Below are 113,782 nucleotides of genomic sequence, written 5' to 3' on the forward strand. Positions count from 1 at the left end.
CGGATTTTTTCGGCAAAAGAGCGAAAAAGCGGCGAATTTATGTCACTTTTTCAGGCAAACAGCCATAAAAGCTGGCGATCACTGGAGTAAAATAGAAATAACGATGTCAGTAAGGATCCGCAGCCATGCCATTAAATGCACAACAACAGGCCGCCCAACGCAATCTTTCTTATCTGCTTGCAGAGAAACTCGGCCAACAAATTCTGGCAGGCGATTATCAGGCCGGCAGCATCCTGCCCGGTGAAATGGAACTGGGCGAGCAATTCGGCGTCAGCCGCACCGCGGTGCGCGAAGCGGTAAAGATGTTAGCCGCCAAAGGCATGTTGTTGCCGCGCCCGCGCATTGGCACCCGCGTGATGCCGCAAAGCCAATGGAATTTCCTCGATCAGGATTTACTGACCTGGTGGATGACGCGGGAAAACTTCGATCAGGTGATGCAACACTTCCTTATATTGCGCACTTCGTTGGAACCGCAGGCCTGCGCGTTGGCGGCAGACCACGCCAGCCCGCAGCAAACCAAACTGCTGGCGGAACTGATGGCGGAGATGCGCGCGCTGCATACCCAGTTTGATCGCGAGCGCTGGATCCAGGTCGATACTCAATTCCACCAGCTCATCTACGAGGCCAGCGGCAATCCGTTCCTGACCTCGTTCGCTAACCTGTTCAGTTCGGTTTATCAGAGTTACTTCCGCGCCATCACCGGCAATGAAGTGATCAAGCTGCGCCACCATCAGGCTATCGTCGATGCGATACTCGCCGGAGACAGCGCAGGCGCCCTCGTCGCCTGCCAAGTTTTGCTGAAAGAGAAAGACTAGACACGCTCCCCGCTTATAGATAGAAGAAAGAGATGAGGGAGAGACGACCATTTAACCAGGACCGACCATGACCCAATCCGCGCGCAGTATGGCAGGACTCCCGTGGATCGCCGCAATGGCGTTCTTTATGCAGGCGCTGGACGCCACCATCCTCAACACGGCGCTGCCGGCGATCGCCCACAGCCTCGGGCACTCGCCGCTGGCGATGCAATCTGCCGTCATCAGCTATACGCTGACGGTGGCGATGCTGATCCCAGTCAGCGGTTGGCTGGCGGACCGCTTCGGCACCCGCCGCGTGTTCATCTTCGCCGTCACGTTATTCACCCTCGGTTCGCTGTTGTGCGCCCTATCCCCCACGTTGAGCGTACTGGTTGCCTCTCGCGTGCTGCAGGGCATCGGCGGCGCGATGATGATGCCGGTCGCGCGACTGGCGCTGCTGCGCGCCTACCCGCGCAGCGAACTGTTGCCGGTGCTGAACTTCGTCACCATGCCCGGCCTGGTCGGGCCGATTCTGGGGCCGCTGCTGGGCGGCTGGCTGGTGACCTACGCCACCTGGCATTGGATTTTCCTGATCAATATCCCTATCGGCCTGCTCGGTATCTTCTATGCGCGCAAATACATGCCGGACTTCACCACGCCCAAGCGCCGCTTCGATTTTCTTGGCTTCATGCTGTTCGGCCTGAGCCTGGTGCTGATCTCCACCGGGCTGGAGCTGTTTGGCGAGCGGGTACTGGCAAGCTACGTTTCGCTGGGTATTCTGCTCAGCGGCTTTGTGATGCTGTTCGGCTACATCGCGCACGCCCGCCGTCACCCTCAGCCGCTGATCGGTCTCGACCTGTTCAAAACCCGCACCTTCTCGGTCGGCATCGCCGGCAACGTCGCCTCCAGGCTGGGCACCGGCTGCGTGCCATTTTTAATGCCGCTCATGCTGCAGGTAGGATTCGGCTATACGGCGATCGTCGCCGGTTGCATGATGGCGCCAACCGCCATCGGCTCGCTGATGGCGAAATCCACCGTCACTCAGGTGCTGCGCTGGTTCGGCTACCGTAAAACGCTGGTCGGCATCACCGTTATCATCGGAGCGCTGATCGCGCAGTTCGCCCTGCAGAGCCCAGGCATGCCGCTGTGGCTGATGATCCTGCCGCTGTTCGTACTGGGCATGGCGATGTCCACCCAGTTTACCGCCATGAATACCATCAGCCTGGCGGATTTGAACGACGCCAACGCCAGCGCGGGCAACAGCGTCCTGGCGGTCACTCAGCAGCTGTCCATCAGCTTCGGCGTGGCGATCAGCGCGGCGGTGCTGCGTTTTTACGAATCCCTGTCGTTAGGCACCATGATCGACCACTTCCATTACACCTTTATCACCATGGGGATCGTCACCGTGGCGTCGGCGCTGGTATTTATGTTGCTGAGAAGGAAAGATGGCCGCAACTTGATCAGCGGCCAGGAAAGCAAGAAAGAAGCGAAGGCGGCCAGTTAACGGCGGCCCACCGAGGCGCGTTCCACCAGCTCGGGCGTCAGCACCAGCACCTGGGGCGCGCGCTCCGGGTTTTGCAGGCGGTTGATCAGCGCATCGATCGCCAGCTCGCCCAGCGAATCCTTCGGTTGATGAATGGTGCTCAGCGGCGGCGCCAGATAACGCGCCAGTTCAATGTCATCGTACCCCATCACCGCCATATCCTGCGGCACGGAAAGCCCGGCCTGATACAGCGCCTGATAAACGCCTACCGCCACCGCGTCGTTGCCGGCGAACACCGCATGCGGCGGCTCTTCCAGCGCCAGCAGTTGGCGCATGGCGGTCACGCCGCCTTCAAACTCAAAGTCGCAATGCACTTCATACCCTGGCGGGATCGGTAATCCGGCGCGCCGCATCGCATTGCGATAGCCTTCCAGCCGGTGACGAGCGGTGGTTTTATCCTGCGGGCCGGCGATGCAGGCGATCTTGCGGTAGCCGCGGGCGATCAGATGATCGGTCGCCATCTCGCCGCCCAGCAGCGAGTTATCCTGAATAATGTCGTTCGCGCCCTCGAACGGCGCCCAGTCCATCATCACGATCGGCAGTGACGGGTAACGGCTCAGAGCATCTTGCGATGGTCGGTGGTTTTCGGTGCACATCAACAGCAAACCGTCGACGCGCTTTTGCAGCAGCGTCTCCATACTGCGGTTCATGCGCGCGGCGTCTTCTTCGGTATTGCACAGGATCAGACTGTAGCCGCGTTCATAGCAGCTGCGCTCCACGCCGCGCACCACTTCGGCATAAAACGGGTTGTTGCTGGCGGTCACCAGCATGCCGATGGTGCGCGTCTGATTGAGCTTCAGGCTGCGCGCCAGCGCGGAAGGCGCATAGTTCAGCTGTTCCACGGCCGCCATGACCTTGTCGCGCACGCTGTCGCTGACAAAGCGATTGTTGTTGACCACATGCGACACGGTAGAGGTTGAAACGCCCGCCAGGCGGGCGACATCTTTCATGGTGGCCAAAGGATCACCCCTGCTGCTGCAAGAAGGCGTCGATCTCTTCACGCCACGGCACCGAAGGCTGCGCGCCGGGGCGGGTCACGGCGATCGCCGCCGCCGCATGGGCGAAACGCACCGCGTCGGCCATGACTTTGCCTTCCAACAGGGCAGTCACCAGCGCACCGTTAAAGGTATCGCCGGCGGCGATGGTATCCACCGCTTGCACCTTGAAGCCGGGCACCAGTTTGCCGTTGCCGTTTTCGCTCAGCCACACGCCGCGGCTACCGAGGGTGATGATCACCGTCGCGATGCCCTTGTCGTGCAGCGCCTGCGCCGCACGCGCCGCATCCGCGTCGTTGTCCACGGCGATGCCGGTCAGGCGCTGGGCTTCGGTTTCATTCGGGGTGATCATATCGATCATGCCCAGCAGCTCGTCAGGTAGCTCACGCGCCGGGGCCGGGTTGAGGATCACCTGCGTATGATGTTGCTTCGCCAGGCGGGCGGCGGCAATCACCGTCTCCAGCGGCGACTCCAGCTGCATCAGCAGGGCATCGGCGTCGATCACTTTTTGTTGGTAGCGCGCCAGGTAATTCGGCGTCACCGCGGCGTTGGCGCCGGCATCGATGCCGATCACGTTCTCGCCTTCGGCGTTGACGAAGATTAGCGCCACGCCGGTGGTGCTGTCGGCGATGGCTTCAATCGGCTGGGTATCAATGCGATCGCTCGCCAGCTGCCGGCGGACACGTTCGCCGATATCGTCGGCACCCACGCAGGCGATAAAGGCGATCTTCGCCCCGCTGCGCCCGGCCGCCACCGCCTGATTCGCGCCCTTGCCGCCAAACGCCACCTTATACTGTTTCCCGATCACCGTTTCGCCCGGGTGGGGGAACTGTTCAATATTGAGGATATGGTCGGCATTGATGCTGCCAAGAACCACCAGCTTACCTGTTTCCATCGCATTGATTCCTGAATTGCGCGCCATCGTAAACGCCCCGTTCCGATGGCGCTGGTATGACTTACTGAGTGACCAGTTTCAAATCGACCGGGATGGTCGCCGGCACTTTTTCGCCTTTCAGCACTTTATCGGCGGTTTCCACGCCGATCACGCCGATCTGATCGGGACGCTGCGCCACGGTCGCCGCCAGCTTGCCGCCTTCGACCGCTTTCACGCCGTCGGCGGTGCCGTCGAAGCCTACCACGATCACGTCGGTTTTACCGGCGGTTTGCAGCGCGCGCAGCGCACCCAGCGCCATTTCATCGTTCTGGGCGAACACCGCCTGCACATCCGGGTGCGCGGTCAGCAGGTTCTGCATTACGTTCAGGCCCTTGGTGCGATCGAAATCGGCCGGCTGGCTGGCCAACAGTTTGAATTTATTCTGATCCAGCGACTGCTTGAAGCCTTCACCGCGTTCACGCGCGGCAGAGGTGCCGGCGATGCCTTCCAGCTGAATCACCTTGGCATCGGCGCCCACTTTCTTGGCGATGAAATCACCGGCCATTTTGCCGCCCACGCGGTTGTCCGAAGCGATGTGGCTCACCACGTCACCCTTGCTCGCCACGCGGTCCAGCGTGATGACCGGGATCTTAGCCTGGTTGGCCATCTTGATGGCGTTACCCACCGCGTCGGAGTCGGTCGGGTTGATCAGCAGCAGCTTGGGCACGCGCACCATCAGATCCTGCACGTTGGCCAGCTCTTTCGCCGGGTTATTCTGGGAATCCAGCACCACCAGGTTGTAGCCCAGCTTGTTGGCCTCTTGCTGCGCGCCGTCCTTCATCGAGACGAAGAACGGGTTGTTGAGGGTGGACACTACCAGCGCGATGGTGTCTTTAGCCATGGCATTGGCGCTCAGGGTGGCGCTCAGCGCGATGGCGGAGGCTAAGGTTGCCAGTTTTTTCATTTTCATCATCGTGATTCCTGTAGGGGGAGGTTACTTGTTGCTTTTGTTATCTACCAGAACCGCCAGCAGTATCACCACTGCCTTCACGATCATTTGGTAGTAGGAAGAAACACCCAGTAAATTCAGGCCGTTGTTCAGGAAGCCGAGGATCAGCGCCCCGATCAGCGTGCCGACGATGCGGCCCTTGCCGCCGGCCAGGCTGGTGCCGCCCAGCACCACGGCGGCGATGGCGTCCAGCTCATAGCCGGTGCCGGCGGTCGGCTGCGCCGACGACAGGCGCGCCACTTCGATCACCCCGGCCAGCGCCGCCAGCAGGCCGCACAGCGAGTAGACGATAATCTTCACTTTATCGACGCTGATGCCGGACAGGCGGGTCGCCGCTTCGTTGCCGCCCAGGGCATAAATATAGCGGCCCAGGCGCGTATGGTGCAGCATATACCAGGCGGCGATGAACACGATCGCCATGATCCAGATCGGCGTAGGCACGCCCAGCGGGCGGCCGATACCGAACCAGCCGAAGGTATCGGCCACGTCGGTGAAACCGGTGTTGACCGGGCTGCCGTTGGTGTACACCATGGTGACGCCGCGCAGCAGCAGCATCATCACCAGCGTGGCGATAAAGGCCTGCACTTTGCCTTTGGCGACGATCACCCCAGTGCAGGCGCCAATCGCGGCGCCCAGCGCCAAGGCCGCCGCCACCGCCACCAGCGCGTTGACCTCAAAGCCGACGATCGACGCCGCCACCGCGCCGGTCAGCGCCAACAGCGATCCCACCGACAGATCGATGCCGGACGTGAGGATCACCAGCGTCATCCCCACCGCCATGATGGCGTTCACCGAGGTCTGCTGCAGAATATTGAACAGGTTGTTCAGGGTGAAGAAGTTCGGGCTCATGGAAGAGACCACGGCGATCAGCACCAGCAGCGCAATCAACGACTTCTGCTCTAACAGCCATTCTTTACTGAACCAGCGCTTAGCTGCGATAGTCTGGGAACTCATATCTGATTACTCCTGCTTTACGCCGTATTGCTTGCCGACGGCTGCCGCCATCAACGCTTCCTGGGTGGCCTGTTCAATCGGGAACTCGCCGCTGAGATGCCCTTCGTGCATCACCAGAATGCGATCGCTCATGCCCATCACCTCCGGCATTTCCGAAGACACCAGAATGATGCTCAGCCCTTCCTGCTTGAACTGGTTGATTAACTGATAGATCTCTTTTTTCGCCCCGACATCGACGCCGCGCGTCGGCTCATCGAGGATCAGCACCTTCGGCCGGGTCATCAGGCCGCGGGCGATCGCCACTTTCTGTTGATTGCCGCCGGAAAGCAGACCTATCGGCTGCTCCATCGACGGCGTTTTGATATTGAACAGGCGGATGAAGTCCCCCACCGCCTGCCGCTCGTCGGCCTGTTTCAGGCTGCCGTCGGCGCGGCTGAAGTAGCGCAGCGCGGTCAGAGACATGTTTTCCTTTACCGACATGCCCAGCACCAGGCCGTCGCGCTTACGGTCTTCCGAGATATAGACGATGCCGTTCGCCAATCCATCCTGCGGCGAATGGGTGACTACCTCGCGGCCGTCGAGGTTGACGGTGCCGGCCTTGCGCGGCGCGGCGCCGTACAGAATCTTCATCAATTCGGTGCGCCCGGCGCCCATCAAGCCGGCCACGCCGAGGATCTCACCGCGATACAGCGTAAAGCTGACGTCTTCAACGCCGGGGCCGGAAAGGTGGCTGACTTCCAGCCGCTTTTCCCCGCGCGGTAAATCAAGGCGCGGGTATTGTTCTTCCAGCTTGCGACCGACCATCATTTCAATCAGCGAATCTTCCTGCAGCTCGCTCACCGGCCGCTCGGCGATGAACTGCCCGTCGCGAAATACCGTCACGTCGTCGCAGATTTCAAAGATCTCTTTCAGACGGTGCGAGATATAGACGATGCCGCGCCCTTCGGCCTTCAGCTCGTTGATCACCTTGAACAGCGAGGCGGTTTCGGTGTCGGTCAGCGCATCGGTCGGTTCGTCCATGATGATCACTTTCGATTCGAAGCTCAGCACCTTGGCAATTTCCACCATCTGCTGATCGCCAATCGACAGCTCACCCACCAGCCGGTGGCTGCTGTAGCGCAGGTTGAGGCGCGCCAGCAAGCGATCGGCCTCGGCGTACATGCGCTTCCAGTCAATGCGGCCGAAACGGTTGACGAACTCGCGGCCGAGGAAGATGTTTTCCGCAATCGTCAGCTGCGGGATCAGGTTCAGCTCCTGATGAATAATGCCGATGCCCGCTTCCTGCGAATCTTTAGGCCCGTTGAACGCCACCTCTTTACCGAGAAAATACTGACTGCCGGCGTCTTTCTGATAGATGCCGGTCAGCACTTTCATCATGGTGGACTTCCCGGCGCCGTTTTCCCCCACCAGCGCCATCACCTTGCCGGGATAAACGCTGAGAGCGGCGCCGGAAAGCGCCTTCACGCCGGGAAAGGCTTTATCAATCCCTTTCAGTTGCAGTAAAGGTTGCATAAACGCCTCAGAAAGTTACGCCGGCGCACAGGATCACGTTCGCGTAAGGCGAACACTCCCCACTGCGGATCACCGCCCGGCTGTGCTCGGTTTGCGCTTTAAACGCCTGATGGCTGATATAACGCACGCCGATGGTATTGCCCTGGCGTTGGCCCAGTGCGGTCAGTTCAGCCAACAATGCCTCGTGGAGCGACGGATTTTGTTTCACGATTTCTTCCGCCAGGATGGCGCTTTCTACCTGCATCTCTTGCGTGACCGCCGCGAACACCTGCATGAAGGTCGGCACGCCCTGCGTCAGCGCCAGATCGATGCGCTGCGTCGCCGCCGGTATCGGCAAACCCGCATCGCACAAGGTGAGCTGATCGGTATGCCCCAGCCGGGCAATCACGGCAGACACGTCGGAATTCAGTAATACGCCTTTTTTCATCTTCTCACTCCGCTAGCGAAACGTTTCGCTCTCTGGAGGAGTGTAAAAAAACGGCAGGGGAAGGCAACCCGGACAATGCAGAAGTGTGATCGTCATCGAAACGTTTCGTTCGCGCACGGAGAAAGCGCAAACAAAAGGGGCTCAGCCTAGCTGAGCCCCTGTCAGGCGGGTTAGATCTCGACCTGCGTGCCGAGCTCGATGACCCGGTTCGGCGGGATTTCGAACTGATCCGGCGCGCGCAGCGCATTGCGGCTCAGAGCAACGAACAGTTTGCCGCGCAGGTAGAGGTACCATGGCCGCTTGGTGAGGATCAGCGATTCATGGGACATGAAGAACGACGTCTCCGACATGCGGCACGGCAACCCTTCCAGCCCGCAGCGGTGGAACACTTCCTCCACGTTCGGCGTTTCGCGCCAGCCGTAGCTGGCCACCACCCGCCAGAAGGTCGGCGACAGCTGCTCGATGGTCACCCGGCGCACGTTGTGCACGTAAGGCGCATCCTCGGTGCGCAGCGTCAGCAGCACCACGCGCTCGTGCAGCACCTTGTTGTGCTTCAGGTTATGCAACAGCGCAAAAGGAATGACGTTGGTGGCGCGCGACAAGAAGACCGCGGTGCCCGGCACCCGTACCGGCGGCGATTTCTCCAGCGAGGCAATCATCGCCTCCAGCGAGTTGCCGTGCTCATGCAGACGACGCAACAGGCGGAAACGCTCGCTCTTCCAGGTAGTCATAATGATGAACATCACCAGCGCCAGGGTCAGCGGCAGCCAGCCGCCGGAGAACAGCTTCAGGGCGTTGGCGGAGAACATCGGCACGTCGATGATCAGTAAGATGGTTACGATGCCGATCGCCAGGAGGCGGTTCCAGTGCCAGTTATTAATCGCCACCGAAGTGACCAGTATGCTGGTCAGCACCATGGTGCCGGTGACGGCGATGCCGTACGCCGCCGCCAGGTTGCTGGAGTGTTCGAAGCCGATGATCACCAGCACCACCGAGATATACAGCGTCCAGTTGATCACCGGAATGTAGATCTGGCCGGATTCCATTTCCGAGGTGTGAATGATGCGCATCGGCGACAAATACCCCAGGCGCACCGCCTGGCGAGTTAGCGAGAAGACGCCGGAAATCACCGCCTGCGAGGCGATGACAGTTGCCAGGGTTGCCAGAATCAGCAGCGGGATCAGCGCCCAGTCGGGCGCCAGCAGGAAGAATGGGTTTTTGATCGCTTCAGGGTTTTTCAGCAGCAACGCCCCCTGGCCGAAGTAGTTGAGCACCAGCGAAGGCAGCACCACGGTGAACCAGGCCAGGCGGATCGGGAACTTGCCGAAGTGCCCCATGTCGGCATACAGCGCCTCAACGCCGGTGATCGACAGCACCACCGCCCCCAGCGCGAAGAACGACACCTTCTTATATTCCATAAAGAAGTTGAGCGCCCATTTGGGATTCAGCGCCTGCAGCACTTCCGGGTTCGAAATGATGCTGCGCGCGCCCAGCACCGCCAACACGATGAACCACAACAGCATTACCGGGGCGAACAACTTGCCGACGCTGCCGGTGCCGTGTTTTTGGATAACGAACAGCAGGGTCAGCACCAGAATCGAGAGCGGCACGATATAGGCGTCGAGCGCAGGCGCGGCGATTTCCAACCCCTCTATCGCCGACATCACCGAGATCGCCGGGGTGATCACCACCTCGCCATAGAAGAAGCTGCCGCCGATCAGGCCCAGTATCACCAGCACTGCGGTGGTGCGCGCCGAGGTATTGCGCCCGGCCAGCGACATCAGCGTCAAAATGCCGCCTTCGCCGGCGTTGTCCGCCCGCATCACGTAGGTGAGATATTTGAGGGAAACTATCACGATCAGCATCCAGAAAATCAGCGACAGGAAGCCGAAAACCACGTCTGGACGAACATCGAAGCCGTAATGGCCGGAGAAACACTCTCTCAACGTATAGAGAGGACTGGTGCCGATATCACCGTAGACCACGCCGATGGCAGCCAGGGTTACCGCCGATAGGGACTGCTTATGCTCTGCGCTCATAATTCGTTTCTTTATCAGAACATCCGTTAGCGATGCATCCGCATCAGGCAAAATACGGGCTCAAAGATCCGTCACGCCCACCAGAAAGCCGCACAGTATGCACCATTTATACGGCTTGCCTACCCTTATATCAGAGCCGAAAAATAAACAAAATGTGAACCGGATATCCGACTCAACTGAGAAAATTTTTACTAATCAATAAGCTATACCATTAAAAATAATGGTGGTTTATCATCGAATTATCGACCAAGATTGGCTAACTCTCGGACAATACGACGATTATATGACGCCATCATCCCTTCTGGCAGAACGAATTTCCCGCCTCAGCAGCGCGCTGGAGAGCGGCCTTTATGAGCGGCAAGAGGCGATCCGCCTGTGCCTGCTGGCGGCGCTGAGCGGCGAAAGCGTATTCTTGCTCGGCCCGCCCGGCATCGCCAAGAGCCTGATCGCGCGCCGGCTGAAGTTTGCCTTCCGCAACGCTCGCTCTTTTGAATACCTGATGACGCGCTTTTCCACGCCGGAAGAGGTCTTCGGCCCGCTCTCGATTCAGGCGCTGAAAGATGAAGGGCGCTATCAACGCCTGACCGCCGGCTATCTGCCGGAAGCGGAGATCGTGTTTCTGGACGAGATCTGGAAGGCCGGCCCGGCGATCCTCAACACCCTGCTGACGGCGATCAATGAACGGCGTTTTCGCAACGGCAACAGCGAAGAACCGATCCCGCTGCGCCTGCTGGTCACCGCTTCCAACGAACTGCCCGAAGCGGACAACAGCCTCGAAGCCCTGTATGACCGCATGCTGATTCGCCTGTGGCTGGACAAGGTGCAGGATAAACAGAATTTCCGCTCGCTGCTGGTCAACCGCCAGAGCGAAAGCCAAAACCCGGTGCCGGCGGCGCTGAGCGTCAGCGACGAAGAGTTTCTGCAGTGGCAGCCGCAGATCGATAAGGTGGCGCTGCCGGAAGCCTGCTTTGAGCTGATTTTCCAACTGCGCCAGCGGCTGGACGCGCTGGAACAGGCGCCGTACGTCTCCGATCGGCGCTGGAAGAAAGCCCTGCGCCTGCTGCAGGCCTGCGCCTTCTTCAGCGGGCGCGACGCCATCGCCCCGCTCGATCTGATGCTGTTGAAAGACTGCCTGTGGCACGATCTCACCTCGCTGAAGCTGCTGCAACAGCAGATCGATCAACTGCTGACCGAATCGGCCTATCAGCAGCAGTCGATGTTGATCCAACTGCAACAGATCCATACCCGCTGGATGCAGGACCAGCAGCAACAAAGCGACCGACAGGCCATCAGCCTGGTGAAAAAAGGCGGGATGTTCAGCCGCAAACCGCAATACGCGCCGGCCACGCCGTTCGCCGGCGGCACCCTCACCCTGCTGCTGCAAAAACCGCTGCAGCTGCATGACATTCAGGTCAATCATCTGAGCATCGAAAGCAGCGCGCTGGACAACTGGCTGCAAAAAGGCGGCGACGTGCGCGCCAAGCTGAACGGCATCGGCTTTGCGCAGCCGATCGACCTGGAAGTGGACGATCAACTGCACCTCACGGTGTTGGACGTCAGCCGCCAGCCGTCGCTGCTGGCGCTGCCGGGCAAACAGGCTACCGCTACGCCGCAGGCGCTGCTGGATGAAATGGACGCATTGGCCCAGCACCTGGCGGAACAGCGCCGCGCCTTCAGCCAACATCAGCCCTGCCTGTTCACGTCCGCCGCCGGTCTGGCCAAGATCGAAGCCAGTTTGCTGCAGGTCGCGGAACAGGTTAAACAGCAACAGCAGCAAATGCGCGGCCAGTAACCATGCTCAGTCTGGAGACGCTCGATCTGCTGCTGGCGATCACCGAAGGCGAGATGATCGAGGAGATGATCGTCGGCATGCTGGCCGCGCCGCAGCTGTCGGTATTCTTTAAAAAGTTTCCGGCCCTACGGCGGGCGCTGGATCGCGATCTGCCGCGCTGGAAGCTGCAGCTAAAGGAGCGTTTGCAGGAGGCCATGGTGCCGCCGGCGTTGGCGCAGGAATTTTACCGCTACCAACAGTGCCAGCTGGAGAACAATACCCAGTTCTATCACAACCTCAACGACACGATGGAGCTGCTGCGCCAGCTGGTTTCCCCGTTTTATGAACAGGCGCGCGCGCTGGTGGACGCCGCCGATCTGCCCAATCATCCGTTGGACGACAGTTTTCAAACGCTGTTTCTGCAGCGCTGGCGCATCAGCCTGACGCTGCAGGCCACCATGCTGCACCACCAGTTGCTGGAACAAGAGCGTGAGCAGCTGATGGCGGAACTGCAGGAACGCCTGGCGCTGAGCGGCGCGCTGGAACCGCTGCTGTCGGAAAACGACACCGCCGCCGGCAGGCTGTGGGACATGAGCAAAGGCCAGCTGCAGCGCGGCGATTACCAGCGGCTGGTGGAGTACGGCAACTTTTTGCAGCAGCAGCCGGAGCTGAAAAAGCTGGCGCAACAGCTGGGCCGCAGCTATCAGGCCAAAGCGGTGCAGCAACAGGACGCGCAGCCGGAGCCGTTCAGGGTTATGGTGCAGGTGCCGGCCACGCTGCCGGAAGAAGTGAGCGGCATTCATCAAAGCGACGACATTCTGCGCCTGCTGCCGCCGGAGCTGGCGACGCTGGGGATTGAAGAGCTGGAATTCGAGTTTTATCGCCGCCTGCTGGAAAAGCGACTGCTGAGCTACCGCCTGCAGGGCGACGTCTGGCAGGAACAGATCCTGATCCGTCAGGTCACCCACCAGCAGCAGGATCAGCAGCCGCGCGGGCCGTTTATCGTCTGCGTGGACACCTCAGGATCGATGGGCGGCTTCAACGAACAGTGCGCCAAGGCGTTCTGTCTGGCGCTGCTGCGCATTGCGCTGGCGGATAACCGCCGCTGCTACATCATGCTGTTCGCCAACCAGATCGTACATTACGAACTCACCGCCGCCAGCGGCATTGAGCAGGCGGTGCGTTTTCTCGGCCAGCAGTTTCGCGGCGGCACCGATCTGGCGGCCTGCCTGAACGCCACCGTCACCAAAATGGCGGAGAGCGGCTGGTTCGATGCCGATGCGGTGATCATTTCTGATTTTATCGCCCAGCGGTTGCCGGAGGAGGTAATAAAGAAGGTGAAACAGCAGCAGCAAAGCCACCAGCAGCGTTTCCACGCGGTGGCGATGTCCGCCTACGGCAAACCCGGCATCATGCGCATCTTCGATCACATCTGGCGCTTCGATACCGGGTTGAAAAGCCGGTTGATGCGCCGCTGGCGGCGCTAGGCAGAATCAGAGCAGGCCTTCAACCGCGCCGCGCACTTCCGGTGACCACACGCCGCACTGCACCTGGCCGATATGCGACAGCTGCAACAGCAACATCACCAAACGCGACTGACCGATGCCGCCGCCGATGGTCTGCGGCATATCGCCGCGCAGCAACGACTGATGCCATTCCAGCTTCATGCGATCTTCATCGCCAGTCAGCGCCAGCTGATGTTTCAGCGCCGCGGCGTCGACGCGGATGCCCATGGAAGAAAGCTCGAAAGCGTCCTGCAGCACCGGGTTCCACACCACGATATCGCCATTCAGGCCCGCCAGGCCATCCGCCGTCGGCGTGGTCCAGTCATCATAATCCGGCGCACGCACATCGTGCGATTTGCCGTGCGACAGCTTGCCGCCGATGCCGATCAGGAACACCGCGCCAAATTCTTTGGCGATCGCCCGCTCACGCCCTTTGGCGTCCAGATCCGGATAGCGCTGCAGCAGGGTTTCGCTGTGCACGAAGTGGATCTGTTCCGGCAGGAACGGGGTCAGGCCATGCTCACGGCTGACTTCCGCTTCCGTCGCCTTGATCGCGGCGTAAATGCTGCGCACGGTACTTTTCAGATAGTCCAGACCGCGCTCACCGTCGCCCATCACCCGCTCCCAGTCCCACTGATCGACGTACACCGAGTGGATTGGCGTCAGGCGGTCTTCATCCGGGCGCAGCGCCTTCATATGGGTATACAGGCCTTCGCCGGCACCGAAATCGTAGCTGCCCAGGGTTTTGCGTTTCCATTTCGCCAGTGAGTGCACCACTTCGAAGGTGGCGTCCGGCAAAGTTTTGACTTTGACCTGCACCGCTTTCTCGCTGCCGGAGAGGTTATCCTGCGTGCCGTCGCCCAGGCGGCTAAGGATCGGGGCCTGCACTTCGATCAGACCGAGCTGCTGTTCCAGCTGGCGGGAGAAGAAGGATTTGACCTGGCTGATTTGTTGTTGTTTTTGGATAAACTGTTTTTTCATTGCCGTATCTCTTGTAAACCTGTCTCTGTTGCCATCGATTAAGCAACAAAACGATACGCCAATTCAATATCCGTTAATCAATATTGCCTTTTCACTTTTAATCGTTCATTTTTACCCGGACTGAATTCAACAATCGTTAATTAATGGGGGATTAAATGGCGGAAATTTATCAGATCGATAATCTCGATCGCGGCATCCTCAACGCCCTGATGGACAATGCGCGCACACCGTACGCCGAACTGGCGAAAAACTTCGCCGTCAGCCCCGGCACCATTCACGTGCGGGTGGAGAAGATGAAACAGGCCGGGATCATCACCGGCGCGCGTATCGACGTCAGTCCCAAACAGCTGGGCTACGACGTGTGCTGCTTTATCGGCATCATATTAAAGAGCGCCAAGGACTACCCTTCGGCACTGAAGAAGCTGGAAAGCCTGGAGGAAGTGGTGGAAGCCTATTACACCACCGGCCATTACAGCGTCTTTATTAAAGTGATGTGCCGCTCGATCGACGCGTTGCAACAGGTACTTATCAACAAGATCCAGACCATCGACGAGATCCAGTCCACCGAAACGCTGATCTCGCTGCAGAACCCCATTATGCGCACCATCGTGCCGTAACCCGCCAAATTGCATACCCACATTATCCACAGGTAGATCCCAGCCGATTCACAGCGTACAATGCAGCCACTTTGAGTGAGAAGGTTGGGATCGTTGGTTCATGGCAGACATTACTCTGATCAGTGGCAGTACGCTTGGCAGCGCCGAATACGTGGCTGAACATTTGGCTGAAAAGCTGGAAGACGCGGGTTTCTCTACCGAGATGCTGCACGGCCCTGAACTGGATGAGCTGCCGTTGACCGGTCGCTGGCTGGTGGTCTCTTCCACGCACGGCGCCGGCGAACTGCCGGATAACCTTCAGCCGCTGTTGGAACAGATCGCAGAGCAGCAGCCGGATCTTTCCGAGGTGCAGTTCGGCGCCGTCGGTTTAGGCAGTTCGGAATACGACACCTTCTGCGGTGCGATCAAACAGATCGACGATCTATTGATCGCCAGAGGCGCTAAAAGGATCGGCGATCGTCTCGAGATCGACGTGACCGAGCATGAAATTCCCGAGGATCCGGCCGAGGAATGGGTAAAAAACTGGATTAATTTACTCTAATTCGTCTAAAGATCGTGCGAACGATTGTGGATAACTAAGCTTAAAAGCAGGGTAAAAGCCGTAGTTATCCCAATAACAACCGTAGTGCGCTTTTTGTCCTGTGTATAACAAGCCTTTTAGATCCCAGCTTATCTGCGTCGGGATCACCGATCATTCACAGCAAACGATCCTCCTTAATCTGCTGATCTTCATCGTGAATAGTCACTTATCCACAGAGGATCGCGATCCTAATAAGAGATCTAATAAAGAGATCTTTAAATAAAAAAGATCTTCTTTTAATTACCGACGATCCTGACCACTTGGTCGATCGTCTAAACTTGAGTAGAATCCCCGACCCCAGGGCAAATACGATCGTTCGCAATACGGCGAGGTGCAGTTCCATGTTTTATCCAGATCAATTTGACGTCATCATCATCGGTGGTGGCCATGCAGGTACCGAGGCCGCCATGGCCGCGGCGCGCATGGGACGTCAGACTTTATTATTGACACACAATATCGACACGCTGGGACAGATGTCCTGTAACCCGGCGATTGGCGGTATTGGTAAAGGGCATCTGGTTAAGGAAATTGATGCGCTCGGCGGCCTGATGGCGACAGCGATCGACCACGCCGGCATACAGTTTAGGATACTAAACGCCAGCAAAGGCCCAGCCGTTCGCGCCACACGCGCTCAGGCGGATCGCGTGTTGTATCGCCAGGCTATCCGTACCGCGTTGGAAAACCAGCCCAATCTGATGATCTTCCAACAGCCGGTTGAGGATCTGATCGTCGAAAACGATCGCGTCGTGGGCGCCGTCACCCAAATGGGCCTGAAATTCCGCGCCAAAGCGGTGGTATTGACCGTAGGCACCTTCCTGGACGGCAAGATCCATATCGGCCTGGAAAATTACAGCGGCGGCCGCGCCGGGGATCCGCCTTCGATCTCGCTGTCTCAGCGTTTGCGTGAACTGCCGCTGCGCGTCAACCGCTTGAAAACCGGGACACCGCCGCGCATCGACGCCCGCACTATCGATTTCAGCGTACTGGCGCCGCAACACGGCGATACGCCGGTGCCGGTATTCTCGTTCCTGGGCGATGCCAGCCAGCATCCGGAACAAATGGCGTGCTATATCACCCATACCAATGAAAAAACCCATGACGTGATCCGCAATAACCTCGATCGCAGCCCGATGTATGCCGGGATCATCGAAGGGATCGGCCCACGTTACTGCCCGTCGATCGAAGACAAGGTCATGCGCTTTGCCGATCGCAACGCGCACCAGATCTTCCTCGAGCCGGAAGGCCTGACCAGCAATGAGATTTACCCTAACGGGATCTCCACCAGCCTGCCGTTCGATGTGCAGATGCAGATCGTCCGTTCGATGGAAGGAATGCAAAACGCGCGTATTATTCGCCCTGGTTATGCTATCGAGTACGATTTCTTCGATCCGCGCGACCTGAAACCGACGCTGGAAAGCAAATTCATTCAGGGGCTGTTCTTTGCCGGTCAAATCAACGGCACCACCGGGTATGAAGAAGCCGCCGCACAGGGGCTGCTGGCCGGTCTGAACGCCGGTCGCTTCGCCGCCGAGCAAGAAGGCTGGGCGCCACGTCGCGATCAGGCTTATCTCGGCGTGCTGGTGGACGACCTCAGCACCCTCGGCACCAAAGAACCGTACCGCATGTTTACTTCACGCGCCGAGTATCGTCTGATGCTGCGCGAAGACAACGCCGATCTCCGCCTGACAGAAAAAGGCCGTGAACTCGGCCTGGTGGACGACGTGCGTTGGGCGCGCTACAGCGAGAAGCTGGAGCGGATCGAACGTGAACGTCAGCGCCTGCGCGACATCTGGATGCACCCGCACGCCGAGAACGTCGAACAGGTCAATGCGTTGCTGAAAGCGCCGCTGTCACGCGAAGCAAACGGCGAAGAGCTGCTGCGCCGTCCGGAAATGGACTACGCGCAATTGACCGCCACCGAGGCCTTCGCGCCGCCGTTGGACGATGTACAAGCCGCCGAGCAGGTTGAGATCCAGGTCAAATACGAAGGCTACATCGCTCGCCAGCAGGAAGAGATCGAAAAACAGCAGCGCAACGAGAACACCGTGTTGCCGTTGGATCTCGACTACCGTCAGGTTTCGGGGTTGTCGAACGAAGTGATCGCCAAACTGAACGATCACAAACCGAACTCCATCGGCCAGGCTTCACGCATCTCCGGCATTACGCCGGCGGCGATCTCGATTTTGCTGATTTGGCTGAAAAAGCAGGGGCTGCTGCGCCGCAGCGCATAAATCCCGCATCCAGGCGGCCGTTTGCTCAACCCGTAGCCAAACGGCCGCTGACATCACCTGCGCGCTGAATTATCATAGGCGCCTCATTGCGCCAGCTAACCATCCGCTGGTCGTTCAGCGCCTGCCAGAGGATCCGTTGTGCAAAAAAAATTAGACTCGCTGCTCGCGGCAGCAGGCATTGAGCTGCCCGATCAGCAGAAACAGCAGCTGCTGGGCTATGTCGGCATGCTGGATAAGTGGAACAAGGCTTATAACCTCACGTCGGTGCGCGATCCGCAGCAAATGCTGGTGCGCCACATCCTCGACAGCATCGTGGTCAACCCGCATCTGCAGGGATCGCGTTTTATCGATGTCGGCACCGGCCCCGGTTTACCGGGCATTCCGCTGGCGATCGTGCGTCCGGATGCGCATTTCACGCTGCTCGACAGCCTGGGCAAGCGCGTGCGTTTCCTGCGCCAGGTGCAGCATGAACTGGGCCTGAACAATATCGAGCCGGTTCAGAGCCGCGTTGAAGCGTTTCCGGCCGAGCCGCCGTTCGACGGCGTGATCAGCCGGGCGTTCGCTTCGCTGCAGGATATGCTGTCCTGGTGCCATCACCTGCCGGCGAAAGGGCAGGGGCGTTTTTACGCATTGAAAGGCGTGCGCCCGGATGAAGAATTGGCGCACCTGCCGGAGGGCGTTAGCCTGGAGTCTATCGTGCGGTTGCAGGTGCCTGAACTGGAAGGCGAACGCCATCTGGTGGTGCTTAAGGCAAACTGAGTTTGTTTTTGATCAAACAAGCGTGAATTAACGGTAGTACGGCGTGTAAAGGTAAGCAGGCTAATTAGTTGGTCGCTTTTTTTAGTTAATTTACTTTCTATTAACACAAAAAACGCGGCTAATTAGCGACAATAGAGTAATTGCAATTAGAAATAGTCACGTTAGCAATCATGTGCGAAAGATTGGCCTTTGCTGCTAATGTTAATTGGCTGTTGGAATATTGCCCCGTTGCTTGTCAATAAAAGGTTTTCATCGGGTATACGGATTGTTTTTGAACAGTTAACTGATAATGTTTTGATTTATATAATCTTTTGATCGCTCAAATTGCTAAAGACGGTTTGATTGTCCATCGGCTATAAATCAGTGAAGGGCATTATTGTGATCGGCTTCGCGTTTCTAAACGCAACGCTGGAATAATCAGACAATTAAATGCGCCCTATTATTCCGACCGTTTTCTTGTGAAAATAGGCTGGAATAGGGAAATTTAAATAATTGTTCACCTTTTCGCTACTTATCGATTGAATTCGTTGGTATGCCCCGTATAATTTGCTCGTTTTTTGCTGCTTGACTCAGGACAGCAAAAACAGTTGTATACGTCACTCAGCATACCCCCTCTGGGGTACGGAGAGAACAAACGTCATGTCTGTGTCCCTATACAGCGGGAAAGTCGCACGCAAACTGCTGTTTTTGCAGTTAATGACTTTTGTTCTGATCAGCGTTGCTTTCTGGCTGAAAAGCCCGGAATGGAGCGCTTCGGCGTTGGCAGGCGGTCTCGCCGCCTGGTTGCCGAGTGCAATGTTTATGCTGTTTGCCTTGCGCCATCAGGCGCAAACGCCGGCGCCCGGTAGGGTTGCCTGGTCGTTCGCCATTGGCGAGGGGCTAAAGGTCGTGATCACCATCGTTTTGCTGATCGTGGCGCTGGGGGTGTTCAAGGCGGAGTTTATACCGCTTGGCCTGACCTATTTAGCGGTGTTAGTGGTGCAGATAGTGGCACCGGCCGTGATTAACAGTTACCGAACTTAACTAAATAAGGGTAAGAGGCATCATGTCTGCAGGAGAAGTCTTGACTCCACAGGAGTATATCGGTCACCACCTGACGCAGCTTCAGGTCGGGACTGGGTTCTGGTCGATCAACATCGACTCGATGTTTTTCTCCGTCGTCCTCGGGGCGCTTTTCCTGGTGATCTTCCGCAAAGTGGCCAAAAACGCCACCAGCGGCGTGCCGGGTAAACTGCAAACCGCCGTGGAGCTGGTAGTCGGTTTCGTCGACAGCAGCGTGCGCGACATGTACCACGGCAAGAGCAAGGTGATTGCGCCGCTGGCGCTGACCGTGTTCGTCTGGGTGTTCCTGATGAACCTGATGGACTTGCTGCCCATCGACTTCCTGCCTTACGTTGGCGAACACATCCTCGGCCTGCCTGCGCTGCGCGTAGTGCCTACCGCCGATGTGAACGTCACGCTGTCGATGGCGCTGGGCGTGTTTATCCTGATTCTGTTCTATAGCATCAAAATGAAAGGCGTTGGCGGGTTCGTTAAAGAGTTGACCATGCAGCCGTTCAACCACCCTGTATTCATTCCTATCAACCTGATTCTTGAAGGTGTCAGCCTGCTGTCCAAACCTGTTTCACTGGGTCTGCGACTGTTCGGCAACATGTATGCGGGTGAGTTGATCTTCATCCTGATTGCCGGCCTGTTGCCGTGGTGGTCACAGTGGGTCCTGAGCTTGCCTTGGGCTATCTTCCACATCCTGATCATTACGCTTCAAGCCTTTATTTTCATGGTTCTGACGATCGTCTATCTGTCGATGGCATCTGAAGAGCACTGATTTTCTTAAAACACTTGCACTTTTAAACTGAAACAAACTGGAGACTGTCATGGAAAACCTGAGTATGGATCTGCTGTACATGGCTGCCGCTGTGATGATGGGTTTAGCGGCAATCGGTGCTGCGATCGGTATCGGCATCCTGGGTGGTAAATTCTTGGAAGGCGCTGCTCGTCAGCCTGACCTGATTCCTCTGCTGCGTACACAGTTCTTTATCGTTATGGGTCTGGTCGACGCCATCCCGATGATCGCTGTAGGTCTGGGTCTGTACGTGATGTTCGCCGTCGCGTAAGTAGAGCAACCCTCTACGACGTAACCAAACTATTAACTTTTAAAGAGGCATTGTGCTGTGAATCTTAACGCAACAATCCTCGGCCAGGCCATCGCGTTCGTTCTGTTTGTCTGGTTCTGCATGAAGTACGTATGGCCGCCGATCATGGCTGCCATCGAGAAACGTCAGAAAGAAATCGCTGACGGCCTCGCTTCTGCAGAGCGTGCCAAAAAAGATCTGGACTTAGCGCAAGCCAATGCGACCGACCAGCTGAAAACTGCCAAAGCAGAAGCTCAGGTGATCATCGAGCAAGCGAACAAACGCAAAGCTCAGATCATGGATGAAGCGAAAGCCGAAGCCGAGCAGGAACGTAACAAAATCGTGGCGCAGGCTCAGGCTGAGATCGAAGCCGAACGTAAGCGCGCTCGTGAAGAGTTGCGTAAGCAAGTCGCGATGCTGGCAATTGCCGGCGCCGAGAAGATCATCGAACGTTCCGTGGATGAAGCTGCTAACAGCGACATCGTTGATAAACTGGTCGCTGAACTGTAAGGAGGGAGGGGCTGATGTCTGAATTTGTAACTGTAGCTCGCCCCTACGCCAAAGCAGCTTTTGACTTTGCCGTTGAGCACCAAAGCGTAGAGCGCTGGCAGGACATGCTGGCGTTTGCGGCTGAAGTCACTCGCAATGAACAGATTTCTGAACTGCTGTCTGGCGCGGTTGCGCCAGAAACGCTGTCCAAGACGTTCATCGCGGTTTGTGGCGATCGGCTCGACGAACATGGCCAGAACTTTATCCGTGTAATGGCCGAAAATGGACGTTTACTGGTTCTTCCTGCCGTGCTGCAGCAGTTCATCGAACTGCGCGCCTCGCTGGAATCCACCGTCGAAGTCGAAGTGCTCTCTGCGAGCGCGCTGAGCGACGAACAGCAGGCGAAAATCGCCGCTGCGATGGAAAAACGTCTGTCACGCAAAGTTAAGCTGAATTGCAAAATTGACAAGTCTGTACTGGCCGGCATCGTTGTTCGCGCCGGCGATATGGTGATTGATGGCAGCGTTCGCGGTCGTCTTGAACGCCTGACAGACGTCTTGCAGTCTTAAGGGGACTGGAGCATGCAACTGAATTCCACCGAAATCAGCGAACTGATCAAGCAGCGCATTGCTCAGTTCAATGTAGTGAGCGAAGCTCACAATGAAGGTACTATCGTTTCCGTCAGCGACGGGATCATCCGCGTACACGGCCTGGCCGAAGTTATGCAGGGCGAAATGATCGCGCTGCCTGGCAACCGTTACGCAATCGCATTGAACCTGGAGCGCGACTCCGTTGGTGCCGTGGTCATGGGTCCGTACGCGGATCTGGCCGAAGGCATGAAGGTTAAATGCACCGGCCGTATCCTGGAAGTTCCAGTCGGTCGTGGTCTGCTGGGCCGCGTCGTTAACACCCTGGGCGCGCCAATCGACGGCAAAGGCCCGATTGAAAACGACGGTTTCTCTCCGGTAGAAGCTATCGCCCCAGGCGTTATCGAGCGTCAGTCCGTTGATCAGCCGGTTCAGACTGGCTACAAATCCGTTGACGCCATGATTCCAATCGGCCGCGGCCAGCGTGAGCTGGTGATCGGTGACCGTCAGACCGGTAAAACCGCGCTGGCGATCGATGCGATCATCAACCAACGCGACTCCGGCATCAAATGTGTTTACGTGGCTATCGGCCAGAAAGCGTCCACCATCGCTAACGTGGTGCGCAAACTGGAAGAGCACGGCGCACTGGCCAACACCATCGTGGTGGTGGCGACCGCTTCCGAATCCGCTGCACTGCAATACCTGGCGCCATACGCCGGTTGCGCAATGGGCGAATACTTCCGTGACCGCGGTGAAGATGCGCTGATCGTGTACGATGACCTGTCCAAGCAGGCCGTTGCTTACCGCCAGATTTCCCTGCTGCTTCGTCGTCCGCCAGGTCGTGAAGCTTACCCAGGCGACGTATTCTACCTGCACTCCCGCTTGCTGGAGCGTGCAGCGCGCGTTAACGCCGAGTACGTTGAAGCCTTCACCAAAGGTGAAGTTAAAGGTAAAACCGGTTCACTGACCGCTCTGCCGATCATTGAAACCCAGGCGGGTGACGTTTCCGCGTTCGTTCCGACCAACGTAATCTCGATTACCGATGGTCAGATCTTCCTGGAATCCAACCTGTTCAACTCCGGTATTCGTCCGGCAGTTAACCCGGGTATCTCCGTATCCCGTGTTGGTGGCGCCGCGCAGACCAAGATCATGAAGAAACTGTCCGGTGGTATCCGTACCGCGCTGGCGCAGTATCGTGAACTGGCTGCGTTCTCCCAGTTCGCCTCCGATCTGGACGACGCGACCCGCAAACAGCTGAGCCACGGTCAGAAAGTGACCGAGCTGCTGAAACAGAAACAGTATGCGCCGATGTCGGTTGCACAACAGTCTCTGGTGCTGTTTGCCGCAGAACGCGGTTACCTGAACGACGTCGAAGTCGCCAAAGTGGTGAGCTTCGAAGCCGCGCTGGTGGCCTATGCGGACCGCGAGCACGCCGAACTGCTGAACCACATCAACCAAACTGGCAACTTCAATGATGAGATCGAGGGCAAGTTGAAAAACGTCCTCGAGACCTTCAAGAAAACCCAGTCCTGGTAACGCCGAGCGGTCCTGCTGTTGAAAGACAGCAGGCCGTCTGGCACTGAGGAGAAGCAGAGATGGCCGGCGCAAAAGAGATACGTAGTAAGATCGCTAGCGTGCAAAACACGCAAAAGATCACTAAAGCGATGGAAATGGTCGCCGCCTCCAAAATGCGTAAATCGCAGGATCGCATGGCGGCCAGCCGTCCTTATGCAGAGACCATGCGCAAAGTGATTGGTCACCTTGCGTTAGGGAATCTGGAGTACAAGCACCCGTACCTGGATGAGCGTGACGTTAAGCGCGTTGGGTATCTGGTGGTGTCTACTGACCGTGGTCTCTGCGGCGGCTTGAACATCAACCTGTTCAAAAAGCTGCTGGCGGAGATGAAAGCCTGGTCCGAAAAAGGCGTCGAAACCGATTTGGCGCTGATTGGCTCTAAAGCGGCCTCTTTCTTTGGTTCCGTGGGCGGCAACGTGGTTGCCCAGGTGACCGGCATGGGGGATAAACCTTCCCTGTCGGATCTGATCGGGCCGGTGAAAGTGATGCTGCAGGCCTACGACGAAGGTCGTTTGGACAAGCTGTACATTGTCAGCAACAAATTTGTTAATACGATGTCCCAAGAGCCGCAGGTGCTTCAGCTGCTGCCGTTACCGCCAGCCGATGACGAAGAGCTGAAGAAAACGCCTTGGGATTACCTGTATGAACCGGATCCAAAAGTGCTGCTTGATACCTTGCTGCGCCGCTATGTGGAGTCGCAGGTTTATCAGGGCGTCGTGGAAAACCTGGCCAGCGAGCAGGCCGCACGAATGGTCGCGATGAAAGCCGCAACCGATAACGGCGGTAGCCTGATCAAAGAGCTGCAGTTGGTATACAACAAGGCGCGTCAGGCCAGCATCACTCAGGAACTCACCGAGATCGTTTCGGGAGCCTCCGCGGTTTAAGCTAGGTTTACGAATTACGTAGAGGATTCAAGATGGCTACTGGAAAGATTATCCAGGTAATCGGCGCCGTGGTGGACGTCGAGTTCCCTCAGGATGCCGTACCAAAAGTGTACGACGCCCTTGAGGTAGAAAACGGCACCGAAAAACTGGTGTTGGAAGTTCAGCAACAGCTGGGCGGTGGCGTGGTTCGCTGTATCGCAATGGGGACCTCCGACGGTCTGCGTCGCGGTCTGAAAGTGAACAACCTGGACCACCCGATTGAAGTGCCGGTGGGTAAAGCTACCCTGGGCCGTATCATGAACGTATTGGGTCAACCCATCGACATGAAAGGCGACATCGGCGAAGAAGAGCGTTGGGCGATTCACCGCGCGGCGCCAAGCTACGAAGAGCTGTCCAGCTCCCAGGAACTGCTGGAAACCGGTATCAAGGTAATGGACCTGATTTGTCCATTCGCCAAGGGCGGTAAAGTCGGTCTGTTCGGCGGTGCGGGCGTAGGTAAAACCGTAAACATGATGGAGCTGATCCGTAACATCGCGATCGAGCACTCCGGTTATTCCGTGTTTGCGGGCGTGGGCGAGCGTACTCGTGAGGGTAACGACTTCTACCACGAAATGACCGACTCCAACGTTCTGGACAAAGTATCCCTGGTTTACGGCCAGATGAACGAGCCACCAGGTAACCGTCTGCGCGTTGCGCTGACCGGTCTGACCATGGCGGAGAAATTCCGTGACGAAGGCCGTGACGTTCTGCTGTTCGTTGACAACATCTACCGTTATACCCTGGCCGGTACCGAAGTGTCCGCACTTCTGGGCCGTATGCCATCCGCGGTAGGTTATCAGCCGACGCTGGCGGAAGAGATGGGCGTTCTGCAAGAACGTATCACCTCGACTAAGACCGGTTCCATCACTTCCGTACAGGCCGTTTACGTTCCTGCGGATGACTTGACTGACCCGTCTCCAGCCACCACCTTTGCGCACTTGGACGCAACCGTGGTACTGAGCCGTAACATCGCTTCTCTGGGTATCTACCCGGCCGTTGACCCGCTGGATTCCACCAGCCGTCAGCTGGATCCGCTGGTTGTTGGCCAGGAGCACTACGACGTAGCGCGTGGCGTGCAGTCCATTCTGCAACGCTACCAGGAACTGAAAGATATCATCGCGATCCTGGGTATGGACGAGCTGTCTGAAGAAGACAAACTGGTCGTATCCCGTGCGCGTAAGATCCAACGCTTCCTGTCTCAGCCGTTCTTCGTGGCAGAAGTCTTCACCGGTTCTCCGGGCAAGTTCGTATCGCTGAAAGACACCATCCGTGGTTTCAAAGGCATTATGGACGGCGACTATGACCACCTGCCGGAGCAGGCGTTCTACATGGTTGGCACCATTGAAGAAGCAGTGGAAAAAGCCAAGAAACTGTAACGCCTTGAGAGGAGGGTGATATGGCTATGACTTACCATCTGGATGTAGTCAGCGCGGAAAAACAGATGTTTTCCGGCCTGGTGCAGAAGATCCAGGTGACAGGCAGCGAAGGTGAACTGGGGATCTTCCCTGGCCATGCGCCGCTGCTGACTGCCATCAAGCCTGGCATGGTGCGTATTGTTAAGCAGCACGGTGAAGAAGAGTTCATCTACCTGTCCGGCGGCATCCTCGAGGTGCAGCCGAGCGTGGTTACCGTGCTGGCGGACACTGCTATCCGTGGTACTGACCTCGACGAAGCGAGAGCGTTGGAAGCTAAGCGTAAAGCTGAAGAACACATTCGCAGCTCTCATGGCGATGTCGACTATGCTCAGGCATCCGCTGAACTGGCGAAAGCGATCGCAAAACTGCGCGTTATCGAGCTCACCAGAAAAGCGATGTAATGTTTGGGTGCAGAGCACCCAACTTTAAGAAAGCGGCCTATAGGGTCGCTTTTTTTTTACTTTAAAATAAGTATTTCAGCCCGGCGTAGAAAGTGGTATGTAACCCTGATATCCAGGGTGGAGCCGTCGCCAATCACCGACAGTTTTTTCGTCCTGAAGCCTAATTGGACATGATGGTGGCAGGCCAAGCGCTGCGCGGCCTGCGACGGTTTCGTGATGAGAAATATGTAGTAATATCGTCGCTAAACGGTTTTACTTTCGTCTATCAAAATGGAGTTATCAGGTTGCTTATGTCGAACAGCGCAATGAGCGTGGTTATCCTCGCCGCAGGCAAGGGTACGCGCATGTATTCCGATCTTCCCAAAGTGTTGCATCCGTTGGCCGGCAAGCCGATGGTGCAACACGTCATTGATGCCGCGATGAAACTGGGCGCGCAACATGTACACCTGGTATACGGCCATGGCGGCGATCTGCTGAAAAGCACGTTGACCGAAGGCGCGCTGAACTGGGTGCTGCAGGCCGAGCAACTGGGCACTGGCCATGCGATGCAGCAGGCGGCGCCGCATTTTGCCGACGATGAAGACGTGTTGATGCTGTATGGCGACGTGCCGTTGATCTCCGTCGATACGCTCACGCGCCTGTTGGCGGCCAAGCCGCAGGGCGGCATCGGCCTGCTGACGGTCAAGCTGGACGATCCGAGTGGCTATGGCCGCATCGTGCGCGAGCAGGGTGACGTGGTGGGCATCGTCGAACACAAGGACGCCAGCGAAGCGCAGCGTCAGATCAATGAGATCAATACCGGCATCCTGGTGGCGAATGGGCGCGATCTGAAGCGCTGGCTGGGGATGTTGAACAACGACAACGCTCAGGGCGAGTTTTACATCACCGATATCATTGCGTTGGCGCATGCCGACGGCAAGAAAATCGAAGCCGTGCACCCATCGCGTTTGAGCGAAGTGGAAGGCGTGAACAACCGACAGCAGCTGGCGACCCTGGAGCGCGTGTTCCAGTCGGAACAGTCTGAAAAACTGCTGCTGGCCGGCGTAATGTTGTTGGATCCGGCGCGTTTCGACCTGCGCGGTGAACTTGTTCACGGCCGCGACATCACTATTGATGCGAATGTGATTATCGAAGGTCACGTCAAGCTGGGCGACCGGGTGAAAATCGGCGCCGGCTGCGTGCTGAAAAACTGCGTGATCGGTGATGACTGCGAGATCAGCCCTTACAGCGTCCTGGAAGACAGCGTGCTGGAAGCCGCCTGCTCCGTTGGGCCGTTCGCCCGCCTGCGCCCTGGCGCGGAGCTGGCAACAGGGGCCCACGTCGGCAACTTCGTGGAAATGAAAAAGGCGCGATTGGGCAAAGGCTCCAAGGCCGGTCACCTCAGCTACCTGGGCGATGCCGACATTGGCGATGACGTGAATATCGGCGCCGGCACCATCACCTGCAATTACGATGGCGCCAATAAGCACAAGACGCTGATCGGCGATGGCGTGTTCGTCGGTTCCGATACTCAGCTGGTGGCGCCGGTGTCGGTCGGCAAAGGGGCCACCATTGCCGCCGGCACCACGGTGACGCGAGATATCGCCGAAAACGAACTGGTGCTGAGCCGCGTCAAGCAGGTGCACATTCAGGGCTGGCAGCGCCCGGTGAAGAAGAAGTCATAGTGTGTTTTGCGTTGGGCTCCATTCACGAGCCCAATACAAAACATAATAACCCCCACCATCTACAGGCTCGGGGGACGCACGGTAAAACCGGCAAAAATCAGGTCAAGGCATCGAAAACGCCCATAAAAGGCGTTCATTAGGAATATAACCGAATGTGTGGAATTGTAGGCGCAGTAGCGCAACGTGATATCGCAGAAATTCTGCTGGAAGGTTTACGTCGTCTTGAGTACCGCGGTTACGACTCCGCCGGTCTGGCGGTGGTCGACGATCAAGGCAACGTCAGTCGCCTGCGTCGCGTAGGCAAGGTGCAAAAACTGGCCGAAGCGGCGGAGCAGACCGATCTGCACGGCGGCACCGGCATCGCTCACACCCGTTGGGCAACGCACGGTGAACCGACCGAAGCGAACGCGCACCCGCATGTTTCCGACTACATTACCGTGGTGCATAACGGCATCATCGAAAACCACGAGCCGCTGCGCGAACTGCTGATCGAACGCGGTTACCGCTTCAACTCTGAAACCGACACCGAAGTGATCGCGCACCTGGTGCACTGGGAACAGCTGCAGGGCGGTACGCTGCTCGAAGTGGTTCAGCGCGTGATCCCACAGCTGCGCGGCGCTTACGGCACCGTGGTGATGGACAGCCGCGATCCGAGCGTATTGGTCGCGGCGCGCTCCGGCAGCCCGCTGGTTATCGGTCGCGGCGTCGGGGAAAACTTCATCGCTTCCGATCAGCTGGCGTTGCTGCCGGTCACCCGCCGCTTCATCTTCCTGGAAGAAGGCGATGTGGTGGAGGTGACTCGCCGCACCGTCAACATCTTCGACAAGCAGGGTAACGCCATCGAGCGCCCTGAGATCGAGTCCCAGGTGCAGTATGACGCCGGCGACAAGGGCGCTTACCGCCACTACATGCAAAAAGAGATTTACGAACAGCCGCTGGCGCTGAAAAACACCCTGGAAGGGCGTTTCAGTCATGGCCAAATCAACCTGAGCGAGCTGGGCCCGCACGCCGACGAGCTGCTGGCCAAGGTGCAGCACGTGCAGATCATCGCCTGTGGGACTTCTTACCACTCCGGGATGGTGGCGCGTTACTGGTTTGAAGCGCTGGCCGGCGTGCCGTGCGATGTCGAGATCGCGTCCGAATTCCGTTACCGCAAATCGGCGGTGCGTCCGGGCAGCCTGATCATCACCCTGTCGCAGTCCGGCGAAACCGCCGACACGTTAGCGGCGCTGCGTCTGTCCAAAGAGCTGGGTTATCTCGGTTCGCTGGCCGTTTGTAACGTTGCGGGGTCTTCGCTGGTGCGCGAATCCGATCTGGCGTTGATGACCAAAGCGGGCACGGAAATCGGCGTTGCTTCGACCAAAGCCTTTACCACGCAGCTCACCGTGCTGTTGATGCTGGTGGCGCGCCTGGGCCGTCTGAAAGGCATGGCGGAAAGCGTGGAGCAGGAGATTGTGCACGGCCTGCAGGCGCTGCCGGCGCGTATTGAGCAGATGCTGTCGATGGATAAAGAGATCGAAGCGCTGGCGGAAGGTTTCTCGGACAAACATCATGCGCTGTTCCTCGGCCGCGGCGATCAGTACCCGATCGCCATGGAAGGGGCGCTGAAGCTGAAAGAGATCTCCTATATTCACGCTGAAGCTTATGCGGCGGGTGAGTTGAAACACGGCCCGCTGGCGCTGATCGACGCCGATATGCCGGTGATCGTGGTGGCGCCGAACAACGAACTGCTGGAAAAGCTGAAGTCCAACATTGAAGAAGTGCGCGCGCGCGGCGGTCAGCTGTACGTGTTCGCCGATCAGGACGCCGGCTTCGTCAGCAGCGAAGGCATGACCATCATTCCTCTACCGCACGTTGAGGAAATCGTGGCGCCGATCTTCTACACCGTGCCGTTGCAGCTGCTGTCTTACCACGTGGCGCTGATCAAGGGCACCGACGTTGACCAACCGCGCAACCTGGCGAAGTCTGTCACCGTAGAGTAATTTGCCGCAGGTAAACTGCAAAAGCCGGCCTTCGCGCCGGCTTTTTTCATGAGTGACCTTAAAGATGACAGCGCGACCGATTCGGCGATAAACATTGTCATATTCAAGCGGATAGGCCGTGCCCAAACGGTTTTTTTGTTGTTTGGCAATTGCGCTATTTTTGATTTAATTGATTGATTTTTAAATAAACAAACCCCATTCAAATGCACTGTAATATAACTGTCATATTGCGTACATTTTTCTGTCACCAAACTGTCCTATTTTCCCTCCTGCAGCAATACTTACTCTGATTAAAACGACTCGACGTCGATTTTAAGTATCCCATTAGGAGGGATTATGAAACTGATGCGTACCACCGTCGCCAGTATTGTGGCAGCGACCTTCTCCCTGACCGCCGTGTCCGCGTTCGCTGCTGCCAGCCTGACCGGTGCAGGTGCGACATTCCCCGCTCCGGTTTACGCCAAGTGGGCAGATTCTTATCAGAAAGAAACCGGCAACAAAGTTAACTATCAGGGCATCGGCTCCTCTGGCGGCGTGAAGCAAATCGTGGCCAACACCGTTGACTTTGGCGCTTCCGACGCCCCGCTGTCTGACGACAAACTGGCGGCCGATGGCCTGTTCCAGTTCCCGACCGTGATCGGCGGCGTGGTGCTGGCTGTGAATATCCCGGGCATCAAATCCGGCGAACTGACGCTGGACGGTAAAACCCTGGGTGATATCTACCTGGGCAACGTCAAAAAGTGGAACGATCCGGCTATCACCAAGCTGAACCCAGGCGTGAAACTGCCTGACCAGAACATCGCCGTGGTGCGCCGCGCCGACGGTTCCGGCACCTCGTTCGTGTTTACCAGCTACCTGTCCAAGGTGAACGCGCAGTGGAAAGAGAAGATCGGCGCCGGTTCTACCGTTAACTGGCCGACCGGTCTGGGCGGCAAAGGCAACGACGGCATCGCCGCCTTCGTTCAGCGTCTGCCTGGCTCTATCGGCTACGTAGAATACGCTTACGCCAAGCAGAACAACCTGGCTTACACCAAGCTGGTGTCCGCCGACGGCAAACCGGTCAGCCCGACCGAAGAGAGCTTCAGCAACGCCGCTAAGGGTGCGGATTGGAGCAAAACCTTTGCTCAGGATCTGACTGACCAGAAAGGCGACAACGTGTGGCCAATCACCTCCACCACCTTCATCCTGGTGCATAAAGAGCAGAAAAACCCTGCTCAGGGCGCCGAAGTGCTGAAGTTCTTCGACTGGGCCTACAAAACCGGCGGCAAGCAGGCTAACGAACTGGATTACGCCACCCTGCCGAAAGAAGTGGTTGAGCAGGTGCGTGCGGCCTGGAAAACCAACGTAAAAGACAGTTCAGGTAAAGCGCTGTACTAACAACGCAGGGGCGCGGGTTCGCCGCGCCCCACACAGTTCTTCAGGCTCCGATCCCGGTTGGGGCTGCCAGGGTTCAAACAGAGAGTAATCTATGGCTGAGTACAAGCCGACCATCAAAGCACCGGGCAAAAACGGTGACATCATTTTCAGCGCGCTGGTGAGACTGGCTGCGCTGATTACCCTATTGTTGCTGGGCGGCATCATCGTTTCGCTGATCTTCGCCTCCTGGCCAAGCATGCAGAAATTCGGCTTCGCCTTCCTGTGGACCAAAGAGTGGGATGCGCCGGCGGAGCAGTTCGGCGCGCTGGTGCCTATCTACGGCACCGTGGTCACCTCGCTCATCGCGCTGATTATCGCCGTGCCGGTGAGTTTCGGCATCGCGCTGTTCCTGACCGAACTGGCGCCGAACTGGTTGAAGCGGCCGCTGGGCATCGCCATTGAGCTGCTGGCGGCCATCCCGAGCATCGTCTACGGCATGTGGGGCCTGTTCGTGTTCGCCCCGCTGTTCGCCGAATATTTCCAGACGCCGGTGGGCGAAGTGCTGTCGGGCATTCCTATCGTCGGCGAGTTGTTCTCCGGCCCGGCCTTCGGCATCGGCATTCTGGCCGCCGGGGTGATCCTGGCTATCATGATCATTCCTTACATCGCCGCGGTGATGCGCGACGTGTTCGAGCAGACGCCGGTAATGATGAAAGAGTCGGCCTACGGCATCGGCTGCACCACCTGGGAAGTCATCTGGCGCATCGTGCTGCCGTTCACCAAAAACGGCGTCATCGGCGGCGTGATGCTGGGCCTGGGCCGAGCGTTGGGGGAGACCATGGCGGTAACCTTTATCATCGGCAACACCTACCAGCTCGACAGCGCTTCGCTGTACATGCCGGGCAACAGCATCACCTCGGCGCTGGCCAACGAATTCGCCGAAGCCGAGTCCGGCGTGCACACCGCCGCACTGATGGAGCTGGGCCTGATTCTGTTTGTTATCACCTTTATCGTGCTGGCGCTGTCGAAACTGATGATCATGCGTCTGGCCAAGAATGAGGGGCGTTAACATGGCGACGATGGATATGCAAAACGCAGTCGTTCTGGCGGAAAGCCGCCGCAAAATGCAGGCCTGGCGCCGGCAGAAAAACCGCCTCGCGCTGTTCCTGTCGATGGCGACCATGGCGTTCGGGCTGTTCTGGCTGATCTGGATCCTTATCGCCACCGTGACCAAAGGCTTCGACGGCATGTCGCTGGCGCTGTTCACCGAGATGACCCCGCCGCCGAACACCGCGGGCGGCGGCTTGGCCAACGCCATCGCCGGCAGCGGGCTGTTGATCCTGTGGGCGACCATCTTCGGCACGCCGCTGGGCATCATGGCCGGTATTTACCTGGCAGAATACGGACGTAAATCCTGGTTGGCGGAAGTGATCCGCTTTATCAACGATATTCTGTTGTCTGCACCGTCGATCGTGGTGGGCCTGTTCGTTTACACCATTGTGGTGGCGAAGATGGAACACTTCTCCGGTTGGGCTGGCATCGTGGCGCTGGCGCTGCTGCAGGTGCCGATCGTCATTCGCACCACCGAGAACATGCTGAAACTGGTGCCGGATACGCTGCGCGAGGCCGCTTATGCGCTGGGCACGCCGAAATGGCGCATGATTTCCGCCATCACGCTGAAGGCGTCGGTGTCCGGCATCATCACCGGCGTGCTGCTGGCGATTGCGCGTATTGCGGGGGAAACGGCACCGCTGCTGTTCACCTCGCTGTCGAACCAGTTCTGGAGCACCGACCTGATGCAGCCGATCGCCAACCTGCCGGTGACCATCTTCAAATTCGCCATGAGCCCGTTCGCCGAATGGCAACAGCTGGCCTGGGCCGGGGTGCTGTTAATCACCCTGTGCGTACTGTTACTGAATATCCTGGCGCGCGTGATTTTCGCCAAGAAAAAGCATTCATAAAATTTTGAGCGCCGCTTTGGCGGCGCTGATGAAAAGAGAGAAGTCTTGATGAGTATGGTTACTGACGCTTCCAGCAGCAAAATTCAGGTACGCGATCTGAACTTCTACTACGGCAAATTCCATGCGCTGAAGAACATCACGCTGGATATCGCCAAGAACAAGGTCACCGCGTTTATCGGCCCATCCGGCTGTGGCAAGTCCACCCTGCTGCGCACCTTCAACAAGATGTACCAGCTGTACCCGGAACAGCGTGCGGAAGGCGGCATTCTGCTGGACGGCCAGAACATCCTGACCGACAACTCGGATATCGCGCTGCTGCGCGCCAAGGTCGGCATGGTGTTCCAGAAGCCGACGCCGTTCCCGATGTCGATTTACGACAACATCGCCTTCGGCGTTCGCCTGTTTGAAAAGCTGTCGCGCGCCGATATGGACGAGCGCGTGCAGTGGGCGCTGACCAAAGCGGCGCTGTGGAACGAAACCAAGGACAAGCTGCACCAGAGCGGCTACAGCCTCTCCGGCGGCCAGCAGCAGCGTCTGTGCATCGCCCGCGGCATCGCCATTCGTCCGGAAGTGCTGTTGCTGGATGAGCCTTGCTCGGCGCTGGATCCGATCTCAACCGGCAAGATTGAAGAGCTGATCAGCGAGCTGAAGGCTGATTACACCGTGGTGATCGTGACGCACAACATGCAGCAGGCGGCGCGCTGCTCCGACTCTACCGCATTTATGTATCTGGGCGAGCTGATCGAGTTCAGTGATACTGATAACCTGTTCACTGCGCCGCAGAAAAAGCAGACTGAAGACTACATCACTGGCCGTTATGGTTGATAGGAAGCATCATGGATAACCTGAATTTAAACAAACACATTTCCGGCCAGTTCAACGCAGAGCTCGAGCATATCCGCACCCAGGTGCTGACCATGGGCGGGCTGGTGGAGCAGCAGCTGACCGACGCCATCACCGCGATGCACAATCAGGATGGCGAGCTGGCCAAGCGCGTGATCGAAGGCGACGCCAAGGTCAACATGATGGAAGTGGCGATCGACGAAGCCTGCGTGCGCATTATCGCCAAGCGCCAGCCGACCGCCAGCGATCTGCGTCTGGTGATGGCGATCATCAAAACCATTTCCGAGCTGGAACGCATCGGCGACGTGGCGGACAAGATCTGCCGCACCGCGCTGGAGAAGTTCTCGCACCAGCACCAGCCGCTGCTGGTCAGCCTGGAGTCGCTGGGGCGCCACACCGTGCAGATGCTGCACGACGTGCTGGACGCGTTCGCGCGCATGGATCTGGACGAGGCGATCCGTATTTACCGTGAAGATAAAAAGGTCGACCAGGAATACGAAGGCATCGTACGTCAGCTGATGACCTACATGATGGAAGATTCGCGCACCATTCCGAGCGTGCTGACCGCGCTGTTCTGCGCTCGTTCTATCGAGCGTATCGGCGATCGCTGCCAGAACATCTGCGAATTTATCTTCTATTTCGTCAAAGGACAGGATTTCCGTCATTTGGGCGGCGACGCCCTGGAAAAGCTGCTGTCTCCGGGCGGTAAAGACGAAAAAGACGACTAACCCTTTCCGGGTAATATCCTTCCAAGGCGCGGTTTCCCGCGCCTTTATTCCATCTTAAGCTCGTAAAGATAAAAAGGTTATAAATATAGCTTTTTATATTATTTCCTGACCTATGTGGCGCTTGCTAGCTTATCCGCCAGCAGGACATCAACCACTTAGGAGCTTTCTATGAAACATCGCGCTTTGGCCTTAACGTTGTTAGCCAGTCTGACCGGTTTCGCCGCCGGCGCCGCGCACGCGGACAAACTTGACGATATCAAGCAAGCCGGCGTGGTGCGCATCGCGGTGTTCGACAGCAACCCGCCGTTCGGCTACATCGATCCGCAGAGCAAGAAGCTGGTGGGCTACGATGTGGATGTCGCCGACGCGATCGGCAAAGCGCTGGGGGTGAAAGTGGAGCTGCGCGCCACCAACCCGGCCAACCGCATTCCGCTGCTGGTGTCGAAGAAGGTTGACCTGATTGCCGCCAACTTCACCATTACCGACGAGCGCGCCAAGGAAGTGAACTTCAGCGTGCCGTACTTCGCCACTGGCCAGAAATTCATCGCCCGCAAAGGCGTGTTGAAAACGCCGGAAGACATCAAGAAGCTGCGCATCGGCGCGGATAAGGGCACGGTGCAGGAAATCACCCTGCGCGAGCGTTTCCCAACGGCGAAAGTGATCTCCTACGATGATACCCCGCTGGCGTTTGTGGCGCTGCGTAACGGCAACGTGCAGGCGATCACTCAGGACGACGCCAAGCTGGTCGGCCTGCTCGGCAACCTGCCGGCGGCGCAAAAGGCGGAGTTTGAAATTTCGCCGTTCAGCCTGACCAAAGAGTATCAGGGCGTGGGCATTCCCAAGGGTGAAGATCGCCTGACCGCCGCGGTGAACGAGACGCTGATCAAGCTGGAAAAAGACGGCGAAGCGGTTAAGATTTACGATCGCTGGTTCGGGCCGGAAACCAAATCCGCTCAACCGCGCGGCGATTTCAAAATCGCGCCTTTGGATCAGCAACCAAAAGCCTGACTTAACCGCTTGCGGTGAGATAGGCACGGAGGGGCGCAGCTTGCTGCGCCCCTGATGCATTCTGCAAGACAAGGATTGAACATGAACCTGGACTGGCTGCTGGCGCCGCAATACCTGAGCTGGCTGTGGCACGGTTTTCTGCTGACGCTGTGGCTTTCCGCCTGTGCGGGGCTGGCGGCTACGCTGCTGGGCTTTGTGCTGGCGGCGATGCGCGACAGCAGCCTGCGGCCGTTGCGCTGGCTGGCGATGGGGTACAGTTCGCTGTTTCGCAATACGCCGCTGCTGGTGCAGCTGTTCTTCTGGTACTTCGCCGCCGGGCAGATCCTGCCGTCCGCCGCCATGCAGTGGCTGAACAGCGCCCATCAGGTTGGCCCGCTTGAGTGGCCGTCGTTCGAGTTTCTCGCCGGTTTCTTCGGCCTGACGCTATACTCCACCGCCTTTATCGCCGAAGAGATCCGCTCCGGTATTCGCGGCGTCGCCGGCGGGCAGAAATATGCCGCTCAGGCGCTGGGGCTGACCGGCTGGCAGGCGATGCGCTATGTGGTGCTGCCGCAGGCGCTGAAAATCGCGCTGCCGCCGCTGCTGGGCCAATACATGAACGTGATCAAGAACTCGTCGTTGACCATGGCGATCGGCGTGGCCGAACTCTCTTACGCCTCGCGTCAGGTCGAAACCGAAACCCTGCGCACTTTCCAGGCGTTCGGCGTGGCGACGGTACTGTATATCGCCATCATCGCGCTGCTGGAAGGCTGGGGCATGTGGCGACAACAGCGTAAACCGCTGGGAGGGCATTGAGATGGATTTCAGCGTGATTCACGACAACCTGGGCTACCTGCTGTGGGGCACCTGGCCGGATGGGCCGCTGGGCGGCGCGGCGCTGACGTTGGCGATCAGTCTGATGGCCGGGGTCGCCTCGGCGGTGCTCGGCACCCTGCTCGGCGTGGCGCTGGCGATGTCGCGCGGCATCGCCGCCGGGCTGCTGGCGGCGGTGTTGGGCTTTTTCCGCGCCATTCCGGTCATCATGCTGATCTTCTGGACCTATTTCCTGTTGCCGATGGTGTTTGGCGTCGAGATCCCGGAAATCACCACCGTCGTGTGCGCGCTGGCGCTGATCGCCTCGGCCTATCTGGCCCATGCGGTGAAAGCCGGCATCGCCGCGATCGGCCCCGGTCAGTGGCAGGCCGGGCTTTCTCTGGGGCTGACCCGCTGGCAGACGCTGCGCATGATCGTGCTGCCGCAGGCGCTGCGCATGATGGTGCCGTCGTTCATAAACCAGTGGATTTCTCTGATCAAAGACACCTCGTTGGCTTATATCGTCGGCGTTGGCGAACTGACCTTCCTGGCGACCCAGGTCAACAACCGCAGCATGGTCTACCCGATGGAAGTATTCCTGTTCGTGGCGCTGGTCTATTTCGTGTTCTGCCTGGCGCTCGATCTGCTGGCCAACGCGGTCAACCGCCGCTTCGGCGCGCAAACCCGCGGCCTGAAGCGCTCCTGGCGCTGGTGGCGCAACAAGCCGCCGTTGCCGGCCAGTTAATCGGCCGTCAGCCGCCAGCCGCGTTCGCGCCACAGCGCGGGCAATTGCGCCAGGTCGTCAAACGTCGTCACCAGCGGGTGGTCGATCGGCGGGTTATGCGGATCGGCGCAGAAGTAAAAGACCGGGATGCCGGCATTGATGCCGGCCTGCGCGCCGGCGGGCGAATCGTCCACCAGGATGCAGCGCGTCACCGGCACCTGCATCTGTTCGGCGGCGTGAAACACGATCGCCGGATCCGGCTTCCAGCGCTGAATGTCATAGCCGCTGAACAACCGGTCATCAAAATAAGGCAGCATGCCGGTCAGGCCGAGCGAGTGCTGCATCTTGCTGACCGGCCCGTTGGAGACGGTGCAGACTGGCACCGTCACCTGCGCCAGCAGCTCGCGGGCGCCGGCAATCTGTTGCAGTTCGCTGTCGAACAGCCGCGCCACTTCCTGCCGATACAGCGGCTCCAGCGTCTCTTTTACCAGGTCCGTGCCCTGCTCGGCGTTGACCCGATCGATGATCTCGTACAGCTTCACCCCTTTGTATTTCTTGAATACCTCTTCCAGCGACAGATGAATGCCGTAGCGGGCGAACATATGGACATAGGCTTTGCTGCACAGCACTTCGCTGTCCACCAGCGTGCCGTCGCAGTCGAACAAAATGCAGTCAATCTGATTCATGCGGGACAGGTTCCTTCGGGTTAACGCCGCTGAGGCCGCTCAGCGATCACTTGATCAGGCTACGCGCCTTGAGATCGTGCAAAATCAGCGCGGCGACGTGTGAACACTGCGGCAGATCGCGGCTGTCGCACCACTTCAGCTCGGCGATTTCGGCGGCCGGCTGCAACTGCCCGGTAAAGTCGGCCTGGTAGCAACGAATGCGCACCTGAGTGCCGTCCTGCTTGCCGTCCGCCGGGCCGGTGAACTCGCCGTAAAACGCGATGGATTGCGGCTGCAGCGCAACGGTCAGCTCTTCGTCGATTTCGCGGCACAGCGCCTGCTCATCGGTTTCACCCGCTTCGCGCTTTCCGCCCGGTACATAAAACAGCGTCTTGTTGTGCGAGCGCACCAGCGCCACTTTGTCATCTTTCAGCGCGATCAACGCGAGCTTATCGATAAAGGTCGAAGACATGCGGGTTCCTGTTTTTTTAGCGGGTAGGGTAAGAGATGCGATAGGCCATTTTATCGGCCGTGTCGGCAAACGGCAACGCGGCGGGCTGTGATGGAGAATGAATGCCTGTAAATACAAGCCGTTGACGCGTTTAGCCGTAAAGACGGCGAAAAAAACCTGTGACCGGCGTCAAAAGCCCCATTTTTTGTTATAGGATAGCCGGCGACTGTCCATTCCCATTTTCGGAATTCTGATAATGACCAAACCAGTATCTGGCCTTGACGCTGAGCAAGGCTTGCTTGGGCGTGTGTTTAAACTCAAGCAACATGGCACGACGGCGCGTACGGAAACGATTGCCGGTATCACCACTTTCCTCACCATGGTGTATATCGTGTTCGTTAACCCGCAAATTTTGGGCGCGGCGGGCATGGATACCCAGGCGGTATTTGTCACCACCTGTTTGATCGCCGCCTTCGGCAGCATCTTTATGGGCCTGCTGGCGAACCTGCCGGTGGCGTTGGCGCCGGCGATGGGCCTGAACGCCTTCTTCGCCTTCGTGGTGGTCGGCGCGATGGGAATCTCCTGGCAGGTGGGCATGGGCGCCATCTTCTGGGGCGCGGTCGGCCTGCTGCTGCTGACCATTTTCCGCATTCGCTACTGGATGATCGCCAACATTCCGATCAGCCTGCGGGTCGGCATCACCAGCGGCATCGGTCTGTTCATCGGCATGATGGGGCTGAAAAACGCCGGCATCGTGGTGGCCAACCCGGACACGCTGGTGACCATTGGCAGCCTGACCTCGCACAATGTGCTGCTGGGGGCACTCGGCTTCTTCATCATCGCCGTGCTCTCTTCGCGCAACTTCCACGCGGCGGTGCTGGTATCGATCGTGGTCACCACCCTGATCGGCTGGATGCTGGGCGACGTGAAATACGGCGGCCTGTTCTCCTTGCCGCCGAGCATCACCTCGGTAGTGGGCCAGGTCGACGTGGCCGGCGCGCTGAACATCGGGCTGGCCGGGGTCATCTTCTCGTTTATGCTGGTGAACCTGTTCGACTCCTCCGGCACCCTGATCGGCGTCACCGATAAAGCCGGTTTGACCGACAATCAGGGCAAGTTCCCGCGCATGAAGCAGGCGCTGTACGTTGACAGCATCAGCTCGGTGGCCGGTTCGCTGGCGGGCACTTCTTCCGTAACCGCTTACATCGAAAGCTCATCCGGCGTCGCCGTGGGCGGCCGCACCGGTTTGACGGCGGTGGTCACCGGCCTGCTGTTCCTGCTGGTGATCTTCCTGTCGCCGCTGGCGGGTATGGTGCCGGCGTATGCCGCCGCCGGCGCGCTGATCTACGTCGGCGTGCTGATGACCTCCAGCCTGGCGCGGGTGAAATGGGACGATCTGACCGAAGCGGTACCGGCGTTTGTCACCGCGGTGATGATGCCGTTCAGCTTCTCGATCACCGAAGGCATTGCGCTCGGCTTTATCTCCTACTGCGTGATGAAGCTCGGTACCGGCCGCTGGCGTGAAATCAGCCCGTGCGTGGTGGTCGTGGCGCTGCTGTTTGTGCTGAAGATCGTCTTCGTCGACGGCCATTGACAGCCAAAGGGCCGACGTCCGTCGGCCCTGAAACCCTAGACTCCCGGCGTCGCATCCGGCGCCCGATCCAGCACCCATTGCAATGGCCGCCTGAAGCGCGCCTGCCAACTGCCGGCGGCATCCTCCCCTTGGGCGAAGTGCAGCGTCTGCACCTGATTATCCTCTCCGAACAGATTGGCGAAGTGCAATGCCAGCGCCTGCTCGCTGAAGTTCTGCCGATCGTAATACGCCATCACGATTTTCTTTTTCGCCGCCAGCGACTGCTGGGCCGGCTTGATCTCGCCGTTGGGGGCGATCAATAGCGCGCCGGCGTAAAACTGCGGGTACTTCGCGATCAGATTGGCGGCGTGCAGCGCACCCTGGCCGCGAGCGCTGAGATAAATCCGCTGGGGGTTCAGCTTTAACTGTGGAGCCAGCTGTTGCACCGTACGCTGAAGGGCGGCCTGGGTGCTTTCGTCGCTGTAATTCGACCAGCGGAAGCTGTTTTCCGACAACATCTGCGTGCCGTTGATCTCGATATAGGCCACGCCCATTTCGCCGAACAGCAGCCGTTCCTCGGGGCTGATGGCGGCGGCCTTGCCGTAGGTATGCAGGAAGATCACCGTTGGCCAACCTTCGGGCGGCGCTTCGCCGTCCGGTATCGCGTAGCTGGCTTTGCCTTCATAGCGGCGGGCGTGCTGCAGATAGCGCGCTTTGGTGGCGGCCAGAATGGATTGGTAGGTGGCGGAATGCTGGATGCTGTTGAAGGCGTCGTCCTCCAGCAGATTGTAGTAGTACCACAGGCCGCGATCGGCGCTCAGCTGCAGATAGCGCTCCGCCAGCTCGGTTTGCCCTTTCTCCGCCGACGATACCGCCAACTGGTAGGGGGCCCAGACGTTGCGGCCGTCTTCGCGCATCAGCGTCAGGTACAGCGACATGGCGCCCAGCTTTTTATCTTCCTGGTTTTGCGCGGATCGCGACAGTTGGGCGTTAAGCGCACTGTGCGCAGGCAGCTCCAGCGGCTCTTCACCGGCGGGATAACGCATGTCTGCGGCGAAAGCGGGACTGGTGATGGAAACGAAAAATAACGCTAAAATGAAAAAATACATGATGCTATGGCTTTAATTTCAATAAATTGGCGGACTTCATGTCCTGTTGCGGCGCCCTGCGGGCGCCGCGAGACCGTCATTCCACGCGGCGAATGAAATCGCTGAACGCGGACAGCTGGCCGGTCAGGAAATCCAACGTTCCCTGATCGCTCAGTTCACCGGCCTGTTCATCGACCTTGTTCTGGATCACGCCGCCCATAAACTCGGGCTTGTTCATCACCATCGCATCCAGGAACACCAGGATCTGGCGCAGGTGGTACTGGCAGCGCGCGCCGCCGATGGGCCCCATCGAGCTGGTTTGAATGGCCACCGGCTTGCCGGCCAGCGGTTGATTCGGCAAGCGAGACAACCAGTCGATGGCGTTTTTCAACCCGCCGGGCACGGAATAGTTGTATTCGGGGGTGATGATGATCACGCCGTCGGCCTGGCGGATCTGCTCTGCTATCGCTTCGACCGCGGCAGGGAAACCCTCACCCTGTTGCATGTCGGCGTCGTACAGCGGGATATCGCGGATGGAAGGCAGCGCTTCAATGGTGACGCCCTGCGGAGCCAGGCCTGGCAGGGCGCGGGCCACCATGGCGTTGTAGGAGCCTTTGCGCAGGCTGCCGAGCAGAGTGACGATTTTTAAGGCTTGGTCTGACATGATGATTCTCCCTTTCGAATGAGCAGATTCAGCGGACAACATGGGCGAATAGTAGGCTAAAGCTCGGGTCGAGAATAGGCGATTGCTCAACATTTAGCTGTTTTTACAAATTACGGCAGAAATTCGTGCGGTAAAAACGGCTTTATCCGCCTTGCGCCACGTTAACCGGGCGTCTTCAGGCCCGTCAGTTTGACGAATCGCGAGGACGCCGCCGGGCTGCGGGGCGAGATTTCCCCGTCTTTGTGCAGGCCGCGGCGCTCTTCGTAGCGCCAGCACAGCAGGCGATCCAGCCCGGGGCTGCCGGCGCAGGCCCAGCTCAGGTATTCATCGGCGTCGCTCATCACCTGAACGTCCGGCGTGGCGCTGGAGCGCAGGTGCCCGGAGAACGGATGCAGACGCAGCGTAGACTGGCCGCTGTTGCCCAGGCCGGAAATTTTCAGCACGCTTTGCCGGATGCTCCACAGCTGAGTTTCCGCCTCCAGCCGATCGTCCTGCGCGCCGATCCAGGCACTTTCCGCCGGCGTCTGATGCGCGTGTTGCAGCGCGCTTTGCCGGGTGCCGCGCGCCCGCATCACTTCGATATCCAGTCCGACTTTGCCTTCGTCGCTGAGCAGCACGCCCACGGTGTTGCTGGCGTAGGCGAGGCTAAAATCGGGCAGCTGATGATCGGCGAAGCAGGGGCGGCCGGTCGGGGTGGTGGCTATAGGGGGAAGCGTCGGCAGGCCGTACAGGTAAAACATCATTTCGGCGAGCAGAATGCGCCCTTGCAGGTAACGCGTGCGGCGCTTAACGGAAAAGGTGCGGGTGGCGGCTATCACTTCGTCGGAGAGTCTCTGGGTATCCAGGACAGCGGAGGCCGGGGTCCATCGGGCAAAATGACACGCCATTGTTCACTCCATGACAGAGGGTCGCTAAGAACGCAGGGGTGTTAGATTAAGACTAAGTTGAGGATTTATCATCAAAAAACACTATGCGGATTATCCGATTTGTTGGCTTTTGCGCTGTGCAGGAGGGGATGGGGGCATGCAAGGCGAAGGTTATTCAGACCTCAAATCGCGTTGCGTAACGGGGTCGTGCATAAAATTAATCAGTTCCGAAGCCAGCCGCTTTCGAATCGACGGCGTCCAATGAACCCATAAAATATCGCCTGATAAGAAAAAGTTGGCGGAGAGAGCAGGATTCGAACCTACGACACGATGACTCGTGTGGATTTAAGAAACGGTTAGTTTCTTAAATCTGGCTTAAACCACTCGCCCACCTCTCCGCATTCGTTTGTTGGAAATATAAAACCACATAATAAAAATGGTTAAAATAACCTGAACTTGAAAATGTGAGCAAACCCACAAAAACCCTATTTATTGTGGGTGTTTATTAATTATCAGAGTCAGGTCACTAAATTTACATTAGCTATTGTTATAAAAAGTTGGCGTCATTGGCTACGAATAGGGAAGAAGGGTATGCCAGATCTCGAATTAATGCCGCTGCAAAGCGCCGATTTTTATAAGACAGCTGAACGTGTTGTTTTTAAAGAATATAAATGTAACTGCAAAAAAGGTTGGAAGGGTGAAGATCGCTTTATCGTCTACAAAGCCGATCAGAATGGGATCGCTGAGGTTATCAACAATGAGGTTTCAAATAACAACGTTGAAGACCTCATCGCGCTGGCATCGTCTTTTTTGACGGATAAGGTGGTGATTTCCGGTGGGCATACCGTGGTTAATTTGGACGATCGTTTTTCTGTCAGCAGTGAAGTGGAAAAGTCCGCGCGCTTCTGCATCGACTACATTGCCGAATCCATCAGACGGCTCAGTGTTCAGCCTGACTTCTTGATGGAAATAAATGATTTCTATATGGAAAAAAGTGATGGCAGCGAGATAGACGGCGCTAACGAATTCAGGAAGATGGCGACATCGCCGTACATTATTCCGGAAAAAATAAACGACTACATTCTGGCGTCGAATCAACGTCATGGCATTGATATCAATGCATTTTATGTCAGTGAGAAAAACATGGCGGATCGCTTTAAACGCCACATTAAAAACCGTATGGATAAAGAGGCGTATTTTCAGCGCCAAGACGGAAATGTGAAGATGACGGTGGGTGAACACGCGTTCGATATCATCAAGGAAAATAAACCGACCTGCGCGGCGGGAAATGCTGCGACGTTCAGGGCTATTCGGTATCGCATTTCCTCCAATAAAATCTTTGATAATTACACGTCGCATATTGGCGTTTTTCCGCTGTGTTCACGCGTCAACGTGCTTAACGGCTATCGTGCGGCCGCGACTTTTTACGATAACTTCGCTTTGCCTTCTTTACTGGTCTTCTTCGGCAAATCCTGTTTCGAATGACATTTTTGTGCCAGCTGGCTATGCGTCACGCATAGCCATGATGGTCGAGCATCATCATGAAAATCTCACACCTGTATTGGCCTGTCACTTTCTTCTCCACGGCATTCGGCGCCGGGATTTTCTTTTTGCCACAGGCGGTGGGGCCGGGCGTGCTGGGGATGAAAGTGTTCATGCTGTTTATCGTTATCGCCATGTCGGTATCGATGATGGCGCACTATCTTTTTTTCAAATTCATCATTTCGCACCCGGAGAAAGATTTCCTGGCGGCATCATCGACATTTATCGGCGAGCGGGCAGCGGCAATCGTCTGTGTGCTGTTTATTTTGTCGATGATTATTATCGTGCTGATAAATTTCATCACCTTGGTCAACGTCGTCGCGTCTTTTTTCCACAACGGATTCTGGGTCAGGGGCGGCATTTCGCTGTTGCTGAGTGCCGCGCTGTCGGTGGCATGGTTGGCGTTTAGTCAGCGAATCGAGCACCTGATTTCCAGAATGGCACTGGTTTCTATCGTACTGGTGGCGATCCTGGCGGTGTTTTTCCTGTTACAACCTGCGGTGGGGCAGCAGGCGGTGCAGGCGCCGCCTGGCATTTCATTGCAGACGTGGCTGCTGCTGCCGATTTTTCTTTTTACATTTAACTTTACCCCGTGCATCCAGCGCTTTGCGAAAAGCGCCTTACGACCGCAGGCGCGCAGTATTCTGTTTGGCAAGGTACTGATCATGGCGTTTATCGTCATGATCGTTATCGCCATCAGCCGTTTGCTGACGCTGGATGACATCTCAATCATTAACAGCCGCAATGTGGATGCGCTGTTTTATACCGCCGGTTTGACCGGCAACGCCACGGCGTGGTTAGGCGCTGCCCTGTTGCTGTGTTTACTGACCGGCGGCGCCTATATCGGCACGTTGACCGGCGTGATCGATGGCATTACGTCCTTCGGCGTGGCGGGCAAAAAGAGAATCATCGCAGGGAATATCGTTGTCTGTACGTTTATTGGCGCGATCAACCCGAGCATTATCAAGATCATCTCGGGCTGGTCGATACCCGTTATCGTGATGACCGTCTTTTTCATCCCATCACTGTATTTTTTGCTACGGGGCGACGGCAGGCAAAAGGGGATCGGCGTCGTCGTGCTGGGCTGCGGGATCGCGGTAATCGCAACGTTGTTGGTGTAAAGCGGCACGCTTAATCCAGCACCAGCCTATCGCCGGTGGCCGGCGCGATCCCTTCCGGCAGCCATAGCCGGCCCCAGGCGCCGGTACAGTGGCAGCCCATAATCTTTTCCGGCTGATGCTGGCGCAAAAAACGGCGGACGCGCCAGAGCGTGCGCGGGGAAGCGCAGCGCAGATGAAAACCGCCGATCAAGGCGTGGATCCGATCGATCCCGGTGATTTGCTGGCAATGGCGCACGATATTGACGATCCCGCGGTGCCCGCAGCCGGTCACGATCACCAGACCGCGATCCGATTTGTAAATCAGCACCCCTTCGTCAATAACGTAATCTACCGCTGCGTTCTCCCCGGCGATCACCCCGTAGGCGCGGGGTGCGGGCACCGCGATTTCGCCTGACCACATAAAGCGATCGCCGATCGCCAGCGGCTCTCGGCTGTATTGCATGCGGTGGCGCGAGTAGTCGATATCCAAAGAGAGCTTTTTGATTTTCCGAGTGTGGCCCAGCACCTTCAGCGCCGCATAGCGCTCATCGCCGACCTGCGGGTGGCAGATGATACGGCTGTTGTCTGGCAGCCAGGCGACGCCGCCGCAGTGGTCATAGTGGCCGTGGGAGAGCACCGTCGCGGTGATACGGGAGAGATCGACACCCATCAGCGCCGCATTGCGCAGAAAGCTGTCGTCGGGGCCGGTATCGAACAGTATGGACGTCGTATCATCCTCAATCAGCAGGCTTAACCCGGCCTTGGCCTGCAATAGCGGGTTGGCGCCGGCGGCGCGGCGGTTTTCCAGCAGTACCCTGAGGGTCAATGCCATGTTGACTCGTTCCTGAGAGAGATTCCTGACTGGCCAGTATAGCGCGGGACGCTGCGGCGGCTCTGTGAGCCGGCGCGCAGAGCCGGCGCGCAGAGCGAGAGCGGAAAAGAAAAACGGCCGGAACAAGGGCTTGTCCCGGCCGTGAAGGCGTCTGGCGGTGTTACTTGCCGATACAGAAGCTGGAGAAAATGCGGCCCAGCAGATCGTCGGAGGTGAATTCGCCGGTGATTTCGCTCAGGGCCAGCTGCGCCTGGCGCAGTTCCTCGGCCAGCAGCTCCCCCGCGTAAGCGCTCACTAACTGTTCTTTGCCCTGTACCAGATGCTGCGCCGCCAGTTCCAGCGCCTGCAGGTGGCGGCGGCGCGCCAGGAAGCCGCCTTCCATGTTGCTGGTGAAGCCCATGCTCTGTTTAAGATGATCGCGCAGCACATCGACGCCTTCGCCGGTGCGGGCCGACAGGCGAATAAGTGAGTGGTTATTCACTTCCGTCATACCCAGCGTTTCACCGGTGATGTCGGCTTTGTTGCGCACCACGGTGATAGGTAGCGTGCCTGGCAGGCGCGCCATAAACTCCGGCCAGATCTCCGCCGGCTCGGTGGCGGCGGTGGTGGTGCCGTCAACCATAAACAGCACCCTGTCGGCCTGTTCGATCTCGTTCCATGCACGTTCGATGCCGATGCGTTCCACTTCGTCGCTGGCGTCGCGCAGGCCGGCGGTGTCGATGATGTGCAGCGGCATGCCGTCGATATGGATGTGTTCGCGCAGAACGTCGCGGGTGGTGCCGGCGATATCGGTGACGATCGCCGCCTCGCGTCCTGCCAGCGCATTGAGCAGGCTCGATTTGCCGGCATTGGGGCGCCCGGCGATCACCACCTTCATCCCTTCGCGCAGCAGGCTGCCCTGGCGCGCTTCACCGCGCACGTTGTCCAGATCCGCCATCACGTCGTTGAGCTGCGCCTCGATTTTACCGTCGGACAGGAAGTCGATTTCCTCGTCCGGGAAGTCGATCGCCGCTTCCACATAGATTCGCAGGTGAGTGAGCGCTTCCACGAGCTGGTGGATGCGGGTGGAGAACGCGCCCTGCAGCGAGTTCATCGCCGAACGCGCCGCCTGCTCGGAGCTGGCGTCGATCAGATCGGCAATCGCTTCGGCCTGCGCCAGATCGAGTTTGTCGTTGAGAAACGCGCGCTCGGAGAACTCGCCCGGCCGCGCGATGCGCACGTCGGGCAGCGCCAGCACGCGCTTGAGCAGCAGATCGAGGATCACCGGCCCGCCGTGGCCCTGCAGTTCCAGCACGTCTTCGCCGGTAAAGGAGTTCGGCCCCGGGAACCACAGCGCGATGCCCTGATCGAGGGTGGCGCCCGTAGCGTCGCGGAACGGCAGATAGTCAGCGTAGCGCGGCTTCGGCAGCTTGCCGAGCAACGCCTGGGCGACGTCTTTGGCCTTGCTTCCGGAAATGCGCAGAATGCCGACGCCGCCGCGTCCCGGCGGGGTGGCTTGGGCTACGATGGTATCGGTGGTGCTCATAACGGTTCTCTCTGACGATTAAGATGCAAAAAGGCGGTCTAATGACCGCCTTTGGGGTGACTGCAAGGGTCGGCGCGCCGAACCCCTACAATACGCTTAGCTTTTTTTCTTGTCGCGGCTGTGCAGACCGCGTTTTTCCAGACCACGGTAAATCAGCTGCTGCTGCAGGATGGTCACCAGGTTGCTGACGATGTAGTACAGCACCAGACCGGACGGGAACCACAGGAAGAACACTGTGAAGATCACCGGCATGAAGGTCATGATTTTCTGCTGCATCGGGTCAGTCACGGTGGTCGGCGACATCTTCTGGATGAAGAACATCGTCACGCCCATCAGGATTGGCAGGATGTAGTACGGGTCTTGCGCCGACAGGTCATGGATCCACAGGGCGAACGGCGCGTGGCGCAGCTCGACCGAACCCATCAGCATGTAGTACAGCGCCAGGAAGATCGGCATCTGAATGATCAGCGGCAGGCAGCCGCCGAGCGGGTTGACTTTCTCCGCCTTGTACAGCGCCATCATCTCTTGGCTCATGCGCTGCTTGTCATCGCCGATGCGTTCGCGCATCGCCTGCAGCTTCGGCTGCAGCATGCGCATTTTCGCCATCGAGGTGTACTGCGCCTTGGTCAGCGGGTACATGATGCCGCGCACGATGAAGGTGATGATGATGATGGAGAAGCCCCAGTTGCCGATAAAGCCGTGGATGAACTTCAGCAGTTTGAACAGCGGCTGGGAGATGAACCACAGCCAGCCGTAATCCACGGTCAGGTCCAAGTGCGGCGCCAGTTGGGCCATCTGGTCCTGCAGCTCCGGGCCGACCCACAGGGTCGCGTTCAGCTGCTGCTGAGCGCCAGGCTGCACCACGACCGGGGTAGATTTGAAGCCGATGGTGGACAAGTTGTCACCCGGTTTGGCGGTGTAGAAGGTGTTGTCACCCTTGGTCGCCGGTACCCACGCGGTGGCGAAGTACTGCTGCAGCATGGCGACCCAACCGTCTTTGGTGGTGACGCTCAGGTTTTCGTCTTTGTCGAACGCGTATTTCTGGTACTTGTCCTCGCTGGACGAGTATGCCGCGCCGCGGAAGGTGTGCAACGCGAAGTTGCTGCTGCCGGTATCGCGGTGCTTAGGCAATTCGGTGGTCTGCTTCAGCTGGCCGAACAGGGTCAGCTCCAGCGGCGCCGCGCCTTTGTTGTCGATGCTGTAATCCACGCCGACCGCATAGTGGTTGCGTTTGAGCACGAAGGTCTTGGTGTAGACCGCGCCGTCTTTATCGGTGTAGGTCAGCGGGATGCGCAGCTCGTCCTGGCCTTCCGGCAGGGTGTAGCTGTCCTGCGCCGCTTGGTACAGCGGGCGTTCGCCGTTGGCCGGGTTGTCCGGGCCGTTTTTACCGGTCAGGCCGCTTTGCGCCTGATAGACGAACGACGGAGTGGTTTCCAGCAGTTGGAACGGAGTCGATGAACCCAGAGTTTCCGGGTAGGCCAACAGTTTAGCCTGCTCGATATCGCCACCACGGGTGTTGATGGTCAGTGACAGCACGTCGGTGTTCACGGTAATCAGCTTACCCTGACCACTGGCTGGCACGGCCTGGCTGGCGGCATCACCGGCTACTGCGTTCGAAGTCTGTTGCGTGGTCTGTGCGGCCGGCTGCGGAGCGTTGTCCGTTTGCCATGCCTGCCAGATCATGAAAGACACGAACAGCAGAGCGATGAGGAGAAGATTGCGTTGCGAATCCATCGTTAGTGTTCTCTGTTATCGTCGGTTTTTGGCGGCACCGGATCATCGCCACCTGGGTTCAAAGGGTGGCATTTTAATACGCGTTTCAATGCTAACCAACTGCCTTTTATCATGCCAAACCTGCTTAATGCCTCAATTGCGTAATGAGAGCATGTCGGCTGGAAGCGACAACGAGGCCCTAGCAGCGGACTGATGACGAGCTGATAGGCCCGCACCAGCCCGATCAGGATGCGGGAGCCTGGCGACAGTGGCGACGCCATAATTTATCCAAAGCTTCCGTCAGCGCGCGGTTATCCAAATCCGCTATCCCCTTTTTGGCCACCACGACAAAATCCATCGCCGGTAATTCGTGCTGGCGCAGGCGGAAGCTTTCGCGGGTTAGGCGTTTGATCCGATTACGCTCGTGCGCGCGTTTGACGTGTTTTTTGGCGACGGTAAGACCGATGCGGGGATGCCCCAGCTGGTTCAGGCGGCCGAGGATGGTGATTTGCGGCGTGCCAGCCCGTTGTGGCTGCTGGAAGACGAAAGTGAAATGAGTGGGAGTTAACAAACGTAACTCCCTGGGAAAAGCGAGCTTAACCACTCAGCGGGTTAGCTTTATTACTTAGAAACAGTCAGACGAGCACGGCCTTTCGCACGACGGCGGGCCAGAACTTGACGACCATTTTTGGTGGCCATACGAGCACGGAAACCGTGGCTACGGTTGCGCTTCAATACGGACGGTTGGAAAGTGCGTTTCATAGCGATTTCTACCTAAACTTAAAATAATTACTGATCAGTAAACGCGTTTGGCTACTCGGCGTGAAGATGACCGACGCCTCAATCGCAATACATAAAGAAGCGGGATTGTAATAATTGTACAGTCCTGAGTCAATTCGCATCGCGCCAGCCTACCTGGTTGTCTGCCAATAACGGCACAAAATCCGGTCTTGGCCCGTGGTCACCGCAGAATCCTGTCTGGCTAATGACGCACCATAAGGAACCAGGTATCACACGTAGGGCGAAGATTATACGGACTCGGGGTGAAATCGCAAGGATCCCCGTGAGATCCTTTGCGCGCGATCCCAGGATCCGACGTGGATAACAGGGTATAACCGGTTGACAATGTAAAAAACGCGGCGCAGAGGCCGGGATCTGCGTGGTCATGCGGCGCCGGCGGCGAAAAGATCGCCGCCGGCCGCGGCCTGTGGATAAAATGGATCTAATCTGTGAGGAAGGGGAGGATCTCTTGCGCGGATTGCGCTATGATCCGTCATTCCGATCGCGATCCCTCATGCCGGGATCGTGAGGGACACAAACCGTGAAAGGCGGTTCGCATCCCCCACAGGCAAACAGCCGATGCCGGGTATGTGTCAAAAATCATGAGTTATAAAAAAGTTGCCCGTTTCTTTTCTTTATTGATCTTGTTCGAGTGGAGTCCGCCGTGTCACTTTCGCTTTGGCAGCAGTGTCTTGCCCGATTGCAGGATGAGTTACCTGCCACAGAATTTAGTATGTGGATTCGCCCATTGCAGGCGGAACTGAGTGACAACACCCTGGCGCTGTACGCGCCTAACCGTTTTGTGCTGGATTGGGTTCGCGATAAGTACTTAAACAATATCAATGGTCTGCTGAATGATTTCTGCGGCACGGATGCGCCTTTGCTGCGTTTTGAAGTCGGCAGCAAGCCGATCACGCAGGTGATCAGCCAGACCGTGACCGCCAGCGTCAGCAGCGCTCCTGCGGCCCCGGCGGCGCGCACGGCCGCGCCTTCGCGCCCGAGCTGGGACAACGCGGCGGCGCAGCCCGAGCTCTCTTACCGCTCCAACGTCAACCCCAAACACACCTTCGACAACTTCGTCGAGGGTAAGTCAAACCAGCTGGCGCGCGCGGCGGCTCGCCAGGTGGCGGACAATCCGGGCGGCGCCTACAACCCTTTGTTCCTGTATGGCGGCACCGGCCTGGGTAAAACCCACCTGCTGCACGCGGTCGGCAACGGCATCATGGCGCGCAAGGCCAACGCCAAAGTGGTCTACATGCACTCGGAACGCTTCGTACAAGACATGGTCAAAGCGTTGCAGAACAATGCCATCGAAGAGTTTAAGCGCTACTACCGTTCGGTCGACGCGTTGCTGATCGATGACATCCAATTCTTCGCCAACAAGGAGCGTTCGCAGGAAGAGTTCTTCCATACCTTTAACGCCCTGTTGGAAGGCAATCAGCAGATCATCCTGACTTCGGATCGCTACCCTAAAGAGATCAACGGAGTGGAAGATCGTCTGAAGTCCCGCTTCGGCTGGGGGCTGACGGTGGCGATCGAGCCGCCGGAGCTGGAAACCCGCGTGGCGATCCTGATGAAAAAGGCCGACGAAAACGACATTCGCCTGCCGGGCGAAGTGGCGTTCTTCATCGCCAAGCGCCTGCGTTCCAACGTGCGTGAGCTCGAAGGGGCGCTGAACCGCGTGATCGCCAACGCCAACTTTACCGGCCGGGCCATCACCATCGATTTCGTGCGCGAAGCGCTGCGCGATCTGCTGGCGCTGCAGGAAAAGCTGGTCACCATCGACAATATCCAAAAGACGGTGGCGGAGTATTACAAGATTAAAGTCGCGGATTTGCTGTCCAAGCGGCGTTCGCGATCCGTTGCCCGCCCGCGCCAGATGGCGATGGCGCTGGCGAAGGAACTCACCAACCACAGCCTGCCGGAAATCGGCGATGCGTTTGGTGGCCGCGACCATACCACGGTGTTGCACGCCTGCCGGAAGATCGAGCAGCTGCGTGAGGAAAGTCACGACATCAAAGAAGATTTCTCCAATTTAATCAGAACATTATCTTCATAGCGCTATGAAATTTATCGTTGAACGTGAGCATCTGCTAAAACCGCTGCAACAGGTGAGCAGCCCGCTGGGCGGCCGCCCGACCTTGCCGATCCTGGGCAACCTGCTGTTGCAGGTGACGGAAGGCTCCCTGCTGCTGACCGGCACCGATCTGGAGATGGAGATGGTGGCGCGCGTCGCCCTGTCCCAGCCGCATGAGCCGGGCGCGACCACCGTGCCCGCGCGCAAATTCTTTGATATCTGCCGTGGCCTGCCGGAAGGGGCGGAGATCGCCGTCACGCTGGAGAGCGAGCGCATGCTGGTGCGATCCGGCCGCAGCCGTTTCTCGCTGTCCACGCTGCCCGCGGCGGACTTCCCGAACCTGGACGACTGGCAGAGCGAGGTGGAATTCACCTTGCCGCAGGCGACGCTGAAGCGCCTGATCGAAGCCACCCAGTTCTCGATGGCCCATCAGGACGTGCGTTACTACCTGAACGGCATGCTGTTTGAAACCGAGGGCGAAGAGTTGCGCACCGTCGCGACCGACGGCCACCGCCTGGCGGTGTGCTCGATGCCGATCGGCCAGCAGCTGCCGTCGCATTCGGTGATCGTGCCGCGTAAAGGGGTGATGGAGCTGGTGCGCTTGCTGGACGGCGGCGATTCGCTGCTGCAGCTGCAGATCGGCAGCAACAACATTCGCGCCCACGTCGGCGATTTCATCTTCACGTCCAAGCTGGTTGACGGCCGTTTCCCGGACTATCGCCGCGTTTTGCCGAAGAACCCGGACAAAACGCTGGAAGCCGGCTGCGATCTGCTCAAGCAGGCGTTCGCCCGCGCGGCTATTCTCTCGAACGAGAAATTCCGCGGCGTGCGGCTGTACGTCAGCCAGAATCAGCTGAAGATCACCGCCAACAACCCGGAACAGGAAGAGGCGGAAGAGATCCTCGACGTCAGCTACGACGGCGCGGAGATGGAGATCGGCTTCAACGTCAGCTACGTGCTGGACGTGTTGAACGCGCTCAAGTGTGAAGACGTGCGCCTGCTGTTGACCGACTCGGTCTCCAGCGTGCAGATCGAAGACGGCGCCAGCCAGGCGGCGGCCTACGTTGTCATGCCAATGCGGTTGTAGTCTCGTTACCTTGAATTACAGCACCGTCATCGGTAAAGAGATTGCATGGCTCTGACGCGTTTATTGATTAAAGACTTCCGCAATATCGAGGCGGCGGATTTGGCGCTGGCGCCGGGATTCAACTTCCTGGTCGGCGCTAACGGCAGCGGCAAGACCAGCGTGCTGGAGGCGGTGTATACGCTCGGCCATGGCCGCGCCTTTCGCAGTCTGCAGGCCGGTCGGGTGATCCGCCACGACCAACCGGAGTTCGTGCTGCATGGCCGCATCGAAGGCGCGGAGCGCGAGCTATCGGTAGGATTGAGCAAGAGCCGTCAGGGTGACAGCAAAGTACGCATCGATGGCAGCGACGGCCACAAGGTGGCCGAGCTGGCGCAGCTGCTGCCCATGCAGCTGATCACCCCCGAAGGTTTTACCCTGCTGAACGGCGGGCCGAAATTCCGGCGCGCTTTCCTGGACTGGGGCTGTTTTCATAACGAACCCGGTTTTTTCACCGCCTGGAGCAACCTGAAACGGTTACTGAAGCAGCGCAATGCCGCGCTGCGCCAGGTGAGTCGCTATGCGCAGATCCGCGCCTGGGATCAGGAACTGATCCCGCTCGCGGAGCGCATCAGTGAATGGCGGGCGGAATACAGCGACGCGATCGCCGCGGATATCACCGCGACCTGCGCGCAGTTTCTGCCTGAATTCGCCCTGAGCTTCTCCTTCCAGCGCGGCTGGGACAAAGAGAGCGACTACGGCGAGCTGCTGGAGCGCCAGTTTGAGCGCGACAGGGCGTTGACCTATACCGCGGTGGGGCCGCATAAAGCGGACTTTCGCATTCGTGCCGACGGCACGCCGGTAGAGGATTTGTTATCGCGCGGTCAGCTTAAGCTGCTGATGTGCGCGTTGCGCTTGGCGCAGGGTGAGTTTCTCACCCGGCAGAGCGGGCGGCGTTGCCTGTATCTGATTGATGATTTTGCCTCCGAGCTGGACACCGGCCGTCGCCGGTTGCTGGCCGATCGCCTGAAAGCCACCCAGGCCCAGGTTTTTGTCAGCGCGGTCAGCGCTGAACAAGTGACCGACATGGCCGGTGAAAAGGGCAAGATGTTCCGCGTGGAACAGGGTAAAATAGAGGTTCAACCACAGGACTAAAATGAGCGAGAAACGTTGATGTCGAATTCTTATGACTCCTCAAGTATCAAGGTATTAAAAGGGCTGGATGCGGTGCGCAAGCGCCCGGGCATGTATATCGGCGATACCGATGACGGCACCGGTCTGCACCACATGGTATTCGAGGTTGTGGACAACGCTATCGACGAAGCGCTCGCGGGCCACTGTAGTGACATTCAGGTCACCATCCATGCCGACAACTCGGTATCGGTGCAGGATGACGGCCGCGGCATTCCGACCGGCATTCACCCGGAAGAAGGGGTTTCAGCCGCAGAGGTCATCATGACCGTGCTGCACGCCGGCGGTAAATTCGACGACAACTCCTATAAAGTTTCCGGCGGCCTGCACGGCGTGGGCGTCTCGGTGGTTAACGCCCTGTCGGAGAAACTGGAGCTGGTGATCCGCCGCGAAGGCAAAGTGCACGAACAAACTTACAGCCACGGCGAGCCGCAGGCGCCGCTGAACGTGGTGGGCGAAACCGAGCAGACCGGCACCATGGTGCGCTTCTGGCCGAGTCACCAGACCTTCACCAATGTGACCGAATTCGAGTACGACATTCTGGCCAAGCGTCTGCGCGAGCTGTCCTTCCTCAACTCCGGCGTGTCTATTCGCCTGAAGGACAAGCGCACCGACCGTGAAGACCACTTCCATTACGAAGGCGGCATCAAGGCGTTTGTCGAGTACCTGAACAAGAACAAAACCCCGATTCACCCGAACGTGTTCTACTTCTCCACCGTGAAAGACGACATCGGCGTGGAAGTGGCGCTGCAGTGGAACGACGGTTTCCAGGAAAACATCTACTGCTTCACCAACAACATTCCGCAGCGCGACGGCGGCACGCACCTGGTCGGTTTCCGTACCGCGATGACCCGTACGCTGAACAGCTACATGGAGAAGGAAGGCTACAGCAAGAAGGCCAAGGTCAGCGCCACCGGCGATGACGCGCGTGAAGGCCTGATCGCCGTGGTGTCGGTGAAGGTGCCGGATCCGAAGTTCTCTTCTCAGACCAAGGACAAGCTGGTCTCTTCCGAGGTGAAAACCGCGGTTGAAACGCTGATGAACGAGAAGCTGGTGGATTACCTGATGGAGAATCCGGGCGACGCGAAAATCGTGGTCGGCAAAATCATCGACGCGGCGCGCGCGCGCGAAGCGGCGCGTAAAGCGCGTGAGATGACCCGCCGCAAAGGCGCGCTGGATCTGGCCGGCCTGCCGGGCAAACTGGCGGACTGCCAGGAACGCGATCCGGCGCTGTCCGAACTGTACCTGGTGGAAGGGGACTCCGCGGGCGGCTCTGCCAAGCAGGGGCGCAACCGCAAGAATCAGGCTATCTTGCCGCTGAAGGGGAAAATCCTCAACGTCGAGAAAGCGCGTTTCGACAAAATGCTCTCTTCGCAGGAAGTGGCGACGCTGATCACCGCGCTGGGTTGCGGCATCGGCCGCGACGAGTACAGCCCGGACAAGCTGCGTTACCACAGCATCATCATCATGACCGATGCCGACGTCGACGGTTCGCACATCCGTACGCTGCTGTTGACCTTCTTCTACCGCCAGATGCCGGAAATCATCGAGCGTGGCCACGTGTTCATCGCACAGCCGCCGCTGTACAAGGTGAAGAAAGGCAAGCAGGAGCAGTACATCAAAGATGACGAGGCGATGGATCAGTATCAGATCGCCATCGCGATGGATGGCGCTACGCTGCACACCAATGCCAGCGCACCGGCGCTCGGCGGCGAGCAGTTGGAGAAACTGGTGGCCGAGCACTACGGCGTGCAGAAGCTGATTGGCCGCATGGAGCGCCGCTACCCGCGCGCGCTGCTGAACAGCCTGATCTACCAGCCGACGCTGAACGAAGGCGATCTCAGCGATGAAGCCAAGGTGAAAACCTGGATCGCGTCGCTGGTGCAGGCGCTGAACGACAAAGAGCAGCACGGCAGCAGCTATGACTTCGTGATCTTCGAGAACCGCGAGCGCCAGATGTTCGAGCCGGCGTTGCGCATCCGTACCCACGGCGTGGATACCGACTATAAGCTGGACTTCGATTTCATCCACGGCGGTGAATACCGCAAGATCTGCCAGCTGGGCGAGCAGCTGCGCGGGCTGATCGAAGAGGGCGCGTTCATTGAGCGCGGCGAACGCCGTCAGCCGGTAGACAGCTTCGAACAGGCGCTGGAGTGGCTGGTGAAAGAGTCGCGCCGCGGCCTGTCGGTGCAGCGTTATAAAGGTCTGGGCGAGATGAACCCGGAGCAGCTGTGGGAAACCACCATGGATCCGGAAAGCCGCCGCATGCTGCGCGTGACCGTCAAGGACGCCATCGCTGCCGATCAGCTGTTCACCACGCTGATGGGCGATGCGGTTGAACCGCGTCGCGCCTTTATCGAAGAAAACGCCCTGAAAGCGGCGAACATCGATATCTGATGCGTTAATGGCTGTGAAAATCCGCGCCGGGCGACCCGCGCGGATTTTTTTTTGGCCTTTTTTGGCGCTGACAGCCGAGGCTGAAACGCGTTAGCATGAATAAAAACCACTGGGAGAAGCGTTGAATGGCTATTGAACTGATTGCGATCGACATGGACGGCACGTTGCTGGATCCGCAGCACCAAATCACGCCGGCGGTAAAGCAGGCTATCGCGGCGGCGCGGCGCAAAGGGGTACACGTGGTGCTGGCCACCGGGCGGCCTTATGTCGGCGTGCAGGATTATCTGCGCCAGTTGGACATTCAGGGCCCCGGCGATTTCTGTATCACCTATAACGGCGCGCTGGTGCTGCGTGCGGTCGACGGCGCCTGCATTCTGCAAGAAACGCTGGGCTTTGAGGATTATCTGCATTTCGAGCAGATGGCGCGCGAGTTCGGCGTTCACTTCCAGGCGTTTGATTTCGATACCCTGTATACCCCGAACAAGGACATCGGCAAGTACACCATACACGAGGCGGAAATGACCGGTATTCCGCTGAAATACCGCAGCGTGGAAGAGATGGATCGCCAGATGCGTTTCCCGAAAGTGATGATGATCGACGAGCCGGAGCTGCTGGACCGCGCCATCGCGCGCATCCCGGCGGAAACGCGCGCGCGTTACACCATCCTGAAAAGCGCGCCTTATTTCCTCGAGATCCTGCACAAAAACGTCGATAAAGGCGCCGGGGTGAGAATGCTGGCCGAGCATCTCGGCGTGGCGCGGGAGAACATCATGACGCTGGGGGATCAGGCCAATGATACGGCGATGATCGAATATGCCGGCGTCGGCGTGGCGATGGGCAATGCCATTCCCGAGCTGAAAGCGGTGGCGCAGTTTGTCACCAGCGCCAATACCGAAGACGGAGTGGCGCGCGCTATCGAGAAGTTCGTGCTCAACGCCTGATAACGCGGGGCGCTGCGGCGCCCCTTTATACTTTCGCCAACACCCCTTTGGCGATCTGCAGATCCTGAATCGCCAAGCCGGTGAGATCGGCGATGGTGATGTGCTGCGGCTCGCGTCGTACCCGCCCTCCCTGCGCCAAGACGGCGCCAATTTCGACGATCGGCGTTGAAATCAGCCTATTTTGCCGATAAGCCGTCGCGATCTCGCCATAGTCCGCACACTGCGTCAGCGCATCGACCAGCAGCGCGTCTGCGCGGGCCACCAGCTCGGTCGCCAGTTCCTGCTTGCCGGGCGTGTCGGCGCCCACGGCGGTGATGTGCGTACCGGGCCGAATATCCGCCGCCTGCAATATCGGTTCGCGGCTGGGCGTGGTGGTCACGATCAGCTGACAGTGCGCCGCCAGTTCCGCCGCATTCTGCGTAACCCGCACCCGAAAACCCTCGGCTTCGGTATCGCGCCGATACGCCGCCAGCGCCTGTTCGTCTCGCCCCCACACCCACACCTCGCGGCAATCGGTCACCGGTTTCAGGCATTGCAGCTGCAGCCGCGCCTGCAGGCCCGTGCCGACAATGCCGATCGCCTGAATATGCGGCGGCGCGCACAGCTCGGCGACGATGCGGCCGGCCAGGGCGGTGCGCAGCGCGGTCAGCCAACCTTCATCTTGCAGCAGCGCCTGCGGCTCGCCGGTTTGGGCGGAGAACGCCATCATCAGCCCCTGATTGCTCGGCAGGCCGTGTTCGGCATTGCGATAGAAACCGGTAGAGATCTTGACCACGAACAGTTCGTCGCCTTCCAACCAGGCGGACTTGATGCAGCAGTCGCCGTCGGCCCGCTCGAACAGGAAATGCTGCACCGGCGGCTGTTGCACCCGCTGTTGCGAGTAGGCGATAAAACCCTGCTTCAGCAGCGGCGTTATGGTCTCGGCATCGAACGCGGCGAGGATTTGCTGCCGATTAAGGATGTGCATCGGCGATGGCCTTGAGGTATTTCTCCAGCACGATGTTCTTGCCGCACAGCACCACCGCCACCTTTTTACCCTGGTATTCCGGCGCCAGTTTGATCGCCGCCGCCAGCGCCACGCCGGCCGCGCCTTCGATAATCCAGCGATCGCTGGCGGCTATCCGGCGCATCGCGTGTTTAATCTCCGCCTCGCTGACCAGCACTTTGCGGTCGATCAGCTGTTGGCACAGCGGAAAGGTCACGGCGCCCGGCTCGACGCCGCCGGCGGTGCCGTCGGACAGGGTTTCTTGCTCTTCCACCGGGAAGATATGGCCCGCTTCCAGCGCGCTGTACAGGCTGGTGGCGTTTTCCGGCCAGCAGGCGATAAGCTGCGTGTTCGGCGACAGTTGCCGCAGAACGGTGCCGATGCCGGCGATATAACCCCCGCCGCCGACCGCCACGAACACGGCGTCCAGATCGGTGAGCTGTTCAACCAGCTCCATGCCGCAGGTGCCCTGGCCGGCGATCACCTGCTCGTCGTTATACGGCGAGATATAGGTTTTCCCCTGTTCGCGTGCGGCCTGTTCCCCCGCCAGTTCGGCGTTCAGCGCATCGCCCGGCACCAATTCCACGGTGCCGCCCAACGCGAGAATGGTGTCGAGCTTGATGCTCGCCGCCGTCTCCGGCGCATAAACCGTGACGCCAACGCCCATCAGTTGCCCCGCCAAAGCGACGGCCTGACCGTGGTTGCCGGTAGAGGCGGCGATCACGCCGCGCCGGCGTTGCGCGTTATCCAGCAGCCGCAGCTTGTTGCTGGCGCCGCGAAATTTAAAGGAACCGGTGTGCTGCAGGTGATCGCATTTCAAATACAGCTCGCAACCCAATTGCTGAGAAAGCAGCACGCTGCGCTCCAATGGCGTGACTCGCACCTGAGGGCGCAGTTGCTGATGGGCAGAAACAATGGCATCGAAAAGGGGGTTCATACCGGCTCCGGATTTTTTAGACTTAAAATCCAGTTTGTACTTTTTTGTATGGATTGTAAACCCCGTCGGGCAACCCGGCCAGAAAGCGGAAATGGCGGGGGTACGGCATCGCGTATGCGGTGAAAATAAACATTACTGGGCGTTTAGCGGCACAATTTTTTATTTATTTGCGTTAAGTAAGGTGCCGCTGTGGGCGTATTTAATGAGGAGAAGGATAATCAATAAAATAATGCTCGCTTCCTTTACTTATACCGTTTGGGCGTCGTTGAGTTTCCCCATCAGGAATGGGGCCGGCTAGCCGGGCGTTTATTTCCTGCCGGCGTCGTCGATAGGCTTAACGGATAAGTCTCATGGAAATTTCGACGCGGGAAAGCCCCCGGCTCGTCCTCGCCGGCCATATGAAACGCGGCTGCCGATCCGGTAAGATGGCCGTTCAGTGCCAGCATGCGCAGGAGAGCCGCCATGAGCCATCGGGAAAAACAACTGACTTTCGACCCACGCGGGCATCAGTTAACCAATATCAACGTCTGGACGCCGGACAGCCAATGGCTGGCTTATGACGTGCGCCCGCGCGGCGCCTCTTTCACCGGCCTGAGCATCGAGCGGGTTAACGTCGCCAGCGGCGCGGTGGAAGTGGTTTATCGCGCCCAGCACGGCGCACACGTCGGCGTGGTCACGGTCAGCCCCGATGCGCCGGCGCGTTACGTCTTCATCCACGGCCCGGAACACCCGGACAGCGCCTGGCAGTATGATTTTCATCACCGCCGCGGGGTGATCGTCAGCGAACCGGATCGCGAGTTGGCCATTACCCTCGACGCGCTGGATATCACGGCGCCCTACACGCCCGGCGCGCTGCGCGGCGGCAGCCATGTGCACGTTTTCAGCCCGGACGGCAGCCGCCTCAGCTTTACCTACAACGATCACGTGATGCATGAATGCGATCCGGCGCGCGATCTGCGCAACGTCGGCGTGGCCGTGCCGCTGCACGGGGTCAATCCGCCGAAACAGCATCCCCGTGAATATGACGGCAGCCACTATTGCGTGCTGGTTAGCGAGACCGTGCCGCAGCCGCAGCCGGGCAGCGATCAGATCAATCGCGCCTACGAAGAAGGCTGGATTGGCCGCGAAGGCTACCGTAAGGCCGACGGCAGTCGGCAACGTTGGGCGCTGGCGTTCATCGGCGATACGCTGTCCGCCGCCGGCGAGAAACTGCCGGAGGTGTTTATCGTCGATCTGCCGGAGAACGACGCCGACTACGCCAGGGCCGGCACGGTGCCGCTGCAGGGGACGGAAAGCGAGCTGCCGGCGCCGCCGCTTGGCGTCAGGCAGCGGCGGGTGACCTTTACCGGTGAACGCCGTTTTCCGGGCGTGGTCGGTGCGCCGCGCCATTGGCTGCGCAGCTCGCCGGACGGCAGCCAGATAGCTTTTCTGATGAAGGATGACGGCGGCGTGGTGCAACTGTGGACGGTGTCGCCGAACGGCGGTGAGCCGCGCCAGGTCAGCCGCGGCGAGCATGACATCCAGTCGGCGTTCAGCTGGCACCCGCAGGGCGGGACGATAGCCCTGGTGTGTGACAACAGCGTGATGCTGTGTGAGGTCGCCAGCGGCCGCCTGCAGCGTTTAACGCAGCGCAGCGTGCAGCCGCCGTCGGGGGATGCCGTGGTATTTTCGCCGGATGGCAAGAAAGTGGCATTTATGCGCGAGATTGCCGGATTCAACCAGATCTTTGTGGTTGAGGCGTAAGGCGGGCCTGATGGCCCGCTGCGTGCGAGATTAGTGTGTGGCGGTGCTGTCGTTGCCCTCGCCGGGGTTGCCGGTTGCCGCCAGATTCTGCTGCTCGCTGCGCAGGATGCGCGCTTTTGGCGAGTCTGCGGTGGCGTCATTGCCTGAACGCAGATAGTCGTAAGGCAGCAGCACGGTATCCATCACTGCGGAGAACGGCAGATCCAGCGCCACCAGCGGCATCATCGCCCAGCTGGTGTTGTCGTCCTTCAGCATGTCCACGCTGGCGCGGGTGCCGGGATAGTAACCCTGATTCGGGCCGGTATGGCTCATCACGCTGGAGCAACCGCTGGTCGCCAACAACATGCAGCCCGTCGCTATCGCTTTCATCGTCGTCATTAATCCATCCTGCAGGGTTGCTGTGCCCCTAAATTAAGCTGATTTATAACATCCTGTTGCTGCTTTAAAAGAAGCAAAATCCCGCTCTGTGGCGGCTCTCTCACTTTAGTGTAAGTGGTAAAAAAACTTTCACCTAACCGAAAAGCGCTTTTTTTGATCCTCGCCCGTTGAATTGATGAAATCAACCCCCATTTTATCATCAGAGCCGGATTGAGAATTTGCCGTAAGGGAATTCTGGCTTAATTAGCCTGTCCAGAATGGAAGGCGTATTTATTTCAACCTCGCTGAAGTGCCTTAGGAGGCTGTTTTATGCGTAATTTCGATCTTTCTCCGCTATACCGTTCCGCCATTGGTTTCGATCGCCTGTTCAACGCGCTGGAGGCCGGCCAGAGCCAGGGCAACGGCGGTTATCCCCCTTATAATGTCGAGCTGGTGGACGAAAATCATTATCGCATCGCCATTGCGGTAGCCGGGTTTGCCGAGCAGGAGCTGGAGATCACCACGCAAGATAATCTGCTGATCGTGCGCGGTGCGCACAATAACGAACCGGCAGAAAAAACCTATTTATATCAGGGCATCGCTGAGCGTAATTTCGAGCGTAAATTCCAGCTGGCCGAACATATTCAAATTAAAGGCGCCAAACTGGAGAACGGTCTGCTGTATATCGATATGCAGCGCATCGTGCCGGAAACATTAAAACCGCGCCGTATCGAAATTAAATAATTCCGTTTTCGCCGGCAGGAACGCTGTCGGCAAATATGCAGTAATAATCCGCCTGCCGTCAGGGGGCTGAATAAACACATCTCGCTTAATGAAAGGAGTTGTTCCTATGCGTAATTACGATCTATCCCCGCTTCTGCGTCAATGGATTGGTTTTGATAAACTGGCCAGTTCCATGGGGGGCCAGGAACCCCAGGGGTTCCCGCCGTATAATATCGAGAAAAGCGATGACAATCACTACCGCATTTCTCTGGCGCTGGCCGGTTTCCGGCAGAGCGAACTGAATATCGAAGTGGAAGGGCCGCGGCTGACCGTCAGCGGTAAACCCACGCCGCCGGAAAAACAGGTCGAGTACCTGCATCAGGGGCTGGTGTGCAAAGAGTTCCAGCTGACCTTCACTCTGGCGGAACACCTGCAGGTGTCCGAGGCCAAATTTGAAAATGGCCTGTTGCACATCGATCTGGTGCGTCAGGTTCCGGAAGCCTTGCAGCCTCAGCGCATCGCCATCGGCGCGACGCCGGAGCTGGAAGCCAAATAACCGACTGAAAAACGGTCATCATCATGCGGGGGAGATCCAGACGGATCTCCCCCGTTGCGTTATGTGGCGCACGCCACAGTCCCCCCGTCTGCCCGATGCCATAATCCTTGTTAATTATGTGTCTATGTCCGCAAATCCCCTATTCAACTTTGGCAAGGATGTGACCTATGAGCGATATCGCCCTGACCGTCAGCATGTTGGCGTTGGCGGCCGTCATTGGGCTGTGGATGGGGAACTGGAAGTTGTACGGTGTCGGGCTGGGGATTGGCGGCGTGCTGTTCGGCGGCATCCTGGTCGGCCACTTCGCCCAGAGCGGGCAAATCAGCCTGAACGGGGACATGCTGCACTTCATCCAGGAGTTTGGCCTGATCCTGTTCGTTTACACCATCGGCATTCAGGTTGGCCCCGGCTTCTTCTCTTCGCTGCGCGTCTCCGGTCTGCGGCTCAACGCCTTCGCGGTGCTGCTGGTGCTGACCGGCGGCGCAGTGGCGGCGGCGGTGCACAAGCTGTTCGACGTGCCGCTGCCGATCATCCTCGGCGTGTTCTCCGGCGCGGTCACCAACACGCCGGCGCTGGGCGCCGGTCAGCAAATCCTGACCGATCTCGGTTCCGATCCGGCGTTGGTGGACGGCATGGGCATGGGTTACGCCATGGCCTATCCGTTCGGCATTTGCGGCATCCTGCTGGTGATGTGGCTGATCCGATTGGTTTTCCGCATCAACATCGAGCGCGAGGCGCAGGCGTTTGAAAGCAGCCTGGGCAATCAGCGCGAGCTGTTGCACGCCATGAACGTGGCGGTGCGTAACCCCAATCTGCAGGGCATGGCGATCAAAAGCGTGCCGCTGCTCAACGGTGAAGCGATCGTCTGTTCGCGCCTCAAACGCGGCGAGCTGTTGATGGTGCCGGCGCCGCATGAGCGGCTGGAGCTCGGCGACTATCTGTACCTGGTGGGCAAACGCGAAGATCTGGAGAACGCCCGGCTGGTGATCGGCGAAGAGGTTGACGCTTCGCTGTCCACGCGCGGCACTGCGCTGCAGGTAGTGAGGGCGGCGGTGACCAACGAGCAGGTGCTGGGGAAAAAAATCCGCGATCTGAACCTGAAGCAGAAATATGACGTGGTGATTTCACGCCTCAACCGCGCCGGCGTGGAGCTGGTGGCCGGCAGCAACGTGACGCTGCAGTTTGGCGATATTCTCAACCTGGTCGGCCGGCCGGAGGCCATCGACGCGGTGACGGCAATCGTCGGCAACGCCCAACAAAAGCTGCAGCAGGTGCAGATGCTGCCGGTCTTTATCGGCATCGGCCTCGGGGTGCTGCTGGGCTCCATTCCGCTGTTTGTGCCCGGCTTCCCGGCGGCATTGCGGCTGGGGCTGGCCGGCGGGCCGTTGGTGGCGGCGCTGATCCTGGGGCGCATCGGCAGTATCGGCAAGCTGTACTGGTTTATGCCGCCGAGCGCCAACCTGGCGCTGCGCGAACTGGGCATCGTGCTGTTTCTGGCGGTGGTCGGTTTGAAATCGGGCGGCAATTTTATCGATACGTTGCTGCATGGCGAGGGGCTGACATGGATTGGTTATGGCGCGTTGATCACCGCCATTCCGCTGCTGAGCGTCGGCATTCTGGCGCGCACGGTGGGCAAGATGAACTATCTGACGCTGTCCGGCATGTTGGCGGGGTCGATGACCGATCCGCCGGCGCTGGCGTTCGCCAACGGCCTGCATCCCACCAGCGGCGCCGCCGCGCTGTCTTACGCCACCGTATATCCGCTGGCGATGTTCCTGCGCATCATGTCGCCGCAGCTGCTGGCGGTGCTGTTCTGGACGTTGTAGTGCGGATCGTCTACAGCCGATAAGGCATCAACACGCCATTGTCAGTGCCGAAATCTTTGGGGTTGCGGGAGATGAGCATCCGGAATCCCACCTGCGCGGTGGCCCAGATAATGGCGTCTGGCAGTTTCACATGCTGTGAGTGGCGCAGTTCTACGGCGCGTTCGGCGACTTCATCGGTAATAGGCAGCAGCAGAAATTGCCCTAAAAACTGACGTGTTTTCAGCTCCAGTGCCGGACCCTGTTTTTTAGCACCTACCATCACTTCCATCCAGGTGATGGCGCTGATGGCCGGATTGATGTGATACTCGACCAGAACGTCCCTGGCTTGAGGAATGCCGTTGAGATAATCGATCAGGATATTGGTGTCGAATAACGCCCGTTGAGCCACCATTATTCCCACTCCTCGCGCTGACGATTTTCGTACTCCACGCCATCTCCCATCGCCCCGGACCAGAGCCCGAAAGCGTTGCTGGGATCTTCCACGTGGTTCTCCGTCAGATAGCGGGAGACTGCTTGACGAATGATTTCGGCCCGGGGAACGTGGCGGATATTTTTCAGATTATCGAGCTGCCGCAGGTCTTCTTCAGGTAAATCGATCACGATGCGAGTCATCGTTGGCCCTCCAAAAAAGATATACGATATATGCATCGTATATCTTTATCGGTCGATTTTCAATCAGTCGGCGTTAGCCTTCCTGATGTGCGCGTTCGATCTCTTCCGCCAGAATAGCCACGCCGCGCTCGATTTTCTCCGGATCGGGCACGTAGTTCATGCGCATGCACTGGTGGGTATGTGGCCATTCATGCTCCAGTCCCGGGAAGAAGTAGTGGCCGGGCACCATCAGCACGCCGCGCTTTTTCAGGCGCTGATACAGCACTTCGGTGGTGATCGGCAGATCCTTGAACCACAGCCAGAGGAAGATAGCCCCTTCCGGTTTGTGGATCAGGCAGCGTTCCGGCGACAGGTAGCGGCGAATGATCTCGATGGTGTGCTCGACGCGCTGTTTGTAGAACGGGCGAATCACCTCGTTCGACAGGCGCAGCAGATCGCCGCGCGCGATCATTTCCGTCGCCATCGCCGGCCCCATGCTGCCTGGAGACAGGCTGATGATGCCGTTCATGTTGGTCAACGCGGTGATCACCTTCTCGTCGGCGATCACGATGCCGCAGCGCGAGCCGGGCAGGCCGAGCTTGGACAGGCTCATGCACAGGATGGTGTTCGGGTTCCACAGCGGCGTGGCGTCGCTGAAGATGATGCCGGGGAACGGCACGCCGTAGGCGTTGTCGATGACCAGCGGAATATCGCGCTGTTGCGCCAGCAGATCGAGCTTCATCAGCTCTTCGTCGGTGATCACGTTGCCGGTCGGGTTGGTCGGCCGTGAAACGCAGATCATGCCGATGTCATCGCCGATGGTGAGATGTTCGAAATCGACGTGATACTTGAACTGGCCGTCCGGCAGCAGCTCGATGTTCGGTTTGGCGGAGACGAACAGCCCTTCATCCAGCCCGGCATCGGCATAGCCGATATATTCCGGCGCCAGTGGGAACAACACGCGGCGGCGCGAGCCGTCGGCGTAGCGGCCGGCGAACAGGTTGAACAAGTAGAAAAATGCGCTTTGGCTGCCATTAGTCAGAGCAATATTCTGTGGCGAGATCTCCCAGCCGAGCTCGTCGCGCAGCAGATTGGCCAGCGCTTTCAGCAGCGCGTCCTTGCCTTGCGGGCCGTCGTAGTTGCACAGCGCTTCGGTCAGTTTGCCCTGGTCGAGCATCTCCTGGCACAGCTGTTTGAAATAGGCTTCCATCTCTGGGATCTGTGCGGGGTTGCCGCCGCCGAGCATGATGGCGCCGGGGGTGCGCAGGCCTTCGTTCAGGTCGTCCATCAAACGGGTAATGCCCGCATAACGGGTAAATTTTTCGCCGAAAAGTGAGAAAGTCATAGGTGCAGCAGTACTGTTTTTTAGCAGGTAATCACCCACCATACCGCCAGATAAACCCCGCTGCAATGCGGCTGACAAATCGACCGGTGGGCACAAGTTTTGCCCTGCGTTCGATTAGCAGCATATTACGCTGGATTATTGTGACCGTTCGCCGGCCCACGCCATTATCGCCTCAACCTTTCAGCCACGCGATTCAGCCACGCGATCTTAGGGTTGGCACAGGTTTTGCGGTCCCGACCCAGATCACACTTTTTCGCTGCATTTCATTAACACTATGGCAATTTATAACCATATCGAGTAACTTCCGCATCCGTTAAATTTAACTTAACAATAAAGATTATCTAAACTAATGCTCGGAAAGGGATGAGTAGTGCGGTAGCGTGGATGAAGCCATGCCAAAAGCACGGCTTTCAAGGCGATTTTACTTGCCTGACCATGGGTTGATTGCCAGTTTCGTCCCTGTCTATCTACAGAGTAATCGGTTTGATGAGCGGTGTCTCCTGCTGGCCGGCATGGGGCATGTACGTTGCCGTTGCTGAAAATTGGCTATTTTGTATAAAAAACACTAATCATACTACCCGCGAGGGAGCCGCAAATAGCATTTAGCGGCGTAACGCCAGGGTAGGGCGCTCTGTGTCCGGCAGATGCGCATCGCCAGGCATCGCAGCCCATTAGGCGGGTAGGGTTGGAGGATAAAGGTTTCGCGCCGATTCACCTGGCGTCATTTGAAAACCCGTATGCAGCGTAGACTTTCGCTCACCGCGCACAAGTGAGATGAGGTCAGGTAGCAATGAAAAACAGCGCAAGTCTGGTTTCGATAAATAAGTGGAAAAGAAATCTATAAAAGTCTCTTTCGCACTTTTTAGCGTGCAGGAAGTTTAAAGAATAAATAATCAAGCTCTTTTATTTGTGAGATGAATTACTTCACTTGAAAAACAGGGAAGCATTTGCTGTTCAATGTTCATGAGCATTGCGGTGAACATCAATATGTCGTTATTCCAATCAGAGTAAAAAGGAAGATTGCACGATGATTCGTGGTAACATTAAAGAGTTTGAGAACACACTTGAGTGCCGTGTGAGCGCATACCCCATGATGACAGATGTAGGGTATTGCAAATTGGCTTCGGATGACTTTAACCTTACCGATGCGCAAAAATCAGACTTAAGTATTATTCAGCGGCATTTCGATACGCTTGCTCTGGATCCCTACGGTGAAAATGCGGGGCGCTATCGGCAGCACAGTAAATATGTGCTTTTACCTTGCTTTAATCTCTTGATTCCTCAATCTTCCGAACACGCCTACAGTTACAAACAAGATGTCGGATTTAATGATGAAGTCGTTGAGGAGGCAAGGAAGTTTCAGCCTGTTCCAAACGAAATTTTGTCAAATAATCTGATCACGTCGCTTGTCCTGCATGATTTTAAAAACTCCCCGTTACATGAGTATGCTTCCACGATTCCCATGGAGGTCGGCATTCACTTCATCAGAATGAAAGCGACGGTTGATGCGCCGGGGATTTCCGTACCGAATCGACTTCATAAGGATGGCGAGCCTTGCACCTGGATACATTTGATCAATCGTGATGGTGTTTCTGGCGGTGAGAACATCATTACAGATAACACCAAGACGAACATCCTGTGTAATGAGGCGATGCTCAAACCGCTGGACTCCATCGGCATCGTTGATGATCTAGTCTGGCACCAGGTGAAACCGGTTCATGTGGATGGGCACGGTAAGGTGGGCTTCCGCGATGTCATATTAATCGATTTCACCCCGATGTTCGCGGTGCCAAATAACCCATCGTAATAAAGACTCACATGAACGGGGGGATCCTTTATTCAAGGCATGCCCCCCACTTCCTGATACTCGAAAATAGGCAGTAACCGTGTTAGCAAAAGAAACTCTTGCCGTTCACAGCGGAACCATTATCGACGAAATGCATGGTGGCATTCTTTCTCCGCTATTCTCCGCGAGTTCTCACAAGCATCTTGATATGACAGAAGATGTCTATCCAAGACATGGTAACTTACCCAATCAACGCGCCGTTGCCGAGAAGATGTGCGCATTGGAAAGCGGTGGTGAGGCCGCTCTGGTATTCAGTTCCGGTATGGCGGCTTTCGCGACGGCGATGCTTTCGCATTTAAAAGCCGGTGACCATATTGTTTTACAAAACGGCGTGTATTCAGGTGCGCTCAAGTTTGTACAGAATCATTTTGCAAAATTAGGCATCACATACAGCGTTTCGGAGAGTTGTGAAGTAGAGAGCATCATCGCATTAGTCAATTCGAATACGCGAATGATATATATCGAAACACCGACAAATCCATTGCTTAAAATCCTGAACATTGAGCTATTGACCCGATTCGCCAAGAGTCGGGGGGTGTTCACCATTATTGATAACACCGTGGCGACGCCTATCAACCAAAACCCTCTGGAATATGGCGTCGATTTGGTATTGCACAGCGCCACCAAGTTTTTGGGCGGCCACGGCGATGTGTCAGGCGGCGTGGCTGTCGGCAGTGAAGAGTCCATTGCTGCAATGGCCGAATATATGAATGACTTTGGCGGGTGTCTGAACGCGCAGTCATGTCATCTGCTTGAGCGAAGCTTGCGCACGTTGGCCATTCGAATGAATGCCATTAACCGCAACGCGATGGAACTGGCCAGCCGTTTAAATGAGCACCCTAATGTGACGAACGTGTTCTATCCGGGGTTGCCGAGTCATCATAATCATAGCGTAGCCCGCGAACAAATGAGGGGGTTCGGCGGCATGGTCAGCTTTGAAATCGCCCCGCGGTTTGACGCGACAAGTTTTCAGAAGAAGTTAAATCTCATCGTCCCTTCCAACAGTTTGGGGGATTTGGAGACCACGCTGAACTCGCCTTATCAGGCCTCATCGTCGTTCAGAAGTCTTAGCGAGCAGGAGCAGAAAAAATCAGGGATTACGAGGCAATTAATACGAATGTCAGTCGGCATCGAAGACGTTAATGACTTGTATGAAGATTTGCATCAAGCGCTCAAGTGAATGATATGGAATTAGAAATGCAAACAGGCTCAACGTTGAATAGTGATGAAGTTCACCGCATAGAATCTCTTTATGGGCTGACGGTAAAAAGCAGCGCCTTCTTGGGGATGGGATCTGGCAATACCAATTACTGCCTCGAAACGGATATCGGCCGCTGTGTTTTCAGCATTATTGAAGAGCAAAGCCGTGATGATGTTGAGATCATGGCGAAGACGCTGGTATGGCTGGAAGCACATGATTATGAGACCTCCTTGCTGGTCAAACCCAAAGGGCAAGAAAGCTATTCAATTATATTAAGGGGCAAGCACTCTCTATTAAGAACCTATATGGATGGCGCCGTCCGCCGGGATTTCAACGAACATATGCTCAGGCAGCTCGGCGTTGCCATGGCGAAACTGCATACGATCCCCGTCCCTAATTTCTTAACAGACTCAGTCTTCTATGAGCAGAAAAAGTTCATGGATGCCCTCGATGCCAATATCGATCAGGATTATGAGCGCTGGGCCAAAGACAGACTCAGGCATCTTGCCGTAGAACGCATCAGCGGCTTGCCTACCTCTGTCATCCACTCCGATCTTTTCTACGACAATATGCTGTTTGAAGGCGAGCAGTTCGTCGGCATGATAGATTTTGAGTTGACCTGTATTTATCACTCCGTTTTCGATATCGCCATGGCGATTGTCGGCACCTGCGGCATCAATGGGACGCTGTCGCCGGAAAAAGCGAAGCATATCATCGCGGGTTATAATTCTATAAGAATGCTTGAAGCGCGCGAAATTAAGGTGTTGAAAACCTATACGGAATACGCCGCCATCCTGACATCTCTTTGGCGTTATTGGCGGTATAGAATCTATCAGCCGGGTGGTGATAAATCTGATAAATATCGCGAAATGACAAGCCTGGCTAAAAGTATTGAACGCACCGACTTCTCACAAATTTGCTGACACGTTCCCTTCATAAAGTAAAAGGGCGTCGAGCGTAAATTCGACGCCAAGACAATCGAACGTTAATATTCGGCCCTGATTATAGTACGGAGTAACCCGCTGCATGGACATCAAAGACACGAAAAAAATCGTCATCCTCGTTGACGCCTACTCATCCGGAAATGATGTGGCACCGGAATTCAATAAAAAAGGATACGGGTGCGCGCACATTCAAAGTCGAGAAGATATCCCGGCGAAGCTGCTGAATAGCTACAGAGGGGATGATTTCTTTATCAGTTTGCAATACACGGGGGATGAGATCCTCAATCAATTGCAAGAGTATGATGTTATCGCGGTGATTGCAGGCTGTGAAACAGGCATTGAACTCGCAGATCATCTGGCTGAGCTTCTGGACCTGCCCGGTAACGATACCGGCACGAGCCGTTCTCGCAGGAATAAATACTTGATGCAGGAGTGCCTGAAAAATAGCGTGATCAATCATATCCCCACGCACCGGTTAACTACCCTTAAAGACGCCACGCAATATGCGACCGAGCTGTTTAAAAAATACCGGAAGCTGGTGCTAAAACCCGTTGACAGCGCAGGCACGGACTCCGTTTTTGTTTGCAAAACGGTTGAAGAAGTTGAAGCTCATTCGGGTGATTTGTTCAAAAAAAGCAATCAGCTCAATTTAAAAAATGAAGTCATTGTTCTGCAGCCTTTTATTGAGGGGGAAGAGTACGTCGTCGATACTGTCAGTTATCAAGGCCGTCACAAGATCTGTGCGATATGGAAGATGGGCAAGGGCAGTTACAACGGGGCCGATTCCATCTGTGAGTTCACCGAACTGACCTCCTTCGATGCGCAGAATCACGCTCAGCTCAAAGATTACATCTTTAGCTGTCTGGATGCTTTAGGGATCACGTTTGGCGCAGCGCACTCGGAACTGTTTTTAACCAAAGACGGTTGGACGCTAATTGAAACCGGGGCCAGACCGCACGGCGCGGGTTTTCCGGCGTTGTCATCCCTGGCGTTGAAGCGCACGCAGATTGACGAACTGGTACTGAGCGTGTGTTCAACCGAGGCATTCCTGGAAGCGGTCGCAGAGGAATATAAACCGTTAAACTATTTAAAAATTAAAGAGCTGATATCTTTTAGCGCTGGCACTATCAAGGCTGTTAAGCATGTCGATACCATCGCCGGTTTGCCATCCTACAAGAAATCAAATCTGCCGGATGTTGATCAGGAAATAAAACTCACGACGGACGTTTACAGCTCTCCGGGCTGGATTGCGTTAAGCCACCGTTGCGCCGATCAGCTCAATGCCGACTATCAATATATCGTTGGCCTTGAAAGTAAGGGCATGTTTGAAGTCTATGAACAGTAAAATCAAGGCGTCCGGCCCAACGTACATTCTTGGATATTGCATCCTGGGTGCGGCCATAGATGTTTTTCTCTCAGGTTTGTTGCAGAGCATCGATCTGTTCGTATTATTGTTTTGGACTTTCACCTTGACCTGGCTCGGTTTCTTTGTGATCTCCGTGCTGTTTTTCCCCGTCAAGCTGCGAGCTTGCCTCAACGCCTGGAAGTTAATTCTATTATTGAATATCTCTACGCTGGGAGCTTGGGTTGGGCTTTTCGTTGGGTTGAAATGGACGGAGCCCTCCATTCTGGTGGCCATGCTTTTTGGACTGAGCCCGATCATTTCTGTTTTCATTGAGATTTATAACCGAAATTCGGTGGGTGTAAAAAACATCGTTATAGCCGTGATGCTGGCTTTTATTGTCGCCGTGCTGATGATATTGGCCGTGAAAGGGCAGCGTTTTAACCCCTTCGATTCAAACACCCTATTTGTTCTGGCGCTTGGCTTAGTGTGTCTCGTCACCTCAACCTGTATGGCTGTCGGCACCTATATTGCAAAATCATTGTCCAAACAAGCGTTTAACGCCGTCAATATTCAGTCGTTCAGATTTCCCTTGCTCATTGGCGTCTGCGCGCTGATGTTGCCGAGCGAAGGCGTATTGGCAACGACGCAACCCAGCTTCTGGATGTACCTGCCGATCATCGTCATATTAGGGAATATATTGCCGCTATGGATGCTGCAAAAGGGTATTGAACTCACCAGCGCCTTGACCACCAACATTATTGTGAATGTTTCACCCTGCATTACGCTGTTGCTGGAGGCTTTTGACCCGTCGATAGCCTACAGCCATATGAAACTGGCGGTGTTGGTGATGCTGCTGCTGGTCATGCTGATCGCCAATGACGACGTGGGCAAATTTGTCGTCAGCAAGATAAGGGGGAAGCCCGTGAGGTTGACGGAGTGAAGATACTCCGTCGATAGCTGCAAAAAGCGGCGAGGCCAGCGATCCGTAGATCGCCGGCCTCGATAAGTTATTTCTGCAACAGCTGCGGGTTGACGCAGTTTTCTTTCACCGTGCCGGTCAATGCCGCGATCAAGTTATCCACCGCGCAGGCGGCCATGCCGTAGCGCGTTTCATGGGTGGCGGAGCCGATGTGCGGCAACGCCACCACGTTCGGCATACTGAGCAGCGGCGAGTCGGCCGGCAGCGGTTCCTTCTCGAACACATCCAACCCCGCGGCGTGGATCACGCCGTTTTGCAGCGCTTCGATCAGCGCCTGTTCATCCACCACCGGCCCGCGGCCGGCGTTGATCAGAATGCCGCTTTTCTTCATCTTCGCCAGCTGATCGCGGCCGATCAGATGGAAAGTTTGTTCGGTCAGCGGCAGCGTGATGCAAACGAAATCCGACTCGGCCAGCAGGGTATCCAGATCGCAGCGGCGGGCGTTGAAGCGTTGCTCCGCCTCTTCGTGCGTGCGGCGGGCGTTGTACAGCACCGGCATGCCGAAGCCGAAGTGCGCGCGCTGCGCCAGCGCCAGGCCGATGCGGCCCATGCCGAGGATGCCGATGGTTTTGTGGTGCACGTCGACGCCGAACCAGTCCGGCCCGATGCTGCCGCGCCATTCGCCGGCCTTGACCCGTTCCGCCACTTCCACCACCCGGCGCGCCGTCGCCAGCACCAGGCTCATGATGGTGTCGGCGACGGTTTCGGTCAGCACCGTCGGGGTGTGCATCAACAGCACGTTATGGGCGTTGAGCGCCTCGACGTCGAAGTTGTCGTAGCCGACGGAAACGGTCGAAGCCGCGCGCAGTTTGGGCGCCTGCTGCAGGAAGGCTTCGTCAATTTTACCGCCGGAACCGATGATCCCTTCGGCCTGCTGCAACGCCTGGCGCAGTTCCTCGCGGTTCTCCGGCTGCAGGCCGTTGAACGCGTGTACGGTGAAGTGCTGTTCCAGACGTTCACGCAGGTCGGCGGGCAGGCTTTTGTACAATACGATAGAAGGTTTCATCACGAACTCCAGCTGGGCCAAAGGGGGCATGGCGCCCCCTCGGGTTGATTGACAGAGGAAAAGTATAACCGGATCAAGCCATCTGCGGCTGGATCTCGTTGCGGGCGGGCTTGACGATCAGCGTCAACACCACCGCCACCACCAGTGCGATGGCCATAAACATGTAGGAAGCCGCCGGGCTGCCGGTGGCGCCGTTCAGGTAACCGACGAACCAGGAACCGAAGAACGAACCCAGCGCGCCCATGCTGTTGATCAGCGCCATGGCGCCGCCGGCGACGTTTTTCGGCAGCATTTCCGGAATGATGGCGAAGAACGGCCCATAAGGGGCGTACATCGCGGCGCCGGCGACCACCAGCAGGCCGTAAGAGATCCAGAAATGGTTGGTGCCGACGGCGTAAGAGCCGAAGAACGCCAGCGCGCCGATCAGCAGCAGCGGCCAGACAAACAGCTTGCGGTTTTGCATTTTGTCCGACGCCCAGGAGACCACGATCATGGCGATGGTCGCCGCCAGGTAAGGCACCGCCGACAGCCAGCCGGCTTCCACCATGCCCATCTGCATGCCGCTGCGCAGGATGGAAGGCAGCCACAGCACGAAGCCGTATACGCCGATGCTCCAGGCGAAGTACTGCACGCACAGCAGGATCACGTTGCGCGAACGGAAGGCTTCGCCGTAGTTGCGCACGGCCTTGATGCCTTTCTGTTCTTCGTCCAGCTGCTGTTGCAGCGCCTGTTTCTCATCGGCGCTCAACCAGCCGGCCTGCGCCGGTTTGTCTTTCGCCAGCACCCACCAGCAGAACGCCCAGATGACCGCCGGAATGCCCTCGATGATGAACATTTCGCGCCAGCCGAAGGCGTGGATCAGGTAACCGGACACCACCGACATCCACAGCACCGTCACCGGGTTGCCGAGGATCAGGAAGGTATTGGCGCGTGAACGCTCCGATTTGGTGAACCAGTTGCTGATGTAAATCAGCATTGCCGGCATCACCGCCGCTTCCACCACGCCGAGGATAAAGCGGATGGCGGCCAACATCGGGATATTGCTGACCACGCCGGTCAGCGAGGCGCAGCCGCCCCACAGGATCAGGCACCAGAAGATCAGTTTTTTGACGCTGCGGCGCTCGGCGTAGATGGCGCCGGGAATTTGGAAGAAGAAATAACCGAGGAAAAACAGCGCGCCCAGCAGCGAGGCCATGCCCTTGGTGATGCCGAGATCCTCATTGATGCCGGCGGCGGAGGCGAAGCTGAAGTTGGCGCGATCGAGATAGGCCAGACTGTAGGTGATAAACACGATGGGCATGATGTACCACCAGCGTTTGGCCGCGACAGTCGCTTTGTTCATGTTCAGTATCCTTCAGTGGTGTTGCATCCCCTTCGCCCAGCCCGTTGGGCATGAAAGACGAAGGGGCAGATGCTCTCCCGACGCGTCCCGGTTGTAGGGCCAGAGGCTGACGTCATGCGGAGAAGTCGTTTTTTTATTGTTATTCGGCTAGCGCCGCGCGGGTCGGCAGGCCTTCGCTGTCGCCGATGGCCTGGATCGCCAGCGAGCCGATTTTGTTGCCGCGCTGCACCGCCTGTACCAGCGTTTTGCCTTCCAGCAGGGCGCTGAGGGTGCCGACGGCAAAGCCGTCACCCGCCCCTACGGTATCCACCACGTTGTCGACCTTGACCGCGGCCACCGCCGCTTTATCGCCGGCGGCGGTTTTAAACCAGGCGCCGTCCGGGCCGGTTTTGATGATCACCGCCTGCACGCCGCGCTCCAGATAGAAATCGGCGATGCCTTCCGGCGTCGATTGGCCGGTGAGGATCTGTCCCTCTTTCAACCCCGGCAGCACCCAGTCGGCGGCGAACGCCAGCTGGTTCAGCTGCTCGATCATCACCTCGCGACTGGGCCACAGCACCGGGCGCAGATTGGGATCGAACGAAATGGTTTTGCCCATGGCGCGCATCTCGCGCGCCGCATGGTGGCACAGCGCCAGTGATTCGCCGGACAGCGCCGCCGCCACGCCGCTCAGGTGCAGGTGGCGCGCGGAACCGAAATACTCGCGGTTGAAATCGGCGACTGACAGGCGGCTGGCCGCCGAGCCTTTACGGAAATATTCCACGCTGGGATCGGTACCATCGGTAGTCTTGGATTTCACCTGAAAACCGGTCGGATAGTGGCCGTCGACCGTCACCTGCCGGTAGTTGATGCCTTCTTTTTTCAGCTGCTGCAGGGTGAAGCGGCCAAACGAGTCGTTGCCGACGCGGCTGACCCAGCCGACGTTCATGCCCAGACGAGCCAGGCCGATCGCCACGTTCAGTTCGGCGCCGGCGATGCGTTTGGTGAAGGTTTCCACCTCCGCCAAATCGCCGGTCTGCGCCGCCACGAACATCGCCATGGCTTCACCCAGAGTGACCACATCCAGGGGCGCCTGCTGCGCCGTCGTTGCCGTTAACGTTGTCATCATGGGGTTACTCCGCACGCAAAATATTGACGTAATGGCGGGTGACGGCTTCCAGGTCATCACCCTGCAACGGGAATTCGATGCCGCGCGGCGCATCGTGCGGCAGGCGGGCCAGCAGATCGCGCCAGCTGCCGTCGGTATCGTCCAGCGCAATGGCGCGCCAGCCGCGCGGACCTTGCGTGGCGGCCTTGACGTGCACGTAACCGACGTGGCGGGCCAGGCGCTCGGCGGCGGCGAAGGCGTCTTGCCCCACCCACAGCCAGTTGGCCATATCGAAGGTCATGCTGACCGGCAGGTGGCTATCTTCCGCTGCATGGAAAAAGGCGTTCAGCATCGACAAAATGCCGCAGTCCGGCGTTTGGTCGTTCTCGACCACCAGTTTGACCGGATGTTGCTCCAGCGCCACTTTCAGCTCGGTAAAATCGAAGCCGGGGCGGAAATGGCCGAGGGAGAGCTTCAGCTGGCGCGCGTTCAGCGCCTGCGCTTCCGCCAGCAGCGCCGGCAGGTTGGGATTCAGCGTATGTTGCGGAGTGAACAGCGCCTCAGGGGCGGAATAGACGGCGAACAGCTGCTGGCGTTCTATCTCCTGGGCCAGCGCAGGCAGGCTGTCCAGTTCGCCGGCGGCGAACAGTTCGCGGCGGATCTCCACCCCGTCGGCGCCCGCGCCGGCGATGATGGGCAACAGCGCGCGCTGGCCGCCCTGTTGTTTGACGGTATCGGCGCCGTAGGCACCGGTGACCACGATGATTTCTGTTTTCATTTTGACTCCTGAGGCGGCATTGTCGCCGCCGCTGCTGTTACCGGTACGTTAAATGGAACCGGTTCCAGTAGAAAGCGACAGAGTGTAAAAATATGATCGCAATCACGAAGCTGAGCAAAAAACAGCCGATGAAGGCGGGGCGGTTAAGGCCCCGGAGAAGGCGGGTTAGCGGGTGGTGGAGCCGCGGACGATCAGCTCGCCGGAGAACATCTGCTCGCCGCTGGGGGCGGCCAGACCCTGAATACGCTGCACCAGCCGCTCCAGCGCCGCGTGCCCCATTTGGTAGGTGGGTTGTTTCAGCGTGGTGATGCCGACGCCCGCCAGTTCCGCCCACTCCAGCTCGTCGAAGCCCAGCAGGCCGATGTCGTTGCCCCACTGGATGCCGAGCCGGCGCATGGCGCGCGCCACCTGCAGCGTCAGGGCGCCGTTGGCGGAGATCACCGCCTTGCGCATGCCGCGATGACGGCCGCTGAAATCGCTCAGCACCTGTTCCAGTTTTTGCCGATCGTTGAGCGGCGTTTCGGCCTGCTCCGCCAGCAGCGCAGGGTGCTGCGCCATGGTATGCCTGAAGGCGTGCAGGCGTTCCAGGCGGGTATTGACCGTACCGAGCGGTTCGCTGAGGAACAGGATCGCTTCGAAGCCTTGTTGCAGCAGGTGCTCGGTGGCGACGGTGGCGGCTTCGCGGTTGTTCAGGCCCACTACGTCGCAGGCGAAGTCGGGGATTTTGCGGTCGATCAGCACCATCGGCAGCATCGACTGTTGCAGCGTGGATAACGCTTCCTCGCGCATGCCGACCGCGTTGACCACGATGCCTTCCACCCGGTAACTGCTGAGCAGCTGCAGGTAGTGCTGTTCCTGATTGACTTCGTTGTTGGTGTTGCACACCAGCAGGGTAAAGCCGTGTTGGCGGCAGGCGGCCTCGATGCCGCGCATCACGTCCACCGAATAGGGGTTGGTGATATCGGCGAGGATCAGGCCGATCAGGCGCGTTTGGCCGCCCTTCAGGCTGCGCGCCATCTGGCTTGGGCGGTAGTCGAGCTGCTGGATCGCCTGTTCGATGCGCTGTTTGAGATCGTCGGAAAGCAGGTGCTGTTCACCATTCAGATAGCGTGACACGCTGGTCTTGCCGGTTTTGGCGATGCTCGCTACATCGCTGATGGTGGCGCGTCCTGAGGCGCGCGTTGCCTTGACAGTGCTCACAGCCGATCCCTCCTGCGGTTAATTGCCAAGGAGACTACCATACCCGGCGTGCGGGCGGGAATGTTGAAGGATAAGGAGAAAATCGCAGGGAAGCGGCGGGGCGCCGGTGGCGCCCCGCGCGGGATTATTGCAGCGGGCTGAGGGTGATCTCGACGCGGCGGTTTTGCGCCTTGCCTTCCGCGGTGCTGTTGGACGCGATCGGGTTGTCCGGGCCGGCACCGGCGGTGCGGATACGGTTCGCCGCCACGCCCTGGGTGATCAGCGCGCTGGCTACGCCATCGGCGCGCTGCTGCGACAGGTTCATGTTGAGCGAACGGGAACCGGTGCTGTCGGTGTAGCCGATGACGTTGACTGCGGTTTTCGGATACTCTTTCAGCACCATAGCGACGCCGGTCAGGGTGTTGGCGCCCGCCGGTTTCAGCGTGGCGCTGCTGCTGTCGAAGGTCACGTTGTTCGGCATGTTCAGCACGATGTTGTCGCCCTGACGGGTGACGCTGACGCCGGTGCCTTTCATCTTGTCGCGCAGTTTGGCTTCCTGCACGTCCATGTAATAGCCAGCGCCGCCGCCGAGCGCCGCACCGGCCGCCGCGCCGATCAGCGCGCCCTTGCCGCGATCTTTCTTGGAAGAGGACAGTACGCCGACGCCAGCGCCCAGTGCGGCCCCGAGGCCCGCGCCGATGCCGGACTTGCCGACTTCGGATTCGCCGGTGTAAGGGTTGGTGGTACAGGCCGACAGCGTGAGCGCGACGCTCACTGCGCCGGCAATAATTGCAATGCGTTTTTTCATGTTCTTGTCCTTAATGGCATCAATATCTGTACGCGCCGGCCCAACACGGGGGCGCAAAAAAGTAGGCGACGCAGGTGGGGCCCGCATCACCGCGCTACTATGACGCGTTGGCTCGCCGGCAGTTCCGGAGAAAAACGTGACAAATGATGAGCGCGGGTAAGTGCTGGGGGAGTTATGCGACAAAACGCCGGGCGGCGCCATGCAGCGGATTCCTAATTGCGCGCCGCCAGGGCGCGAATGCGCCTTTTTTAACCGTAACCGGTTGAATTCTCGATTGCCGGCCAGTTCATGATCAGCGTATAGGCCTGGGTTTCGTCGTTAAACAGGCGCTGCGTCACCTGAAAACCGTGCTTGTGGTAAAACGCGCAGGCGCGCAGGTTTTGCTGATAAACCTCCAGGCTGAGCCGGCGGTAGCGCTGCTGCACGTGCGTCATCAGCGCCTGGGCGACGCCGCGGCCGTGATACGCCCGATCGACAAACAGCGCGCCGATGAACTGTTCGTCCAGCACGCTGATAAAGCCGACGATCTCGTTTTCATGCCAGCAGGCCCAGCTCTGCGCGCGCGGCAGGTAATTTTCCCGCACCAGTGCGGCGCTTTCACGCCAGTATTTTTCCGCCACGAACGGATGGGCGGCGATGGTGCTGGGCAGCCACAGCGCCATCAGCCGGTCGATATCCGCCGGGCCACAGGGGCGGATCAGCGTGGCTTTGGGTAGCACATGCACCCCGTGAGATGATCGTTCACCAGCCCGCTGGCCTGCATGAAGGCGTAACAGATGGTGGAGCCGATAAACTTGAAGCCGCGCTTTTTCAACGCCTTGGACATGGCGTCGGACTGCTCGGTTTTGGCCGGAACCTGGTTCAGCGCCTGCCAGCGGTTGAGCTGGGGCCGGCCGCCGACGAAGTCCCATATGAAGGTGACGAAATTCTCGCCGGCCGTCTCCATCGCCAGATAGGCTTTGGCGTTGGTGATGATGGCTTCTATCTTGCCGCGGTGACGGATGATGCCGCTGTCTTGCAGCAGCCTTTCCACGTCTTGTTCGGTCATGGCGGCGACCCGCTGCGGATCGAAATCATGGAAGGCGCGGCGGTAGTTCTCGCGCTTTTTCAGCACGGTGATCCAGGAAAGACCGGCCTGTTGTCCCTCCAGACACAGCATTTCAAACAGCTCGCGCGCGTCGGTGGTGGGCGTGCCCCATTCCTTGTCGTGATACTCGAGATACAACGGATCGGCCGTCACCCAACCGCAACGTTCGTCTGCCATCCTGAATGTCCTTATGCTGTATTTATGAACAGTAATCATCGCTCGAAGCGGCGAACTTGGCAAGCCTCTGATTGTTTTGTCCGCAGCCCCGCTTGACGTGACGAAAAAGCCGACAATAGTTACTACATGGCCGGTGGAAAACCGGCCAACGATAAAAACGACATTGCCTTCATTTGCAGGCTCTCAGGAGTCGATTCATGCCTCTAAAAATAACATGCATGCCCCGCCCGGCGGCGCTTGCAGTGGCGTTACTTTGCAGTGTGACCCTTCCGGTTCAGGCGTATGACCAACTCTACGTCTTTGGCGACAGCCTGAGTGATACCGGCAACAACGGCCGGTTCACCTATGACGGCAGTCAGCACCTGCTGTACGACGAAGCGTTGGCGCAACGCATCGGTGCGGCGCTGGTGGCCTCGGACAACGGCGGTGAAAACTACGCCGCCGGCGGCGCCGTGGCGGTGCCGGGCCTGAACCCGGTCGACAACACCCAGGATCAGGTGCAGCGCTACCTGAATCGGGTTAACGGCCAGGCCGATGGCGACGGTTTGTATATTCACTGGATTGGCGGTAACGATTTGGCGGCGGCGGCGTTGAACGCCGCTACCGCGCCCGGCGTGGCCTATAACAGCGCCGCGGCCGCCGCCGCGCAGGTGCATTCGCTGCTGAACGCCGGCGCCGGCACGGTGATCGTGCCGACGGTGCCGAACATCGGCTCCACGCCGCAGCTGATGGAGCTAATCATTCAGCAGGCGCTGCCGCCGGTACAGGGGGCGGCGATTCAGGCGGCCTATGCCACGCTCAATTCGGTGGCTACCCCGGACAACGCTTCGCGCACGCAGGCGATCCACGCGGCGTTGGCCGCCGCGGCGAAGCAGGGCAGCGCGATCCCTCAGGTGCAGCAGGCGATCGCCGCCCAGCTTGTGGCGGCGTATGACAGCCTGAGCGCGCAGGCCGCTCAGCTGACCGATTTCTATAATCAAAGCGAAGACCGTTTGCTGGCGCAGGGGGGCGGCAATATCGTGCGGGTGGACGTGAACAAGCTGTTCGCAGAAGCGATCGCCAATCCGGCGCAGTTCGGCTTCGCCAACACGGCCGGCATGGCTTGTCCGGCGGGCGTTTCCTCGGCGGTTTGCCGTTCCGACATGCCCGGCTTCGACGCCGGCCAGTCCTATCTGTTCTCCGACCATTTCCACCCCAGCCCGCAGGCGCACCTGCTGATTGCGGATTATATCCAGGCGGTGTTGGATGGCCCGGCGCAGGTGGTGGCGCTGAATCAGGCGACGGCGGCGATGGCGCGTGACAGCCGCGCCACGCTCGATAGCCGTTTCCAGCAGCTGCGCAACGGCGACAATCCGCAGGGCTCGCTGGGCGTGTTCGGCGGCTACGCAGGCCAGCACTATGACTATGCCGATAACCGGGCGGCGGGGGATGGCAACGCCACCACCCACAACCTGACCGTCGGCGTGGACTATCAACTGACCGACAGCTGGTTGATCGGTGCGTTGATCGCCGGTTCCAACGACGCTCAGCATCCTTCCAGCCGCTATGACTACAAGGCGCGTGGGGTGCTGCTGTCGGCCTTCAGTTCGCTGGCCATATTCGAGCAGGGGTGGGTCAATGCCGATCTGCACTATGCGACGATGGATTATGACGACATCCGCCGCAGCATGCGGTTGGGGCCGCTGACGCGCACCGAAACCGGTTCGACCTCCGGCAAGCAGTGGGGCGCGCGCGTGACCGCCGGCTATGACTTCCCTATCGCTGCTTATCTCACCACCGGGCCGGTGGCGCAGTTCGCCTGGGATTACAGCCAAGTGTCCGGCTACAGCGAAGACGGTGATGACAGCACCGCCATGCGCTTCAACGATCAAACCTATCATTCGCAGATCGGCGCGTTGGGCTGGCGGTTGGATACGCAATTCGGCGTGTTTAACCCCTATGCGGAAGTGAGTTATCAGCATCAGTTCGGCGATGACGTCTACCGCGCCGGCGGCGGCCTGAAATCGACGCAAACCTCATTTACTCGCGACAGTGCGGGTCAGGACAAAAACTGGGTGGATGTCACGCTGGGGGCCAACATGCCGTTGACGGACAGAGTGTCGGCCTTCGCCACCGTCTCGCAAACCGGCGGCCTGAGCAGCGGCGAGCAGTTTATGTATAACGTCGGCGTCAGCGCGCGCTTCTGAGAACTCTCGGGAGAGGATAGAGCCTGTGACGGCGAGATGGCGAGGCGATGTGGGCGGATGAGACTGTACTTTAGTACAACTATCATTTATCGCTGAAAGTTCTTATCGTTATTGCATAACGATAAAATACAGCGCTACAAAAAAAAACTGATCCTATAAAGGATCAGGTAGCCACTTGGCCAACACCAGGGAAAATTTTGGTTATTATTGTATATCCAAATCTTCACTGTCAATGGCTTTTTCCCTTCATCATCGGATGCGGGGCGTTTTCGCCTGCCTGTCTGGCCCCTCTCATCTTCAACGCGACAGAACGCTTTTGTCAGATGCATGTCATGATGCCGAGTTGTTATGATTTTGTTTTCTTTGTGTTTCTTTGCCGGATAATGCCCTCTGCCGCCCCTTCTTCAGCGACGCGCTTATTTCTCGATTAAATTAATTTCCCCTCCGAAATTATTTTAATTGACTCTTTAAAACGCCTGTTGATTATTAACGCTTCCTATTATGCCTGTCGGTTTAATTTACTTGGCGGCGCAACCGGGTTATACTCTTCTCAGTTTTATAGTGATGTTATTTCTTGAAGAGGATTGGTGAGTGTCTAACTTTTTTTTCAATAATGAAACCATTAATGCCTCTATAAAAGAAGAGTTGGAACGCGGGCTGAGCAAATACAATAATATAAAATATGCCTATGCTATAATGAATAAAAGAAATCCGACTAGCTTTTCAATCATTTCCAATAGGACGGAGTGGTTCGAGTTTTATATCAAAAATAACTATCAGTTTATTGATCCCGTTTTGATTACCGCATCGCATAGAATCACCCCGTTTACCTGGGATAAAGATTTGGAAATTGGCGCAGGATTAAAATTGCCAAAGATTTTTGATATGGCCAAGAACTACAATATTATTAATGGGTATACTTTCGTCTTGCACGATCATCATCATAATCTGGTGGTGTTATCCATTATGTTGGATAAGCATTGTGATGCGGATGTTGAACAGCAGATTGACAATAATAAGGCCGAAATTCAAATGCTGCTGATTACCATGCACGGAAAAATGACGGCGCTCTACCAGGAAATGAGCACGCCGGCTGACTTTGAAAAAATGAACCAGCGGGAGTTTTTCTCCAAGCGTGAAAATGAGATCATCTACTGGGCGAGCTTAGGTAAATCCTATCAAGAAATTGCCCTTATCCTGGGAATAAAACTCACCACCGTAAAATATCACATCGGCAACGCCGTCAAAAAGCTTGGCGTCACCAATGCCAAACATGCCATCAGGTTAGGTGTGGAGCTGCAGCTCATCCGGCCGCTTCTCGCTGACTCGGAAGGATAATGGCCAGGAATCCAACGGGTTATCCCACTTTGTGGCGTGTTGGTTGATGCGCGCCAGCAATCTGTTCCGGTTGGCATCGTCTATCGGCAGATAGATCAGATAAATATTTTTATTCTTTTCGGAGCATCCGGTTTTTACCACCGAGATATGCCAGCCGGAGCGTTGGAAAATAATGCGCATCGGGTGACTGATAATGGCGTATATGCCTTCGTAGCCGCAGCTTCTTGCATAGTTTATCATCGACAGGAAAAGCATGGTGCTAATTGGCGCTTGATGGAGTTGAAGTGCTTGAATGCGCGCCTTGTCTATAAATAATCTGCTGGCTTCAACGTAATTCCCTTCGGGGAGTTTTATATCGTTAAAGTAATTGTCGAATACGCCATCGCTGATCATGTTTGGGTATTTCGTTTCGATAAATCGCAAGCTGCAAATGACGTGATCTTGGTAGGTACCGAAAATATAGGTGGCGTGACGGTTGTCGTATTCGTCAAACTCCATGTTATTTTCGCAATTAACGAGCCAGTCTAAACGGTCTTTAAACGTTTTTTTTCTTAAAGAGAATAGTTCTTTCGATCTGTTATCTGGCAGCAAATTATAGTCTACGTCAAAGAGCTCTATCATTTTCAATCTTTTTCCTAAGCGACTTAAATGGCTTTTTAGCTGCGGCTGTTATTTGTTCTTGTTATACTACCAGAGTCACTATGGCAAGTAAATTTCAGTCGATGCCGCGTCGGTAAGAATAAAGTAAATATATAACACTGAGTTATGTTTTTTTTCATTCCATTCACTTATTTGAATATTGTTCAACACGCCTGTTGTTTGTCGAAGAAGCCTCAAGCTGCCGGTAGTGGAAGCATGCGGGGGATGAATCGGCGTTTCTCTAAAGCCAGCCGATACCCGAGCCTGCGAAAGCGGTGCGGTACCTCGCCTTCTGCGGCGCCGATGTCGCCGACGGTTTTCTTGGCCGACGGGTGAAAATCCAGCGCTTCTCGCCCCGATTCGCACTTGTTGCCGGATTCTGGCTGTATATCTTACGGTCAAAGGGTATACTGGCGCATTCCATATAAATCCACTTGTATCGCGTGCGAATTCAACATGCAAAAGTTTGATACCAAGACCTTCCAGGGCCTGATCCTGACACTGCAGGATTATTGGGCGCGCCAGGGCTGCACCATCGTTCAACCATTGGACATGGAAGTCGGCGCGGGAACCTCACACCCGATGACGTGCCTGCGCGCACTGGGGCCGGAGCCGATGGCCGCCGCTTATGTGCAGCCATCCCGTCGCCCGACCGACGGCCGCTACGGCGAAAACCCGAACCGTCTGCAGCACTACTATCAGTTCCAGGTGGTGATTAAGCCATCGCCGGACAACATTCAGGAACTCTACCTGGGCTCGCTGAAAGAGCTGGGTCTGGATCCGACCATCCACGACATCCGCTTCGTGGAAGACAACTGGGAAAACCCGACGCTCGGCGCCTGGGGCCTGGGTTGGGAAGTGTGGCTGAACGGCATGGAAGTGACGCAGTTCACCTACTTCCAGCAGGTCGGCGGCCTGGAGTGCAAGCCGGTGACCGGCGAGATCACCTATGGCCTGGAGCGTCTGGCGATGTACATCCAGGGCGTGGACAGCGTGTACGATCTGGTGTGGAGCAACGGCCCGCTGGGCGTCACCACCTACGGCGACGTGTTCCATCAGAACGAAGTGGAGCAGTCCACCTACAACTTCGAATACGCCGACGTCGATTTCCTGTTCTCCTGCTTCGAGCAGTACGAGAAAGAAGCCCAATCGCTGCTGGCGCTGGAAAAACCGCTGCCGCTGCCGGCCTACGAACGCATCCTGAAGGCGGGCCATACCTTCAACCTGCTGGACGCGCGCAAGGCGATTTCGGTGACCGAGCGTCAACGCTACATTCTGCGCATCCGCACGCTGACCAAAGCCGTTGCCGAAGCCTACTACGCTTCCCGCGAAGCGCTGGGCTTCCCGATGTGCAACAAGAAGAACGAGAACTAAGAGGCAGCCATGACTCAACAGACTTTCCTGGTGGAAATCGGCACGGAAGAGCTGCCGCCGAAGGCTCTTCGTTCCCTGGCGGAATCTTTCGCCGCCAACTTCACCGCCGAGCTGGACAACGCCGGCCTGGAACACGGTGACGTGAGCTGGTTCGCCGCACCGCGCCGCCTGGCGCTGAAAGTGGCCAACCTGAGCGCGGCGCAGGCCGATCGCGAAATTGAAAAACGCGGCCCGGCGATCGCTCAGGCGTTCGACGCCGAAGGCAAACCGAGCAAAGCGGCCGAAGGCTGGGCGCGCGGCTGCGGTATCACCGTCGATCAGGCGGAGCGCCTGGTGACCGACAAGGGCGAGTGGTTGATGTACCGCGCCCATGTCAAAGGCCAGTCGGCGCAACAACTGCTGGCCGGCATGGTCAGCACCGCGCTCGGCAAGCTGCCGATCCCGAAACTGATGCGCTGGGGCGATTCCGACGTGCAGTTCGTGCGTCCGGTGCACACCGTCACGATGCTGCTGGGCGCCGATCTGATCCCGGGCACCGTGCTGGGCATCGAATCCGCGCGCACCGTGCGCGGCCACCGCTTCATGGGCGAAGCCGAGTTCACCCTCGACAATGCCGACCAATATCCGCAGATCCTGCTGGAGCGCGGCAAAGTGGTCGCTGACTACGAAGCGCGCAAAGCCCTTATCAAACGCGACGCCGAACTGGCGGCGCAGAAGATCGGCGGCAAGGCCGATCTGAGCGACAGCCTGCTGGAAGAAGTGGCCTCGCTGGTGGAATGGCCGGTGGTGCTGACCGCCAAATTCGAAGAGAAATTCCTGGCGGTGCCGGCGGAAGCGCTGGTGTACACCATGAAGGGCGACCAGAAGTATTTCCCGGTGTACGACGCCGCAGGCAAACTGCTGCCTAACTTTATCTTCGTGGCCAACATCGAGTCGAAAGACCCGCAGCAGATCATCTCCGGCAACGAGAAGGTGGTGCGTCCGCGTTTGGCCGACGCCGAGTTCTTCTTCAACACCGACCGCAAAAAACGTCTGGAAGACAACCTGCCGCGCCTGGAAACCGTGCTGTTCCAACAGCAGCTGGGCACCCTGCGCGACAAAACCGATCGCATCCAGGCGCTGGCGGGCTGGGTTGCCGGCCAGATTGGCGCCGACGTCAACCACGCCACCCGTGCTGGCCTGTTGTCGAAGTGTGACCTGATGACCAACATGGTGTTCGAATTCACCGACACCCAGGGCGTGATGGGCATGCATTATGCGCGCCACGACGGTGAGGCGGAAGACGTCGCCGTTGCGCTGAACGAGCAGTATCAGCCGCGCTACGCCGGTGATGCGCTGCCGCAGTCGCTGGTGGCCTGCTCGCTGGCGATCGCCGACAAGATGGACACCCTGGCCGGCATCTTCGGCATCGGGCAGCATCCGAAGGGCGATAAAGACCCGTTCGCGCTGCGCCGCGCCGCGCTGGGCGTGTTGCGCATCATCGTCGAGAAAAACCTGCCATTGGATCTGCAGACTCTGACCGAAGAGGCCGTGCGCCTGTACGGCAGCAAGTTGACCAATGCCAAGGTGGTCGACGACGTGGTGGAATTCATGCTGGGTCGTTTCCGCGCCTGGTATCAGGAAGAAGGCCACGCGGTCGATACCATTCAGGCGGTGCTGGCGCGCCGTCCGACCAAACCGGCCGACTTCGACGCGCGCGTCAAGGCGGTATCCCATTTCCGTACGCTGGACGAGGCGGCGGCATTGGCTGCGGCCAACAAACGCGTCTCCAACATTCTGGCCAAGTCTAGCGAAACGCTGAACGACAGCGTGCGCGCCTCGGTGCTGAAGGATGCGGCGGAGATCCAGCTGGCGACTCACCTGGTGGTGCTGCGCGACAAGCTGCAGCCGTACTTCGCGGCGGGCAACTACCAGGAAGCGCTGGTGGAACTGGCCGCGCTGCGTGAGCCGGTGGATGCGTTCTTCGACAACGTGATGGTAATGGCGGACGATGCGGAAGTGCGCGTTAACCGTCTGACGCTGCTGAGCAAACTGCGTGAGCTGTTCCTGCAGGTGGCGGATATCTCCGTGCTGCAGTAAGCGGTTCTTTGCTGTGAAAAGGCGCCTGCGGGCGCCTTTTTTATGGTTGGCGTAACAGTCTGATACCGGCAGCGGTCAAGCGATAGCGTTGTAAACGGCTCTTGGGTTTATCCGGTAGCGTCATTTCAATCCAACCCGCATTCAAGGCCGGCTGTAGATAGCGCTCGCGGAAAGATTTTCGATCTTGCAACTGTAGAACATTCTGGAGTGCTTCTCGCGACATCTCCCCTTGCAGCGCCGCTAGCAAGTCAGCGACTTGGGGGGTGACTTGGGGGGTGACTTGGGGGGTAATGCTCAGCTCAAGCGCTTTTAGAATCATTTCCAGCATGAATTCAACGAAGGGTGAGCAATCGGTCTTTTGGTTGCTGGCATTCAGCGCCTGGTAATATCCGGGTTGGTTATCATGTACCAGACTCTCAACCGGCACGTTGGCGAACAACGGATCCCAGCGTGACAAAATCAGCGTTTGCCACAACCGTCCCATACGGCCGTTTCCATCGGCAAAGGGATGGATAAATTCGAATTCATAGTGAAATACACAGCTGCCGATCAGCGGTGGCAGGTCGGTTTGTTGCAGCCAGATGAGCAATTGACGGATTAGCAACGGTACGCGTTCCGCCGGTGGAGCCATATGTATCACAACATTGCCGTTCATCACGCCGACGCCGCTTTGACGATAGCGGCCAGCATCAGGCAGTAAGCTGTTCATCAACATCCCATGTGCGGCAAGCAGATCGCGTTCATTTTCGGGATGCCAATGATTCAGGTTGGTATAGCAATGGATGGCATTCATCGCTTCCTGAACGTCACGCGGAGGGGCGATGACGCGCTTACCTGCGATGATAGCGGTGATCTGCTCTTCGCTCAGGGTATTGCCTTCGATCGCCAACGAACCTTGAATAGTGCGGATCCGATTGATGCGCCTTAGCCGCAATGCATGCTCTTGTTCCGCTTGTATCGTCAAACGGGCCAATGCGGCGCCGACGTCTGTCGCCAGATGCAGAATGGAGGGCGTGATGGTCAACGGTGGCTGATAAGAGGACATGAGCAAGTTGGCCCGACGATAAACGTTGGAAAAGTGTACCATGCGTGCGTGGCACGTGCAGTACGCCGTTTTCAACCGCCCGGCTGAGACAATGTTCACCGCAAGCGGAATCGCGTATCGGAACGCCGCCAGTTGATCTATTCTTATAGGCGCACGGAGTGCGGAAAAAGGGGCGGAGTCCAATGAAAAAGCAGGTTTATAACAGGAGTTATGTCACATGGCGGTAGGGATCCAGAGCAGAGGTTTCGCGCGTTGGTTGGCACCGGTATTGGCATTGTTGGTGGTCATGCAATTGACCGCCTGCGGCGATAAAGAGCCGGAACAGCGCAAAGCATTTATCGATTACTTACAGAATACCGTGATGCGCAGCGGGGCGAACATCCCCACGCTGAGCGAAGACCAGAAACAGAAGTTCGGCAACTATGCCGGTGATTACGCGATATTGGTCGGCTTTTCGCAGCAGTTGTCCAAGTCGGTCGGCGCCAGCCTGACGCCGGCGCTGGATCAGATTAACCAGATCCGCACCGCGCAGGACTACCTGAACAAACGCGACGCGCTGCAGCAATCGGTCGGGGCGTTGAACCTGTTGGGCCAGCAGATCCAGTCGGCCAAATCGCAGGCGGATACTGCCCACGCGGCGCTGAAGCAGCCTGACGATCTGAAGGCGGTGTACAACCAGGCCTATGACAAGATCGTCACCGCCCCGGCCAACGCCTTGATGCCGGCGATCCCGACTACCGCCAGCTTTGTGCAGGATCTGGTGCAGGTCGGCGACTTCCTGCAGAGCCAGGGCAATCAGGTCAGCTTCAACAACAACGGCGTGCAGTTCCGCACTGCGCAGCAGGTGGCGCAATACAACACCATGATGTCGAATCTGGTGGCTAAGCAGCAGAACCTGATGAATGCGCAGAAAACCATTCAAAGCGTGACGCAATAATAACGCGTCCAGGCGCGAAACAGGCCGGCATTGCCGGCCTGTTTTATTTCCCCTCAGCGTTTCCAATCGCTTGCTGGCTTATTGCGCAGGCTTCTGTACTACACTTCAATTAATCCATTCATTAGGCAATGTAGTTTTCTTTCATTCATCACTTCGCTAGTTCCCGGCGGGATGAGTGCTCACAGGGAAGATCAAACAGAGCGTTGCGATCGGCGCTGCAGCTAAAAATAAATTGTGACTAATGTCACAATTCAAAAACAAAACGCCAATTTAAAAATGTGATCATAGTCACTTTATTGGGGGTTTTGTGGCGACTTTTTTCTCACTGTGCTTTTTTTACACGCCATAAATGTGATCTTAGTCACTATAAAGGGTGGTTTGTTGGGGTGTTGTGTGTGATTTGTATCACAAAAAATCCGTGAAGTTCGCGTGACAAAAACAGCGTGATAGAGTCCGTTTCGCATACAGCGGCAACACGGCTGGATCGTCACAACAATAATCACGCGCTCTATTGTCAGCGCGTAACAATAGGGGTGTGTTTTATGTTTTCACCAGACATCAAGGTTAAAGTGCAAAACTTTGGCCGCTTCCTGAGCAACATGGTGATGCCCAACATCGGCGCCTTTATCGCCTGGGGGATTATCACCGCGCTATTCATTCCAACCGGCTGGCTGCCGAATGAGACCTTGGCTAAGCTGGTAGGCCCGATGATCACCTACCTGCTGCCGCTGCTGATCGGCTACACCGGCGGGCGGCTGGTGGGCGGCGATCGCGGCGGCGTGGTCGGCGCCATCACCACCATGGGCGTCATCGTCGGCGCCGACATGCCGATGTTCCTCGGCGCGATGATCGCCGGCCCGCTGGGCGGTTGGGCCATCAAGCATTTCGATCGCTGGGTGGACGGCAAGATCAAAAGCGGCTTTGAAATGCTGGTGAACAACTTCTCCGCCGGCATCATCGGCATGCTGCTGGCGATCCTGGCCTTCCTGGGCATCGGGCCGCTGGTGGAGGTGCTTTCCAAGCTGCTGGCGGCGGGCGTGCACGTGATGGTGACGAACAACCTGCTGCCATTGGCGTCCATCTTCGTTGAACCGGCGAAAATCCTGTTCCTGAACAACGCCATCAACCACGGCATCTTCTCGCCGCTGGGTATTCAGCAGGCCACGGAAGCCGGCAAATCGGTGTTCTTCCTGATAGAAGCCAACCCAGGTCCGGGCATGGGCGTGCTGATGGCCTACATGTTCTTTGGCCGCGGCAGCGCCAAGCAATCCGCCGGCGGTGCGGCGATCATTCACTTCCTGGGCGGCATCCACGAAATCTACTTCCCCTACGTGCTGATGAACCCACGCTTGCTGCTGGCGGTGATCCTGGGCGGCATGACCGGCGTCTTTACCCTGACGATGCTGAACGGCGGCCTGGTTTCTCCGGCTTCCCCGGGTTCGATTTTGGCGGTGCTGGCGATGACGCCGAAAGGCGCTTACTTCGCCAACATTGCGGCGGTATGCGCAGCCTTCGCCGTCTCCTTCGTGGTATCCGCTTTCCTGCTGAAAACCTCCAAGGTGAAAGAGGATGACGATCTGGAAGCCGCGACCCGTCGCATGCAAGAGATGAAATCGCAGTCCAAAGGCGGCGCGGCGGTGCCGGCATCGGTCGACGGCGATCTGAGCACCGTGCGCAAAATCATCGTCGCCTGCGATGCGGGCATGGGTTCCAGCGCCATGGGCGCCGGGGTGCTGCGCAAGAAAGTGGCCGACGCCGGGCTGAAGAACATCTCGGTGACCAACAGCGCCATCAATAGCCTGCCGGACGACGTGGATCTGGTGATCACCCACCGCGATCTGACCGAGCGCGCGATGCGCCACGCACCGCAGGCCCAGCACATCTCGCTGACCAACTTCCTCGACAGCAAGCTGTACAGCGATCTGGTCGAGCGTTTGGTGGCGGTCAACAAAACCACCGACAACCAGCAGAAGGTGCTGGGCGCGCTGGACGACAGCTTTGAAGCCGGGGAACCGAACCTGTTCAAGCTGAGCGAGAGCAACGTGTTCCTCAACCTGCAGGCCAGCGACAAAGAGCAGGCGATCCGCTTCGCCGGCGAGCAGCTGGTGAAGGGCGGCTACGTCGAGGCGGAATACGTGCCGGCGATGCTGGAGCGCGAAAAGCTCACCTCCACTTACCTGGGCGAATCGATCGCCGTGCCGCACGGCACCATCGAGGCCAAAGACCGGGTGCTGCGCACCGGCGTGGTGTTCTGTCAGTACCCACAGGGCGTGCGCTTCGGCGATGAAGAGGATGAAGTGGCCCGTCTGGTGATCGGCATCGCCGCGCGCAACAACGAGCATATTCAGGTGATCACCAGCCTGACCAACGCGCTGGATGACGAGAGCGTGATCGAGCGGCTGGCGAATACCACCAGCGTTCAGGAAGTGCTGGACCTGCTCGGCGGCAAAAAAGCTGGATAACGGAATCATTTTAAAGGGTGCAGCTTGCTGCACCCTTCGACATTAAGAAGGTAGAGTTATGAAAGCATTACATTTTGGCGCAGGGAATATCGGCCGTGGTTTTATCGGCAAGCTGCTGGCGGACGCCGGGGTTGAGGTGACCTTCGCCGACGTCAATCAAACGGTGCTGGATCTGCTGAACAGCCGAAAAAGCTACTCGGTGCACGTGGTGGGCGAGCAAGAGCGCGTGGAGCGCGTCAACAACGTCAGCGCCGTCAACAGCGGCAGCGAGGCCGCGGCGGCGCTGATCGCCGAGGCGGATCTGGTGACCACCGCCGTTGGCCCGCAAATTCTCGCCAAAATCGCCGGCACGATCGCCAAAGGGCTGGTGCTGCGCCATCAGCAGGGCAATGTGCAGCCGCTGAACATCATCGCCTGCGAGAACATGGTGCGCGGCACCAGCCAGCTGAAGCAGCACGTGTTCGCCGCGCTGCCGCAGGACGAGCAGGCATGGGTTGAACAGCACGTCGGCTTCGTCGATTCGGCGGTCGACCGCATTGTGCCGCCGGCGGACAGCAGCGATCCGCTGGAAGTGACGGTGGAAACCTTCAGCGAATGGATCGTCGATCAGACGCAGTTTAAAGGCCAGCCACCGGCGATCGCCGGCATGGAACTGACCGACAACCTGATGGCGTTCGTCGAGCGCAAGCTGTTCACCCTCAACACCGGCCACGCGATCACCGCCTACCTCGGCCAACGGGCCGGGCTGCAAACCATTCGCGACGCCATTCTCGACCCGGCGATCCGCCGCGTGGTGAAAGGGGCGATGGAAGAGAGCGGCGCGGTGCTGATCAAGCGTTACGGCTTCGACGCCGACAAGCATGCCGCCTACATCAACAAAATCCTCGGCCGCTTTGAAAATCCGTATCTGCACGACGACGTCGAGCGCGTAGGGCGCCAGCCGCTGCGCAAACTGAGCGCCGGCGATCGCCTGATCAAACCGCTGCTGGGCACGCTGGAATACGGCCTGCCGCATGCCAACCTGATCCAGGGCATCGCCGCCGCCATGAGCTACCGCAGCGAACAGGATCCGCAGGCGCAGGAACTGGCGGAACTGCTGAACACGCTCGGGCCGAAAGCCGCGCTGGCGCAAATTTCCGGCCTGCCGGCGGAAAGCGAGGTTGTAGAAGAGGCCGTTGCTGTGTATAACGCCATGCACAAGTAGAATCGTGATGATGAACACCCGAGCGCAGCTTGCTGCGCTCCTGGAACCCGAGTTCGGCATCGACGGCCCTCCCCACGCCTTTCGAAAAGCGACGATGGAAGAAGCACAGGCATTTGAAAACCAGGTTCTGGAAAAGCTGAACGCGGGCAAAACGGTGCGCAGCTTCCTGATCGCGGCGGTAGAGCTGCTGGCGGAAGCGCTCAACGTGCTGGTGGTGCAGGTATTCCGCAAGGACGACTATGCGGTGAAATACGCCGTCGAACCGCTATTGTCCGGCAGCGGCCCGCTGGGGGAGCTGTCGGTACGCCTGAAGCTGATGTACGGGCTGGGGGTGATCTCCCGCCACGAATATGAAGACGCCGAACTGCTGATGGCGATGCGCGAAGAGCTGAACCACGACGGTTCGGAATACCGCTTCGTTGACGACGAAATCCTCGGGCCGTTCGGCGAGCTGCACTGCGTGGCCGCGCTGCCGCCGGTGCCGACCTTCCTGCAGCCGGGCGAGGCGGATGAAGCGCTGATCGCCATGCAGCGCCAGCGCTATCAGCAGATGGTGCGCTCCACCATGGTGCTGTCCATTACCGACCTGATCGCCGGCATCGGCGCCAAACAACCTTCCCGACTCTCTCCTCTCGGCCGCGGCTAAGCGAAGGCCGCGCGCCATTCGTCGAACAGCAACCACAGCGCGGTGGCGGCCATCAGCCCGGACATCACGCCGTTGAAGGCGCGCAGTTTCCAGGTGACCCGCAGCGCGTTGCGCAACCGGTCGCCCAACACCGCCCACAGCAGCACGCACGGCAAGTTCAGCAGCGCGAAACCGGCGATGATAGACAGCGTATGGACGAAAGTGGCGCCTTCGCGCGGGGTGAACAGGATCGCCACGTTGATCACCATCAGCCAGGCCTTGGGGTTGATTGCCTGAAACAGCGCGCCGCTGAGCAGGCTCATCGGCTGCGCCTGTTCTTTGGCGTCCGGCGAGGCCGCCTGAAACAGCTTCCATGACAGCCACAGCAGATAGGCGCAGCCGATCACCGCCAGCGGCAGGCGGATGACGCCGGCCCAGCTCAGCGCCAGCGCCAGCAGCGGGATAATGATCGTCAGCTGTACCGCACAACCGACGCAGATGCCGAACAGCATCGGCAGGGTGCGGCGCAGGCCGAAGTTAACGCCCGACGAGGCCAGCAGCAGGTTGTTGGGGCCGGGAGTGATCGACATGACGGTGACGTAGCTGACAAAGGCGGAGTCCAGCATGGCAGGTTCCTTGAACGTGAAAATGACGGTAATAACGAGAGGATCAGCATAATCGCTGCGATGGGATGGTGACAGAATCACAAATCGGATATTGTCATGGTTACAGTTGTATGAAATGTAAACTGTACCCATTACCTGGAGAGAAACTGTGACCTTGCTCGATGAAACCCCGGATACCCGTTACCTGCAGCTGGCGGATACGCTGGCCGAAGCCATTCGCCGCGGCACGTTGCAGCCCGGCGACCGCTTGCCTTCGGTGCGGCGCTGTGCGCAAACCCATCGGGTCAGCATCAATACCGTGGTGTCGGCTTACCGCACGCTGGAGGATCGCGGGCTGATCGAAGCGCGGCCGCAGTCGGGGTTTTATGTCCGCAGCACGCTGCCGGCGCTGAAGATGGCCTCGGCGCCCAGCGGCCGCATCGAGCCGCCGGCGGACGACGTGCTGGCGTTGATCGATACGGTGTTCGCCGCCCAGCAGAACCCGGCCTTCACCAACATTGCGCTGGCCTGCCCGCAGACCAGCGATTTCTATCCCGGCGGCAAACTGGGGCGCATGCTGTCTTCCCAACTGCGCCGCCAGCCGGGTCTGATCGGACAATATCCGTTGCCGCCCGGCAGCCTGCGGCTGCGTCAGCAGATCGCCCGCCGCTCAATGACGCTCGGCATGCTGTTGGAGCCGGGCGACGTGGTGTTGACCCATGGCTGCATGGAGGCGCTGCAGCTGGCGCTGCGCGTCACCACCAAACCGGGCGACTGTGTCGGGCTGGAGTCACCGACCTACTTTTATCTGCTGCCGCTGCTGGCCAGCCTGGGGCTGAAAGCGCTGGAAATCCCTACCGATCCCCAGCTGGGGCTGTCGCTGGACGCGCTGGAGCTGCTGCTGAACGAGAAGCGGCTGAATGCGGTGATCGCCATGCCGACGGTGCAAAACCCGCTGGGTTGCACCATGCCGCTGGCGGCGAAAAAGCGGCTGGCGCGGCTGATGAACGATCATCAGGTGCCGTTGATTGAAGATGGGCTGTATGCCGAGATCCAGTTCGGCGGCGCGCTGTCGCCGGCGGTGAAGGCGTTCGATCGCGACGGCTGGGTGCTGTTTTGCTCCAGCTTCACCAAAACGCTGGCGCCGGATTTTCGCGTCGGCTGGATCTGCGGCGGCCGTTTTCACGAGGCGTTGCGCAAGCTGAAGGCGGTGTCGTCGATGTCCGAGTCGCAGCTGCTGTCGGAAACGCTGGCGACCTTCCTGGAGAGCGGCGGCTACGATCACCATTTGCGCAACCTGCGCAAGCGCTATGCGGCGCAGGTCGACGAGGCGAGGGCGCTGATCGCCCGGCATTTCCCGCGCGGCACGCTGGCCACGCAGCCGGCGGGCGGCTTCGTGTTCTGGGTCGAATTCCCTCCCGGCGTGGACAGCGTGGCGCTGTTCCATCAGCTGCTGGAGGAGCAGATCTGTTTGACGCCGGGCACCCTGTATTCCCCGAGCGGGCGCTACCGCAACGCGCTGCGGCTCTCCTGCTGCTACCCGTTCAACGCGCGCTACACCCAGGCGCTGGCTCGGCTCGGCGCCAGGGCCTGCGAGATGAGCGGCCTGCCGCCCGGCATTGCGCAGGACGGGTAACGGCGCGCGCCTTTTGCTACAATGCCGGTATCATTGATTAGCGTGCCATTTTGGGCACAACGGGCCAGAGACCATGAAAGAGAAAGAAAAGGCAGAGATTAAGCGCCTGAGCGACCTGCTGGACGCCTTGAACCACAAAGACGCCACCGTGATCCAACAGGGCAACCCTGAGTTGATCGCGCAGCACACCAAAGAGAAAGAGAAACTGGCGACGGAGATCGAGCGCCTGAAAAACGTGCGCGGCGAGAAGCTGAGCGCCGAAGCGCAGAAGCTGAGCCAGCTGCCGTTCAGCCGCGAGATCACCAAGAAAGAGCAGGCCGATATGGGCGCGCTGAAGAAAAGCGCGCGCGGGCTGATTGTGGTGCACCCGATGACCGCGCTGGGCCGCGAGATGGGCCTGAAAGCGGTCACCGGCTACGCCAAGAAAGCGTTCTGAATCCCCGGGCGTCAGACCTTGGTGGTGAAATACGCCTTGGTCTGATAGGGCACGGTGACCGTGTCCTTGCCCCGCAGTTCCTCTTCTTCCGCCACCAGTTGGCGCAACCGATCGATAACCTGCTCCTGTTGCGGCTGCGGCAGCGCGGCGATAAAGCTGGTTGAACGCACGCGGTTGTAGATCACGTCCTCCACCGCGCCGCGGTGGCCGAGCATAAACACCTGCTCCTGCAGCGGTTCAAAGCCTTTGAACGGGAAGAGTTTGCGCCATTCGCCGGTATAGAAACGCGGCGCATCGCCTTCGTGGCTATCGACGATCTGATTCAGTTTACGCACCCAACCGACGCGCGCATCGCGCATGTTCCACACCAGGCCGAGTTTGCCGCCGGGCTTGAGAATGCGCTGGATTTCCGCCAGCGCCTGCGGCGTGGCGAACCAATGGAAGGACTGTGCGCACACCACGGCATCCACCGACTCGTCCGGTAGCGGGATCGCGTCGGCGGTGCCCGCCAGCGTTTTCACCTGCGGCAGCGCCGCCGACAGTTTTTCCAGCATTTGCGGCACCGGTTCGACGGCGATCACCTGCGCGCCGGTTTCCAGCAGGCGCGGGGTGAACTTGCCGGTGCCGGCGCCGAGATCGATGACCGTCATGCCGGCGTGCAGGCCGATGACGTCACGCAGCCAGGCGGCGATTTCCGGCGGGTAATCCGGCCGGCCTTTCACATAGCGATCGGCATTGGCCTGATAGCCCTCGGCGGCGGCGTGATGAATCGAATGGGTCGGGGTGGTCATATACCTGGCTCCTGGCTGAAAAAACGTGCGGCTACAGTATAGGCGGAAGAAAAGGGTTAACGCGGCATTCGGCGCACGTTTTTCATTTTTCCGCCCGCGCTTTCAATGGCCGAGCAGGCGGCGGTTGAAATCCTCAAGGCGCCCTTCGGCGAGCCGAGTGAGCATGGTCTTGCTCCAGCTGGCGGAGAGGCCGGCTACCGCCAACAGGCGGCGATACTGTTCCGCATCGAACGGCATGTGCCAGGCGATGGCGATGGCTTCGGCCACCGACACATCGCTGTTGCGCGCCGCCAGCGCCAGCGGACGATCGCCGCTGACCGCGCCCGGCGACACCACCCGATACAGCCAGCCGCAGCGGCCGCTTTGCTGCATCAGCACCGAAATGTCCTCGATGGCGAAGTGATAATTGAGCTTGAAGCACGGCGAGCGCGGCTGGGTGACCTGGATCAGCGCCTCGCCCCAGCGGAAGATGTCGCCCATAAACACATTGTGTTCGGTCAGCCCTTCGGTGGAGATATTCTCGCCGAAGGCCGGGGCGCAAAATTGCTCGGCCTGCGCCGGAAACTGCTCGCGCCAGTGGGCATAATGCTCGCGCGGGTAGTGGCACAGCGCGCGGTCCGGCCCGCCGTGGTAGCTTTTTTCGGCCTGTTCGTCGCCTTCCAGGCCGAGCGGCGTGAGCCGGATGGCGCCATCCACCTGGCGTTTGGCGATGGCGCTGGGGCGCCCGCCTTCATAGGGTTGAATGCTGCCGATGTAAACGTCTGGGTGATGCATGTGCGCCTCCGTGTCTCGCGTCGAGGGCTCAGCATAGCCTGAGTTGTTCTCGTACACTACCCGGCGTTTACCTGTACGGAAGGATGTGTTTTTCCTGTCTATATTTAGGCTTTTATCGTCGAGAAAAAACCATGCGTTTCATTGTATTGAGGCATGCGGAGTCAGAATGGAACCGCTCGGGGATTATTCAGGGGCGAAGTGACAGTCCGCTGACAGAAGAGGGGCGACGTCAAATCGCTGGGCTTGGCGCTCGCTTGCAAATGTTATCGGTCACTTTGTTGATCAGTTCACCGGCTGGTCGGGCTTTTACGACAGCGGAGACGTTGGCTGAGAGATGTGGCTGCACTGTGCAAATGGATGAGCGTTTGCAGGAGCAAGATTTTGGCCGACTGGAAGGATTATCTTATGCGCAGGCCATGCGCGATTATCCAGAAGCGACGCAGTGCCTCTTTGCCGGTAAGGCAGAGGCGTCGGCTCCGGGAGGGGAGAATGCTTATGAGGTTGCCTGGCGCCTAATGGCTTGTCTGTCCGATCTGGCTGTCGATGGACAAAATCAAACGCTTGGTGTTGTTACGCACGGCCATGCTCTGCAGGCACTGATTTGGTGGCTTAAAGGGGCCTACCCGCAGGAGGACCTCCGCAGATACGGTCATCGCAATTGCGGCTACGCAATGCTTGATGTGACCGCCTCTGGTTTTAATTTGTTGAATTGGGGAGTCGCGACCCACCTGTTGCCACAAAGATAGGGCGAGGAACGGATATTCCTCGCCTGAGGGCGTCAGAAGGTGGTCCAGTTCTCTTCCGCTGCGGCGTTGGCGGCCGCGGGTTTTACGGCTGGCGCTTTCTGCGCAGCGGCTTTCACGGCGGCGGGTTCGGTCTGCTCCGCCAAACGGAACACCGAAACGCTCTGCAACAGCATGTCGGCCTGCTCTTCCAGTGAATCGGCGGCGGCGGCGGACTCTTCCACCAGCGCGGCGTTCTGCTGAGTGGTATGGTCCATTTCGACGATCGCCTGGCCAATCTGGGCGATGCCGCGCGTCTGTTCATCGGAGGCGGCGGCGATCTCGGCCATGATGTCGCGCACGTGGGTAACCGAGCGGACGATCTGCTCCATGGTATTGCCGGTGCTTTCCACCAGTTCGGTGCCGGTTTTCACCCGGCTGACCGATTCGGCGATCAGCCCTTCGATCTCCTTCGCCGCCTGGGCGCTGCGGCTCGCCAGGCTGCGCACTTCGCTGGCGACCACCGAGAAGCCGCGTCCCTGTTCGCCGGCGCGCGCCGCTTCCACCGCGGCGTTGAGCGCCAGGATGTTGGTCTGGAAGGCAATGCCGTTGATCAGGGTGGTAATTTCTGCGATACGCTGCGAACTGCTGGAAATATCGCGCATGGTGCTGACCACGTTCTCCACCAGCTTGCCGCCCTGTTGCGCGGTCTGCGAGGCGTCGGTGGCCAGCTGATTGGCATGATGGGCGTTGTCGGCGTTCTGTTTCACCGTGGCGGTCAGCTGTTCCATGCTGGCGGCGGTTTCCTCGACCGCCGCCGCCTGCTGCTCGGTGCGGGAAGAGAGATCGGTGTTGCCGGCGGCGATTTCCGCGGAGGCGGTGGAGACCTGGCTGACCCCCATCTGGATCTTCTCAATCATGGTGCGCAGATTTTGGCTCATCGCCGCCACCGCGTTCAGCAACTGCCCCAACTCATCGCGGCGGGTGCTGGTCTGCGCCTGGCGCAGATCGCCGCCGGCGATGCGTTCCGCCATCGCCAGCGTACTTTGCAGCGGACGGGTGATCTGCAGCGTGATGCGCCAGGCGATAAGCACTCCGGCGATAATCGCGATCAGGGTGGTGATGCCCATCTGCAGCTGCGCCAGGTTGATGTTGCTGCGCGTCTGCGCCAATTCGTCCTGCATAAAGGCGTTCACCAGCGTGCCGATCTCATGCGCGCGTTCACCGAGCTGTCGGCTGATCTGCTGCTCGTGCTCATAGGCCGGCAGGTAGGCCGCGATACGGTTTTTGTAATCGTCCAGGGCAGCCAGCAGCGGTTGCAGCTGCGGGCGCTGCGCGTCGCTGACCCGGCGGCTCAAGGCGTTGGCCGCGTCGCGCGCGTCGTCGATGGCCGCCATCAGCGGCGCTTCGGTTTCCTTGTTCAGGCTCAGCAGCAGACCGCGCGCGCCGTAGCGCACCTGGGTCAGCTTCTGGTTCAGCTGGATGAAGGCCAACTGCAGATCGCCGTTGGTGAGCTGGCGCTCCACCTGGCTCAGGCTGGCCTGCACTTCCGACATGTTCCAGCTCTGGCGCACCGCGTCTTTCGCCGAGACCGCCTGCTCAAAGATTTTTTGCTGTTGCTGATATTCCCCAATCAGCGTCACCAGACGCTGCAGATCCTTGCGGCTTTGGGCGTCCCAATCCAACGCCTGGCCCTGGTCTATCAGTTTGACGGCGTTATCGATATTGGCGCGGTTGTTCTGCAGATACTCCGGCTGGTAGGTCTGGCCGTACATGGCGCGGTTGTATTTGGCCTGGTTGATCTCCTCGTTCAGCCGGTTGCTGAAGTCGATGCGATCGGCGCGGGATTCGATGATGTGCAGGTATTGCGCCCCGGTGCCGGCGATGACGACCGCCAACAGCAGCAACAGCGCGAAGCCGAGGCCGAGCTTTTTACCTACGGTGAGATGGGTGAACTTTCCTGCCAATGCTTGCAATGCCGCCATAGCGTTTTTCCTTCTCCGGGCGAACGTCAATTGAACAAACCATCGGCAAGAAGTGGTCAAACTTTAGCGGATTTCAGGCAAAAAAATACCCGCCGGCGGCGGGCATCTTCATCAACGGGGGCGAATTACTTCTTCGCGGCGAAGCGTGCGGCCGCTTCGTCCCAGTTGACCACGTTCCAGAACGCCTTGATGTAGTCAGGGCGTTTGTTCTGATATTTCAGGTAGTAAGCGTGTTCCCACACGTCCAGACCGATGATTGGGAAACCGGAAGCGCCGGCGACGGCTTCGCCCATCAGCGGGCTGTCCTGGTTAGCGGTAGACACCACGGCCAGTTTGCCGTCTTTCAGCACCAGCCAGGCCCAACCGGAACCGAAGCGGGTGGCTGCGGCTTTCTCGAACTCTTCCTGGAATTTCTCCACGCTGCCGAAATCGCGCTCGATGGCCGCTTTCAGATCGCCGCCCAGCGTGGTGCCGGTTTTCAGGTTTTTCCAGAAGAAGCTGTGGTTGGCGTGGCCGCCGGCGTTGTTGCGCATGAAAGTGCGTTTGTCGGCAGGCACTTTATCCAGATCCTGGATCAGCTCTTCAACGCTGTATTTGGCCAGCTCAGGGTAGGCTTCCAGCACGGTGTTGGCGTTGTTGACGTAGGTCTGATGGTGTTTGGTGTGATGGATTTCCATCGTCTGCTTGTCGAAATGCGGTTCCAGTGCGTCGTAAGCGTACGGCAGGGATGGCAGTGAATAACTCATAATCATCATCTCCAGTGGTGTATGGGCGGCGCAAAGGGCGAGCACCGCGTAAGCAGTCGGATCATTATAGTTAATTAAATGATATTGAAAATGATTATCAATGCCCTGCTGACTGTGTGGTTAATGAACAAATCGCTGCGTTAACATACTGATAGAAAAGAAGCCTTGAGCGCCTCTTCATGCCTTGGCGCCGATGCGTTGGTTACTCTCTATACTGTAGAGAGCGCCGAGCCTGCTGCGACGCCGAAATGTATCGAAATGTGCCAATGCGTTCACTGAATGAGCACGAGTGTGTAACAACCACAAGCACGCTGTGGTAATATCGCCGCGTCGCGTATCAGCATAACAACAGTGACATTAGCGCTCCGCCGTTTTGGCGAGGAGCGCCATTTGAACAATGTGACAATCGAGAGTAAAGGAGACCCCCATGCAGGTCAGCAGAAGGCAGTTCTTTAAGATCTGCGCTGGCGGTATGGCAGGAACGACGGTAGCCGCGCTGGGCTTTGCCCCCGAAGTGGCGTTGGCGGAAACCCGGCAGTACAAACTGCTGCGCGCCCGCGAGACCCGTAATACCTGTACGTATTGTTCCGTCGGCTGTGGGCTGTTGATGTACAGCCTTGGTGATGGCGCCAAAAACGCCAAAGAAAGCATTTTCCATATCGAAGGGGATCCGGATCACCCGGTAAACCGTGGCGCGCTTTGCCCGAAAGGCGCCGGCCTGGTTGACTTTATCCACAGCGAAAGCCGCCTCAAGTACCCGGAATACCGGGCGCCGGGGTCGGACAAATGGCAGCGCATCAGCTGGGACGACGCCTTTACCCGCATCGCCAAGCTGGTGAAAGAAGACCGTGACGCCAACTTCATCAAAACCAACGACCAGGGCGTTACCGTCAACCGTTGGCTGACCACCGGCATGCTGTGCGCCTCGGCCGCCAGCAACGAAACCGGTTTTCTGTCGCAAAAATTTAGTCGCGCTCTCGGCATGCTTGCCGTAGACAACCAGGCGCGTGTCTGACACGGACCAACGGTAGCAAGTCTTGCTCCAACATTTGGTCGCGGTGCGATGACCAACCACTGGGTTGATATCAAGAACGCGAATTTGATTATCGTCATGGGCGGTAATGCGGCGGAAGCGCATCCGGTGGGGTTCCGCTGGGCGATGGAAGCCAAAATACATAACAATGCCAAGCTGATCGTGATCGATCCGCGCTTTACCCGAACCGCATCGGTGGCGGACTTCTACACGCCGATCCGCTCCGGGACCGACATCGCTTTCCTGTCGGGCGTGTTGCTGTATCTGATGACCAACAACAAGTTTAACCGCGAGTACGTCGAGGCCTACACCAACGCCAGCCTGCTGGTGCGGGAAGACTTTGCCTTCGAAGACGGCTTGTTCAGCGGCTACGACGCGGAAAACCGCAAGTACGACAAAACCACCTGGAACTACCAGTTCGACGAGAACGGCTTCGCCAAGCGCGACGTCACGTTGCAGGATCCGCGCTGCGTGTGGAACCTGCTGAAGCAGCACGTGAGCCGCTACACGCCTGACGTGGTGACCAACATCTGCGGAACGCCGAAGGACGATTTCCTCAAGGTGTGCGAATACATCGCCGAAACCTGCGTCGCGGATAAGACCGCTTCGTTCCTGTACGCCCTGGGCTGGACTCAGCACTCGGTCGGCGCGCAGAACATTCGCACCATGGCGATGATCCAGCTGCTGCTCGGCAACATGGGCATGGCGGGCGGCGGCGTCAACGCGCTGCGCGGCCACTCCAACATCCAGGGGCTGACCGATCTCGGCCTGCTGTCGCAGAGCCTGCCGGGCTACCTGACGCTGCCGTCGGAGAAACAGACCGATCTCGAGACCTACCTGAAGGCCAACACGCCGAAGGCGCTGCTGCCGGGCCAGGTGAACTACTGGGGCAACTACCCGAAATTCTTCGTCAGCATGATGAAGACCTTCTACGGCGACAAGGCGCAGAAGGACAACAGCTGGGGCTTTGACTGGCTGCCTAAGTGGGACAAAGGCTACGACGTGCTGCAGTACTTCGAGATGATGTCGCAGGGCAAGGTCAACGGCTACTTCTGCCAAGGCTTTAACCCGGTGGCGTCGTTCCCGAACAAAAACAAGGTGGTGGCTTCGCTGTCCAAGCTGAAGTTCCTGGTGACCATCGATCCGTTGAACACCGAGACCTCCAACTTCTGGCAGAACCACGGCGAGTTCAACGAGGTGGATTCCTCGCAGATCCAGACCGAAGTGTTCCGCCTGCCGTCCACCTGCTTCGCCGAAGAGAACGGCTCGATCGTCAACTCCGGCCGCTGGCTGCAGTGGCACTGGAAAGGCGCGGACGCCCCGGGTGAAGCGCTGAACGACGGCGAGATCCTGGCGGGCATCTTCAGCCGCCTGCGCGAGATGTATGCGCGCGACGGCGGCGCGGTGCCGGAACAGGTGCTGAACATGCGCTGGGACTACCTGACGCCGGACAACCCGGCGCCAGAAGAGGTGGCGCAGGAGAACAACGGCAAGGCGCTGGCGGATCTGCTGGATGCCGACGGCAAAGTGGTGGTGAAAAAAGGCGAGCTGCTCAGCTCGTTCGCGCAGCTGCGCGACGACGGCACCACCGCCAGCGGTTGCTGGATCTTCGCCGGCAGCTGGACGCCGGCCGGCAACCAGATGGCGCGGCGCGACAACGCCGATCCGTCCGGCCTCGGCAACACGCTGGGCTGGGCCTGGGCATGGCCGCTCAACCGTCGCATTCTGTACAACCGCGCCTCGGCGGATCCGCAGGGTAAACCGTGGGATCCGAAACGCCAGCTGCTGGAGTGGGACGGCGCCAAGTGGGTCGGGGCCGATATCCCGGACTACAGCGCCGCCGCGCCGGGCAGCGACGTCGGGCCGTTCATCATGCAGCCGGAAGGCATGGGCCGCCTGTTCGCCACCGACAAGATGGCGGAAGGGCCGTTCCCTGAACACTACGAGCCGTTCGAAACGCCGCTCGGCACCAACCCGCTGCACCCGAACGTGGTGTCCAACCCGGCGGCGCGCGTGTTCAAGGACGATCTGGCGGCGATGGGCAAATCCGACAAGTTCCCGTACGTCGGCACCACCTATCGTCTGACCGAGCACTTCCACTACTGGACCAAGCACGCGCGGCTGAACGCCATCGCGCAGCCGGAGCAGTTTGTGGAGATCGGCGAAAAGCTGGCGGAGAAGAAGGGCATCAAGCAGGGCGATACCGTGAAGGTCAGTTCCAACCGCGGCTACATCAAGGCCAAGGCGGTGGTGACCAAGCGTATTCGCACGCTGCAGGTGCACGGCCAGGAAGTCGACACCATCGGCATCCCGATTCACTGGGGTTACGAAGGGGTGGCGAAGAAAGGCTTTATCGCCAACACGCTGACGCCGTTCGTCGGCGACGCCAATACGCAAACGCCGGAGTTCAAGGCGTTCCTGGTCAACGTGGAAAAGGTGTAACGGAGACGAATTATGGCCATGCAATCTCAAGACATCATTCGTAAATCCGCCACCAATGGCTTCACGCCGGCGCCGCGCGCCCGTGACCACCAGGAAGAAGTGGCCAAACTGATCGATGTCACCACCTGTATCGGCTGCAAGGCCTGTCAGGTGGCCTGTTCCGAATGGAACGACATCCGCGACGAAGTGGGGCACAACGTCGGGGTGTACGATAACCCCGCCGATCTGACCGCCAAGTCGTGGACGGTGATGCGCTTCTCCGAGGTGGAGGAAAACGGCAAGCTGGAATGGCTGATCCGCAAGGATGGCTGCATGCACTGCGCCGATCCGGGCTGCCTGAAGGCCTGCCCGTCGGAAGGCGCGATCATTCAGTACGCCAACGGCATCGTCGACTTCCAGTCCGAGCACTGCATCGGCTGCGGCTACTGCATCGCCGGCTGCCCGTTCGACGTGCCGCGCATGAACAAGGACGACAACCGGGTGTACAAGTGCACCCTGTGCGTCGACCGCGTGGACGTCGGCCAGGAACCGGCCTGCGTGAAAACCTGCCCGACCGGCGCGATTCACTTCGGCACCAAGGAAGCGATGAAGCAGGTGGCGGCGGATCGCGTTAGCGAGCTGAACACCCGCGGCTACCAGAACGCCGGTCTGTACGATCCGGCAGGGGTGGGCGGCACGCACGTGATGTACGTGTTGCACCACGCCGACAAACCGCAGCTGTACCACGGTTTGCCGGACAACCCGAGCATCAGCCCGGCGGTGACCTTCTGGAAGGGCGTGTGGAAACCCCTGGCGGCCATCGGCTTTGCCGCCACCTTCGCGGCCAGCGTGTTCCACTATGTCGGCGTCGGGCCTAACCGCGTCGAGGATGAGGACGAGCACGACGAGTCGCATGACGAGGAGACGCGCAAATGAGAAAGGAAAAGCCCATTCAGCGTTACAGCGCGCCGGAGCGCATCAACCACTGGATAGTGGCGTTCTGCTTCGTGTTCGCCGCCATCAGCGGGCTGGGGTTCTTCTTCCCCTCCTTCAACTGGCTGATGAACATCTTCGGGACGCCGCAGCTGGCGCGCATTCTGCACCCGTTTGTCGGGGTCATCATGTTCGCCGCGTTCCTGCTGATGTTCCTGCGCTACTGGAAGCATAACCTGATCAACCGGGAAGATATCGTCTGGGCCAAGAACATCCACAAAATCGCCATGAACGAGGAAGTGGGTGACACCGGGCGCTATAATTTCGGCCAGAAGTGCGTGTTCTGGGCGGCGATTATCAGCCTGGTGCTGCTGCTGGCCAGCGGCGTGGTGATCTGGCGGCCGTATTTTGCGCCGTCGTTCTCCATCCCGCTGATCCGCATCGCGCTGCTGGTGCATTCGCTGGCCGCGGTCGGCCTTATCATCGTGATTATGGTGCACATTTACGCCGCATTGTGGGTAAAAGGCACCATTACCGCGATGGTGGAAGGCTGGGTGCCAGCGGCCTGGGCCAAGAAACATCATCCGCGCTGGTACCGTGAGGTCCGCGAGAAACGACAGGAAGATAAACCCTGATGAGTATCCGCATCGTTCCTAAAGAGCAGTTAGGGGCACAGCGTGAGAAGTCCACAACGGCGGAAAACATCCCGCCGTTACTTTTCGCCAACCTGAAAAGCCTGTACAGCCGCCGCGCCGATCGTCTGCGTCAGCTGGCGGTCGACAACCCGCTGGGTGACTACCTGAACTTTGCCGCCGAGCTGGCGCAGGCGCAGCAGCATGCGCTGCACGATAACCCGCTGCAGCTCGATCTGAGTGAAGCGTTGGTGCAGGGTGCCGCCAGCGGCAAACCGCCGCTCGATCTGAGCGTGTTCCCGCGCAGCGAGCACTGGCGCAAGCTGCTGACGTCGCTGATCGCCGAGCTGCGTCCGCAGGCGCCGGAACACATTCTGGTGGTGCTGGACAACCTGGAGAAGGCCTCGGCGCACGAGCTGGAGCTGATGGCCGACGCCTTGCTCAACCGCGAGTTCGGCAAGGTGGGCAGCGAGAAGGCGCCGTTCCTCTGGGCCGCACTGTCGCTCTATTGGGCGCAGATGGCCAGTCTGATCCCCGGCAAGGCGCGCGCCGAATACGGCGAGCAGCGCCAGTTCTGCCCGGTGTGCGGCAGCATCCCGGTTTCCAGCATGGTGCATATCGGCACCGTTAACGGCCTGCGCTACCTGCACTGCAACCTGTGCGAAAGCGAATGGCACGTGGTGCGGGTGAAGTGCAGCAACTGCGAGCAGACCCGCGATCTCAACTACTGGTCGCTGGACAGCGAGCAGGCGGCGGTGAAGGCGGAAAGCTGCGGCGACTGCGGCACTTACCTGAAGATCCTCTATCAGGAAAAAGACCCGCAGGTCGAAGCGGTGGCCGACGATCTGGCTTCGCTGGTGCTGGACGCCCGCATGGAAGAGGAAGGCTTCGGCCGCAGCAGCATCAATCCGTTCCTGTTCCCGGCGGAGTAACCGCCCGGCCCCGTTCGCGCGGGGCCGGACAAGCAATTTCAGAACGGGCTTCTGGCATTCGCCCGGGCGAGTTGCTACGTTTAGGCCATGACGCGCCAAGCGAAAGGAACCACGATGTTAAACACCCTGGCAAAACTGACCGCGGTCGCCGTGTTGGCGATCGGACTGGCGGCCTGCGACAACAAGGACGACACCAAACCGGCGGTGCCGCCACCGGACACCAAGCCGACCGTGACGCAGCCCGCGCCACCGCCGCCGCCTGCGCCGGTAGAGGCCCCACCCGCGCCGCCGGGGCTGAACGTGTCGCTGCAGAAGGGCAAGATCACCTTCGAGTTGCCGCCGGGCTTTAGCGATCAAACGCTGAACAGCGGCATCGTCAATGACAGCACCTCCACCATCCAGCGCTTTCTTGACGGCAAGTCGCGCCAGAGCGCGGTTTCGTCCGAAGTGATCCCGCCGGACGGCATGAAGATCAATACCAGCGACAAAATGCTGAAAGAGCTGACGCAGAGCGCCATCACGGTGCTGGCCGAGCGCTATCAGAATATCCAGACCACCAAAGAAGAGAACTTCACCGTCGGCAAACAGAAGTTTCGCCGGGTGGATACCGAGCAGACCGTCAACGGCCAAAAGGTGGTGTCCACCCTGGTGTTGACGGTGTTCAACAAACGGGTGGTAACGCTGCAAATGCTGTCGCCGGCCAAAACGCCGGAAGTGCATCAGGCGCTGGTGCAGCGGATTATCGATACTCTGGCGGTGAAGTAAGGGCATTGCGCCGCGGCCAGGACGAAGCGGAGGAGACCGGATGAAGCTTATCGGCAGTTACACCAGCCCCTTTGTGCGCAAGATTTCCGTGATGCTGCTGGAGAAGGGGATCGCGTTTGAATTCGTCAACGATCCGCCGTATGAGCCCGGCAGCCGGGTGAAGGAGCAGAACCCGCTCGGCAAAGTGCCGGTGCTGATCGCCGATGACGGCGAGGTGTTTTACGACTCGCCGATCGTGGCCGAATACCTCGAACTGCTGACGGTGGAGCCGGCGTTTTTGCCGGCCGATCGCGCCGCTGCGCTGCGCGTCCGCCAGGTGGCGGCGCTGGCGGACGGCGTGACCGAAGCGGCGGCGACGCTGTACCGCGAAAGCCGGCGCGCGCCGGAAAAGCAGGACGAAAACTGGATGCTGCGCCAGCGTGACAAGCTGACGCACGGTCTGGATGCGCTGGAGGCGTTGGCGCAGGAAAAAACGTGGCTCAATGCCAAGCGGCTGACGCTGGCGGATATCGCCACCGGCTGCGCGCTGGGCTACCTGAATTTCCGCCGCATCCTGCCCAACTGGTGCGTCCAACGTCCGGCGCTGGTCAAGCTGGCCGAACGCCTGTTCGCCCGCGAAAGTTTCGCCCGCACGGCGCCGCCCTGAACGTTCTTTTCTCCCCGCCGCGGCGGGGTTTTGCTATGCCGATACGTCTAAACTGAAAACCGAGCGACCATGAGCACTGAATCCCACCTTCTTTACAGCCAACTGCCCGCCATCGACCGTCTGCTGCGTGAACCCGCGATTGAACCGCTGGTGGCGCAGCATGGCCAGACGCTGATCGGCGAACTGCTGCGCCGGCTGCAGGCCGAGGCGCGCGACGCGATAAAACAGCAGCAACGTTTACCGGCCTGGTGCGGCGACTGGCCGCAGGCGCTGCGGGCCGAGCTGGCCCGGCAGCAACGCCCGGCGTTATTGCCGGTGTTCAACCTCAGCGGCACCGTGCTGCACACCAACCTCGGGCGCGCCCTGCTGGCGCAGCCGGTGCAGGATGCGGTGAGCGCGGTGATGGGGGAGGCGGTGACGCTGGAGTACGATCTGGACGGCGCCGGGCGCGGCCATCGCGATCGGGCGGTGGCGAGTCTGCTGTGCCGGCTGACCGGCGCGGAAGACGCCTGCATCGTCAATAACAACGCGGCGGCGGTGCTGCTGATGCTGGCGGCGATCGCCCCCGGCAAAGAGGTGGTGGTGTCGCGCGGCGAGCTGGTGGAGATCGGCGGCGCGTTCCGCATTCCCGACGTGATGCGCCAGGCCGGCTGTCAATTGGTTGAGGTCGGCACCACCAACCGCACCCATCTGAAGGATTACCGCCAGGCCATCAACGAGCAGACCGGCCTGTTGATGAAAGTGCACACCAGCAACTACAGCATTCAGGGCTTTACCGCTGCGGTCGATGAGGCCGAACTGGCGCAGCTCGGGGCCGAACAGGGCGTGCCGACCGCCACCGATCTGGGCAGCGGCTCGCTGATCGATATGGCGCAGTACGGCCTGCCCGCCGAACCGATGCCGCAGCGGCTGCTGGCCGCCGGCGTCGATCTGGTGACGTTCTCCGGCGATAAGCTGCTGGGCGGCCCGCAAGCCGGCATCATCGTCGGCAAAAAGGCGCTGATCGCGCGCCTGCAGCAGCACCCGCTCAAGCGCGCGCTGCGCGTCGGCAAGCTGACGCTGGCGGCCCTGGAGGCCACGCTGCGGCTTTATTTGCAGCCGGAAAAACTGGCTGAGCAACTGCCGACGCTGCGGCTGCTGACCCGCCCGCAGCAGGAGATGCAACAGGCGGCCGAGCGGCTGCTGACGGCGCTGACGCCACGGTTCACCGCCGATTTCGAGCTGCGCGCCGAACCGTGCTGGTCGCAGATTGGCAGCGGTTCGCTGCCGGTGGATCGCCTGCCCAGCTATGCGCTGACCTTCACGCCGCGCGACGGCCGCGGCGCCACGCTGGAAGCGCTGGCTGAACGCTGGCGCCGCCTGCCGCAGCCGGTGATCGGCCGCCTTGGCGACGGCCGGCTGTGGCTGGATCTGCGCTGTCTGGAACAGGAAGGGGCGCTGATCGACGCGTTGAGCGCATCATGATCATCGCCACCGCCGGCCATGTCGATCATGGCAAAACCACTCTGCTGCAGGCGATCTCCGGGATCAACGCGGATCGCCTGCCGGAAGAAAAGCGCCGCGGCATGACCATCGATCTGGGCTACGCCTACTGGCCGCAGCCGGACGGCCGGGTGCTGGGCTTTATCGACGTGCCCGGCCACGAAAAATTCCTCGCCAATATGCTGGCGGGCGTCGGCGGCATTGACCATGCGCTGCTGGTGGTGGCCTGCGACGACGGTGTGATGGCGCAGACCCGCGAGCATCTGGCGATCCTGCGCCTGAGCGGGCGCCCGGCGCTGACGGTGGCGCTGACCAAGGCCGACCGGGTGGAGGCGGCGCGTGTCGATGAGGTGCGCGTTCAGGTGCGCGACGAGCTGGCGCGCCAGGGCTGGCCCGATGCGCCGCTGTTTGTCACCGCAGCAGTGGCGGGCGAGGGTATCGAGGCGCTGCGCGCGCATTTGCTGGCGCTGTCGCCCGGCGAGCATGCGCTGACGCGCCGTTTTCGTCTGGCGGTAGACCGTGCGTTCAGCGTCAAAGGGGCGGGGCTGGTGGTGACCGGCACCGCGCTCGGCGGCCGGGTGAAGGTGGGGGATACGCTGTGGCTGACCGGCGCCGACGCGCCGGTGCGGGTGCGCGGCCTGCATGCCCAGAATCAGACCGTGGAACAGGCGCAGGCCGGGCAACGCATCGCGCTTAACATCAGCGGCGATGTCGATAAAGACCGGATCGCGCGCGGCGATTGGCTGCTGGCGCAGCGCCCGCCGGAGGCGGCGGAACGCATTCTGGTGGCGCTTGAGACGGATCGGCCGATCCGCCATTGGCAGCCGCTGCATCTGCACCATGCCGCCAGCCACATCACCGGGCGCATTTCGCTGCTGAACGACGGGCTGGCGGAACTGATCCTCGATCGTCCGCTGTGGCTGGCGGAGAACGATCGGCTGGTGCTGCGCGATATCGGCGCGCGGCAAACGCTGGGCGCGGCCCGGGTACTCAGGCTGAATGCGCCCAAGCGCGGCAAGCGCCAGCCGGACTACCTGGCCTGGCTGCAGGCCCTGGCGCAGGCGCAGGACGATGCGCAGGCGCTGGCGCTTGAGCTGCCGCACGGCGCGCTGTCGCTGGCGGCGTTTGCCTGGGCGCGTCAGTTGACCGACGACGGCCTGGCGGCACTGCTGGCGAACCGCGATCTGCTGATCGTCGGTGACCGGGCGCTGGCGCAGGATCAGGTGCAACAGGCGGAAAGCCGCCTGCTGCAGGTGCTGGCGGAGTATCACCAACAGCACGCCGATCAGCTGGGCTTAGGGCGCGCCCGCCTGCGGCGCATGGCTCTGCCTCAGCAGCCGGAAACGCTGGTGTTTATGATGATCGATCGGCTGCTGAAGGCCGGCGCGCTGCGCAATACGCGCGGCTGGCTGCATCTGCCGGAACACGGCCTGGCGTTCAGCGCCGACGAGGCGCCGCTGTGGGCGCGCATCGAGCCGCTGTTCGGCGACGAGCCGTGGTGGGTGCGCGATCTGGCGAGCGAGCTGGGCGAAGACGAGAGCCGGGTGCGCGCGCTGCTGCGCAAGGCGGCTCAACTGGGCCATGTGACGGCGGTGGTGGTGGATCGCTACTACCTCAGCCGACGCATCGATCAGTTCGCGGCGCTGATCCGCGAGCTGGATGCGGAGCGCGGGGGCGCCAACGCCGCCGATTTCCGCGATCGGCTCGGCGTCGGGCGCAAGCTGGCGATCCAGGTGCTGGAGTTCTTCGATCGCAGCGGCTTTACCCGCCGCAAGGGCAACGAGCATCTGCTGCGCGACGGCGGGCTGTTCGGTAGCGAGTCCCCTACCCGATAAACCTGACGGCGGCCCGGCTGACGTCGGGCGTTTGGGCGGCGAGAAACGCTTGTAAACGCTCGATCAGCGGCCGTTTCGCCGATTCCTCCGGCCAAACCAGATAGTAACCGTCGCCGGTGCGCACGGCGGCGTCACAGGGCACCGCCAATAACCCCTCCTCAATCGTCCGCAGGCTCAGCGCCAGATCGCCGATCGAGACGCCGTGCCCGGCGATGGCCGCCGCGTTGCCCTGTTCCAGCGAATCAAATACCTGGCCGCGTGTGAGAGCGATCGGGGCCGCGATGCCGCTTTTTTGCAGCCAGCGCCGCCAGTCGCGCCGATCGGGCGAAGGATGGAGCAGCGGGCAGGCGGCAAGATCGCGCTGCGCGTCGGCGAGCAGCGCAGGGGCGCAAATCGGGATCAGCCATTCGTCGAACAGTTTTACGGCGGCGGTGTTGGCGCCGAAATAGCCGTTGCCGAGCAGAATGGCGCAGTCGTAGGGTTCGCTGAAAAAGTCCACGTTGTCGATGTCCATCCACACGCTGGCTGCCTGCACTTCGAACGCCTGCGCCGTTTGCCGGAACCGGCTCAGGCAGTCCAGCAGCCAGCGCAGGGTCAGGGTAGAGGGCGCCTTCAGCCGCAGCAGATCGCGGTGGCTTCTGAACAGCTCGCAGGCTTGCTCGATGCGCGCAAACCCCTGCTGCAGCTCGGCGGCGAAGATTTTTCCCTGCGGGGTGACCTCGATGCGCGGGCCATTGCGCTGGAACAAGCGACAGCCAAAGTGCTGCTCCAGCGTTTTGATATGCTTGCTGACGGCGCTGGGGGTGAGATGCAGCGCGTCGGCGGCCAGCGTGAACGAGCCGGTGCGGGCGGCGCTTTCGAAGGCGCGCAGGGCGTAAAGCGGCGGAAGGGAACTGGCCATCGCGGCGTCTCTCAGGATGAGTCTGATTCACAGTAAACGACAGGATTACTCCTTTTTCAAGGCGGGGGCGGCGGCATCATAATGATCCGATGCCAACCGTCTGAATGTGAGTGAAATAAAGATGAACCTGTCGTTGC

The 113,782-nt window shown here is 58.8% G+C and carries 106 protein-coding genes and 1 pseudogene (1 of these 107 cut by a window edge); 64 read left to right on the top strand and 43 right to left on the bottom strand.

Features of this window, described 5'->3' with window-relative positions; translation table 11 throughout:
* Positions 1 to 125 precede the first annotated feature (125 nt).
* Both ACUTQY_RS18905 and mdtD read left to right on the top strand, forming a co-directional pair.
* Positions 126 to 815, top strand: a complete 690-nt coding sequence (locus ACUTQY_RS18905) for a FadR/GntR family transcriptional regulator (protein WP_033652336.1) — start codon at positions 126 to 128, stop codon at positions 813 to 815.
* 67 nt (positions 816 to 882) lie between these two features.
* A complete protein-coding gene (gene mdtD / locus ACUTQY_RS18910; protein WP_033645165.1) occupies positions 883 to 2,298 on the top strand; it encodes a multidrug transporter subunit MdtD in 1,416 nt (471 codons plus the stop codon).
* Here mdtD and rbsR read toward each other — a convergent pair.
* From rbsR to kup, 7 genes are all read right to left on the bottom strand, one after another.
* Positions 2,295 to 3,296, bottom strand: coding sequence for a ribose operon transcriptional repressor RbsR (rbsR, locus tag ACUTQY_RS18915; protein ID WP_042785608.1), 1,002 nt, complete (start codon positions 3,294 to 3,296; stop codon positions 2,295 to 2,297). The two genes, mdtD and rbsR, sit on opposite strands and share 4 nt — an antisense overlap.
* Positions 3,297 to 3,300: 4 nt before the next feature.
* Positions 3,301 to 4,227 carry a ribokinase gene (gene rbsK, locus ACUTQY_RS18920; protein WP_046687983.1) on the bottom strand — a complete coding sequence of 309 codons (927 nt, stop codon included), beginning with the start codon at positions 4,225 to 4,227 and terminating at the stop codon, positions 3,301 to 3,303.
* A gap of 61 nt (positions 4,228 to 4,288) precedes the next feature.
* On the bottom strand, positions 4,289 to 5,176 hold the full coding sequence (gene rbsB, locus ACUTQY_RS18925; RefSeq protein WP_046688559.1) for a ribose ABC transporter substrate-binding protein RbsB: 888 nt from the start codon (positions 5,174 to 5,176) through the stop codon (positions 4,289 to 4,291).
* Between the two features lie 24 nt (positions 5,177 to 5,200).
* Entirely contained in the window at positions 5,201 to 6,169 is a 969-nt protein-coding gene (gene rbsC, locus ACUTQY_RS18930; protein WP_025304730.1) for a ribose ABC transporter permease, read from the bottom strand.
* 6 nt (positions 6,170 to 6,175) lie between these two features.
* Positions 6,176 to 7,681 (bottom strand): ribose ABC transporter ATP-binding protein RbsA, encoded by a 1,506-nt coding sequence (gene rbsA / locus ACUTQY_RS18935; protein WP_033652332.1) that lies wholly within the window; start codon positions 7,679 to 7,681, stop codon positions 6,176 to 6,178.
* Between the two features lie 7 nt (positions 7,682 to 7,688).
* On the bottom strand, positions 7,689 to 8,108 hold the full coding sequence (gene rbsD / locus ACUTQY_RS18940; protein WP_033645162.1) for a D-ribose pyranase: 420 nt from the start codon (positions 8,106 to 8,108) through the stop codon (positions 7,689 to 7,691).
* A gap of 170 nt (positions 8,109 to 8,278) precedes the next feature.
* Positions 8,279 to 10,147: a low affinity potassium transporter Kup gene (kup, locus tag ACUTQY_RS18945; RefSeq protein ID WP_046687985.1), complete on the bottom strand. Its 1,869-nt coding sequence runs from the start codon at positions 10,145 to 10,147 to the stop codon at positions 8,279 to 8,281.
* Between the two features lie 283 nt (positions 10,148 to 10,430).
* On the opposite strand from kup, the gene ravA reads away from it, so the two are divergent.
* On the top strand, positions 10,431 to 11,939 hold the full coding sequence (gene ravA / locus ACUTQY_RS18950; protein WP_128868648.1) for an ATPase RavA: 1,509 nt from the start codon (positions 10,431 to 10,433) through the stop codon (positions 11,937 to 11,939).
* Between the two features lie 2 nt (positions 11,940 to 11,941).
* On the top strand, positions 11,942 to 13,405 hold the full coding sequence (gene viaA, locus ACUTQY_RS18955) for an ATPase RavA stimulator ViaA (protein WP_004933781.1): 1,464 nt from the start codon (positions 11,942 to 11,944) through the stop codon (positions 13,403 to 13,405).
* A 6-nt stretch (positions 13,406 to 13,411) separates the two neighbouring features.
* Here viaA and asnA read toward each other — a convergent pair whose 3' ends face one another.
* Positions 13,412 to 14,404, bottom strand: coding sequence for an aspartate--ammonia ligase (gene asnA, locus ACUTQY_RS18960; RefSeq protein WP_046687987.1), 993 nt, complete (start codon positions 14,402 to 14,404; stop codon positions 13,412 to 13,414).
* Between the two features lie 155 nt (positions 14,405 to 14,559).
* On the opposite strand from asnA, the gene asnC reads away from it, so the two are divergent.
* The 23 genes from asnC (at position 14,560) to ACUTQY_RS19075 (ending at position 37,192) form a co-directional block, all read left to right on the top strand.
* Positions 14,560 to 15,021 carry a transcriptional regulator AsnC gene (gene asnC / locus ACUTQY_RS18965; RefSeq protein WP_004933786.1) on the top strand — a complete coding sequence of 154 codons (462 nt, stop codon included), beginning with the start codon at positions 14,560 to 14,562 and terminating at the stop codon, positions 15,019 to 15,021.
* Positions 15,022 to 15,121: 100 nt separating this feature from the next.
* On the top strand, positions 15,122 to 15,562 hold the full coding sequence (mioC, locus tag ACUTQY_RS18970) for an FMN-binding protein MioC (RefSeq protein ID WP_016929621.1): 441 nt from the start codon (positions 15,122 to 15,124) through the stop codon (positions 15,560 to 15,562).
* 380 nt (positions 15,563 to 15,942) lie between these two features.
* Entirely contained in the window at positions 15,943 to 17,832 is a 1,890-nt protein-coding gene (gene mnmG / locus ACUTQY_RS18975; RefSeq protein ID WP_033645158.1) for a tRNA uridine-5-carboxymethylaminomethyl(34) synthesis enzyme MnmG, read from the top strand.
* Positions 17,833 to 17,970: 138 nt separating this feature from the next.
* The gene (rsmG, locus tag ACUTQY_RS18980) at positions 17,971 to 18,591 is read left to right on the top strand and encodes a 16S rRNA (guanine(527)-N(7))-methyltransferase RsmG (protein WP_025304738.1); all 621 of its coding nucleotides are present in this window, start codon (positions 17,971 to 17,973) and stop codon (positions 18,589 to 18,591) included.
* A 639-nt stretch (positions 18,592 to 19,230) separates the two neighbouring features.
* The gene (gene atpI / locus ACUTQY_RS18985) at positions 19,231 to 19,614 is read left to right on the top strand and encodes a F0F1 ATP synthase subunit I (RefSeq protein WP_004933796.1); all 384 of its coding nucleotides are present in this window, start codon (positions 19,231 to 19,233) and stop codon (positions 19,612 to 19,614) included.
* A gap of 22 nt (positions 19,615 to 19,636) precedes the next feature.
* Entirely contained in the window at positions 19,637 to 20,416 is a 780-nt protein-coding gene (atpB, locus tag ACUTQY_RS18990) for a F0F1 ATP synthase subunit A (protein WP_015376132.1), read from the top strand.
* A gap of 49 nt (positions 20,417 to 20,465) precedes the next feature.
* Complete coding sequence (atpE, locus tag ACUTQY_RS18995; RefSeq protein WP_004093904.1) at positions 20,466 to 20,705, top strand: F0F1 ATP synthase subunit C; 240 nt, start codon at positions 20,466 to 20,468, stop codon at positions 20,703 to 20,705.
* Positions 20,706 to 20,762: 57 nt separating this feature from the next.
* Positions 20,763 to 21,233, top strand: coding sequence for a F0F1 ATP synthase subunit B (atpF, locus tag ACUTQY_RS19000; protein WP_004933804.1), 471 nt, complete (start codon positions 20,763 to 20,765; stop codon positions 21,231 to 21,233).
* A gap of 14 nt (positions 21,234 to 21,247) precedes the next feature.
* Positions 21,248 to 21,781, top strand: a complete 534-nt coding sequence (gene atpH, locus ACUTQY_RS19005; protein WP_025160298.1) for a F0F1 ATP synthase subunit delta — start codon at positions 21,248 to 21,250, stop codon at positions 21,779 to 21,781.
* A 12-nt stretch (positions 21,782 to 21,793) separates the two neighbouring features.
* On the top strand, positions 21,794 to 23,335 hold the full coding sequence (gene atpA, locus ACUTQY_RS19010) for a F0F1 ATP synthase subunit alpha (RefSeq protein WP_046687988.1): 1,542 nt from the start codon (positions 21,794 to 21,796) through the stop codon (positions 23,333 to 23,335).
* A 59-nt stretch (positions 23,336 to 23,394) separates the two neighbouring features.
* Positions 23,395 to 24,258, top strand: coding sequence for a F0F1 ATP synthase subunit gamma (gene atpG, locus ACUTQY_RS19015; RefSeq protein ID WP_004933811.1), 864 nt, complete (start codon positions 23,395 to 23,397; stop codon positions 24,256 to 24,258).
* 32 nt (positions 24,259 to 24,290) lie between these two features.
* A complete protein-coding gene (atpD, locus tag ACUTQY_RS19020) occupies positions 24,291 to 25,673 on the top strand; it encodes a F0F1 ATP synthase subunit beta (RefSeq protein WP_004933813.1) in 1,383 nt (460 codons plus the stop codon).
* A gap of 20 nt (positions 25,674 to 25,693) precedes the next feature.
* The gene (locus ACUTQY_RS19025) at positions 25,694 to 26,113 is read left to right on the top strand and encodes a F0F1 ATP synthase subunit epsilon (RefSeq protein ID WP_004933814.1); all 420 of its coding nucleotides are present in this window, start codon (positions 25,694 to 25,696) and stop codon (positions 26,111 to 26,113) included.
* A gap of 290 nt (positions 26,114 to 26,403) precedes the next feature.
* A complete protein-coding gene (glmU, locus tag ACUTQY_RS19030; protein WP_046687989.1) occupies positions 26,404 to 27,777 on the top strand; it encodes a bifunctional UDP-N-acetylglucosamine diphosphorylase/glucosamine-1-phosphate N-acetyltransferase GlmU in 1,374 nt (457 codons plus the stop codon).
* A gap of 152 nt (positions 27,778 to 27,929) precedes the next feature.
* Entirely contained in the window at positions 27,930 to 29,759 is a 1,830-nt protein-coding gene (gene glmS / locus ACUTQY_RS19035; protein ID WP_089197565.1) for a glutamine--fructose-6-phosphate transaminase (isomerizing), read from the top strand.
* A 336-nt stretch (positions 29,760 to 30,095) separates the two neighbouring features.
* Complete coding sequence (gene pstS / locus ACUTQY_RS19040; protein ID WP_033645155.1) at positions 30,096 to 31,136, top strand: phosphate ABC transporter substrate-binding protein PstS; 1,041 nt, start codon at positions 30,096 to 30,098, stop codon at positions 31,134 to 31,136.
* Between the two features lie 91 nt (positions 31,137 to 31,227).
* Positions 31,228 to 32,184: a phosphate ABC transporter permease PstC gene (gene pstC, locus ACUTQY_RS19045; protein WP_004933822.1), complete on the top strand. Its 957-nt coding sequence runs from the start codon at positions 31,228 to 31,230 to the stop codon at positions 32,182 to 32,184.
* A 1-nt stretch (position 32,185) separates the two neighbouring features.
* A complete protein-coding gene (gene pstA / locus ACUTQY_RS19050; RefSeq protein WP_019455481.1) occupies positions 32,186 to 33,076 on the top strand; it encodes a phosphate ABC transporter permease PstA in 891 nt (296 codons plus the stop codon).
* A 54-nt stretch (positions 33,077 to 33,130) separates the two neighbouring features.
* On the top strand, positions 33,131 to 33,901 hold the full coding sequence (pstB, locus tag ACUTQY_RS19055; protein ID WP_016929614.1) for a phosphate ABC transporter ATP-binding protein PstB: 771 nt from the start codon (positions 33,131 to 33,133) through the stop codon (positions 33,899 to 33,901).
* An 11-nt stretch (positions 33,902 to 33,912) separates the two neighbouring features.
* Entirely contained in the window at positions 33,913 to 34,647 is a 735-nt protein-coding gene (gene phoU / locus ACUTQY_RS19060) for a phosphate signaling complex protein PhoU (protein WP_004933833.1), read from the top strand.
* A 168-nt stretch (positions 34,648 to 34,815) separates the two neighbouring features.
* Positions 34,816 to 35,655, top strand: a complete 840-nt coding sequence (locus ACUTQY_RS19065; protein WP_025304747.1) for an ABC transporter substrate-binding protein — start codon at positions 34,816 to 34,818, stop codon at positions 35,653 to 35,655.
* 81 nt (positions 35,656 to 35,736) lie between these two features.
* A complete protein-coding gene (locus tag ACUTQY_RS19070; protein ID WP_033645154.1) occupies positions 35,737 to 36,450 on the top strand; it encodes an amino acid ABC transporter permease in 714 nt (237 codons plus the stop codon).
* Between the two features lies 1 nt (position 36,451).
* The gene (locus ACUTQY_RS19075) at positions 36,452 to 37,192 is read left to right on the top strand and encodes an amino acid ABC transporter permease (protein ID WP_033645153.1); all 741 of its coding nucleotides are present in this window, start codon (positions 36,452 to 36,454) and stop codon (positions 37,190 to 37,192) included.
* On the opposite strand, the gene yieH is transcribed toward ACUTQY_RS19075, so the two are convergent.
* The gene (yieH, locus tag ACUTQY_RS19080; protein ID WP_033645152.1) at positions 37,189 to 37,857 is read right to left on the bottom strand and encodes a 6-phosphogluconate phosphatase; all 669 of its coding nucleotides are present in this window, start codon (positions 37,855 to 37,857) and stop codon (positions 37,189 to 37,191) included. The genes ACUTQY_RS19075 and yieH overlap by 4 nt on opposite strands.
* Positions 37,858 to 37,903: 46 nt before the next feature.
* Positions 37,904 to 38,308 carry an NUDIX hydrolase gene (locus ACUTQY_RS19085; protein ID WP_033645151.1) on the bottom strand — a complete coding sequence of 135 codons (405 nt, stop codon included), beginning with the start codon at positions 38,306 to 38,308 and terminating at the stop codon, positions 37,904 to 37,906.
* Between the two features lie 235 nt (positions 38,309 to 38,543).
* On the opposite strand from ACUTQY_RS19085, the gene ACUTQY_RS19090 reads away from it, so the two are divergent.
* A complete protein-coding gene (locus tag ACUTQY_RS19090; protein ID WP_046687992.1) occupies positions 38,544 to 39,881 on the top strand; it encodes an NCS2 family permease in 1,338 nt (445 codons plus the stop codon).
* Positions 39,882 to 39,916: 35 nt separating this feature from the next.
* On the opposite strand, the gene ACUTQY_RS19095 is transcribed toward ACUTQY_RS19090, so the two are convergent.
* The 4 genes and pseudogenes from ACUTQY_RS19095 to ACUTQY_RS19110 form a co-directional block, all read right to left on the bottom strand.
* Positions 39,917 to 40,969 (bottom strand): hypothetical protein, encoded by a 1,053-nt coding sequence (locus tag ACUTQY_RS19095; RefSeq protein WP_033645149.1) that lies wholly within the window; start codon positions 40,967 to 40,969, stop codon positions 39,917 to 39,919.
* A gap of 76 nt (positions 40,970 to 41,045) precedes the next feature.
* Positions 41,046 to 41,612: an NADPH-dependent FMN reductase gene (locus ACUTQY_RS19100; RefSeq protein ID WP_046687993.1), complete on the bottom strand. Its 567-nt coding sequence runs from the start codon at positions 41,610 to 41,612 to the stop codon at positions 41,046 to 41,048.
* A 161-nt stretch (positions 41,613 to 41,773) separates the two neighbouring features.
* Positions 41,774 to 42,499 (bottom strand): 4'-phosphopantetheinyl transferase family protein, encoded by a 726-nt coding sequence (locus ACUTQY_RS19105; protein WP_033645147.1) that lies wholly within the window; start codon positions 42,497 to 42,499, stop codon positions 41,774 to 41,776.
* A 275-nt stretch (positions 42,500 to 42,774) separates the two neighbouring features.
* A pseudogene (locus ACUTQY_RS19110) lies at positions 42,775 to 42,876 on the bottom strand.
* 193 nt (positions 42,877 to 43,069) lie between these two features.
* Between ACUTQY_RS19110 and ACUTQY_RS19115 the strand changes: the two are divergent.
* Positions 43,070 to 43,963: a hypothetical protein gene (locus ACUTQY_RS19115; RefSeq protein WP_089185144.1), complete on the top strand. Its 894-nt coding sequence runs from the start codon at positions 43,070 to 43,072 to the stop codon at positions 43,961 to 43,963.
* 25 nt (positions 43,964 to 43,988) lie between these two features.
* Here ACUTQY_RS19115 and ACUTQY_RS19120 read toward each other — a convergent pair whose 3' ends face one another.
* Positions 43,989 to 44,135, bottom strand: a complete 147-nt coding sequence (locus ACUTQY_RS19120) for a hypothetical protein (RefSeq protein ID WP_226772979.1) — start codon at positions 44,133 to 44,135, stop codon at positions 43,989 to 43,991.
* Here ACUTQY_RS19120 and ACUTQY_RS19125 point away from each other — a divergent pair.
* Positions 44,134 to 45,141 (top strand): threonine/serine transporter, encoded by a 1,008-nt coding sequence (locus tag ACUTQY_RS19125; protein ID WP_230358662.1) that lies wholly within the window; start codon positions 44,134 to 44,136, stop codon positions 45,139 to 45,141. The two genes, ACUTQY_RS19120 and ACUTQY_RS19125, sit on opposite strands and share 2 nt — an antisense overlap.
* Positions 45,142 to 45,151: 10 nt before the next feature.
* On the opposite strand, the gene ACUTQY_RS19130 is transcribed toward ACUTQY_RS19125, so the two are convergent.
* The 6 genes from ACUTQY_RS19130 to rpmH form a co-directional block, all read right to left on the bottom strand.
* Positions 45,152 to 45,952: an MBL fold metallo-hydrolase gene (locus tag ACUTQY_RS19130; protein ID WP_016929603.1), complete on the bottom strand. Its 801-nt coding sequence runs from the start codon at positions 45,950 to 45,952 to the stop codon at positions 45,152 to 45,154.
* A 160-nt stretch (positions 45,953 to 46,112) separates the two neighbouring features.
* Positions 46,113 to 47,477 (bottom strand): tRNA uridine-5-carboxymethylaminomethyl(34) synthesis GTPase MnmE, encoded by a 1,365-nt coding sequence (gene mnmE / locus ACUTQY_RS19135; protein ID WP_033652323.1) that lies wholly within the window; start codon positions 47,475 to 47,477, stop codon positions 46,113 to 46,115.
* A gap of 96 nt (positions 47,478 to 47,573) precedes the next feature.
* Positions 47,574 to 49,211, bottom strand: a complete 1,638-nt coding sequence (gene yidC, locus ACUTQY_RS19140; RefSeq protein ID WP_033645144.1) for a membrane protein insertase YidC — start codon at positions 49,209 to 49,211, stop codon at positions 47,574 to 47,576.
* Positions 49,212 to 49,213: 2 nt separating this feature from the next.
* A complete protein-coding gene (yidD, locus tag ACUTQY_RS19145; RefSeq protein ID WP_004933881.1) occupies positions 49,214 to 49,471 on the bottom strand; it encodes a membrane protein insertion efficiency factor YidD in 258 nt (85 codons plus the stop codon).
* Entirely contained in the window at positions 49,435 to 49,794 is a 360-nt protein-coding gene (rnpA, locus tag ACUTQY_RS19150) for a ribonuclease P protein component (RefSeq protein WP_004933883.1), read from the bottom strand. The genes yidD and rnpA overlap by 37 nt, the downstream gene beginning before the upstream one ends.
* Before the next feature lie 17 nt (positions 49,795 to 49,811).
* Entirely contained in the window at positions 49,812 to 49,952 is a 141-nt protein-coding gene (gene rpmH, locus ACUTQY_RS19155; protein ID WP_000831330.1) for a 50S ribosomal protein L34, read from the bottom strand.
* A gap of 682 nt (positions 49,953 to 50,634) precedes the next feature.
* Between rpmH and dnaA the strand changes: the two genes are divergently transcribed.
* The 5 genes from dnaA (at position 50,635) to yidA (ending at position 57,639) form a co-directional block, all read left to right on the top strand.
* On the top strand, positions 50,635 to 52,029 hold the full coding sequence (gene dnaA, locus ACUTQY_RS19160; RefSeq protein WP_004933889.1) for a chromosomal replication initiator protein DnaA: 1,395 nt from the start codon (positions 50,635 to 50,637) through the stop codon (positions 52,027 to 52,029).
* A gap of 4 nt (positions 52,030 to 52,033) precedes the next feature.
* Positions 52,034 to 53,134, top strand: a complete 1,101-nt coding sequence (gene dnaN, locus ACUTQY_RS19165; protein WP_004933892.1) for a DNA polymerase III subunit beta — start codon at positions 52,034 to 52,036, stop codon at positions 53,132 to 53,134.
* Between the two features lie 45 nt (positions 53,135 to 53,179).
* A complete protein-coding gene (gene recF / locus ACUTQY_RS19170) occupies positions 53,180 to 54,265 on the top strand; it encodes a DNA replication/repair protein RecF (RefSeq protein ID WP_004933895.1) in 1,086 nt (361 codons plus the stop codon).
* An 18-nt stretch (positions 54,266 to 54,283) separates the two neighbouring features.
* Positions 54,284 to 56,698, top strand: coding sequence for a DNA topoisomerase (ATP-hydrolyzing) subunit B (gyrB, locus tag ACUTQY_RS19175; RefSeq protein WP_004933898.1), 2,415 nt, complete (start codon positions 54,284 to 54,286; stop codon positions 56,696 to 56,698).
* Positions 56,699 to 56,823: 125 nt separating this feature from the next.
* Positions 56,824 to 57,639: a sugar-phosphatase gene (gene yidA / locus ACUTQY_RS19180; RefSeq protein WP_033645143.1), complete on the top strand. Its 816-nt coding sequence runs from the start codon at positions 56,824 to 56,826 to the stop codon at positions 57,637 to 57,639.
* 25 nt (positions 57,640 to 57,664) lie between these two features.
* On the opposite strand, the gene ACUTQY_RS19185 is transcribed toward yidA, so the two are convergent.
* Together ACUTQY_RS19185 and ACUTQY_RS19190 are read right to left on the bottom strand one after the other, a co-directional pair.
* Positions 57,665 to 58,606, bottom strand: a complete 942-nt coding sequence (locus tag ACUTQY_RS19185) for an ornithine cyclodeaminase family protein (RefSeq protein ID WP_033645142.1) — start codon at positions 58,604 to 58,606, stop codon at positions 57,665 to 57,667.
* On the bottom strand, positions 58,593 to 59,561 hold the full coding sequence (locus tag ACUTQY_RS19190; RefSeq protein ID WP_046687994.1) for a threonine/serine dehydratase: 969 nt from the start codon (positions 59,559 to 59,561) through the stop codon (positions 58,593 to 58,595). Before ACUTQY_RS19190 ends, ACUTQY_RS19185 begins: the two co-directional genes overlap by 14 nt.
* A gap of 462 nt (positions 59,562 to 60,023) precedes the next feature.
* Here ACUTQY_RS19190 and ACUTQY_RS19195 point away from each other — a divergent pair, with 462 nt between their 5' ends.
* On the top strand, positions 60,024 to 61,304 hold the full coding sequence (locus tag ACUTQY_RS19195) for a DUF3748 domain-containing protein (RefSeq protein WP_033645140.1): 1,281 nt from the start codon (positions 60,024 to 60,026) through the stop codon (positions 61,302 to 61,304).
* 30 nt (positions 61,305 to 61,334) lie between these two features.
* Here the strand turns inward: ACUTQY_RS19195 and ACUTQY_RS19200 are convergent, their stop codons facing one another.
* Positions 61,335 to 61,682 carry a YceK/YidQ family lipoprotein gene (locus tag ACUTQY_RS19200; RefSeq protein ID WP_016929593.1) on the bottom strand — a complete coding sequence of 116 codons (348 nt, stop codon included), beginning with the start codon at positions 61,680 to 61,682 and terminating at the stop codon, positions 61,335 to 61,337.
* 309 nt (positions 61,683 to 61,991) lie between these two features.
* Here ACUTQY_RS19200 and ibpA point away from each other — a divergent pair, with 309 nt between their 5' ends.
* The 3 genes from ibpA to ACUTQY_RS19215 all read left to right on the top strand — a co-directional run bounded on the left by ibpA (position 61,992) and on the right by ACUTQY_RS19215 (position 64,766).
* Positions 61,992 to 62,405, top strand: coding sequence for a small heat shock chaperone IbpA (gene ibpA / locus ACUTQY_RS19205; RefSeq protein WP_004933919.1), 414 nt, complete (start codon positions 61,992 to 61,994; stop codon positions 62,403 to 62,405).
* 106 nt (positions 62,406 to 62,511) lie between these two features.
* Entirely contained in the window at positions 62,512 to 62,940 is a 429-nt protein-coding gene (ibpB, locus tag ACUTQY_RS19210; protein ID WP_004933922.1) for a small heat shock chaperone IbpB, read from the top strand.
* Positions 62,941 to 63,107: 167 nt separating this feature from the next.
* The gene (locus ACUTQY_RS19215) at positions 63,108 to 64,766 is read left to right on the top strand and encodes a putative transporter (RefSeq protein ID WP_445583310.1); all 1,659 of its coding nucleotides are present in this window, start codon (positions 63,108 to 63,110) and stop codon (positions 64,764 to 64,766) included.
* Positions 64,767 to 64,776: 10 nt separating this feature from the next.
* Here ACUTQY_RS19215 and ACUTQY_RS19220 read toward each other — a convergent pair whose 3' ends face one another.
* The 3 genes from ACUTQY_RS19220 to ACUTQY_RS19230 all read right to left on the bottom strand — a co-directional run bounded on the left by ACUTQY_RS19220 (position 64,777) and on the right by ACUTQY_RS19230 (position 66,702).
* The gene (locus ACUTQY_RS19220; RefSeq protein ID WP_025304766.1) at positions 64,777 to 65,157 is read right to left on the bottom strand and encodes a type II toxin-antitoxin system VapC family toxin; all 381 of its coding nucleotides are present in this window, start codon (positions 65,155 to 65,157) and stop codon (positions 64,777 to 64,779) included.
* Positions 65,157 to 65,378, bottom strand: a complete 222-nt coding sequence (locus ACUTQY_RS19225; protein WP_025304767.1) for a ribbon-helix-helix domain-containing protein — start codon at positions 65,376 to 65,378, stop codon at positions 65,157 to 65,159. Before ACUTQY_RS19225 ends, ACUTQY_RS19220 begins: the two co-directional genes overlap by 1 nt.
* Before the next feature lie 73 nt (positions 65,379 to 65,451).
* Positions 65,452 to 66,702 carry a valine--pyruvate transaminase gene (locus ACUTQY_RS19230; protein WP_033645138.1) on the bottom strand — a complete coding sequence of 417 codons (1,251 nt, stop codon included), beginning with the start codon at positions 66,700 to 66,702 and terminating at the stop codon, positions 65,452 to 65,454.
* 1,027 nt (positions 66,703 to 67,729) lie between these two features.
* Between ACUTQY_RS19230 and ACUTQY_RS19235 the strand changes: the two genes are divergently transcribed.
* The 5 genes from ACUTQY_RS19235 (at position 67,730) to ACUTQY_RS19255 (ending at position 72,978) form a co-directional block, all read left to right on the top strand.
* A complete protein-coding gene (locus ACUTQY_RS19235; RefSeq protein WP_033645137.1) occupies positions 67,730 to 68,509 on the top strand; it encodes a 2OG-Fe dioxygenase family protein in 780 nt (259 codons plus the stop codon).
* A gap of 79 nt (positions 68,510 to 68,588) precedes the next feature.
* Positions 68,589 to 69,728, top strand: coding sequence for a trans-sulfuration enzyme family protein (locus ACUTQY_RS19240; RefSeq protein ID WP_046687995.1), 1,140 nt, complete (start codon positions 68,589 to 68,591; stop codon positions 69,726 to 69,728).
* A 5-nt stretch (positions 69,729 to 69,733) separates the two neighbouring features.
* Positions 69,734 to 70,672, top strand: a complete 939-nt coding sequence (locus ACUTQY_RS19245) for a phosphotransferase (RefSeq protein ID WP_080273428.1) — start codon at positions 69,734 to 69,736, stop codon at positions 70,670 to 70,672.
* 103 nt (positions 70,673 to 70,775) lie between these two features.
* A complete protein-coding gene (locus ACUTQY_RS19250; protein ID WP_046687996.1) occupies positions 70,776 to 72,038 on the top strand; it encodes an ATP-grasp domain-containing protein in 1,263 nt (420 codons plus the stop codon).
* Positions 72,028 to 72,978 carry a hypothetical protein gene (locus ACUTQY_RS19255; protein ID WP_046687997.1) on the top strand — a complete coding sequence of 317 codons (951 nt, stop codon included), beginning with the start codon at positions 72,028 to 72,030 and terminating at the stop codon, positions 72,976 to 72,978. The genes ACUTQY_RS19250 and ACUTQY_RS19255 overlap by 11 nt, the downstream gene beginning before the upstream one ends.
* A gap of 67 nt (positions 72,979 to 73,045) precedes the next feature.
* Here the strand turns inward: ACUTQY_RS19255 and ghrB are convergent, their stop codons facing one another.
* The 8 genes from ghrB to ACUTQY_RS19295 all read right to left on the bottom strand — a co-directional run bounded on the left by ghrB (position 73,046) and on the right by ACUTQY_RS19295 (position 80,481).
* On the bottom strand, positions 73,046 to 74,023 hold the full coding sequence (ghrB, locus tag ACUTQY_RS19260) for a glyoxylate/hydroxypyruvate reductase GhrB (RefSeq protein ID WP_033645132.1): 978 nt from the start codon (positions 74,021 to 74,023) through the stop codon (positions 73,046 to 73,048).
* Between the two features lie 73 nt (positions 74,024 to 74,096).
* Positions 74,097 to 75,365, bottom strand: a complete 1,269-nt coding sequence (locus tag ACUTQY_RS19265) for an MFS transporter (RefSeq protein ID WP_033645131.1) — start codon at positions 75,363 to 75,365, stop codon at positions 74,097 to 74,099.
* 139 nt (positions 75,366 to 75,504) lie between these two features.
* The gene (locus tag ACUTQY_RS19270) at positions 75,505 to 76,470 is read right to left on the bottom strand and encodes a sugar kinase (protein WP_046688560.1); all 966 of its coding nucleotides are present in this window, start codon (positions 76,468 to 76,470) and stop codon (positions 75,505 to 75,507) included.
* A 7-nt stretch (positions 76,471 to 76,477) separates the two neighbouring features.
* Positions 76,478 to 77,230: a sugar phosphate isomerase/epimerase family protein gene (locus ACUTQY_RS19275; RefSeq protein WP_033652313.1), complete on the bottom strand. Its 753-nt coding sequence runs from the start codon at positions 77,228 to 77,230 to the stop codon at positions 76,478 to 76,480.
* Positions 77,231 to 77,395: 165 nt separating this feature from the next.
* Positions 77,396 to 78,430, bottom strand: coding sequence for a LacI family DNA-binding transcriptional regulator (locus tag ACUTQY_RS19280; protein ID WP_004933951.1), 1,035 nt, complete (start codon positions 78,428 to 78,430; stop codon positions 77,396 to 77,398).
* A 124-nt stretch (positions 78,431 to 78,554) separates the two neighbouring features.
* Positions 78,555 to 79,217, bottom strand: a complete 663-nt coding sequence (locus tag ACUTQY_RS19285; RefSeq protein WP_033645129.1) for an OmpA family lipoprotein — start codon at positions 79,215 to 79,217, stop codon at positions 78,555 to 78,557.
* Positions 79,218 to 79,465: 248 nt separating this feature from the next.
* A complete protein-coding gene (locus tag ACUTQY_RS19290) occupies positions 79,466 to 79,918 on the bottom strand; it encodes an N-acetyltransferase (RefSeq protein ID WP_046688561.1) in 453 nt (150 codons plus the stop codon).
* Positions 79,915 to 80,481 (bottom strand): DNA-3-methyladenine glycosylase I, encoded by a 567-nt coding sequence (locus tag ACUTQY_RS19295; protein ID WP_046687998.1) that lies wholly within the window; start codon positions 80,479 to 80,481, stop codon positions 79,915 to 79,917. Before ACUTQY_RS19295 ends, ACUTQY_RS19290 begins: the two co-directional genes overlap by 4 nt.
* 197 nt (positions 80,482 to 80,678) lie before the next feature.
* Here ACUTQY_RS19295 and ACUTQY_RS19300 point away from each other — a divergent pair, with 197 nt between their 5' ends.
* Together ACUTQY_RS19300 and ACUTQY_RS19305 are read left to right on the top strand one after the other, a co-directional pair.
* Positions 80,679 to 82,667: an autotransporter domain-containing esterase gene (locus ACUTQY_RS19300; protein WP_046687999.1), complete on the top strand. Its 1,989-nt coding sequence runs from the start codon at positions 80,679 to 80,681 to the stop codon at positions 82,665 to 82,667.
* A gap of 591 nt (positions 82,668 to 83,258) precedes the next feature.
* Positions 83,259 to 84,005, top strand: coding sequence for a helix-turn-helix transcriptional regulator (locus ACUTQY_RS19305; protein ID WP_033645125.1), 747 nt, complete (start codon positions 83,259 to 83,261; stop codon positions 84,003 to 84,005).
* Here the strand turns inward: ACUTQY_RS19305 and ACUTQY_RS19310 are convergent.
* Positions 83,952 to 84,626, bottom strand: coding sequence for an acyl-homoserine-lactone synthase (locus ACUTQY_RS19310; protein WP_042783396.1), 675 nt, complete (start codon positions 84,624 to 84,626; stop codon positions 83,952 to 83,954). The genes ACUTQY_RS19305 and ACUTQY_RS19310 overlap by 54 nt on opposite strands.
* A gap of 474 nt (positions 84,627 to 85,100) precedes the next feature.
* Between ACUTQY_RS19310 and glyQ the strand changes: the two genes are divergently transcribed.
* Positions 85,101 to 86,018, top strand: a complete 918-nt coding sequence (gene glyQ / locus ACUTQY_RS19315) for a glycine--tRNA ligase subunit alpha (protein WP_004933966.1) — start codon at positions 85,101 to 85,103, stop codon at positions 86,016 to 86,018.
* A 9-nt stretch (positions 86,019 to 86,027) separates the two neighbouring features.
* Entirely contained in the window at positions 86,028 to 88,097 is a 2,070-nt protein-coding gene (glyS, locus tag ACUTQY_RS19320) for a glycine--tRNA ligase subunit beta (protein WP_042783397.1), read from the top strand.
* A gap of 40 nt (positions 88,098 to 88,137) precedes the next feature.
* On the opposite strand, the gene ACUTQY_RS19325 is transcribed toward glyS, so the two are convergent.
* On the bottom strand, positions 88,138 to 89,142 hold the full coding sequence (locus ACUTQY_RS19325) for a Fic family protein (protein ID WP_060660858.1): 1,005 nt from the start codon (positions 89,140 to 89,142) through the stop codon (positions 88,138 to 88,140).
* Between the two features lie 217 nt (positions 89,143 to 89,359).
* Here ACUTQY_RS19325 and ACUTQY_RS19330 point away from each other — a divergent pair, with 217 nt between their 5' ends.
* The 4 genes from ACUTQY_RS19330 (at position 89,360) to ACUTQY_RS19345 (ending at position 94,391) form a co-directional block, all read left to right on the top strand.
* Positions 89,360 to 90,079, top strand: coding sequence for a DUF3053 domain-containing protein (locus ACUTQY_RS19330; RefSeq protein ID WP_025304780.1), 720 nt, complete (start codon positions 89,360 to 89,362; stop codon positions 90,077 to 90,079).
* Between the two features lie 542 nt (positions 90,080 to 90,621).
* On the top strand, positions 90,622 to 92,541 hold the full coding sequence (locus ACUTQY_RS19335; RefSeq protein WP_046688000.1) for a PTS mannitol transporter subunit IICBA: 1,920 nt from the start codon (positions 90,622 to 90,624) through the stop codon (positions 92,539 to 92,541).
* Between the two features lie 58 nt (positions 92,542 to 92,599).
* Entirely contained in the window at positions 92,600 to 93,745 is a 1,146-nt protein-coding gene (locus ACUTQY_RS19340) for a mannitol-1-phosphate 5-dehydrogenase (protein ID WP_033652306.1), read from the top strand.
* Positions 93,746 to 93,839: 94 nt separating this feature from the next.
* Positions 93,840 to 94,391: an MltR family transcriptional regulator gene (locus tag ACUTQY_RS19345; RefSeq protein ID WP_016929575.1), complete on the top strand. Its 552-nt coding sequence runs from the start codon at positions 93,840 to 93,842 to the stop codon at positions 94,389 to 94,391.
* Here the strand turns inward: ACUTQY_RS19345 and ACUTQY_RS19350 are convergent.
* Positions 94,388 to 94,996: a LysE family translocator gene (locus ACUTQY_RS19350; RefSeq protein ID WP_046688001.1), complete on the bottom strand. Its 609-nt coding sequence runs from the start codon at positions 94,994 to 94,996 to the stop codon at positions 94,388 to 94,390. The genes ACUTQY_RS19345 and ACUTQY_RS19350 overlap by 4 nt on opposite strands.
* Before the next feature lie 148 nt (positions 94,997 to 95,144).
* On the opposite strand from ACUTQY_RS19350, the gene ACUTQY_RS19355 reads away from it, so the two are divergent.
* Together ACUTQY_RS19355 and ACUTQY_RS19360 are read left to right on the top strand one after the other, a co-directional pair.
* Positions 95,145 to 96,611 (top strand): aminotransferase-like domain-containing protein, encoded by a 1,467-nt coding sequence (locus ACUTQY_RS19355; RefSeq protein ID WP_033652304.1) that lies wholly within the window; start codon positions 95,145 to 95,147, stop codon positions 96,609 to 96,611.
* Positions 96,612 to 96,684: 73 nt separating this feature from the next.
* Positions 96,685 to 97,047: a YibL family ribosome-associated protein gene (locus tag ACUTQY_RS19360; RefSeq protein ID WP_021504152.1), complete on the top strand. Its 363-nt coding sequence runs from the start codon at positions 96,685 to 96,687 to the stop codon at positions 97,045 to 97,047.
* Positions 97,048 to 97,058: 11 nt separating this feature from the next.
* Here ACUTQY_RS19360 and ACUTQY_RS19365 read toward each other — a convergent pair whose 3' ends face one another.
* The gene (locus ACUTQY_RS19365; protein WP_033652303.1) at positions 97,059 to 97,838 is read right to left on the bottom strand and encodes a class I SAM-dependent methyltransferase; all 780 of its coding nucleotides are present in this window, start codon (positions 97,836 to 97,838) and stop codon (positions 97,059 to 97,061) included.
* Positions 97,839 to 97,940: 102 nt separating this feature from the next.
* The gene (gene yiiM / locus ACUTQY_RS19370) at positions 97,941 to 98,612 is read right to left on the bottom strand and encodes a 6-hydroxyaminopurine reductase (protein ID WP_033645117.1); all 672 of its coding nucleotides are present in this window, start codon (positions 98,610 to 98,612) and stop codon (positions 97,941 to 97,943) included.
* 131 nt (positions 98,613 to 98,743) lie between these two features.
* On the opposite strand from yiiM, the gene ACUTQY_RS19375 reads away from it, so the two are divergent.
* Positions 98,744 to 99,358 (top strand): histidine phosphatase family protein, encoded by a 615-nt coding sequence (locus ACUTQY_RS19375; RefSeq protein WP_046688002.1) that lies wholly within the window; start codon positions 98,744 to 98,746, stop codon positions 99,356 to 99,358.
* 32 nt (positions 99,359 to 99,390) lie between these two features.
* Here ACUTQY_RS19375 and ACUTQY_RS19380 read toward each other — a convergent pair whose 3' ends face one another.
* The gene (locus tag ACUTQY_RS19380) at positions 99,391 to 101,319 is read right to left on the bottom strand and encodes a methyl-accepting chemotaxis protein (protein WP_046688003.1); all 1,929 of its coding nucleotides are present in this window, start codon (positions 101,317 to 101,319) and stop codon (positions 99,391 to 99,393) included.
* Between the two features lie 125 nt (positions 101,320 to 101,444).
* Entirely contained in the window at positions 101,445 to 102,065 is a 621-nt protein-coding gene (sodA, locus tag ACUTQY_RS19385) for a superoxide dismutase [Mn] (RefSeq protein WP_004934003.1), read from the bottom strand.
* Positions 102,066 to 102,492: 427 nt separating this feature from the next.
* On the opposite strand from sodA, the gene fdnG reads away from it, so the two are divergent.
* The 8 genes from fdnG (at position 102,493) to selB (ending at position 112,744) form a co-directional block, all read left to right on the top strand.
* A complete protein-coding gene (gene fdnG / locus ACUTQY_RS19390; protein WP_143564559.1) occupies positions 102,493 to 105,540 on the top strand; it encodes a formate dehydrogenase-N subunit alpha in 3,048 nt (1,015 codons plus the stop codon).
* A gap of 12 nt (positions 105,541 to 105,552) precedes the next feature.
* The gene (fdxH, locus tag ACUTQY_RS19395) at positions 105,553 to 106,455 is read left to right on the top strand and encodes a formate dehydrogenase subunit beta (RefSeq protein ID WP_004934014.1); all 903 of its coding nucleotides are present in this window, start codon (positions 105,553 to 105,555) and stop codon (positions 106,453 to 106,455) included.
* Entirely contained in the window at positions 106,452 to 107,087 is a 636-nt protein-coding gene (fdoI, locus tag ACUTQY_RS19400) for a formate dehydrogenase cytochrome b556 subunit (RefSeq protein ID WP_004934017.1), read from the top strand. Before fdxH ends, fdoI begins: the two co-directional genes overlap by 4 nt.
* Positions 107,087 to 108,016 carry a formate dehydrogenase accessory protein FdhE gene (gene fdhE / locus ACUTQY_RS19405; protein WP_033645113.1) on the top strand — a complete coding sequence of 310 codons (930 nt, stop codon included), beginning with the start codon at positions 107,087 to 107,089 and terminating at the stop codon, positions 108,014 to 108,016. The genes fdoI and fdhE overlap by 1 nt, the downstream gene beginning before the upstream one ends.
* Before the next feature lie 114 nt (positions 108,017 to 108,130).
* Entirely contained in the window at positions 108,131 to 108,781 is a 651-nt protein-coding gene (locus ACUTQY_RS19410; RefSeq protein ID WP_033645112.1) for a DcrB-related protein, read from the top strand.
* A gap of 40 nt (positions 108,782 to 108,821) precedes the next feature.
* On the top strand, positions 108,822 to 109,427 hold the full coding sequence (locus ACUTQY_RS19415; RefSeq protein ID WP_046688005.1) for a glutathione S-transferase: 606 nt from the start codon (positions 108,822 to 108,824) through the stop codon (positions 109,425 to 109,427).
* Positions 109,428 to 109,496: 69 nt separating this feature from the next.
* Complete coding sequence (gene selA, locus ACUTQY_RS19420; RefSeq protein WP_046688006.1) at positions 109,497 to 110,891, top strand: L-seryl-tRNA(Sec) selenium transferase; 1,395 nt, start codon at positions 109,497 to 109,499, stop codon at positions 110,889 to 110,891.
* Entirely contained in the window at positions 110,888 to 112,744 is a 1,857-nt protein-coding gene (selB, locus tag ACUTQY_RS19425) for a selenocysteine-specific translation elongation factor (protein WP_046688007.1), read from the top strand. Before selA ends, selB begins: the two co-directional genes overlap by 4 nt.
* Here the strand turns inward: selB and ACUTQY_RS19430 are convergent.
* Positions 112,734 to 113,645: a LysR family transcriptional regulator gene (locus tag ACUTQY_RS19430; RefSeq protein WP_046688008.1), complete on the bottom strand. Its 912-nt coding sequence runs from the start codon at positions 113,643 to 113,645 to the stop codon at positions 112,734 to 112,736. The genes selB and ACUTQY_RS19430 overlap by 11 nt on opposite strands.
* Positions 113,646 to 113,766: 121 nt before the next feature.
* On the opposite strand from ACUTQY_RS19430, the gene ACUTQY_RS19435 reads away from it, so the two are divergent.
* On the top strand, positions 113,767 to 113,782 hold the 5' portion of the coding sequence (locus ACUTQY_RS19435) for a LysE family translocator (RefSeq protein WP_046688009.1). Its footprint extends 611 nt past the window's final position; the window shows 16 of its 627 coding nt (coding positions 1-16); its start codon is at positions 113,767 to 113,769; the stop codon falls past the right edge of the window.

It is taken from the genome of Serratia sp. TSA_130.1 (assembly GCF_052691795.1).

What these genes read in the sequence shown, in the direction of transcription:
- ACUTQY_RS18905 (WP_033652336.1), top strand. Translation starts at nt 126, where the DNA reads ATGCCATTAAATGCACAACAACAGGCCGCCCAACGCAATCTTTCTTAT.
- mdtD (WP_033645165.1), top strand. Translation starts at nt 883, where the DNA reads ATGACCCAATCCGCGCGCAGTATGGCAGGACTCCCGTGGATCGCCGCA.
- rbsK (WP_046687983.1), bottom strand. Translation starts at nt 4,227, where the DNA reads ATGGAAACAGGTAAGCTGGTGGTTCTTGGCAGCATCAATGCCGACCAT.
- rbsB (WP_046688559.1), bottom strand. Translation starts at nt 5,176, where the DNA reads ATGAAAATGAAAAAACTGGCAACCTTAGCCTCCGCCATCGCGCTGAGC.
- rbsC (WP_025304730.1), bottom strand. Translation starts at nt 6,169, where the DNA reads ATGAGTTCCCAGACTATCGCAGCTAAGCGCTGGTTCAGTAAAGAATGG.
- rbsA (WP_033652332.1), bottom strand. Translation starts at nt 7,681, where the DNA reads ATGCAACCTTTACTGCAACTGAAAGGGATTGATAAAGCCTTTCCCGGC.
- rbsD (WP_033645162.1), bottom strand. Translation starts at nt 8,108, where the DNA reads ATGAAAAAAGGCGTATTACTGAATTCCGACGTGTCTGCCGTGATTGCC.
- kup (WP_046687985.1), bottom strand. Translation starts at nt 10,147, where the DNA reads ATGAGCGCAGAGCATAAGCAGTCCCTATCGGCGGTAACCCTGGCTGCC.
- ravA (WP_128868648.1), top strand. Translation starts at nt 10,431, where the DNA reads ATGACGCCATCATCCCTTCTGGCAGAACGAATTTCCCGCCTCAGCAGC.
- viaA (WP_004933781.1), top strand. Translation starts at nt 11,942, where the DNA reads ATGCTCAGTCTGGAGACGCTCGATCTGCTGCTGGCGATCACCGAAGGC.
- asnA (WP_046687987.1), bottom strand. Translation starts at nt 14,404, where the DNA reads ATGAAAAAACAGTTTATCCAAAAACAACAACAAATCAGCCAGGTCAAA.
- asnC (WP_004933786.1), top strand. Translation starts at nt 14,560, where the DNA reads ATGGCGGAAATTTATCAGATCGATAATCTCGATCGCGGCATCCTCAAC.
- mioC (WP_016929621.1), top strand. Translation starts at nt 15,122, where the DNA reads ATGGCAGACATTACTCTGATCAGTGGCAGTACGCTTGGCAGCGCCGAA.
- mnmG (WP_033645158.1), top strand. Translation starts at nt 15,943, where the DNA reads ATGTTTTATCCAGATCAATTTGACGTCATCATCATCGGTGGTGGCCAT.
- atpI (WP_004933796.1), top strand. Translation starts at nt 19,231, where the DNA reads ATGTCTGTGTCCCTATACAGCGGGAAAGTCGCACGCAAACTGCTGTTT.
- atpB (WP_015376132.1), top strand. Translation starts at nt 19,637, where the DNA reads ATGTCTGCAGGAGAAGTCTTGACTCCACAGGAGTATATCGGTCACCAC.
- atpE (WP_004093904.1), top strand. Translation starts at nt 20,466, where the DNA reads ATGGAAAACCTGAGTATGGATCTGCTGTACATGGCTGCCGCTGTGATG.
- atpH (WP_025160298.1), top strand. Translation starts at nt 21,248, where the DNA reads ATGTCTGAATTTGTAACTGTAGCTCGCCCCTACGCCAAAGCAGCTTTT.
- atpA (WP_046687988.1), top strand. Translation starts at nt 21,794, where the DNA reads ATGCAACTGAATTCCACCGAAATCAGCGAACTGATCAAGCAGCGCATT.
- atpG (WP_004933811.1), top strand. Translation starts at nt 23,395, where the DNA reads ATGGCCGGCGCAAAAGAGATACGTAGTAAGATCGCTAGCGTGCAAAAC.
- atpD (WP_004933813.1), top strand. Translation starts at nt 24,291, where the DNA reads ATGGCTACTGGAAAGATTATCCAGGTAATCGGCGCCGTGGTGGACGTC.
- ACUTQY_RS19025 (WP_004933814.1), top strand. Translation starts at nt 25,694, where the DNA reads ATGGCTATGACTTACCATCTGGATGTAGTCAGCGCGGAAAAACAGATG.
- glmU (WP_046687989.1), top strand. Translation starts at nt 26,404, where the DNA reads ATGTCGAACAGCGCAATGAGCGTGGTTATCCTCGCCGCAGGCAAGGGT.
- glmS (WP_089197565.1), top strand. Translation starts at nt 27,930, where the DNA reads ATGTGTGGAATTGTAGGCGCAGTAGCGCAACGTGATATCGCAGAAATT.
- pstS (WP_033645155.1), top strand. Translation starts at nt 30,096, where the DNA reads ATGAAACTGATGCGTACCACCGTCGCCAGTATTGTGGCAGCGACCTTC.
- pstC (WP_004933822.1), top strand. Translation starts at nt 31,228, where the DNA reads ATGGCTGAGTACAAGCCGACCATCAAAGCACCGGGCAAAAACGGTGAC.
- pstA (WP_019455481.1), top strand. Translation starts at nt 32,186, where the DNA reads ATGGCGACGATGGATATGCAAAACGCAGTCGTTCTGGCGGAAAGCCGC.
- pstB (WP_016929614.1), top strand. Translation starts at nt 33,131, where the DNA reads ATGGTTACTGACGCTTCCAGCAGCAAAATTCAGGTACGCGATCTGAAC.
- phoU (WP_004933833.1), top strand. Translation starts at nt 33,913, where the DNA reads ATGGATAACCTGAATTTAAACAAACACATTTCCGGCCAGTTCAACGCA.
- ACUTQY_RS19065 (WP_025304747.1), top strand. Translation starts at nt 34,816, where the DNA reads ATGAAACATCGCGCTTTGGCCTTAACGTTGTTAGCCAGTCTGACCGGT.
- ACUTQY_RS19070 (WP_033645154.1), top strand. Translation starts at nt 35,737, where the DNA reads ATGAACCTGGACTGGCTGCTGGCGCCGCAATACCTGAGCTGGCTGTGG.
- ACUTQY_RS19075 (WP_033645153.1), top strand. Translation starts at nt 36,452, where the DNA reads ATGGATTTCAGCGTGATTCACGACAACCTGGGCTACCTGCTGTGGGGC.
- yieH (WP_033645152.1), bottom strand. Translation starts at nt 37,857, where the DNA reads ATGAATCAGATTGACTGCATTTTGTTCGACTGCGACGGCACGCTGGTG.
- ACUTQY_RS19085 (WP_033645151.1), bottom strand. Translation starts at nt 38,308, where the DNA reads ATGTCTTCGACCTTTATCGATAAGCTCGCGTTGATCGCGCTGAAAGAT.
- ACUTQY_RS19090 (WP_046687992.1), top strand. Translation starts at nt 38,544, where the DNA reads ATGACCAAACCAGTATCTGGCCTTGACGCTGAGCAAGGCTTGCTTGGG.
- ACUTQY_RS19095 (WP_033645149.1), bottom strand. Translation starts at nt 40,969, where the DNA reads ATGTATTTTTTCATTTTAGCGTTATTTTTCGTTTCCATCACCAGTCCC.
- ACUTQY_RS19100 (WP_046687993.1), bottom strand. Translation starts at nt 41,612, where the DNA reads ATGTCAGACCAAGCCTTAAAAATCGTCACTCTGCTCGGCAGCCTGCGC.
- ACUTQY_RS19105 (WP_033645147.1), bottom strand. Translation starts at nt 42,499, where the DNA reads ATGGCGTGTCATTTTGCCCGATGGACCCCGGCCTCCGCTGTCCTGGAT.
- ACUTQY_RS19115 (WP_089185144.1), top strand. Translation starts at nt 43,070, where the DNA reads ATGCCAGATCTCGAATTAATGCCGCTGCAAAGCGCCGATTTTTATAAG.
- ACUTQY_RS19125 (WP_230358662.1), top strand. Translation starts at nt 44,134, where the DNA reads ATGCTGTTTATCGTTATCGCCATGTCGGTATCGATGATGGCGCACTAT.
- ACUTQY_RS19120 (WP_226772979.1), bottom strand. Translation starts at nt 44,135, where the DNA reads ATGAACACTTTCATCCCCAGCACGCCCGGCCCCACCGCCTGTGGCAAA.
- ACUTQY_RS19130 (WP_016929603.1), bottom strand. Translation starts at nt 45,952, where the DNA reads ATGGCATTGACCCTCAGGGTACTGCTGGAAAACCGCCGCGCCGCCGGC.
- mnmE (WP_033652323.1), bottom strand. Translation starts at nt 47,477, where the DNA reads ATGAGCACCACCGATACCATCGTAGCCCAAGCCACCCCGCCGGGACGC.
- yidC (WP_033645144.1), bottom strand. Translation starts at nt 49,211, where the DNA reads ATGGATTCGCAACGCAATCTTCTCCTCATCGCTCTGCTGTTCGTGTCT.
- yidD (WP_004933881.1), bottom strand. Translation starts at nt 49,471, where the DNA reads ATGGCGTCGCCACTGTCGCCAGGCTCCCGCATCCTGATCGGGCTGGTG.
- rpmH (WP_000831330.1), bottom strand. Translation starts at nt 49,952, where the DNA reads ATGAAACGCACTTTCCAACCGTCCGTATTGAAGCGCAACCGTAGCCAC.
- dnaN (WP_004933892.1), top strand. Translation starts at nt 52,034, where the DNA reads ATGAAATTTATCGTTGAACGTGAGCATCTGCTAAAACCGCTGCAACAG.
- recF (WP_004933895.1), top strand. Translation starts at nt 53,180, where the DNA reads ATGGCTCTGACGCGTTTATTGATTAAAGACTTCCGCAATATCGAGGCG.
- gyrB (WP_004933898.1), top strand. Translation starts at nt 54,284, where the DNA reads ATGTCGAATTCTTATGACTCCTCAAGTATCAAGGTATTAAAAGGGCTG.
- yidA (WP_033645143.1), top strand. Translation starts at nt 56,824, where the DNA reads ATGGCTATTGAACTGATTGCGATCGACATGGACGGCACGTTGCTGGAT.
- ACUTQY_RS19185 (WP_033645142.1), bottom strand. Translation starts at nt 58,606, where the DNA reads ATGCACATCCTTAATCGGCAGCAAATCCTCGCCGCGTTCGATGCCGAG.
- ACUTQY_RS19190 (WP_046687994.1), bottom strand. Translation starts at nt 59,561, where the DNA reads ATGAACCCCCTTTTCGATGCCATTGTTTCTGCCCATCAGCAACTGCGC.
- ACUTQY_RS19195 (WP_033645140.1), top strand. Translation starts at nt 60,024, where the DNA reads ATGAGCCATCGGGAAAAACAACTGACTTTCGACCCACGCGGGCATCAG.
- ACUTQY_RS19200 (WP_016929593.1), bottom strand. Translation starts at nt 61,682, where the DNA reads ATGACGACGATGAAAGCGATAGCGACGGGCTGCATGTTGTTGGCGACC.
- ibpA (WP_004933919.1), top strand. Translation starts at nt 61,992, where the DNA reads ATGCGTAATTTCGATCTTTCTCCGCTATACCGTTCCGCCATTGGTTTC.
- ibpB (WP_004933922.1), top strand. Translation starts at nt 62,512, where the DNA reads ATGCGTAATTACGATCTATCCCCGCTTCTGCGTCAATGGATTGGTTTT.
- ACUTQY_RS19215 (WP_445583310.1), top strand. Translation starts at nt 63,108, where the DNA reads ATGAGCGATATCGCCCTGACCGTCAGCATGTTGGCGTTGGCGGCCGTC.
- ACUTQY_RS19220 (WP_025304766.1), bottom strand. Translation starts at nt 65,157, where the DNA reads ATGGTGGCTCAACGGGCGTTATTCGACACCAATATCCTGATCGATTAT.
- ACUTQY_RS19225 (WP_025304767.1), bottom strand. Translation starts at nt 65,378, where the DNA reads ATGACTCGCATCGTGATCGATTTACCTGAAGAAGACCTGCGGCAGCTC.
- ACUTQY_RS19230 (WP_033645138.1), bottom strand. Translation starts at nt 66,702, where the DNA reads ATGACTTTCTCACTTTTCGGCGAAAAATTTACCCGTTATGCGGGCATT.
- ACUTQY_RS19235 (WP_033645137.1), top strand. Translation starts at nt 67,730, where the DNA reads ATGATTCGTGGTAACATTAAAGAGTTTGAGAACACACTTGAGTGCCGT.
- ACUTQY_RS19245 (WP_080273428.1), top strand. Translation starts at nt 69,734, where the DNA reads ATGGAATTAGAAATGCAAACAGGCTCAACGTTGAATAGTGATGAAGTT.
- ACUTQY_RS19250 (WP_046687996.1), top strand. Translation starts at nt 70,776, where the DNA reads ATGGACATCAAAGACACGAAAAAAATCGTCATCCTCGTTGACGCCTAC.
- ACUTQY_RS19255 (WP_046687997.1), top strand. Translation starts at nt 72,028, where the DNA reads ATGAACAGTAAAATCAAGGCGTCCGGCCCAACGTACATTCTTGGATAT.
- ghrB (WP_033645132.1), bottom strand. Translation starts at nt 74,023, where the DNA reads ATGAAACCTTCTATCGTATTGTACAAAAGCCTGCCCGCCGACCTGCGT.
- ACUTQY_RS19265 (WP_033645131.1), bottom strand. Translation starts at nt 75,365, where the DNA reads ATGAACAAAGCGACTGTCGCGGCCAAACGCTGGTGGTACATCATGCCC.
- ACUTQY_RS19270 (WP_046688560.1), bottom strand. Translation starts at nt 76,470, where the DNA reads ATGACAACGTTAACGGCAACGACGGCGCAGCAGGCGCCCCTGGATGTG.
- ACUTQY_RS19275 (WP_033652313.1), bottom strand. Translation starts at nt 77,230, where the DNA reads ATGAAAACAGAAATCATCGTGGTCACCGGTGCCTACGGCGCCGATACC.
- ACUTQY_RS19285 (WP_033645129.1), bottom strand. Translation starts at nt 79,217, where the DNA reads ATGAAAAAACGCATTGCAATTATTGCCGGCGCAGTGAGCGTCGCGCTC.
- ACUTQY_RS19295 (WP_046687998.1), bottom strand. Translation starts at nt 80,481, where the DNA reads ATGGCAGACGAACGTTGCGGTTGGGTGACGGCCGATCCGTTGTATCTC.
- ACUTQY_RS19300 (WP_046687999.1), top strand. Translation starts at nt 80,679, where the DNA reads ATGCCTCTAAAAATAACATGCATGCCCCGCCCGGCGGCGCTTGCAGTG.
- ACUTQY_RS19310 (WP_042783396.1), bottom strand. Translation starts at nt 84,626, where the DNA reads ATGATAGAGCTCTTTGACGTAGACTATAATTTGCTGCCAGATAACAGA.
- glyQ (WP_004933966.1), top strand. Translation starts at nt 85,101, where the DNA reads ATGCAAAAGTTTGATACCAAGACCTTCCAGGGCCTGATCCTGACACTG.
- glyS (WP_042783397.1), top strand. Translation starts at nt 86,028, where the DNA reads ATGACTCAACAGACTTTCCTGGTGGAAATCGGCACGGAAGAGCTGCCG.
- ACUTQY_RS19325 (WP_060660858.1), bottom strand. Translation starts at nt 89,142, where the DNA reads ATGTCCTCTTATCAGCCACCGTTGACCATCACGCCCTCCATTCTGCAT.
- ACUTQY_RS19330 (WP_025304780.1), top strand. Translation starts at nt 89,360, where the DNA reads ATGGCGGTAGGGATCCAGAGCAGAGGTTTCGCGCGTTGGTTGGCACCG.
- ACUTQY_RS19335 (WP_046688000.1), top strand. Translation starts at nt 90,622, where the DNA reads ATGTTTTCACCAGACATCAAGGTTAAAGTGCAAAACTTTGGCCGCTTC.
- ACUTQY_RS19340 (WP_033652306.1), top strand. Translation starts at nt 92,600, where the DNA reads ATGAAAGCATTACATTTTGGCGCAGGGAATATCGGCCGTGGTTTTATC.
- ACUTQY_RS19345 (WP_016929575.1), top strand. Translation starts at nt 93,840, where the DNA reads ATGGAAGAAGCACAGGCATTTGAAAACCAGGTTCTGGAAAAGCTGAAC.
- ACUTQY_RS19350 (WP_046688001.1), bottom strand. Translation starts at nt 94,996, where the DNA reads ATGCTGGACTCCGCCTTTGTCAGCTACGTCACCGTCATGTCGATCACT.
- ACUTQY_RS19360 (WP_021504152.1), top strand. Translation starts at nt 96,685, where the DNA reads ATGAAAGAGAAAGAAAAGGCAGAGATTAAGCGCCTGAGCGACCTGCTG.
- ACUTQY_RS19365 (WP_033652303.1), bottom strand. Translation starts at nt 97,838, where the DNA reads ATGACCACCCCGACCCATTCGATTCATCACGCCGCCGCCGAGGGCTAT.
- yiiM (WP_033645117.1), bottom strand. Translation starts at nt 98,612, where the DNA reads ATGCATCACCCAGACGTTTACATCGGCAGCATTCAACCCTATGAAGGC.
- ACUTQY_RS19375 (WP_046688002.1), top strand. Translation starts at nt 98,744, where the DNA reads ATGCGTTTCATTGTATTGAGGCATGCGGAGTCAGAATGGAACCGCTCG.
- ACUTQY_RS19380 (WP_046688003.1), bottom strand. Translation starts at nt 101,319, where the DNA reads ATGGCGGCATTGCAAGCATTGGCAGGAAAGTTCACCCATCTCACCGTA.
- sodA (WP_004934003.1), bottom strand. Translation starts at nt 102,065, where the DNA reads ATGAGTTATTCACTGCCATCCCTGCCGTACGCTTACGACGCACTGGAA.
- fdxH (WP_004934014.1), top strand. Translation starts at nt 105,553, where the DNA reads ATGGCCATGCAATCTCAAGACATCATTCGTAAATCCGCCACCAATGGC.
- fdoI (WP_004934017.1), top strand. Translation starts at nt 106,452, where the DNA reads ATGAGAAAGGAAAAGCCCATTCAGCGTTACAGCGCGCCGGAGCGCATC.
- fdhE (WP_033645113.1), top strand. Translation starts at nt 107,087, where the DNA reads ATGAGTATCCGCATCGTTCCTAAAGAGCAGTTAGGGGCACAGCGTGAG.
- ACUTQY_RS19410 (WP_033645112.1), top strand. Translation starts at nt 108,131, where the DNA reads ATGTTAAACACCCTGGCAAAACTGACCGCGGTCGCCGTGTTGGCGATC.
- ACUTQY_RS19415 (WP_046688005.1), top strand. Translation starts at nt 108,822, where the DNA reads ATGAAGCTTATCGGCAGTTACACCAGCCCCTTTGTGCGCAAGATTTCC.
- selA (WP_046688006.1), top strand. Translation starts at nt 109,497, where the DNA reads ATGAGCACTGAATCCCACCTTCTTTACAGCCAACTGCCCGCCATCGAC.
- selB (WP_046688007.1), top strand. Translation starts at nt 110,888, where the DNA reads ATGATCATCGCCACCGCCGGCCATGTCGATCATGGCAAAACCACTCTG.
- ACUTQY_RS19430 (WP_046688008.1), bottom strand. Translation starts at nt 113,645, where the DNA reads ATGGCCAGTTCCCTTCCGCCGCTTTACGCCCTGCGCGCCTTCGAAAGC.